Origin of the sequence: Microbulbifer epialgicus (assembly GCF_041447265.1) — a bacterium.
GTDB classification, from domain to species: Bacteria; Pseudomonadota; Gammaproteobacteria; order Pseudomonadales; family Cellvibrionaceae; genus Microbulbifer; species Microbulbifer epialgicus.
The window spans coordinates 1-84524 of record NZ_JBGMEK010000017.1 but is presented as its reverse complement, the minus strand read 5'-3'; the positions used below and the strand labels follow the sequence as shown (position 1 = coordinate 84524).

At 51.1% G+C, this 84524-nt stretch carries 72 protein-coding genes; 26 read left to right on the top strand and 46 right to left on the bottom strand.

Annotated elements, in window-relative coordinates:
- Positions 1-395: 395 nt before the first annotated feature.
- Positions 396-572, top strand: coding sequence for a hypothetical protein (locus ACCI49_RS09920; RefSeq protein WP_371838804.1), 177 nt, complete (start codon positions 396-398; stop codon positions 570-572).
- Between the two features lie 147 nt (positions 573-719).
- Here ACCI49_RS09920 and ACCI49_RS09915 read toward each other — a convergent pair whose 3' ends face one another.
- The 6 genes from ACCI49_RS09915 to ACCI49_RS09890 all read right to left on the bottom strand — a co-directional run bounded on the left by ACCI49_RS09915 (position 720) and on the right by ACCI49_RS09890 (position 6400).
- Positions 720-2102 (bottom strand): MATE family efflux transporter, encoded by a 1383-nt coding sequence (locus tag ACCI49_RS09915; RefSeq protein WP_371838803.1) that lies wholly within the window; start codon positions 2100-2102, stop codon positions 720-722.
- Between the two features lie 158 nt (positions 2103-2260).
- The gene (rimI, locus tag ACCI49_RS09910; RefSeq protein WP_371838802.1) at positions 2261-2737 is read right to left on the bottom strand and encodes a ribosomal protein S18-alanine N-acetyltransferase; all 477 of its coding nucleotides are present in this window, start codon (positions 2735-2737) and stop codon (positions 2261-2263) included.
- Complete coding sequence (locus ACCI49_RS09905) at positions 2734-3498, bottom strand: uracil-DNA glycosylase family protein (RefSeq protein WP_371838801.1); 765 nt, start codon at positions 3496-3498, stop codon at positions 2734-2736. Before ACCI49_RS09905 ends, rimI begins: the two co-directional genes overlap by 4 nt.
- Positions 3499-5034 (bottom strand): 2-isopropylmalate synthase, encoded by a 1536-nt coding sequence (locus tag ACCI49_RS09900; RefSeq protein ID WP_371838800.1) that lies wholly within the window; start codon positions 5032-5034, stop codon positions 3499-3501. It abuts the gene before it with no gap.
- 404 nt (positions 5035-5438) lie between these two features.
- On the bottom strand, positions 5439-5924 hold the full coding sequence (locus ACCI49_RS09895; protein ID WP_371838799.1) for a MarR family winged helix-turn-helix transcriptional regulator: 486 nt from the start codon (positions 5922-5924) through the stop codon (positions 5439-5441).
- Positions 5921-6400, bottom strand: coding sequence for a glutathione peroxidase (locus ACCI49_RS09890; protein WP_371838798.1), 480 nt, complete (start codon positions 6398-6400; stop codon positions 5921-5923). Before ACCI49_RS09890 ends, ACCI49_RS09895 begins: the two co-directional genes overlap by 4 nt.
- A gap of 170 nt (positions 6401-6570) precedes the next feature.
- Here ACCI49_RS09890 and ACCI49_RS09885 point away from each other — a divergent pair, with 170 nt between their 5' ends.
- Positions 6571-8502 carry an FTR1 family protein gene (locus tag ACCI49_RS09885; RefSeq protein WP_371838797.1) on the top strand — a complete coding sequence of 644 codons (1932 nt, stop codon included), beginning with the start codon at positions 6571-6573 and terminating at the stop codon, positions 8500-8502.
- A gap of 75 nt (positions 8503-8577) precedes the next feature.
- On the opposite strand, the gene ACCI49_RS09880 is transcribed toward ACCI49_RS09885, so the two are convergent.
- The 4 genes from ACCI49_RS09880 to ACCI49_RS09865 form a co-directional block, all read right to left on the bottom strand.
- Positions 8578-10452 carry an MFS transporter gene (locus tag ACCI49_RS09880; RefSeq protein ID WP_371838796.1) on the bottom strand — a complete coding sequence of 625 codons (1875 nt, stop codon included), beginning with the start codon at positions 10450-10452 and terminating at the stop codon, positions 8578-8580.
- 284 nt (positions 10453-10736) lie between these two features.
- Entirely contained in the window at positions 10737-12623 is a 1887-nt protein-coding gene (locus tag ACCI49_RS09875; protein WP_371838795.1) for an MFS transporter, read from the bottom strand.
- A 184-nt stretch (positions 12624-12807) separates the two neighbouring features.
- A complete protein-coding gene (locus ACCI49_RS09870; protein WP_371838794.1) occupies positions 12808-14871 on the bottom strand; it encodes a M13 family metallopeptidase in 2064 nt (687 codons plus the stop codon).
- Between the two features lie 181 nt (positions 14872-15052).
- Positions 15053-16297, bottom strand: a complete 1245-nt coding sequence (locus tag ACCI49_RS09865) for a TonB family protein (protein ID WP_371838793.1) — start codon at positions 16295-16297, stop codon at positions 15053-15055.
- A 341-nt stretch (positions 16298-16638) separates the two neighbouring features.
- Here ACCI49_RS09865 and ACCI49_RS09860 point away from each other — a divergent pair, with 341 nt between their 5' ends.
- The 4 genes from ACCI49_RS09860 to ACCI49_RS09845 all read left to right on the top strand — a co-directional run bounded on the left by ACCI49_RS09860 (position 16639) and on the right by ACCI49_RS09845 (position 23016).
- Entirely contained in the window at positions 16639-17349 is a 711-nt protein-coding gene (locus ACCI49_RS09860) for a cyclic nucleotide-binding domain-containing protein (protein ID WP_371838792.1), read from the top strand.
- 313 nt (positions 17350-17662) lie between these two features.
- Positions 17663-18859: an efflux RND transporter periplasmic adaptor subunit gene (locus ACCI49_RS09855; RefSeq protein ID WP_371838791.1), complete on the top strand. Its 1197-nt coding sequence runs from the start codon at positions 17663-17665 to the stop codon at positions 18857-18859.
- Entirely contained in the window at positions 18859-22011 is a 3153-nt protein-coding gene (locus ACCI49_RS09850) for an efflux RND transporter permease subunit (RefSeq protein ID WP_371838790.1), read from the top strand. Before ACCI49_RS09855 ends, ACCI49_RS09850 begins: the two co-directional genes overlap by 1 nt.
- Positions 22012-22083: 72 nt before the next feature.
- Positions 22084-23016 (top strand): phosphoribulokinase, encoded by a 933-nt coding sequence (locus ACCI49_RS09845; protein WP_371838789.1) that lies wholly within the window; start codon positions 22084-22086, stop codon positions 23014-23016.
- Positions 23017-23076: 60 nt separating this feature from the next.
- On the opposite strand, the gene ACCI49_RS09840 is transcribed toward ACCI49_RS09845, so the two are convergent.
- Positions 23077-23964 carry a hypothetical protein gene (locus ACCI49_RS09840; RefSeq protein ID WP_371838788.1) on the bottom strand — a complete coding sequence of 296 codons (888 nt, stop codon included), beginning with the start codon at positions 23962-23964 and terminating at the stop codon, positions 23077-23079.
- A gap of 1456 nt (positions 23965-25420) precedes the next feature.
- Complete coding sequence (locus ACCI49_RS09835) at positions 25421-25825, bottom strand: hypothetical protein (RefSeq protein ID WP_371838787.1); 405 nt, start codon at positions 25823-25825, stop codon at positions 25421-25423.
- Positions 25826-25999: 174 nt separating this feature from the next.
- Here ACCI49_RS09835 and ACCI49_RS09830 point away from each other — a divergent pair, with 174 nt between their 5' ends.
- Positions 26000-26452 carry a methylglyoxal synthase gene (locus tag ACCI49_RS09830; RefSeq protein ID WP_371838806.1) on the top strand — a complete coding sequence of 151 codons (453 nt, stop codon included), beginning with the start codon at positions 26000-26002 and terminating at the stop codon, positions 26450-26452.
- Between the two features lie 185 nt (positions 26453-26637).
- Positions 26638-27060: an ExbD/TolR family protein gene (locus tag ACCI49_RS09825; RefSeq protein ID WP_371838786.1), complete on the top strand. Its 423-nt coding sequence runs from the start codon at positions 26638-26640 to the stop codon at positions 27058-27060.
- 139 nt (positions 27061-27199) lie between these two features.
- On the opposite strand, the gene ACCI49_RS09820 is transcribed toward ACCI49_RS09825, so the two are convergent.
- On the bottom strand, positions 27200-27982 hold the full coding sequence (locus tag ACCI49_RS09820; protein WP_371838785.1) for a tryptophan 2,3-dioxygenase: 783 nt from the start codon (positions 27980-27982) through the stop codon (positions 27200-27202).
- Positions 27983-28111: 129 nt separating this feature from the next.
- Between ACCI49_RS09820 and ACCI49_RS09815 the strand changes: the two genes are divergently transcribed.
- The 3 genes from ACCI49_RS09815 (at position 28112) to ACCI49_RS09805 (ending at position 31408) form a co-directional block, all read left to right on the top strand.
- Positions 28112-29359, top strand: coding sequence for a Zn-dependent hydrolase (locus ACCI49_RS09815; protein WP_371838784.1), 1248 nt, complete (start codon positions 28112-28114; stop codon positions 29357-29359).
- An 83-nt stretch (positions 29360-29442) separates the two neighbouring features.
- Entirely contained in the window at positions 29443-30363 is a 921-nt protein-coding gene (locus ACCI49_RS09810) for a dimethylarginine dimethylaminohydrolase family protein (protein WP_371838783.1), read from the top strand.
- Between the two features lie 265 nt (positions 30364-30628).
- Positions 30629-31408 carry an enoyl-CoA hydratase gene (locus tag ACCI49_RS09805; protein WP_371838782.1) on the top strand — a complete coding sequence of 260 codons (780 nt, stop codon included), beginning with the start codon at positions 30629-30631 and terminating at the stop codon, positions 31406-31408.
- Positions 31409-31457: 49 nt separating this feature from the next.
- On the opposite strand, the gene glpQ is transcribed toward ACCI49_RS09805, so the two are convergent.
- The 15 genes from glpQ to ACCI49_RS09730 form a co-directional block, all read right to left on the bottom strand.
- Positions 31458-32555, bottom strand: coding sequence for a glycerophosphodiester phosphodiesterase (gene glpQ / locus ACCI49_RS09800; RefSeq protein WP_371838781.1), 1098 nt, complete (start codon positions 32553-32555; stop codon positions 31458-31460).
- Positions 32556-32888: 333 nt separating this feature from the next.
- A complete protein-coding gene (locus ACCI49_RS09795; RefSeq protein WP_371838780.1) occupies positions 32889-34520 on the bottom strand; it encodes a long-chain-fatty-acid--CoA ligase in 1632 nt (543 codons plus the stop codon).
- Positions 34521-34744: 224 nt separating this feature from the next.
- The gene (locus ACCI49_RS09790) at positions 34745-36205 is read right to left on the bottom strand and encodes a M48 family metalloprotease (protein WP_371838779.1); all 1461 of its coding nucleotides are present in this window, start codon (positions 36203-36205) and stop codon (positions 34745-34747) included.
- 29 nt (positions 36206-36234) lie between these two features.
- Positions 36235-36897: a hypothetical protein gene (locus tag ACCI49_RS09785; protein WP_371838778.1), complete on the bottom strand. Its 663-nt coding sequence runs from the start codon at positions 36895-36897 to the stop codon at positions 36235-36237.
- An 11-nt stretch (positions 36898-36908) separates the two neighbouring features.
- Entirely contained in the window at positions 36909-37577 is a 669-nt protein-coding gene (locus ACCI49_RS09780) for a hypothetical protein (RefSeq protein WP_371838777.1), read from the bottom strand.
- A 23-nt stretch (positions 37578-37600) separates the two neighbouring features.
- Complete coding sequence (locus ACCI49_RS09775; RefSeq protein WP_371838776.1) at positions 37601-38605, bottom strand: VWA domain-containing protein; 1005 nt, start codon at positions 38603-38605, stop codon at positions 37601-37603.
- Positions 38602-39684: a VWA domain-containing protein gene (locus ACCI49_RS09770; protein WP_371838775.1), complete on the bottom strand. Its 1083-nt coding sequence runs from the start codon at positions 39682-39684 to the stop codon at positions 38602-38604. Before ACCI49_RS09770 ends, ACCI49_RS09775 begins: the two co-directional genes overlap by 4 nt.
- The gene (locus tag ACCI49_RS09765) at positions 39674-40978 is read right to left on the bottom strand and encodes a hypothetical protein (protein WP_371838774.1); all 1305 of its coding nucleotides are present in this window, start codon (positions 40976-40978) and stop codon (positions 39674-39676) included. Before ACCI49_RS09765 ends, ACCI49_RS09770 begins: the two co-directional genes overlap by 11 nt.
- Positions 40979-41026: 48 nt before the next feature.
- Positions 41027-41821, bottom strand: coding sequence for a MotA/TolQ/ExbB proton channel family protein (locus ACCI49_RS09760; RefSeq protein ID WP_371838773.1), 795 nt, complete (start codon positions 41819-41821; stop codon positions 41027-41029).
- A 24-nt stretch (positions 41822-41845) separates the two neighbouring features.
- On the bottom strand, positions 41846-42058 hold the full coding sequence (locus ACCI49_RS09755; RefSeq protein WP_371838772.1) for a hypothetical protein: 213 nt from the start codon (positions 42056-42058) through the stop codon (positions 41846-41848).
- Positions 42059-42067: 9 nt separating this feature from the next.
- Entirely contained in the window at positions 42068-44158 is a 2091-nt protein-coding gene (locus tag ACCI49_RS09750) for an SUMF1/EgtB/PvdO family nonheme iron enzyme (protein WP_371838771.1), read from the bottom strand.
- Between the two features lie 406 nt (positions 44159-44564).
- The gene (locus ACCI49_RS09745; protein WP_371838770.1) at positions 44565-46115 is read right to left on the bottom strand and encodes a tetratricopeptide repeat protein; all 1551 of its coding nucleotides are present in this window, start codon (positions 46113-46115) and stop codon (positions 44565-44567) included.
- Positions 46116-46211: 96 nt separating this feature from the next.
- Entirely contained in the window at positions 46212-47441 is a 1230-nt protein-coding gene (locus tag ACCI49_RS09740; RefSeq protein ID WP_371838769.1) for a hypothetical protein, read from the bottom strand.
- Between the two features lie 17 nt (positions 47442-47458).
- Positions 47459-48604 (bottom strand): hypothetical protein, encoded by a 1146-nt coding sequence (locus ACCI49_RS09735; RefSeq protein WP_371838768.1) that lies wholly within the window; start codon positions 48602-48604, stop codon positions 47459-47461.
- Between the two features lie 168 nt (positions 48605-48772).
- Positions 48773-50071: a hypothetical protein gene (locus ACCI49_RS09730; RefSeq protein ID WP_371838767.1), complete on the bottom strand. Its 1299-nt coding sequence runs from the start codon at positions 50069-50071 to the stop codon at positions 48773-48775.
- A gap of 608 nt (positions 50072-50679) precedes the next feature.
- On the opposite strand from ACCI49_RS09730, the gene ACCI49_RS09725 reads away from it, so the two are divergent.
- The 3 genes from ACCI49_RS09725 to ACCI49_RS09715 all read left to right on the top strand — a co-directional run bounded on the left by ACCI49_RS09725 (position 50680) and on the right by ACCI49_RS09715 (position 53776).
- The gene (locus ACCI49_RS09725; RefSeq protein WP_371838766.1) at positions 50680-51744 is read left to right on the top strand and encodes a branched-chain amino acid aminotransferase; all 1065 of its coding nucleotides are present in this window, start codon (positions 50680-50682) and stop codon (positions 51742-51744) included.
- 369 nt (positions 51745-52113) lie between these two features.
- Entirely contained in the window at positions 52114-52710 is a 597-nt protein-coding gene (locus tag ACCI49_RS09720) for a Yip1 family protein (protein ID WP_371838765.1), read from the top strand.
- Between the two features lie 169 nt (positions 52711-52879).
- Entirely contained in the window at positions 52880-53776 is an 897-nt protein-coding gene (locus ACCI49_RS09715; protein WP_371838764.1) for an alpha/beta hydrolase, read from the top strand.
- Positions 53777-53832: 56 nt separating this feature from the next.
- Here ACCI49_RS09715 and ACCI49_RS09710 read toward each other — a convergent pair whose 3' ends face one another.
- Positions 53833-54315 (bottom strand): hypothetical protein, encoded by a 483-nt coding sequence (locus ACCI49_RS09710; RefSeq protein ID WP_371838763.1) that lies wholly within the window; start codon positions 54313-54315, stop codon positions 53833-53835.
- A 237-nt stretch (positions 54316-54552) separates the two neighbouring features.
- Here ACCI49_RS09710 and ACCI49_RS09705 point away from each other — a divergent pair, with 237 nt between their 5' ends.
- Positions 54553-55863, top strand: coding sequence for a parallel beta-helix domain-containing protein (locus ACCI49_RS09705; protein WP_371838762.1), 1311 nt, complete (start codon positions 54553-54555; stop codon positions 55861-55863).
- Positions 55856-57010: an SO2930 family diheme c-type cytochrome gene (locus ACCI49_RS09700; protein WP_371838761.1), complete on the top strand. Its 1155-nt coding sequence runs from the start codon at positions 55856-55858 to the stop codon at positions 57008-57010. The genes ACCI49_RS09705 and ACCI49_RS09700 overlap by 8 nt, the downstream gene beginning before the upstream one ends.
- A 90-nt stretch (positions 57011-57100) precedes the next feature.
- Here the strand turns inward: ACCI49_RS09700 and ACCI49_RS09695 are convergent, their stop codons facing one another.
- The 7 genes from ACCI49_RS09695 to rsxA all read right to left on the bottom strand — a co-directional run bounded on the left by ACCI49_RS09695 (position 57101) and on the right by rsxA (position 63968).
- Positions 57101-57808 carry a TetR/AcrR family transcriptional regulator gene (locus ACCI49_RS09695; RefSeq protein ID WP_371838760.1) on the bottom strand — a complete coding sequence of 236 codons (708 nt, stop codon included), beginning with the start codon at positions 57806-57808 and terminating at the stop codon, positions 57101-57103.
- 353 nt (positions 57809-58161) lie between these two features.
- On the bottom strand, positions 58162-58875 hold the full coding sequence (locus tag ACCI49_RS09690) for an electron transport complex subunit E (RefSeq protein WP_371838759.1): 714 nt from the start codon (positions 58873-58875) through the stop codon (positions 58162-58164).
- Positions 58875-59579 (bottom strand): electron transport complex subunit RsxG, encoded by a 705-nt coding sequence (gene rsxG / locus ACCI49_RS09685; RefSeq protein WP_371838758.1) that lies wholly within the window; start codon positions 59577-59579, stop codon positions 58875-58877. The genes ACCI49_RS09690 and rsxG overlap by 1 nt, the downstream gene beginning before the upstream one ends.
- Positions 59579-60631, bottom strand: a complete 1053-nt coding sequence (gene rsxD / locus ACCI49_RS09680; RefSeq protein ID WP_371838757.1) for an electron transport complex subunit RsxD — start codon at positions 60629-60631, stop codon at positions 59579-59581. The genes rsxG and rsxD overlap by 1 nt, the downstream gene beginning before the upstream one ends.
- Complete coding sequence (gene rsxC, locus ACCI49_RS09675) at positions 60631-62682, bottom strand: electron transport complex subunit RsxC (RefSeq protein WP_442928488.1); 2052 nt, start codon at positions 62680-62682, stop codon at positions 60631-60633. The genes rsxD and rsxC overlap by 1 nt, the downstream gene beginning before the upstream one ends.
- 86 nt (positions 62683-62768) lie before the next feature.
- Complete coding sequence (gene rsxB, locus ACCI49_RS09670; RefSeq protein ID WP_371838755.1) at positions 62769-63383, bottom strand: electron transport complex subunit RsxB; 615 nt, start codon at positions 63381-63383, stop codon at positions 62769-62771.
- A gap of 9 nt (positions 63384-63392) precedes the next feature.
- The gene (gene rsxA, locus ACCI49_RS09665) at positions 63393-63968 is read right to left on the bottom strand and encodes an electron transport complex subunit RsxA (protein WP_371838754.1); all 576 of its coding nucleotides are present in this window, start codon (positions 63966-63968) and stop codon (positions 63393-63395) included.
- A gap of 476 nt (positions 63969-64444) precedes the next feature.
- On the opposite strand from rsxA, the gene yghU reads away from it, so the two are divergent.
- Entirely contained in the window at positions 64445-65320 is an 876-nt protein-coding gene (gene yghU, locus ACCI49_RS09660) for a glutathione-dependent disulfide-bond oxidoreductase (RefSeq protein ID WP_371838753.1), read from the top strand.
- Between the two features lie 47 nt (positions 65321-65367).
- Here yghU and ACCI49_RS09655 read toward each other — a convergent pair whose 3' ends face one another.
- From ACCI49_RS09655 to ACCI49_RS09640, 4 genes are all read right to left on the bottom strand, one after another.
- Entirely contained in the window at positions 65368-65610 is a 243-nt protein-coding gene (locus tag ACCI49_RS09655; protein WP_371838752.1) for a hypothetical protein, read from the bottom strand.
- A complete protein-coding gene (locus ACCI49_RS09650; RefSeq protein ID WP_371838751.1) occupies positions 65588-66073 on the bottom strand; it encodes a hypothetical protein in 486 nt (161 codons plus the stop codon). The genes ACCI49_RS09655 and ACCI49_RS09650 overlap by 23 nt, the downstream gene beginning before the upstream one ends.
- A gap of 34 nt (positions 66074-66107) precedes the next feature.
- Entirely contained in the window at positions 66108-66359 is a 252-nt protein-coding gene (locus ACCI49_RS09645) for a hypothetical protein (RefSeq protein WP_371838750.1), read from the bottom strand.
- 302 nt (positions 66360-66661) lie between these two features.
- Entirely contained in the window at positions 66662-67618 is a 957-nt protein-coding gene (locus tag ACCI49_RS09640) for a D-2-hydroxyacid dehydrogenase (protein ID WP_371838749.1), read from the bottom strand.
- 152 nt (positions 67619-67770) lie between these two features.
- Between ACCI49_RS09640 and ACCI49_RS09635 the strand changes: the two genes are divergently transcribed.
- Positions 67771-68673: an EamA family transporter gene (locus ACCI49_RS09635; protein ID WP_371838748.1), complete on the top strand. Its 903-nt coding sequence runs from the start codon at positions 67771-67773 to the stop codon at positions 68671-68673.
- Between the two features lie 27 nt (positions 68674-68700).
- Here the strand turns inward: ACCI49_RS09635 and metG are convergent, their stop codons facing one another.
- The gene (gene metG, locus ACCI49_RS09630) at positions 68701-70728 is read right to left on the bottom strand and encodes a methionine--tRNA ligase (RefSeq protein ID WP_371838747.1); all 2028 of its coding nucleotides are present in this window, start codon (positions 70726-70728) and stop codon (positions 68701-68703) included.
- A 234-nt stretch (positions 70729-70962) separates the two neighbouring features.
- Between metG and apbC the strand changes: the two genes are divergently transcribed.
- On the top strand, positions 70963-72078 hold the full coding sequence (gene apbC, locus ACCI49_RS09625; protein ID WP_371838805.1) for an iron-sulfur cluster carrier protein ApbC: 1116 nt from the start codon (positions 70963-70965) through the stop codon (positions 72076-72078).
- A 659-nt stretch (positions 72079-72737) separates the two neighbouring features.
- Entirely contained in the window at positions 72738-73130 is a 393-nt protein-coding gene (locus ACCI49_RS09620) for a hypothetical protein (RefSeq protein ID WP_371838746.1), read from the top strand.
- Between the two features lie 5 nt (positions 73131-73135).
- Here ACCI49_RS09620 and trhO read toward each other — a convergent pair whose 3' ends face one another.
- The gene (trhO, locus tag ACCI49_RS09615; protein WP_371838745.1) at positions 73136-74137 is read right to left on the bottom strand and encodes an oxygen-dependent tRNA uridine(34) hydroxylase TrhO; all 1002 of its coding nucleotides are present in this window, start codon (positions 74135-74137) and stop codon (positions 73136-73138) included.
- 198 nt (positions 74138-74335) lie between these two features.
- Between trhO and ACCI49_RS09610 the strand changes: the two genes are divergently transcribed.
- Together ACCI49_RS09610 and ACCI49_RS09605 are read left to right on the top strand one after the other, a co-directional pair.
- Complete coding sequence (locus ACCI49_RS09610; protein ID WP_371838744.1) at positions 74336-74596, top strand: hypothetical protein; 261 nt, start codon at positions 74336-74338, stop codon at positions 74594-74596.
- Between the two features lie 111 nt (positions 74597-74707).
- On the top strand, positions 74708-75331 hold the full coding sequence (locus ACCI49_RS09605) for a hypothetical protein (protein ID WP_371838743.1): 624 nt from the start codon (positions 74708-74710) through the stop codon (positions 75329-75331).
- Between the two features lie 244 nt (positions 75332-75575).
- On the opposite strand, the gene ACCI49_RS09600 is transcribed toward ACCI49_RS09605, so the two are convergent.
- The 3 genes from ACCI49_RS09600 to ydiJ all read right to left on the bottom strand — a co-directional run bounded on the left by ACCI49_RS09600 (position 75576) and on the right by ydiJ (position 80346).
- Positions 75576-75977, bottom strand: a complete 402-nt coding sequence (locus tag ACCI49_RS09600; protein WP_143729284.1) for a 3D domain-containing protein — start codon at positions 75975-75977, stop codon at positions 75576-75578.
- Between the two features lie 518 nt (positions 75978-76495).
- Positions 76496-77233, bottom strand: a complete 738-nt coding sequence (locus tag ACCI49_RS09595; RefSeq protein ID WP_371838742.1) for a tetratricopeptide repeat protein — start codon at positions 77231-77233, stop codon at positions 76496-76498.
- 74 nt (positions 77234-77307) lie between these two features.
- Positions 77308-80346, bottom strand: a complete 3039-nt coding sequence (gene ydiJ, locus ACCI49_RS09590; RefSeq protein ID WP_371838741.1) for a D-2-hydroxyglutarate dehydrogenase YdiJ — start codon at positions 80344-80346, stop codon at positions 77308-77310.
- Between the two features lie 244 nt (positions 80347-80590).
- On the opposite strand from ydiJ, the gene ACCI49_RS09585 reads away from it, so the two are divergent.
- Genes ACCI49_RS09585 through ACCI49_RS09575 form a run of 3 tightly spaced genes read left to right on the top strand, consistent with a single transcriptional unit; the run spans position 80591 to position 83975 of the window.
- Positions 80591-81553 carry a YbgA family protein gene (locus tag ACCI49_RS09585; RefSeq protein WP_371838740.1) on the top strand — a complete coding sequence of 321 codons (963 nt, stop codon included), beginning with the start codon at positions 80591-80593 and terminating at the stop codon, positions 81551-81553.
- An 8-nt stretch (positions 81554-81561) separates the two neighbouring features.
- The gene (locus ACCI49_RS09580; RefSeq protein WP_371838739.1) at positions 81562-82503 is read left to right on the top strand and encodes a MerR family transcriptional regulator; all 942 of its coding nucleotides are present in this window, start codon (positions 81562-81564) and stop codon (positions 82501-82503) included.
- Entirely contained in the window at positions 82500-83975 is a 1476-nt protein-coding gene (locus tag ACCI49_RS09575) for a cryptochrome/photolyase family protein (RefSeq protein ID WP_371838738.1), read from the top strand. Before ACCI49_RS09580 ends, ACCI49_RS09575 begins: the two co-directional genes overlap by 4 nt.
- A 46-nt stretch (positions 83976-84021) precedes the next feature.
- Here the strand turns inward: ACCI49_RS09575 and ACCI49_RS09570 are convergent, their stop codons facing one another.
- Positions 84022-84141: a zinc ribbon domain-containing protein gene (locus tag ACCI49_RS09570; RefSeq protein ID WP_371838737.1), complete on the bottom strand. Its 120-nt coding sequence runs from the start codon at positions 84139-84141 to the stop codon at positions 84022-84024.
- Positions 84142-84236: 95 nt separating this feature from the next.
- Here ACCI49_RS09570 and ACCI49_RS09565 point away from each other — a divergent pair.
- A partial coding sequence (locus ACCI49_RS09565) for a transposase (RefSeq protein WP_371838736.1) occupies positions 84237-84524 on the top strand: 288 nt, incomplete at its 3' end.

Below are 84524 nucleotides of genomic sequence, written 5' to 3'. Positions count from 1 at the left end.
AAACTTCCTCAAAGGCACAGTGGGTGATGCGATAAATCTCCTCATGGCTGCGTGTGCCTGGAACTTGAGAAAATGGATGATCAGGGCGCTGGAGGCGTTTTTTTGTGCCCTAAAAAATCGTTTTCACCTATTTTTATGATCTCAAATCCGTTCCGGCTAATAATGCGGATATTTTACTTACGTTTTGGAAGGTGGATTTAGTCCGAATCGCCCCGTAAACCCTCATTACAGCGTGCTGGAGGCAAGTGTTTGGTTTTTTTTCAGGGCCGACTATGTAATTCTTCTGTTTTCCTAGTCGTAACTGCGAATGACGTAGTTATTGCATCTTAAATTTTTAGCCCGCTCCATATACCAAATGGATAAGTGTTTGATCTGGCATTGCTGCGGTAATTTTTATGCGCGCCTTTGGTGCTCCAGTCCCTGGAGCGATCGCTGATTTCCCGAAAATTGAAACAGTTACAATTCCTGATTTGCTAGTAGGGAAATATACGGCTGCTTTTGCAATACAAAAGATCGAAAAGTTGGAATTCCAATGCGGCAAAACTTACACCATTTACAGTCGGCCTTACTGATCGTCTGAAATTACTGATAAAAAGGTGTGGCAATGTTCGAGCAACAGGGGTTAGCAGGTAATCCCTTTCTTGGTGGGGAGCTTTGTGGGGTGGGTTTCCTTTGAAGGGCAATGGGGCGCTGGCCCCGGATTAGATTGGAGCTGGTGTTCAGTTCGCAGAAAGAGGCGCACTCTGGGGCACTTCTGCGTTACGCTGGCGGGTGTCGTGGCGTAGCCACCACCAGGACAGAACGCCGAGCAGTAGATTAGAGGCGGCGGTAGCGGCAAACAATCCAGTCATGCCCCATAAATGATTGCCAAGCCAGGCTAGAGGTAAGTAGACCCCAAATACTCGCAGAAAGGAGATCAGGGTGGCGGGAAGCGGTCGCCCGAGGCCGTTAAAGGCAGCATTGGCAGACATCACAAAGCCGTAACCAGCATAGCTGAAGGGCACTAGGCTCAGGTAAGCGACAGCCACCGCGATAACCTCTGGGGATTCACTGAACAAGCGCGCGATGGGTTCGCCAGTAAAATACAGCAGTACCGCCAAGCCTGCGCCCAACACCAAGCAGAAGCGCGCCAGCACGCTGACGGTTTCCCGCAGGCGTTCTGTTTTGCCAGCGCCGGCATTCTGTCCCATGAAAGGCCCGACCACCGCCGAGAGCGCATAGAAAACAATGAGAGCTAATGGCTCGATACGCAGCGCTACGCCGAGCCCGGCAACAGCATCGTCACCATGCACTGCCACCAGTGCTACCACCACGCCGCCGGCCATAGGGATAATGACATTGGTCAGCACTGCTGGCAGCCCAACCGCCAGTACTTTGCGCCAGGATTCGATCAGGGTGCCCAGATGCCACTGGGGTGGGGCCATGAGGTGTTCACGGCGGATCAAGAAATAAAGTGCAGCGCCAAAACTGAGCGCGCGTACAATCACAGTAGCGAGTGCAGCACCCTGTAACTCCAGCCGCGGCAAGCCGAATAGCCCGAAGATCAGGATTGGATCGAGAACGAGATTAAACAGCGCCACGCCAACCATAATACGCCCAGTTAGTGCACTGTTGCCTATGGCGCGCAGGGCGGAAAGTGCGATAGTTGGCACGATTACGAAGATGGTGCCGAGGTACCAGGGCACCATATAGTCGGCGATTAAAGGCAGCAGTTCGGGGCTGGCGCCGAGAAGGGAAAACAGGGGGCGGATCGTCAGTAGTCCAGCGACAGTGATGACTAGGGATATCAGCAGCGCCAATACCGAAGTATCGGTGACCAGCCTGCGCACATTCCGTACTTCCCCCGCTCCATAGGCTCGTGCCACCGCCGAAGAAGTACCGGCGCCGAGGCCGATAGCAAAGCTGTTGATTACCATTACTATCGGAAAGGTAAAGCTCATCGCCGCCAGGGGTGCGTTACCCAGTTGGGAGACAAAGTAGGTGTCCACAATATTGAAGGACATCACGGCAAGAATGCCCCACACCATGGGCAGGGCCAGCCGCTGCAAATGGTTGGGTACCGGGCCTTCGAGAAGTGATGGACTGCTGTTCGATAGCGACATTCGATAACTCTTTTCAGGCGATGGGGCCAGTTGGTAATCTCATTGGAGCCGCCGGCTAAAATTGTCGACGGCGACACTGCCCCGGGGTCGTCGCTCCTTGAAAAACGCTATCCTGGCGCAGTGAAAAAGGGGCTGCTTTTGTACACTGCCTACGTATCTTACGATTCGATATCATCTAGTGCGAGGCTCATGAGTACAGCATCCTCGCGGCCACCATTTTCTGTGGGATAGTAATTCTTACGTAAACCATCCCTGGAAAAGCCCAATTTGCGATAGAGCGACAGAGCAGCGAGATTTGAAGCGCGCACCTCCAGTAGGAGTCGCCGGGTATCACGGGGAAGTTCTGTGATCAAGTAGGTCAATAGTGTTTCAGCGAGGCCGCGCCTGCGCCAGCCGGGAGAAACCGCTATGTCAAGGATTTCCACCTCGTTAAACAGTGCGCTGAGCACGCAGCAGGCAACAACTCCGCCGGCATAGTTGAGTAACCAGCACTGGTGGCCATCTTCCAGGCTCTGTTGGTACTGAGTCTCGCTCCATGGGTGGCTGTGGGCGCTGTGCGCGAGGGTGGCAAGTGCGGGGCAATCAGCTTGTTCCGCGCGACGCAGCTGTAGCTCAGGGGCCGCTGGCTGGCTCATTGTGCCTTTGTCTCTGCGGGGTAGGTCTCGCATAGTAGCAGCCAAAGGCTGCGTTTGCGCTCGGGTTTTTGCAGTAACTGGGACAGGCTTGGCATGGCAAGTATACGTATACCTTGCCAGCTGTTAACGGCTTCATTGAGGGGCAAAGGGGTACAGTACTTCTGTGCTTCGCTGCCCATCAGCCAAACAGACTTTACCGGGTGACGGGCACAGGAGGCCTCCAGCCAACTGGAAAATGTATCGCGGGCCTCGGAGGCGTCCGCTGCCGGGCCGAAGCGGTTTTCTGCCATAGGCCAGTGTAGGCGCTCCTGTTGGCGTGGTAACTGGTGCAAATTTAGTGCGCGTACAATATTGTTGAAAAGGGCACCTAATGGTAGGGCAGCACCGGGTTCGTGGCTGTCCACCACCAGCAACTCCTCGCCAATGCACCAGCAGTTGAGTACGAAAGGCTGTACTTGCTGCCTTGGGGCTGCCACTGGTGTGGCTACGGCGGCTTTTACTGCGGTGGTTTCCTTGCCAGGTTGGGCAAGAGCGCTGAGATCTGCAACTGCCAAGCTGGCCCGCGCGTCACCCACTGCCGATGCGGGGGCACTGATAATCTGTGCCGCTGATTGTGGCAGCGGATTTAATACGGCGGGCTCAGGTTCTGCCGGTGGTAACTGGGCTTGGCAAGGCTCGGGTGCGAGCGGCAATACGAAGCGTGGCACATAACTGGCAACGCCAAGTACTGACAAATATTCCGCTCGCTGCAGCTCGTTCACTTATACGCCCTGTTTCTTACTCTCACTACTGGCGAGCAAGTTTAACGCATCCATGTAGGCTTGTGCCGAAGCAATCAGGATATCGGTATCTGCCCCGACGCCATTGACCAGGCGGCCGTCCCTTTCCAGGCGCACGGTAACCGAGCCCTGGGAATCAGTTCCCTGAGTAACGGCGTTGACGGAGTAGAGTTTCAGGTCGGCCCCGCTATTGACGATGCTTTCGATGGCTTTAAAAGTGGCATCTACCGGGCCGCCGCCAATGGCTTCTGTCTGGTGCGATTCGCCATTAATCGTCAGGCTGATAAAGGCCTGGGGGGCACAGCCGATTTTACTGCGCACATCTAGGTCCTGTAGCTGGAAACACTCCACTGGCGCTTCACTCTCTGCCACCAGGGAGTGCAAATCCTCGTCGAAAATTTCATGCTTTTTATCGGCCAGGTCCTTGAAACGCTGGAATACTTGCTGGAATTCGTCGCTGTCGGAAAACTCAATGCCAAGTTCTTCATAACGGGCGCGCACTGCGGCCCTGCCGGAATGCTTACCCAGTACCAAGCGGTTCTGTCCCCAGCCCACATCCTCAGCGCGCATGATTTCGTAAGTTTCACGATGTTTGAGTACACCGTCTTGGTGAATACCGGATTCATGGGCGAAGGCATTGGCTCCGACGATTGCCTTGTTGGGCTGCACCGGGAAACCAGTTACCGAGGAGACCATGCGCGAGGTAGGCACTATTTGGCTGGTATCGACGCCGGTTTCCACCGGGTAGAGATCCCGGCGGGTTTGTACGGCCATCACGATTTCTTCGAGGGAGGCATTGCCGGCGCGCTCGCCCAGACCGTTGATGGTGCACTCCACTTGGCGCACGCCGTTCATCACTGCGGACAGGGAATTGGCTACAGCCAGGCCCAGGTCATTGTGGCAATGGGTGGAGAAGATGGCTTTGTCTGAGCTGGGAACATTCTCGATAACCCGGCGGAACATAGCACCGTATTCGCCTGGCTCGCCGTAGCCTACAGTATCGGGGATATTGATGGTGCCGGCCCCAGCGGCGATGACCGCCTCAATAATACGGTACATAAATTCCGGTTCGGAGCGGCTGCCGTCTTCCAGGGAAAACTCTACATCATCGGTAAACTGGCGTGCGGTACTCACTGCTTTTACAGCCTGTTGCAGCACATCCTCCGGGTCCATTTGCAGTTTGTACTTCATATGGATTGGTGAGGTGGCAATAAATGTATGGATACGAGAGGCATTGGCTTTTTTCAAGGCCTCACCGGCACGCTGTATGTCGGCATTGACGGCGCGCGCCAGGCTACAGATACGGGATTCGGTCACAGCTTCCGCTACGGCTTGTACCGCTTCGAAGTCGCCTGGACTGGCAATGGCAAACCCGGCTTCGATAACGTCTACACGCATGCGTTCGAGCATGCGCGCAATACGTATCTTCTCCTCTTTAGTCATGGAGGCGCCGGGGCTTTGCTCACCATCGCGCAAAGTCGTATCAAAAATGACTAATTTATCTTTGTTAGTGCTCATTTTCGCTTGTTCTCCTTATTTGTTTCGAGGCTAAACAAGCGGCTCAACCGCTGTCTATGCGCTGTCCAAATAAAGTGGGGAATCCTGTTGGGGGTGGGGGAAAGAAAAATTATATGCCGCGTAGTAGCAATCGTAGCGAGAAAGCTAGGGCGAGGTGGTGTTGGCAAAATGTACAAATGTCAGTCTTCATGTCTGGCGATATCCGCGTGGGATCGGTTTATGTATTATGTATGTTTTTTGATCTCATGGTCAATACTTGTCCTAATTTCGTGTATTATTTTTTCCGTATCGTTAAATTTGTCCTTCTTTTTTGGGGTTTTGCAATAATTTTTGCCTAAGGAGTGCTTCTCGGAAAGGTAACTTCCGAGAAGCACTTGAAATAAATAGTTGCTTTTTCTGCCTGCCTATCTGGCAGTCTCACTCCCAAGTTTCTGCAGGAAATGCCAGAGATCGCCATGTAATTCCACCACCTCGGCACGGGTGATCGAGGACAGCTGCAGCTGTTGTTGGACCCAGGTCCTGGCTCGGGGTTTTAGGGCCATGGCCGAGTCTGTAGCTTCCACCAGGGTGACACGCTCATCCCATGAGGCGCGGCGTCTCCGGACCAGGCCGCGCTGCTCCATACGCTTTAGCAGCGGAGTGAGCGTGCCGGAGTCGAGCATCAGGCGTTGGCCTAGTGCTCCGAGGCTCTTGTTCTTTTCAGCTTCGTCGCCTTTCTGGGCCCACTCCCATAGCACCATCAAAACCAGGTATTGGGGGTAGGTGATATTCAAGTCTTTGAGCATCGGTTGGTAGGCCTTGGTCATAGCCCGTGAGGCAGCATAGAGGGCAAAGCAGAGCTGGCGGTTGAGGGCCAGCTCATCAGAATCATCATCGCATACCACTGTCACAGCATCCGCTCAATCTCTGTCTGCAGAGACTCCGGAGTGTCTTTCGGCGCGTAGCGTTTTACCTGTTCCCCATCTTTGCTGATAAGGAATTTGGTGAAGTTCCATTTGATACCCTCGGTGCCAAGAAGGCCTGGCGCACGCTTCTTGAGTTCAACAAACAACGGGTGGGCAGAGGGGCCATTCACGTCCAACTTGGCGTAAACAGGGAAGCTAACGCCAAAATTTAGCTCGCAAAACTCTTGGATTTCCTCGTCATTGCCCGGCTCTTGCTTGCCAAATTGGTTGCAGGGAAAACCGAGAATAGTCAGGCCGCGATCTTTATATTGGTTGTAGAGAGCCTCTAACCCTTTGTACTGCTTAGTAAATCCGCACTTGCTGGCAGTATTGACGACTAGGATCAGCTTGCCTTTGTAGTCTTCAAGGGTTGCAGTTTCACCGGCGGCAGTCTTGACGGGGATTGAGTAGAGGTCGGTCATGGTTAGCTCCGTTGATTTATATTGCTCAAAATATAGTTGTGCACAATATAAATCGCAACCCTCACTTTTGATGAGTAAGTTTCAGTACAGGCTTTATTGTGAGAATGGTTATCAATTATATTATGCGCCAAATGAATCATCCTGTTTGCAGCAACAGAAAAGGACTCTCCATGCGCCTCTCTCTTTATTTGGCCCGCCTGTTAGTGGCGTTGCTGGCCATTGCGATATTCCCCGCCCAGGCTCAACAAGCGGGCCTCTCCGAGCAGGAGCTGCGCCAGTTGATGCAGATGGCGGAATATATTGGTGTTGATTACCCGGAAGCGGTGGCCGATGGGAAAATTATTAACATCGATGAATACGCTGAAATGGAGGAGTTTGCCCAGCTGCTGATCGATCGTGGGGGGCAGCTGTCAGAGTCTGCAGAGGCACAGGCGATCCGCACTGAGGCTCAGGCGCTGCAGGCTGCTATTCAGCGCAAAGCCAGTGTTAAGGACGTTCAGGTGCACACGGCCTCGCTACGACAGGGGTTGCTTTCTATTGCGCCGGCGCTGGCTCTACCCCGCGCTCTGCTCAGTCTCGATGAAAGTCGAGCACTTTATCAGGCCCAATGTATCGCCTGTCACGGTGTAGAAGGTAAGGGTGACGGCCCCCTGGCGGCCCAACTGGAACCGGCCCCTACGAATTTCCACGAGCGCGAGCGCGCTGAAAATCGCTCTCTGTTGGGGCTTTATGATGCCATCAGTAATGGTATTGATGGCACTTCAATGACCGCCTTCCATAATCTGAATGAGCACCAGCGGTGGTCCCTGGCTTTCTATGTGGGTGGTTTGGCGTTTGCCGGTGAGGCTGACACTGCCGAAGGTACCCAGCCAAGCCTACAGGATTTGGTTATGTACAGTCCGCAGGTGCTGCGTAATGATCGCCCCGAAGTCTCCACTGCAGCAGTAGCTGCATTACGTGCAAATCCGGGTGCGCTTTTCCCCGCTGACCAGGCTCGGGGGGATGCGCCGATTGAAGTTGCCCGTGCACAACTCAAAAAGTCTCTGGCAGCCTACCGGCAGGGTGATTACGCCAATGCCCGTACTCTGGCGATCAGTGCATACCTGGACGGTTTCGAAATGGCGGAGAACTCCCTGGATTCTCTGGATGCGGATCTGCGCCTGGCCACTGAGCGTGAGTTGCTGGGCCTGCGTGCACAACTGAATGCTGGCAGCGACCCGCAACAGGTTGAGGTTCAGGTAGGCGTGATTCTGCAGCAGTTGGATCGCGCTGAATCGTTGTTGCAGGATTCCAACTTGTCTGGAGTAACCCTCTTTGTGGCCAGCCTGTTGATTCTCTTGCGTGAGGGGCTTGAGGCTCTGCTGGTTGTACTTGCACTGACCACTATTCTGGTGAAAACCGGGCGACGTGACGCGCTGAAATTTGTCCACATCGGTTGGATCGGCGCATTTGCTGCCGGATTTGCCACCTGGGTCGCAGCCCAGAGTGTGGTTACGATCAGCGGTGCCAGCCGCGAAGTAATGGAAGGTGTGGCGGCCCTTCTCGCAGCCGTGGTGCTTTTCTATGTGGGCTTCTGGATGCATAGCAAGACCCAGGCACATGAGTGGCAGAAATATATCCAGGACAGCATCAACCGCAGCCTGAGCACTGGTGCTTTGTGGGGTATTGCCGGTCTCTCATTTATCGCCGTGTACCGCGAGATTTTTGAAACTATTTTGTTCTACCAATCCCTGCTGACGCAGACCTCTGAGAGTCAGTACAATACCCTGTGGGCGGGTATCGGTGCCGGTGTGGCTCTGCTCTCCATAGTAGGCTTCGCTCTGGTGCGCTACTCTGCCCGCCTGCCTATCGGCAAGTTCTTCTCTGCAACGACTTTTATCCTGTTGGCTCTGTCTTTCATACTCGCAGGAAAAGCGATTGCAGCATTGCAAGAGGCGGCTTGGATAGGTATTTCTCCGCTGCCGGTACAGTTTAGTTTTGACTGGCTGGGTATTTACTCTACTTGGCAAGGTATTGGCCTACAGGGAGTTATCCTGGTGGCCGCTCTGTGGCTAATTCTGAAAGGCAGAGGCCCCGAGGGGGGCACGGCAAAGGCTGCTTAAATATTATCGGGGTGCCCGCTGATTCTGGTGGGCATTCTTCTTACTCCACTTTCCCCCAGATACATCATGAGTTTGTCAGGGTTGACGTTTGTACATTTGAGAAAGCTCATAGTGCAAAGCGCCACTCTTTATGCCATTGATTAGGACTGGCTCCCCGACCTTGATATGGACCCTTGTGAAAGGAAGGCGCTTTAAAGGGGAGGCTGCCGTAGGAGTGTTCTTCTCTGTATTTCTTTCCAGCCCCTTTAAGAGTATGGGTAATACCGGAAGTGCCGTGCATGACTCGACATTTTCCTCCCCCGCCTCTTGAGGAGGGTTGCAACTATATCTCTCCGAGTTATTTGCAAAGTAGCAGAGTAATTCTCCGTTTAACACTGCCTGCTCAATACTTCCGGATGTTATTTCGCAATCATTCTCTGTTTCATAAATAATCGGGGCAACACCGTAATTTTTGAAAACAAAGCGCAGAAAAGGTGCCTCATAGAGTTCCCTGGGCAGAATAAATCGAATTGGCCGCGGTACTGTATCCATTAACAAAAGAGGCGCGAGGGTGTCGACAGGGCTACAGGATATCAGGGCTGCACCACTTTCCGGTATATGCTCCAGGTTCTCACTGGATGTGCGTGCCCACAAATGAGACGCCAACCAAGTCAGTAAATGTACGACAAATTCGGGTAATTTTATAAACAGGAAAAGCATTGCTAGGACATTCAGCAGTGCGATCAATATAAAAAGCTGTGGAATAGTGAGTTTTAGCCCCTCTAGGAATGCAACATTTAACAGTGAGATTACGACAATAAAGAAGGCGTTGATTACGTTGTTAATAGAGAGGATTTGAGCCCGCACAGTTTTTTCCGCTCTGTCTTGCATGATTGTGTAAAGGGGCACAATGTAGATTCCGCCGAAAATGCCCAGAAGTGCGGTGTATATAAGGATGGCATAGGCGCCGTCGCTTTGCAGGTACTCTTCCACTGATGCTCCTGATAGGGTTTGAAACTCCGTGGCTGTCAGACCTAATCCCAGACCGGCGATGGTCATGCCCAGTCCGCCGATGGGTACTATGCCAAATGTAATGCGGCCCCTGGACAGTCTCTCACACATCAAAGACCCTACCGCGACCCCAATGGAAAGGCAGCAGAGAATAATGGTGATTACCGGTTCACTGGCGCCCAAGACATTTTTGGTAAAACTAGGCACCTGGGCCAGGTAGGCGGAACTCACCAGCCAGAACCAGGAGCAGGCGATAATTGCGTAAAATACTGAGGGGGTTTTCATGGTCCGGTGCAGAATACGCCAAGCCTGGGATATTGGATTCCAGTCGATGCGCAATTCTGGTGTCGAGGGCGAAGCAACCGGGATGGCGCGGCTGGCCAGGTAACCAAACACTGCTACCAAAACCATGATCAGGCCTAAAAAGAGCAGGCCGGGTTCGCCGGGTGTTGTGTAGCCGGCAAGCAGGGTGCCAACTATGGTGCCCGAGAGTACACCGGCAAAAGACCCCATCTGCGCAAGGCCATTGCCACCCATTAACTCAGCGCGTTTCAAGTGTTGTGGTAAAAGAGCGTATTGCACTGGGCTAAAAATTGCTGTGTGCGTCGCGAGAAGGAAAAGTACAGAGAAATTTAACGCTCGGTTATCGTTGAGCAGGGCGTAAGCGCCGAGCAAAACAATAAAAATTTCGGCCAGTTTTAAAAGGCGAATAATACGGCTTTTGTCATATTTGTCTGCCAGCTGTCCCGCGGTTACTGAGAACAAGAAGTAGGGCAGTATGTAGAAACCGGTGGCAAGGTTGATCAGGATGTTGGCTTCCCTCTCCACCAAGCGGAATGCGAACATGACCAGAAGCGCATTTTTAAACAGATTATCATTGAAGGCCGCGGTAGTCAGAGAGAGCAGCAGCGGTAAAAATCGGCGCTTATAGAGTAGTTTGAATTGGTTCTGCTGAGCCATTGATGCGCGCCCTGAAGGTTTAGCTCATCGGCTCTTCGCGAAACAGTGTGCCAACATGCCAGAGCTTGGTGGCAAAACGAGGATAACCGGATATAGGAATGCTAGCACCTTGCCGGGCGGTGGCTGTAGAGAAGCTGGATAAGTTTGGTTTCAGCTTGATGGTTTTGGGTTAACTGAAAATGAACAAGCGCTAGCAAAAAATCACAGGGTCAACTCTCCAACTTTCCTGTCATTTTGAAGGGAGGATAGGGCCCGGCGATATTTCCAGGCCCCGGGGTATCAGATTATCGTTGTTCTCCACGTAGCCCCTGGACTTCATCGTGCAGAGTTTCCGCCTTCGCTTCAGGCGGCTCAATAGGATTGCCGGCCACAACACTGACCCTGGACCAAAAGCGCCGTGGCCAAGTGGTAAATGCATGGCCATCTTTATGGCTGAAAAAGCTGCCCCACAGGCCACGCAGGGCCATGGGGATAACCGGTACTGGGGTGCGTGCCAGTATTTTTTCAATTCCCGCTTTAAAAGGTTGGATTTTTCCGTCCTTTGTCAGCTGACCTTCCGGAAAAATACACAGGAGATCACCGTCCTTGAGGCCCTGCTCAATGTCTTGGAATGCCTTCTCATAGCCTTCGGGGTCTTTTAGCTTAGAGCAGATGGGAATGGCGTGTCCGGTACGGAAAATAAAATGCAGTACCGGAATTTCGTAAATCGGCTTGTACATGATAAAGCGAATAGGGCGGCGCACTGCACCAGCTAACAGCAGTGCATCCACATAGCTAACATGATTACATACGATAAGTGCTGGGCCATTGGCTGGAATCTGTTCCAGCCCCTCATGCTTTACCCGGTATATAGTGTGGGAGAGCATCCAGATTAACAGGCGCATGGCAAACTCAGGCACTTTAGTGAATACAAAGATAGCCACGGCGGCGTTCATTAGGGCGATCACCAGGAAAAACTGCGGAATAGTGACTTCAAGCACATTCAGGAAGAAAATACCCAGAAGTGCCGAGATCACCATAAACAACGCATTTAAAATGTTGTTCACCGAAATAATTTGTGCCCTGATCTCCGGCTCTGAGCGATCCTGCATCATCGCATAAAGCGGCACTATGTACAGGCCGCCAAATATACCAATCAGGACTAAGCAGCTAAAGATAGAGTAGGCACCGTCACTGCTTAGAAATGCGCTTAGTGATGCCTGCTGCAATTCTGTAAAGCGGTCACCGGCAATAAAAAGAGCAATACCGGTAATGGTCAGGCCGGCGGCGCCCAAGGGAACCAAGCCCAGTTCAATATGGCCATCGGACATGCGCTCACACAGTAGTGAGCCCAACGCTATGCCGATGGTAAAGGTACATAGCAGCAGGGTAACGAGGGACTCGTCGCCACCTAATACATTCTTGGTGAAACTGGGTATCTGGGTCAGGTAGGCCGCGCCCAATAACCAGAACCAGGAGATGCCGATAATGGCGTAAAAAATCGAAGGGGTCTTGGCGGTTTTGCGTAGTATATTGGTGGTCTGAGTGAATGGGTTGGGGTTCACCCGCAAGTCTGGTGCCGGCGCTGGAGCGAGCGGAATACCGCAGCTGGCCAAGTAGCCAAAAGTGGCAGCTCCCATAATGATCAGGCCCAAATAAAACAGCCCGTGTTCACCCTGGCCAGTTAGCCCCGCCAGTAGTCCTCCAACGATGGTACCGGTGAGGATACCTACAAAGGTACCCATTTCCACCAGGGCATTGCCACCAACCAGCTCGGAGCGCTTCAAGTGTTGGGGGAGAATGGCATATTTTACCGGGCCGAAAAATGCGGATTGCACACCCAGCAGGAAGAGCACTGCGAGGCAAAATACATTATTACCGCTGTAAAGTGCTGTGACACTTAGCGCACCAATACAGATCTCCCCCAGTTTAATCAGTCTGATCAGGCGGCTTTTGTCGAACTTGTCTGCCAGTTGTCCGGCAGAGGCGGAAAAGAGAAAAAAAGGCAGAATAAACAGACCTGCAGCTATATTAATCAGCGCATTGGCTTGGCTTTCCACAAGGCGAAACGCGATCATCACAATCAGTGCATTTTTATAGACGTTGTCGTTAAAGGCGTCGAGAAACTGCGTGAGAAAGAAAGGCAGGAAACGGCGACTGCTGAGCAGTTGGAACTGGGTGCGATGGGCCATAGATGTTTACTCTTCTAAACGCGCCATCTATCTTACGCCAAAGGGGTATTGAGTTGTCCAGCATGCAGTGGCAACGAAATGGATGGCATGTAGCGGGCTTTGGGGTAGAGGGCTTGGTGGCAGAATAAGTTGTTGGGGGAAGGAAACCGGCCGCAAAGGACGGCCGGTGTGAGGGCAAAGGCTGTTACCAAATTTTTACCCGCTCTTCTTCAGGTAGGTACATGCCGTCGCCTTTTTTGACATCGAAAGCCTCGTAGAATGCTTCGATATTGGGCAGCACCCCCTGTACCCGGTATTCGGCGGGTGAGTGGGTATCGGTCTTCATACGGCCGCTCAGTGCCTTATCACGCATCTTGCTGCGCCACACCTGGGCCCACCCCATAAATACGCGCTGGTCGCCAGAGAATCCGTCGATCACCGGAGCCTCTTCACCATTTAGGGACATCTTGTATGCTTTGTAGGCTATGCCCAGGCCGGACAGGTCGCCGATATTTTCACCCAGGGTCAGTTCGCCATTAATGTGCTCACCTTCCAATGGCTCGAAAGCGTTGTACTGGGAGACCAGCTTGCTGGTGAGGTTTTCAAAGTTTGTGCGGTCGGAATCGGTCCACCAATTATTCAGGTAACCTTTGCCGTCGAACTTACTGCCTTTGTCATCAAAACCGTGGCCGATTTCATGGCCGATAACGCCACCGATACCGCCGTAGTTCACCGCATCATCGGCGTTCACATTAAAGAAAGGGGGCTGCAGTATCGCTGCCGGGAAGACAATCTCGTTCATCGCCGGGTTATAGTAGGCGTTGACGGTCTGCGGGCTCATGCCCCACTCGTTACGGTCGATCGGTTTGCCCAGCTTATTGCGCTCGAAGCTGGCTTCGAACAGCTTGGCGGCCAGCACATTGGTTACCAGGTTATTGGCGTCCACCTTGAGGGCGGAATAGTCGCGCCATTTTTCTGGGTAGCCAATTTTGGTGGTGAAGTTTTCCAGTTTGAACAGTGCTTGTTTACGGGTGTCCTCTCCCATCCACTCCAAGGATTGGATAGATTCACGGTAAGCGGCCTTGAGATTTTCTACAAGGATGATCATGCGCTCTTTGGCTTCCGGCGGGAAGTGTTTCTCCACGTAGCGCTTGCCAACCAGTTCACCCACAGAGCCATTTACGAACTGCACGCCGCGCTTCCAGCGGGGTTCCATCTGCTCTACACCGTGGATGGTGGTGCTGTAAAAGTCGAAGTGGATCTGGGCCAGCTCACTATGCATATACGGGGCCATGGCGGAGATAACCTTGACCTTCAAATAGCGTTTCCAGGTTTCTATATCGGTGTCGAGGATAATCTGATTGGCGGCTTCCAGATATTCGGGTTGACCGACAATAAAGCCGTCGGCTTTGGTCAGCTTGGCTTTGGCCAAGTAGCTGTCCCAGTCCACGGCGGGCATCAACTTTTTCAATTCCGCTACAGACTTCTTGTTGTAATACTTCTCTGGGTCACGGTTGTCCAGGCGGCTCCGCTGGTGCTCAGCCAGGCTCTCTTCCAGCTTAAAGATCTTGCCAGAGAAGGCTTTGGCATTCTCGAGACCGGCCAGTTCCTGGATTCGTATCAGGTATTCTTTATAAGCCTTGCGCAGCTCTTTACTCTTCTCGGTGTCCTCGAAGTAGTAGTCGCGGTCTGGCAACCCTAGGCCTGCCTGCCAGAGGAAGGTGATGTAGTTTTCGACCTGTTTAAGATCCTGGTAGATGGTGCCGCCGAAAGGCACGTTATAGCCAGCGATATCGGCGTAGGCGAAAAAATCGGTCAGGTCTTTGCGGGACTCGATGGCATCGACCCTGGCGAGCTCAGAGGAGATCGCGGACAGACCTCGTTTCTCAATCAGCTTTTCATTCATAAAGCTGTTGTAGAGGTCCCCAATCTGCTTGGCGTCGGCACTACCGGCGTTTTCACCTGCCTCCATAATCAGCGCTTTGACTTGCTCGGTGCTCTTGTCTCGAAGGATTGAGAAGCCACCCCAGCGGGACTTATCGGCGGGGATTTCAGTATTCTTCAGCCAAGTGCCATTAACATAGGCGAAAAAATCATCCTGCGGACGCACGCTGGTGTCCATAGCACTGAGGTCAATACCAGAAGACAACAGCTCCTGCTGAGTTACGGTCTTGTGGTGGTCGGAGCCGCCGTGGGCCTGGGCCGTCAGGGATAGCTGAGTGCCCGTGAGGATGCCTGCGATAGCGATTGGTAATAATAGTTTTTTCATATTGCTCTATTGGCTAAATTTTCATCGGTCGAATAAAACCTACATGGTACGAGGTGACAGTGAGCCTGGGCAAGAGCGGCTGCGTTTAGCGGGGGATTGGTCGCGATAGATTGCGGTGCGGGGTGAATATTCCAGTTAATGAATAAGCCCCACAATGTGAGGCTTTCGGGAAGATAGCGACTTAATCGGGTAAGTTAAAGGTAATTGGCAGCGAGAAGCTGAAACCTTCGCTGCCGAGCTGCGACGGTACGGGGGGGTAGGGAGCTGCACGCTCGACTGCGGCGCGGGCCTCCCGGTTGAGGGTGCCGTATCGGGAATCCTGTACTGTCTGTATCTCTTGCACTTCTCCTGAGGAATTAATGACCACGTTCAAGCGTACACTACCTTCCTGGCCACGCTCCTGGGCGCGCTTGGGGTAACGAATATGGCTGAAAGTATGACGCAGCAGGGAGGAGTGGAAAATTTGGCGGGCGAGGATCATATCTGCGGTGAGCGGAGCCTCCTCTTCCTCCTCCAGTACTTCCTCCATACCGGTAGCCGGCTTTTCTACAGAGCTGATAGCAGCCAGTTGGGTTGCCTCGGCTTTATCTGTACCCGCTAGCTGGTGTAATTCATCTTCAGGCTGTATCAGGGTATCTGCTGTTTCTGCCTGGGCTATTGCCCCGGCCGCCTCTTCCGCTACCTGCAGAACCCCCGAAGTATCAGCAGCAGCTGGCGCCAGGGTCATTGTGGGTGGGGCGAGATCAAGTGTTGCCAGTGTCGGCTTGGATAATACCTCTTCCTTTTCCGGTTCCTGGGCGGCGGCAAGGGCTTCCTCCTGGCCAATTTGCTTCAGTTGCAGTTCGGCGATACGTTCGCTACTGGGCTCGAGCGCTTCAAAAGTGGTGAGCAAGCCACTGGGGATATCACCCCCGGCGAGCAGGCCGTCGCGGAAGTCTGTGGATGGTGGCACGGGGCCAATCCATGCGCGCATCAGGGTGTTGAAGAAGTCCTGATCGTTGATTTCGCCCAGAGTAATTCCGTTTAACGTCACGGTAGTAATGCCGGTATCTGTGGCGTAGTCGATAGCCAGCTGGTCCCCGCGTAAAAAACGCCCTTTGAATAGGTTGGCAAAGGTCACCATGGTCTCAGCTTGGCTGCTCAGGGTGTCACTGCGATTATTGATGGCGATGCTCTCCATCCACTGGTTGCGGAACCGGCGTGCGGGCAGGCTATTGGCCAGAACTCGAACTTCCAGCCGGCGCGGCAAGTCGCTGTTGAGCAGAGCTGCGGAATCGTCGGAAAGATTTTCTGAATAGATGGCGGCGATGTAGAGCTCTTTGTTGAATTGTTGTTCGAGCGCAAGACCGTTTAGGAGTGGTGCAGCTTTCGCAGATACAGCAAGTGTAAACACCAAAAGTGAGAAGACAATTTTTATCGGTTTCATTGTTCTACGGTGTCTGATTATCCGGACTTACAGGTTCCGGTATTTAAAGATACGGGGCCCCTCCCCAGTGCACACAAGTCAGGTGAAAAAGTGCGCATTTAACGTGTGAGCGAGCACACTGTACTCATCACTTCGTCTAACTCTACTGTAACTACAATGGAGTTCAAGCCCAGAGCGGTTAGAATGTTCGCCTGAGCGGGATTAAGCGAATTTGCTGGGAAACGGTTGTCACACCTCTGGATGGGTACCGAAGACCGTTATCGTTTAGAATTGCGCTTTAAAAGTAGCTTCGGCCACAGTTTCTAAAAAAATGGAATGACCTTCACTCATTTGTTGTACTCATGGAAATTAAACCTCTATTAGATTACCCCCGGGACGCCGTGGATCGGCTGTTAAACGTCATTCATTTATTTCGTGATATTCGAGCAGCTAGTGAATGGCAGTACGATGTATTGCTGAAGCGCTCCAGGTTGGTCACCCTGGCGCCGGGAGAGCAGTTACTGCGCGCTGGCGATGTGGATCAGTGGGTTTATTTCCTGTTGCGTGGTGAGCTACAGGTGCAAATGGAAGCCGTAAGCAACGGCATGGAGATACCAGGAGAGCGCACCCTGGCGGTCATTCGGCCGGGAGAGTTGTTCGGTGACTTGTCGATGCTTTTGGCGGAGCCGCGCAGTGCGAATGTATTTGCTGCGCATCATAGCCGGGAGAGTCAGGTATTGGGGCTCGATTGCACCCTGTTTGGTGATTTGGATGATCTGTCTCTATTGCAGCTGCCCGCCAAACTGATCTTTTACAGGAATATGGTCCATTCGTTGCGCTGGAAACTGGAAGTCTACCGCTCCAAGTATCCTGGTCATCAACTGGCAGATAGCCACCGCAAACTCAGACTCTATACTGGCCCCAAGAATTGCCGCGACGAATTAATTGCCTTAGCGGACCAGGCCCGCGCACTGGCACGTATACTTCTCGATTGGAATGCAGAATTTGGGTCTGGTGAGCTGGTCGATGATGAATCCGATATGCTGGGTTTCCTGGAGTCAATGCTCTCGTAAGTTTGTACCAGTAAACTTATACACATAAGGTTGTCCCACTTCTGCGGATTAGTCTGGGGTGGGCCTCTCCTTGTGCCCCTTCCTTATTACTGGTTGAACCTCCAGTTAACTTCTTCAATGCGGCCAGCTTTTTCATATACTCATTGCCCTTGCGCGCTTTTTCCGGTGTTTCAACCCCGCAGTCACGTCAACCGACCTATTTCTACAAGAATTCAATTTTGGAATAAGGCCCCGCTGTGTAAAATTTGCTCTGTTCAAAATGCCGTTCCTGCTCCTTCGGTGCCAGCTTTTTTCCCAACAGGTTTTTTTAGCTATGAGTTTACTGACATCCATCTGGTCCAACCGCAATTACCGAATGGCAATGTTTGTCGCGCTGTTGGCTATCGCCTGGCTTTTGAGCGGAGTAGTAGGACCCGGGGATACGCTCGATAATGAGGAGGCTGTCACTGGAGTCGCCAATCCCGAGCCGGTTATGCGCGTCCAGGCTCAGAGAGTTGAGGCCCAATCCTACGCTACACAGGCTTTGATAAACGGGCATACGGAGGCCAACCGCAGCGTGCGTCTGCGTGCGGAGCTGGATGGGGTGATTATTGGTTTGCCGGTATCAGAGGGTAGCTCAGTACGTCGGGGCGAAGTGATCTGCGAGATTGAAGCCGAGGACCGCCTGGAGAAACTGGCTCTCGCCGAGGCGGCCCGGCGCAAAGCAGAGCTGGATTATGCGGGGGCTATACGCCTGAAAATGAAAGGCTTGCAATCTGATACGGCCATGGCCCAGCAGCAGGTTTTCCTGGCCCGGGCAAAGGCGGATTACACACAGGCGAAAGTTCTAGTGGATAACCTCAAAGTTCGCGCGCCCTTCGACGGTGTGGTCAACAGCCGCGCAGTAGAACTGGGTGATTTTATTCGTCGCGGTGAAGAGTGTGCGACCTTACTGGATTTGGACCCGGTCCTGGTAGTTGGCGAAGTCTCGGAAAACCAGGTGGGTCAGCTGATTCCTGGGGGCCTGGCCAGTGCGCAGTTACAGCGCGGAACACTTGTGCAGGGTAAATTGCGTTATATCAGCCAGCAGGCCCAAGAGGTGACCCGTGCATACCGAGTAGAAGTGGCGGTGCAGAATCCCGGTAATGCGTTGCGCGGTGGCTTGAGTGGCCGCCTGGCTTTGCCTACAGGAGAAATTCTGGCACACCATATTAACTCCTCACTGCTGACCTTGGATGACCGGGGAGAACTGGGAGTGCGTATCCTCGATGAAAATAATAGGGTGGATTTTGTCAACGTTACCTTGGTGGGTGATGGTGATGGCGGTGTTTGGGTGAGTGGTTTGTCGGACCTGGTTACTTTGATTACTGTCGGCCAGGAATATGTCAGTGTTGGTGATATTGTCCGGGTGGAATTAGTCGATTCCGAGCAGGATTTTGACAGCCCTTCACGCCCTGTTGAGGTCACTGCCCCTAAGTCCGATCTCATGCCAGCCTCGGAGCAGCGTTCTATTGCCGAGGATGATCAGTAATGAAACTACTGCAGAACGCAATTGAGCGAAATCGCAGCACGCTTTGTCTGATGTTGCTGATTGTATTGGTAGGACTGGTAGCGCGCGGTGCAATGACCATTGAATCCAGTCCCGAGGTGAACCCGCCGTTTGTGATGGTACAGGTTACCCATGAGGGAATTTCCCCTGAGGACGGTGTGCGGCTGTTGGTGCGCCCATTGGAGCAGGAAATCAGGGCGGTTGAAGGTGTGGTCGAAGTGATAGCTGTCGCTAGGGAATCGCTTGCTTATATTGTTGTGGAGTTCGATACCGCAATTGATGTGGATGATGCGGTCGACGATATTCGCAATGCAGTGGAAAGGGCCAGGGCGGAACTGCCGCGGGATGCGGAAGAGCCAATGGTTGAAGAGGCCTCTGCGCAGCCTTTCCCAACAATTGTGGTTACCCTTTCCGGGGAAAAAGTCAGTGAGCGGGTATTACTAAGCAGCGCGCAATTGTTAAAGCGTAAAATCGAAAATATCAGCGATGTGCTGAGTGCCGATTTACATGGCAATCGAGAAGAAGTGGTCGAGGCAATAATTGATCCGGTGCGCCTGGAACACTATCAGGTGACAAGTACTGAGCTGATTAATGCTGTGCTTGGCAATAACCTGTTGATTCCTGCTGGCGAACTGGATACTGACCGCGGGCGTTTTTCTGTGAAAGTCCCTGGGTTGATTGAGACTGCGCAGGATGTCTATGAAATTCCTCTAAAGAAATCTGCCGATGGTGTAGTGACTCTGGGAGATGTCACCGATATCCGCCGCACCTTTAAAGACGCCGTCAGCTATACCAGTATCAATGGCCGCCCCGGTCTTGCCGTAAATGTCGAGAAGCGCAACGACGCCAGCTCTGTTAATGTGGCTGACCGCGTTAGGGCGGTGGTGCAAGAGGAGCTGGATACTTTGCCCCAGGGCGTGGAAGTGGAATTTGTCTTCGACCAATCCAACTTCGCTCGGGATATGGTCAGTGAAATGCAGGGCAATATCCTTACCGCCATGCTGCTAGTAATGATTATTGTGGTTGCCGCATTGGGTTTCCGTTCGGGTATCTTGGTGGGCTTAGGGGTGCCTTTCTCTCTGCTGTTTGGCTCTATCATCACCTGGTATCTGGGGTATTCCTTCAATTTTATGGTGATGTTTGGAATGCTGCTGGCTCTCGGCATGCTGATTGATGGCTCCATTGTGATTACAGAATTTGCCGACCGCAAAATGGCGGAAGGCTTAAGCGCTCGCAATGCATATATTGCCTCAGTCGGTCGAATGTTTTGGCCAGTGGTCGCCTCTACTGCAACCACCCTTGCAGCTTTTCTGCCTATCATGCTCTGGCCAGGAGTGGTTGGGGATTTTATGCGTTACCTGCCGGTAACTGTTTTTGCGGTCTTGGCAGGATCACTGCTATATGCACTCTTTTTTGCCCCGGTGCTGGGCGCCCTGTTCGGTAAGAGTAAGCTGACTGCATCCACTCGGGATCATTTAAAGCAACTGGAAGAGGGGCAACCGACGCTGTTGCCGGGCATTACTGGTTACTATGCCCGCATACTTGCATTTGCTTTGCGCCGCCCGGGGGCTGCTTTTGCAACCACGATAGTAGTTCTCGTAGCTATCTTTATTGCCTTTGGCCGCTACGGTGCCGGGGTTGAGTTTTTTACTGAAACTGAGGAGCAATACGGAAACGTGGAGATTCGGGCCCAGGGTAACCTTTCCATGGCGGAAAAGAAGGATTTGGTGGCCAAAGTGGAACAGGCTGTGTTGGGAGTACCGGAAGTTCGCGTTGCTCACACTACCATTGGGTCTGGTGGAATATCCGGTAATTCTGATCGTGCTCCAGATCAAATCGCCAATATGCTTGTGGAGCTGTTGCCGGCAGAGGAACGTGAGCGTCGCAGCCGGGAAATCTTTGCGGATATTCGCTTGCGAACGGCTAAATTTGCCGGGATCAAGGTAACTGCCAATGTGATGGAGGGAGGCCCCCCGGTCGGTAAGGATATTGTGCTGGAGCTGCGCGGGCAGAATTATGAAAAATTACTGTCGGAAACCTGGCGGCTGCACCGGGCCATGGAGAATGAATTTACCGGCTTGAGGGATATTGTAAATACCGCTCCACTACCGGGCATCCAGTGGGAAGTACAGGTGGATCGTGCCAAGGCGGCCTTATACGGTGCGGATCTAACCGAAGTGGGGCGTGCGGTACAGCTGATAACAAATGGCGTACGTGTGGCGGAATACCGCCCCGATGACACCGATGAAGAAGTGGATATCCGCATCCGCTATCCACAGAGTGCGCGCGGAATTGCCGCGTTGGACGAACTGAAAGTCAATACGGCGAAAGGTACAGTGCCTATCAGTAGTTTTGTGCACACGGAGGCGATGCCCAAGGTGGACAAGATAGAAAGGATTGACGGCGTTACCCGTATGCAGGTGAAAGCAGATGCCGAGGAGGGCGTGCTGCCGGATGATAAGGTAAAGGAAATTCGGGCGTGGCTGGAAAAAAATCCGGTAGATCCGAGTGTAGAATTGTTATTTCGGGGGGCGGATGAAGAGCAGAGCGAGTCTTTCCAATTTTTAGGGGTAGCCTTCCTGCTTTCATTGTTCCTGATGTTTATTCTGTTGGTGACCCAGTTCAACAGTTTTTACCAATCATTACTGATCTTGTCTTCGGTGATTATGTCGACCATTGGCGTGATGCTCGGTCTCCTGATTACCAAGAGTACTTTCAGTGTCATTATGACCGGGGTTGGGATCGTTGCCTTGGCGGGTATCGTGGTTAACAACAATATTGTTCTGATCGATACCTACAACTTTGTACGCAAAAGTGAGCCGGGACTTTCCATTGCCCAGGCTGCGCTCAAGGCATCCACCCAGAGGCTACGCCCGGTGTTCCTTACCACGACCACCACTATTCTCGGTCTATTGCCGTTGGCGTTGGGAGTAAGCGTGGATATGGTTGGCAGAAATGTAGTTGTCGATGGAGTCATTGCTTCTTTTTGGATCAAATTAGCCAGCGCCATTGTGTATGGACTCTCCTTCTCCACTTTACTTACACTTTTGGTAACACCGGTAATGTTGGTGCTACCGGGTCATTTGCAAGGAAGGTTTTACCGGATTAAGTTCAGCAAAAGGCAATGGAGCTAGCTTTAATAGTCGCATTATTGTGATCACTAATTGCGGGGGCTACGGCTCCCGTTTTCTTTACAAGGATTGGAGATGCCAAAAAACTGGCCTGCAAATATTGTTGAGCGTAGCCATCTACTCGCTGAGGAGAGCTTACGAAAGGCTATTGAGGATTTTATTCGACAACATCAGTTACCTGCCGAGTTTCATTCGGTAGCCGAACAATATTATTTACCCTTGGCATTGTGGTTATTGGAGCGACAGGTATCGGGGCAAACGCTGGTAGTTGGGATTAGTGGTGGCCAGGGCTCGGGCAAATCAACACTGGCAGACTTTATTCGTTTGGTGCTTTCTGAGCAGGGAGCCGGCTGTTGCGCATTATCCTTAGATGATCTTTACCTGACTCGCGCAGAGCGTCAACAGCTCGCGCAGGAAGTCCACCCGCTGCTGAGTACACGAGGTGTACCGGGTACTCATGATATCAAGCTGGGACTGGAAACCTTGTCCGCCCTTTGTCGAGCAGATGAACATACGCTAACACCATTACCTCGCTTCGATAAATCCGTGGATGAGCGGGTGCCTAGAGCATCCTGGCCGATATTTAAAGGGAAAGCGGATGTGGTTCTGTTGGAGGGTTGGTGCCTGGGAGCTAGACCATCTGCAAGTCTCCAATCCCCTATAAATAGCCTGGAGAAATCTGAGGATAAATTTGGTATCTGGAGAAACTTTATCAACCAGCAACTTGAAGGGTGTTATCGGGAACTATTCAACCGGATGGACATTACGGTGATGCTAAGGGCTCCGGGGATGGAATCAATACTTGAATGGCGAAAGTTACAGGAGCAGAAGCTACGCGAGCGAACTGGTGCCGGTATGGGAGATGAAGAACTGGTTCGTTTTGTTCAGCACTATGAAAGAATTTCATGCAACCTAATCGCGGATATGCCGGGATGGGCTGATTGTGTTTTTGTGCTTGGGGAGGATCACTTGGTCAAGGAGTTCAGTTTGAAGGCTGTGTTGAGCTGAACCCCGGCAAATCCGGAGTTCAGTTCAATGAGCGCTTTTGTTAACGCTATCAGGCTTGTCTTACTTAGCCTTGGGCGGACGACCGCGACCGCGCTTTACAGGAGCAGCTTCAGTTGCTGCGGTGTCTGCTTTTTTGGGGCGGCCCGGCTTTTTCTTGGCTTGTTCGCTTTTGGCTGGGCGACCGGGCTTCTTTTTGGCGGTTTCTGCCTTAGGTGGACGGCCACGACCGCGCTTTACAGGAGCAGCTTCAGTTGCAGCGATATCTGCTTTTTTGGGGCGTCCTGGCTTTTTCTTGGCTTCTTCACTTTTGGCTGGACGACCGGGCTTCTTTTTAGCTTCTTCGGTCTTCTTGGGACGGCCAGGTTTTTTCTTGGTCTCTTCAGTGGCAGCGGCTGCTTTCGGTGGACGGCCAGGCTTCTTCTTAGCTGCTTCGGCTTTTGCCGGGCGTCCTGGCTTTTTCTTCACTGCGGCAGTAGCTTTCTTGGCAGCAGCAGCGGCTTTTTTGGCTTCAGCTGCAGCTTTCTTCTTATCAGCTGCAGCCAGTTTTTTGGAAATGGCTGCTTCTTCCTTGGCTACAACTTTGGCAACTTTAGCGGCAAGTTTGTTCGCAGCTTTGATTGCAGCCAGCTCTTCCTTGGCTTCAGAAGCAGCAGTCTTAACTTCGGTTGCTGCTACTTTAGCTTCTGCAGCAGCTTCACGGGCTTTCTGCAGCTGCTTTTGTTGTGCAGGAGTCTTCTTTTTGGCGCGGATGGTGGCCAGCTTGTCTTGTGTGGTTTTAGCTTTTGCTACAGCCTTCTTGGCACTGTTTGCCAATTTTTCTGCTTTAGTGGAAAGGTCCTTCTCTTGTTTGATGCGGGCGTTTTCCAATTTTGCGGTGAGGGAGCGTAGCTCCGCTTCCAGTTGAGTAACATCGCTAGTAGCGACTTGAGATGCTTTCTTTGTAGCCATTAAATTATCCCTGAAAAAGAGTTGTTCTAGTAAACGGGGGTATTCCTATCAATTATTCTCAGCCATCTTCGTAATGATTTACCTTGTCGAAGATGTTTGTTTTCGGCAGAAAACAATTGATAGTGAGTCCCCCCAAAGTGAGCGGCGCTAATTGCAGCTTATTTGTATACCTAAATGCAAGTGTTTTATAGGGTTTTTTGCTATTTAATGTAAAAAAAATGGTTTTTTTTACATATTTCCATTTTCTGGGCGACTTCAGGATGGTTTTAGAGGTTGATTTACACTCTTGAGTAATTCGCAAGTTTGTTTCGCGTCTCATCGGTAGAGTTTAACAACTTTGGTAAAAATACGAATAGTTGAGTAATTTCCTATGGATTAAAAAGGCTCGGCTTTTGTGATCAAGTTGTTCAGGCTTCGGATCGATAAATGCCGCCGATTTGTTGAGATAAACAGAATAAGAGCTTCAAAACTTCACGAAGTTAGCAAAACTTAACTGATAGATGCCGATTGCTCTTCGAAGTTGGATGAGATCTACGATCAAAAGAACTTTATTACTTGATTACGTTGGCCCGATGGGCAGGTGGCTGTTTTTTACAGCGCGAACCAATAGATGGAGTTACTAAAAAGGGGGAAGGGAAGAATACACTGTGCTCGGGACCGTATGAGGCATGGATGCCGATTACGAGCTTACAGGGATGTATTCACAGTGAGTCTCGCGTGCAGTGTATTCTTTCCATCTGACCCAGTAGTAGATGGACACAAAGGAATTGAGTTACCAAAGGGAAAGCCTTCTAATTTATAAGGGTATATCCGTTCGGATCGGAACCTTGACGGAGGCGTTTAATACGAGATGCGATGAGAAAGCAGTTTAGTTTCGAGAACAAATGGTGAGATTACATCAGAAATTGGTGAGGTAGGGAGCTCCAACCTGATAAACAGAGTCCTGTGTTCAATTTGTGACAGAATCAGCAGGCAGGAGACGACCATTTCCTGTCTCTTTGTGCAGTTAGTGGGTATTCGCAAATGCTTAAAGGTTGCCGGCTTTTAAGTTAGCTCCCTGTTATATCCAGTTGTATTGGGGATGGTAGGTTCCTTTGTTATCTAATGACAAGATTTTGCTTTTTTACAGCTGCTGCATTTTTTGTGGCTTATGCAGCGTGTAGAGCACACTTGATTGGTTCTGTTTAGGTCGCTAACGCCCTATTTTTAACTTTGTTTGCTGTAAAGCACAAAGGATCCTTCTTCATTGTGCTCATCTCTATTTATTTCCTGCGTATCAGGAGAGGGAGTAATGGCCCAGTTTAAATGTTGGAAAGCGTTGATTATTGCAGTAGGAAGGTGGGGGTGTGTATCAGTTGGTGTAACGGATAAGAGCAGACTTCGGTGAAAGAAGGAGGCCGTGTTGTTTCTATCACCGAAGGAGAATTGGTTACATTATTCTCGGTTCTTGGTCAGGTTAGAGTGGCCCGTAGGGGAGGTAGCGATTATTTGAATGTTTGCGAATCCATAACAGCTGCTCGTGCTTCAACGAAGCTTTACGTTGGCGGAGGATTTTTGCTAAAGGGATTACGGCCGACTCAGCCCCGGCATCCCAGCCGGCCAATTGCATTTCAGCAAGGGTAAAAAAGCGGATTAATTGCCAAAGTTGGTCGTCACTCCAGTATTGACTTTCTTCTAGCCAGTATTGAGCTGGGAGGCGGATAAGCCGTGAAGCCTGTTGATCCTCTTCTTTAATAGCCCCAATGAGGGAGTCGTTCGATGCGGCGGCAGTAATGAGTCTTTGCAGTTGATCCCGGTCGAACTCCCATTGGCTTTCTTCTTGCTGGCCACTTACCTGTGGCTCCCAGGCCCCGACACTCATACTTACTCCTTATTTCAGGTACGAATTTCTCACCATTATAGCGGGCTGGATATATATCTGCGGGAGGAAATTTCCCGATATTGCGCAAGAAAGGTATTTTAGCCGAGGAAGATGTCCGGTGAAGCTCGAGAGAAATGGGATAATATAGAAGTAATTCACCGCGCCGAGGTCTCGATGGAATTTATCACTAAAGCTTTACCCGCTAGCAAGCGGGTTGCACTGATAGCACACGATAACCGCAAGGACGCAATAGTTGATTGGTGTCTGCGCCATCGGCCCCTGCTCGAAAAACATCAGCTCCTGGCTACTGGAACCACTGGGGGCAAGATTGAGGGGGCAACGGGGCTGGATGTTCATAAATTGTTGAGTGGGCCCTTGGGTGGGGACCAGCAAGTGGGAGCCAGGATCAGCGAAGGGGAAGTGGATCTGCTGATCTTCTTTTGGGATCCCTTTGAGCCAATGCCTCATGACCCAGACGTCAAGGCTCTATTGCGTATCGCAGCAGCCTGGAATATTCCTGTGGCCTGTAATTCGAGCAGCGCTGACATGATTGTGCAGTCTGCGTTGATGGATAGGGCATTTGACCGGGAAGTTCCGAACTATCAGCGTTACCTGAAGCAACGTTGATCGGATTTTTCGTTCAAAAAATAATCTGTAGGGCCGGGGCTAATTGATAACCTATTGATTTATAAGGGTTATTTTCCCGGGTTATAGGTTGTGCTTGCAATGCTTGCCAATTCGCGGCAATCTTGCCCACCAGATCAGACCGGTTAAACCGGCACCCTTGGTATTTGATAATTGCACGGTGTTTTATGAGTAGACGACGCGGAAAGGCCGTAGAAGAAGAAAAGGCAGATATCGACCTGACGCCCATGTTGGACGTTGTATTTATCATGCTGATCTTCTTTATTGTGACGGCATCCTTTGTGAAAGAGAAAGCGTTGGATGTAAATGTGCCTGATCCGAATGAGACCAACAATGCTCAGCCGGATGATACCAAGCAGAATATCTTGCTAGTTGTGAATGCCAACGATGAGATTACCCTGGGTGGTAGCCGTATTGATAGCCGTGCCGTTCGCGCCCGTATTGCCCAGCTATACGCTGAGAACCCCCAGGCTATTGTGATTGTACGCGCACACAATAAGTCCAGCGCAGATACTTATGTACAGATCGCGGATGCGGCCAAGGAAGTAAACCCAGGGATCCAGGTATCCCTGGTGCCTTTTGAGAAGTAAGCCCGCTTTTGGGTCAAGAGTATCGAGCTAAAAAGCCAGCAATTTGCTGGCTTTTTTTATATTTGGAAAAAGAAAAAGTAGATACCGATCACATAGGGGGCAGGTTGGCTTTCCAAGTCGCAAGGTGATGATTTTTTGATTAGAACTCTGAGCGGATAGCCCATAGGTCGGGAAATACGGCCTTGAATAGGGTGCCCTGCAAGTATCCAACACCGCTGGATCCCCCAGTGCCAATCTTGCTGCCGATGGTGCGCTCTACCATCTTTACATGCCGGTAGCGCCATTGTTGTAGAGAAGTATCAATATCCACCAGGGCCTCACAAATCTCGCTAACGAGGGGGTCATTGCGGTAGACATCAATGAGTATCTTCTGTACAGCCGGAGAGGGTTGGGCAACCTGGCTGTAATCCCGCTCTAATATCGTTTTTGGTATCTCATGCCCCTCTTGTACCAGGAAGTTCAGGAAGGCATCCCAAAGTGTCGGGGATTCAAGTCGCTTTTGCAGGCGTCGGTAGTGGTCAGAGCCGGGCTCATAATTCTCCAGTTTCCCGGAGTCCTTCGCACCGTACAGAAACTCCAGCTCGCGGAACTGAAATGATTGGAAACCGCTAGCGGTGGAAAGGCGGTCGCGAAAGGAGAGGAACTCCAGTGGGGTCAGGGTTTCGAGGATATCTACCTGCTGGATCAGGGTGCGGTAAATGGCATCCACCCGCTTGAGCGTATGTAGGGCACGGTTGCGCTCGCCGGCATTGAACAGGCGAACAAGAAAGTCCAATTCATGCAGCACTTGCTTGAACCACAGCTCATAACTCTGGTGAATTACGATGAATAAAAGCTCATCGTGTTCAGGGCCATCGGAAAGGGGCTTCTGGCACAGCAGAAGTTCGTCTACTTTAAGGTATGAGCTATAGGTGAGGGTCATAATGAGCAGCTTCCTCGTCGGGTTTTAATTAGCTGCGAAATAATGCTCTTTTTGGCCCGTCAGGATCAACATAAAAGTTTCAGTAAAGTGATTAGTATGATGCTCAATATTAGGCCCGGAGCTCTTTGAATGGAAAACCCCGCAAAACTACTGCGTGTCGATGGCAAACGCCTTTGGCGTAGTCTTATGGAAATAGCTGAAATAGGGGCGACCCCTGGGGGGGGGTGTAATCGCCAGGCATTGACCGAAGAGGATCGTCAGGGGCGCGATTTATTTGTGCGCTGGTGCCGTGAAATCGGCTGTGAGATTCGCGTGGACCGCATGGGGAATATCTTTGCCCGGCGCGCCGGGATTGATAATAGCCTGCCTGCAGTCATTACCGGCTCACACCTGGATACGCAGCCAACCGGTGGAAAATTTGATGGGGTGTACGGGGTGCTGGCAGGGCTGGAAGTGCTACGTACCCTGGAGGAAAAAGGCATAAGAACCAAAGCACCGCTGGAAGTGGTGGTGTGGACCAACGAGGAGGGCGCACGCTTTTCCCCAGCTATGGTGGGCTCTGGTGTTTGGGCTGGGGAGTTCAGCCTCGAGTACGGACATAGCCGTGTGGACAAAGCCGGCCTCAGCATTGGCCAGGAACTGGAGCGTATCGGCTACCTGGGCACCGAAGAGGCTCAACCGACTCCTATCAAAGCTGCCTATGAGGCACATATCGAACAGGGCCCGATCTTGGAAAATCAGGATCAGGTGATCGGAGTGGTCACCGGGGTGCAGGGAATTCGCTGGTACGATCTCACTTTCTTTGGGACTCCCTGCCATGCCGGACCTACGCCCATGGAGGATCGCCGCGACCCGGTAAAGGCGATGGCATGGCTTTGTGAAAGGCTTTACGGCGAAGTGAGAGCTTACTCCGAAGATGCTAGGATTACCTGTGGCGATTTGCGCGCCACACCGGGCAGCCGCAATACGGTACCGGAGAAGGTCGTGCTGGCTTTGGATCTGCGTCATCCTATGCCTGAGGGGTTAGAGCACTTGCACCGCACTCTTTATCGGATGGTGGAACAGGTACAGGAGGCTAGCGGTGTCGCGATTGATATACGCGAAGAATGGTATTCGCCACCAGTGGCCTTCAACAAGAATTGTATTGAAGCTGTAGAGAGTGCGGTACAGAGTTTAGGGTATAGCCACCGGAGAATGGTTTCTGGTGCTGGCCATGACTCAGTGTATGTTTCCAGAGTCGCTCCGGCGTCCATGATTTTTGTCCCCTGTGCCGGGGGGCTTTCCCATAATGAGGCCGAGTCCGCAGAGCCGGGGCACTTGGAGATGGGTTGTAATGTATTGCTGCAGGCGATGCTTGCGAGCGCCGAGCTGTCCTGACATGGCCGAAATTATAAAGAAAGAATGAGGGGCTGCTGGTAATTGTTGCCGGTGGACTGAGATAAGAAATTTGGATGGACTAGATGAGTGAATTTACCCTGAAGTACCGCAAGGACAATGGCGGTACCGCTCCGCTAACCAATTGGGGGATGGACTCCGAATACGGTGTATTGCGCGATGTCCTTATCGGGCCAGTGGATAATTTCAGCTGGCGCACCGGCAATGCCAGTGCGCGCCGTGCTGAGCGACTGGGTATGCAGTTCGATCATAAGGTGGCTGAAGTTCAGCATGCAGAGATGCTCGATGCTTATCGTCATGCTGGGATCAATACCCACTTGATTCCGGCAGATAACAGCCTGCCGTACCAGATCTATGGGCGCGACTCATCAGTGATGACCCCCTGGGGGCCTATCGTGACGCAGATGTACAGCCCCTGGCGCCGTGGTGAATGGGTACCGATCGTGAAGAAATACGCCGCGTTGGGTATTCCTATCTACGATGTGATTACCGCAGGTTCTCTCGAGGGCGGTGATTTTATGGTGCTGGAACCGGGCGTGATTCTGTGCGGTTATTCCGGTGAGCGCACCAGTCCCCAGGGTTTTGAGCAAATGAGGGAGTGGGTGGAAAAAGAAGGCTGGGAAGTGAAAGGTTACCAGTTTGACCCCTTCTTCCTGCATATCGATGTTTTGGTGGCGATGCTTGCGGAAAAGCTTGCGGCAGTCTGTGTCGATGCGGTAGAGCCTGAGTTGATACAATGGTTTAAGAGTCGCAATATCGAAATTATTGATATTCCCTTCCCGCAGGTATTGGAGCTGGGGGTCAATGTGGTTGCCCTGGGCAATGATCGAGTAATGCTGCCCAAAGCCAATACCGGCTTGGCAGAAAAGTGCCGTGCACATGGTCTCGAGGTGATCGATCCGGATATCTCCATGATTACCCCCGGAGGTGGTGGTGTTCACTGCATGTGCCAGCCACTGCGTAGGGATTCTGTTCTGCAGTCTTGATAGGGATGTACGTCCCGGTGTATTTCAAACTACCTGGCAGCCAGTGTCAGAGGCTGCTGGGTTAATCCCGTCAACGAATGTGGTTGGTTCTGAACTCGTCTGAGCGAGAACAGGAGTTAATATGAATCGCCTGCATGGGTGGCTCGCGATTGTTACCTGACAGTTGAAATTATGGCAGGAGTTGTTAGCACAGAAACAGCTTCATAACAGGCCATATTGAGAGGCTGCCTAGAAATCCCTATTGATTCTAAACTCGGAGAATAAAATGCAAAGCGCATGTGCGGAAATTCAGGCTCTGGTCAATGATCGTGTACTTGAAATCACTATCAATCGTCCGGAGCGCAAGAATGCCCTGACCATGGCTATGTATACAGCCATGGCTGAGTTGCTTAACAGTGCTGCGAATAACAAGGATATTCGTGTAGCTATCATCACTGGTGCTGAGGGCGTTTTCACTAGTGGTAATGACCTGATGGATTTCCTCGGCGGTTCCACAGATGGCGAGGAATCCCCGGTTTTTCAGTTTATGAGCGCACTCTACAATTTCCCCAAACCGGTTGTGACAGCTGTGAATGGCCCGGCAGTGGGTATCGGTACTACCTTGCTGCTGCACTGTGACCTCTCTTTTGCTGGTCATGATGCTATGTTCCAGATGCCTTTTGTTAACTTGGGGCTATGTCCCGAGTATGGCTCCAGTTACCTGTTGCCGCGCATTGCAGGCCACGTTAAAGCCTCAGAGCTTCTGCTGCTCGGTAAGAAATTTACAGCCCAGGAAGCAGTGGAAATAGGCATTTGCAATGCCGCTGTGGAGCCTGAGCAGGCAATTGTTCGCGCCCGCGAAGCGGCTGTTGAGTTGGCAGCAAAGCCGCCGGCAGCAGTGCGCTTGACCAAGCAATTATTGCGCCGGGCGACGCAGGAAAAAGGACGGGAATTTATCCAGGATGAGGGCCGCCATTTCAAAGAGCGTCTGACTTCTGAGGAGTTTAAAGAGGCTGCAACAGCCTTTATGGAGAAGCGCCCCGCAGATTTTTCCAAGTTTAATTAAAAAATGGCCGCTTTTAGCGGCCATTTTTTATCCTGGATCGTTTTCATCGCTAATGGTCGTGAGAGCGTGAACGAAGGCGGGAAAAGTAATTGACCGCTTGATCCGGATGGTCAGTAAAAAGACCATCTACTTGCAGCTGGTAAGCGGCAAAATGTAAAAACTGGTTAAAGCTCTCAAATTCCTCCGGCAGTTTTTTCGGGTCGGCACGGAAGGTATAGGGGTGTACCTGTAGCTGTCTGCGATGCGCCCGACGCACAACATTATTCGCACGTGGCCGACCGTCTTGAACCTCCATCAACATCGGATACCAGGGGCCGATCCCATCTGCATAGGTGGAAATTTTACTCAACCCACCCTGCTCCAGCATCCAATCGTAATCATAATTTTGGATAGTGCCGTCATGTTCAATTAACTTCTCTCCCCAGCTTGTTTCAGCAATCAGCTGTACCAGGGATAGGTCTATACCGAGAGCAGGCATTAGCTCAAACCTAATCCGCTGTAACTCCTCGGCATCAAAGCATTGTAGGAATACTTTCTGTTGTCTGTCGGTATAACCGTACTTTTTAAGAACATTCAGTGCAATTGTGGCAATATCCTTGCCTTCCCAGTGATGGAAGTAGGGCTTTTTGATTTCCGGATAGATGCCGATGTTGTAGCCCAGAGAAGTATTCAGCCCCTGTATCAATTCGATTTCCTCTTCGAACGTAGAGAGCTGAAAATTGGACTTCCATAGAGGAAATCGATGCGGGTATTTTGCTTGCAGGCCATCATCCCCCATGACGAAAGCTTCACTAACCTTGAGCTTTTTTAGTTCCTCCAGAGTGAAGTCTATAGTGTAATAATGACCGTCTTCGCGGGTGCGACCGGGAAATACTTCAGCAACGTTGGTAGTACTATCCAAGTATATATCGTGCATTACAATCAAACGATTGTCTTTGCTGAGCACTAGGTCCTGCTCAATATAATCCGGCCGCATTCCATAAGCTAATGCTTTAGCTTCCAATGTGTGCTCGGGCAAGTATGCCGATGCACCGCGATGCGCGATTACCAGAGTATCCTTGGCACTATTTCTGCTACTTTCGGCGCAAGTCAAGCTTGCCATAACAGAGCAAGTAATCAGTAAAAGAGACAGAATTTTTTTGAACATTAGAAAGCCACCCCATATTGATGAATGGGATTTTTTAGCAAAATAATATGACAGAGAAATATCAGAAAAGGTGCACATTGAAAATTTGTGATTTTCCACACAGTTACTAAAAAGAGGGAAGGAAAGAATACACTGCACTCGAGACCTTATGAGGCATGTATGCCGATTACGAGCTTACAGGGATGTATTCACAGCGAGTCTCGAGTGCAGTGTATTCTTTCCTTCTGACCCAGTAGTAGCACGTGTTGGTTGTAGCCTCAGGAAATGCAACCAGATAGTTTTTGATTTGCTACCTGGTTGCAAGAGCTGTTAAATTTTGCGGCGGCCAAGTGCTTACACCGTTGCTTCCCGTGACCAGAGATACTCAGAAAACTGTTGCCGCAGGTCCTTCTTGCTGATTTTTCCTGTGGCTGTGTGTGGCAATTCACCTGTTATTACACAGTCGTCTGGAATCCACCACTTGGCGAACTGCCCCTGGAAGGCTCTGAGGACTTTCTCAGGTTCCAGCTCGGCATCTGCTTCAGGGACGACAATTAATAGCGGGCGTTCCGCCCACTTTTCATGGGCCACGCCGATCACTGCCGCCTCTGCAACGCCATCCAGGGTCATTGCGAAGTTTTCCAGTTCGATGGATGAAATCCACTCACCACCGGTTTTAATAACATCTTTGGTTCTATCGGTGATGGTAAGGTAACCAAGTGGATCAATAGTGGCTACATCACCGGTGTCAAACCAGCCATCAACAGTGAGGGCAGATTCCGAGGATTTGTAATACCTTTCGCAAATCCAGGGACCGCGTACCTGCAGGGCACCAAAGGCTGTACCGTCGTGGGGCAGGGGGCTCCCCAACGGGTCAACAATACGCATCTCTACGCCGAATCCCGCGCGGCCTTGTTTGAGGCGTAATTGTTTTGCTTGTTTTGCGGGGATCGTGGATTCCACTCGGGCATTGTATGTACCGAGGGGGCTCATCTCGGTCATGCCCCAGACATGGTGAGTGTAGACACCATGCTTCTGCTCGAACTCCTCCATAATGCTCCAGGGGCAGGCGGAACCGCCGACTACAACCCGGTTGAGGCTGGGAATAGTTTCATTGTGCTCGCGTAAATACTTAAGTAGCGCCAGCCACACAGTGGGAACACCTGCTGCGATAGTTACAGTCTCCTGTCGCATCAGTCTGCTCAGTGTTTCCCCGCAGCCCATTTTGGGACCGGGTAGAACCAGCTTGGCCCCCACAGTTGGTGCAGCATAGGGAATAGACCAGGCGTTGACATGAAACATGGGAACGACGGGAAGAATGGCTTCATTACGATGGATAGCCATAACATTTGGCATTAGCACGCCGTAAGTATGCAATGTCATTGCTCGGTGTGAGTAGAGCACACCTTTTGGGTTGCCGGTGGTGCCGGATGTATAGCAGAGTGCTGCCGCAGTATTTTCATCTAAGTCCGGCCACATAAAATGTCCGGATTCATTAGCTAGCAACTCCTCATAGCAAAAACAATTGGATAATGTGCTTTCGGGCATATGCGCTTTATCTGTTAGAACGACAATACCTTCTATCTTTGTGAGCTTATTCGCCATTGTCTCGACTAGTGGCACAAACGTGGCGTCGATAAAAAGCCATCGGTCTTCGGCGTGCTCAATGATGTAGTGAATCTGCTCAGGAAACAGTCGAGGATTGATCGTGTGGCAAACTAAGCCGCTGCAGGAAGTCGCATAGTAAAGCTCAAAATGACGGTGATCATTCCAGGCCAGGGTGCCAACACGATCACCGCTTTTAGCCCCGAGTCGGGCCAAGACCTGAGCGAGCTGGGCAGAGCGTTCAAATGCCTGCTGATAAGTATAACGGTGCTGGGGGTTATCCAGAGTAACTGAAACAATTTCACTACCTGGCGCATTGTTCAAAGTGTGGCGTATGATCCCGGTGAGGGTTAGTTGAGACTGCATCATCATACCGTTCACTGTCGACTCCTATTATTATGTTTATTGTCTTAAATGGAAAATCAGACCAGTTGCAGTATTTTGGCTTTGGTGGGTTGTGACCACTCAACCGTGCTTACCTTGATATTTGAACTAATACCAAATTTTTTTTGAAATAGGCGTATCCAATAGACGAATCCATCTCCCGCAACGGGAAAAAGCACTTAGGTGCAAAGAATTTATGATGTATTAGTGATCAAATAAAATTATTTCACTATTTTAATCCACTCACCAGGCTTGGGTTCACCGCGAGGGTAGTATCCATTGAGAAGACGCAACTGCTCTTCGGCATAGTCACCGATTTCCATATGCTTGGCCAGGGAGGAAAAGGTGGTTTTGTCATTTGCCTTTACATAGCGCAGCCGGCGAATGTCCTTTTCCACAATGTCGGTTTTACGTAGGGGGCGAAAACTGCGAATACTGGTCAGGAATAGGGTATCGTATTCTTCCAGGGACTCCTTGCCCTGGGCACTAGTATTCATCACTTTCCCTTCGAGCATAAATTGACGGCTGCCATAATAAATAACTGCAACCCTGTCGGGATCTGTGGCCTCTTTCTCCAGGTTGGGAAATTTAGCCGTGTGTCCCTCCAGCCGATATTGCTCCAGTTTTTCGCTCTGGTCCAGCTTGCGTATATCATACTCCTCTCGCAACGTCATATCTGCAGGTTGGTTACCATTGCGCTTGGCTACTTTGATGGTAATGGTTGCGGTATTGTCTGGGGCCGTACCTACAATAGAGGAACGTTCATTGACCACTATCCAACCATCTGGGAAGAGAAGGGAAAAACCCAGGCGTTTGTGGTTAAAGCGATTCTTATTGGACTGTCTGGAGTTGTCTCCATATACCAAGCCATCGGTTTTCTCTCGATAATAGGCTACCTTGGTGGCTTTATTTTCTTCTGGCAGGGTTCCTGCCGCCTTGACCACTTCTTGCAAACGGATATCGTTACGGGGGTGTGTAGAGAACACTCCATGGTAGGTTTGTGGTTTCTTGCCCTCAATTCGAGCGCGTCTTCTTGCAAAGGTTTCCTGGTCCTTTAATAGTCCGATCACATTTATCATTGCCTCAGGATCATAGCCGGCATTAAACATATATTGGGCACCAAAGCGGTCTGCTTCCAGTTCCATGTCCCGCCCATAACCCTTTACTGCTGCAGTGCTCCACAGATTGGCGACATCGCCGACCACGCCGCTGCCGGTTACCAGCACGGATAGAACTGATGCCACATTGGCACCGGTGGCTGCAGTTTTTTGTCGAACGGCATGACGGGCGGTGATATGGCCGATCTCGTGAGCGAGCACAGCTGCCATCTCTGCCTCAGAGTGTAGGTATGTGAGCAGGCCGCGATTGATATAAACATAGCCGCCGGGTAAGGCAAAGGCGTTTATATCCTGGCTATCGATAATAGTGAAATGGTATTTGATATCAGGGCGGTCGCTGGCTTTAGCTATTTTTTGTCCTACATGTTTCACATAGGCAGTGAGGATGGGGTCTTGGTAAATCGGGGTGCTCTCTATCAACTGCTCGTGCATTTCCTTGCCAATAGAGATCTCCTTGTCTTCCGACATTAGTACTAAGTCTGGACTTTTGGTCGCAGGATTAAAGGCACACCCCGCAGATATTGCCAGCAGAGTACTAGTGATCCATCGATTGAAGAATTTCATTACCTCTGGCCTCCCTGCCTACTTATTGTTTATGAACTCGTACCACCGGTTGGAATCAAAAATTGCTGCAATTGAGCGGCCATGCCTTTACAAGCATTATTTTGTACCCTGGCGATCAGGGGGATTGGAATGACAATCGCGGGCATATAGGAGGTGCCTTTGGCATCTGCACTTAGCTTGCCTGACAACTCCCGGTCGCGAAAGTCCCACACAGAGGCTTCATAGTCGGATTCTTTATCCCAGGTACCAAACCCAAAGCAGCCGGCACCACCGGTACTGATGGTGCAGCTAATGGAACCGGCACTGGCCGTTGTCTCTGTTGATCCGTCGATCCACACTATGTATTTCACTCCATAGGCTTCCATGCGCTCTCGCACGCCTTCGTTTTCCATTAGGCGATCCAGCGAGCGCACGTGCATTGGGGCTGTACGAGGCTCAAACCAGGGGTACATGATATCGACAAACTCTTCTTCTGGAATGATGTTGACCCCCATTTCCGGATTGTGCAGTTCTCGACCAACACAAGCAATTAGGTCAGGCTCTGTTTCATAGTCGCTCGAGTGGCGGCGACCGAGAATTACCACAGAATCACCTGCGGCAAGTTCTCCATCGCTACGTCTGTACTCATCAATTACTACGGTGGTACAGCCGCTCATGAAAATCAGGGCTGAAACAATTAATATCTTGAACACGATAAATCCCTCTATTCAGCCTTTCTTGACTTTACTTTAAACTCCTGCAGCGAAGCGGATCTGAGTTTTCCGGAGAGAAAAGCCTGTAATTCAGGTACTTTTTCAAAACCGGTATACAAAGTGGCTCCGGCATCACGTAGAGCAATATTGATTGCCTGGGTCAGGGCCTGTTCTTGGGATTGAAGGAAAGCGGTAGGGGTTTTCCCGTACGCGGTAATTACCCAGCTGGCAACCTGTTCTCCCTTGGGATCGTAAGCATTCATGTCATATTTGATCCACACTTCGAAAATATTAACTCGAGTTTCCCTCGGCATGGTAAATTGCAGTTCTCTTACTTCGGGAATAATAACCAGTTCGACATTGTCCGGTAAATTTTCAGGGTATTGCACGAGTGAAACTGTGTTGGTAAACATGGAACCCAGCACTGTCTCAAACAGGTTCTTCTGCGCGCGGCCAGTATTTATCTTCCATTCTTCACGGTCCTCACTGTCCTCCTCGTAGGTGTAATTCCTGAAGTCATCGCTCAGGTAAATGCCCACTGAAAGAGGTAGTTGTTCACCTACGGGGGAGGGATATTTGCCCTCCACCTGCACCGTGTGGGAGCAGGCCGCCAGCAGCAGGGCGGTAAAACTAACTGCTGCTAAGTGGTAAAGTGAAGCCCATTTTATCCAGTACTTCATATATTGCTCCTGATCTCAATCGGCTAGCGAAAATCGTTGAGTCCCACAAAAGTGCCACCGTTACGATAGGTGAGTTCCCGCATAAGGGCTGCAAAGCGAAGGCCAGTTGTTTGCAGGTGAGGTGGGCGAGAAAACTGAATTGGGAACCCCACCGCGTGAATACGAATATTGCGTTTTCCTTCACCGTGCTTGGCATTGACCCGATCAACTGCCAACATTACATTGCGAATCGATTTTCCGGTGAATTCGTCACCCAAGACATAAATGCTAATTTTTTTGTCGGGATCGTAAAAACTACGTACCGCTTTTTGAATTCCCTCTACCGGACTTGAATTACTAAACGGGTTCCAGGTTTTGAGACGCTTGAGTATGGCTTGGCGACGGCCGGGAGTATCCGGTATCCATTTGTTTCGGTAATTGAAAAACATATAGTCGCCCATATCATTCATTACCTGGATACCTTTAACATTCGGGTATAGATCTAGAGTGTTGACCATTTCGGCCATCATGCGATCCCAGCCGTAATTAAACATACTGCCGGAGGTGTCGATAATAAAAAGGATGTACTCACTATCAACCGGAATACCGCCAATTACGTTGTTTTTTCTTTGATAGTTTTCCCCTAGTAATCGGCGCATTTCCTCAGTCATGCTTTGTAGAGCAACAGTCAGCTCGCCCTTCAGTTTGCCCTCTTCGCTCTGCCCTTCGGTTTTACTGGCATAAACTGCTTGCAAGGCTTCCAGTTCACCACGCAGGTTGGCAATTCGCTTTTTTTCAATATCAATTTGTTCGCGCTTCGAATTGAGGTCACGGTTTAGAATAGTGGTCTCACCACGGATTTCTGCTAATTGCTGCTGCAGCTCAATGACTTGTGCCTCCATGTCCACCTCTGATTCTTCCAGGACAATTGGCTCGGCAGTTTTGGCAATCATCAATAACAATACGATGGCGCCAAAGCCACAACAGATTACGTCGAGAAAGGAAATACTAAATTCCTCTTGTCGCCTTTTCTTTTGTGAACCCATCATGGCCAATCCCTCGATGGCGCCAGGAAAGAGCCTTGGGTTTGCATGGCGAGTTTCCAGAATTCGCTTGCAGCAAATGGATCGCCTTCCATGGGGGTAAGGATGACATTCACGGGGATATTTTTGGGAAGCACTTTAACCGCACGCTTGAAGAGGCTGCGTCTGTCCCTGCCGGAGATAGTGGTACCCCTGGGCGGTTTCATACCCTGGGTGGGCAACCCATCAGTGATCAGGATAATGTTATCCGGTAATGGAGTCATGGCATGAATCGCGTTAAATACCCTTTCCAGACTGGTGCCTTTTTCTGGCACTACTTCATCCAGTCCCTTGATAGCCTGGTCCAACTGATCTCGGTCATCAACATTGAGCCAGCGATCCTCTGTACCGGTAATTACGGCGTGAAAAGATGTATTAAAAGTATAGATCTGGTATTGGCTATCTGGTGGTAGTTGTGCGGTGAGCCAGGAAACGGTGTTGATAGCCCTGCGCCATTTTTCCGTCTGGCGTTTTATCCTTGAAGACATATTTCGGGCGCGTATGATTTTGATTAATTCATCTCCAAGCATTGAGGCGGAGGAATCCAATAAGATTAAAATTCGATTTCCTCCCAGGCGAAGTCCCGTCAGGTATTGACGATCACCATCACCAACATATTTACGTACGTTATTTCCAAGCTTTTTATTCTCTTCCTCCAGATTTTTTTTGGCCTGCTCCAGTTTTTTCAGCTTATCTTGTAGCCTCTTTATATCCTCATGCTCGTCGACACTATCAACTTCGGCGATATTGCCCTTTACTTCCTTAATTTGCTCCAGTATACGGCGGGCAAGTCCCTGAGCCTCGACCAACTCATCGCTGACGACGTCCAAAGTGTTACGTGCCTGCACCAAGTGGTCCCGACCGAACTCGACTTCCTCTTGTAGCAGGTTTACTTCGGCACTTAAATCCTCGGTTTCCACCTCAATCTCATGGTCGGAGCCATGTTTGATTATTAAAAAAATTAGTGCAACTGCGCCAAAGCCACAGGACATAATATCGAGGAAAGATAAACTAAAGGTGGAAAAACGGCGCTGTTTACGTCTCATAGCGCTCCACACTGATCGCAGTAATTACATCATTTTGGTTAGCAATCCCAATTTTGTCTCCGGCTTTGAGATTAACCGGCGTGGCTATCTTCTTACCATTCAGCATCATGTGAATACCTGCGTCCACCCGAAGGGCCAACCGACCAGCGTGATTGGTGACCGTAGCAGCAGGATGTTCAGGAGGTGTAGGCGTCACCTGTAATTTGTCTTCATGCCAGAAGACAAATAGGGGTTGATAGGCGGCAAGCGCCCGGTGGCCAAACAATAGGTGAGTTGCTACGGCTTCCGATGGGGCGTCTAATTGTACGGTGATTTCACTTTCCGGTATGGCGCTGATGCTGTTGATCAGACGTAGTGTTGTGTCTTGACTACGCAGTTCCTGCCAGCGATTTTTGATGGATTTTGCGATACAGTCACGGGAAAGGAGGTACATTCGCTGTGCGAGTTGCCCCCCACCTGGAATTTCTGCCCAGCGATGAGAAATAAAAATCACGCTATTAGTGTCCGTGAGATTTTCAACCATTGCCCGTACGCGAGAAAGAATTGGTGCGGTGGCATCCTGTAACTGACGCAAGGTGATTTTTGCAGTGCGATCATCCAATTCTGCAAGTACCTCGCCTTGACGCATGGCACGACTCACCCACTGAGGCATCAAATCATACAATTGTTGCTCGGACTCGGCAGAATGAAGCGGATCAAATCGGCATTGCATGATAAAGGCATCAGTAAAAACTCGGGCCCAAGCCTCATGAAAGTGATGTAGACCTGCATCGGCAACAGTTTCCGCAGATCTGATAGTTGCTTGCTCGGCTACATCAATGCGAGAAACCAGGGTTTGGTGCAGCTGCAATTCCACATGCAGTTGCATACCAGGAGGTGCGACATCTCCAATACTTGTGATGGCGGAGTCAACCAGCCCGACAATATTAATCCCACTTTCATTAATAACGCCGAGTAACAGTGCCAGTTGTTCACGAGTGAAATTTCCAGGCACCGCGAGTACCAACTCTTCAGGCACATCGCAATGTTCAGAGATTTCCTGCAGGTGGCAATACGCTAGATCAGCGTGATGGCGACAGCGCTCGTTTTCTGACTTTAGTGATTCCAAGCTGAGTCTACGCCAAAACTGATTATTTACTTGGGTGGGGTGATTACGCGCGCGCATTTGTGCGGCGGTGCCTATGTAGATCTGTCTCGGTTCGATGACTGCAACACCAGGACTTTCCAGAATCTCGTTAGTATCAACAAATACCCTTAAACCACTGTCATTGATTTCAAGGACACCTTGTCCCATGGTTTCTTCCTCATGGCTAAAAGCCACTATGTTGACTTTTACTGGCAGTTAGCTGATTTTCAAAAATCGAAGCAAGCGATTGTCACAGTAATTTTGTGTGTCCAATACCAACCTTTCCTGCATTAATTGCAGTTGGTGGGTAAAAAACATAATGACGATACTGATAACCAGCGCTATAAAGGTGGAGTTAAAAGCTACGCCCAGGCTTACAGTAACTCCGGCAATATCCCCTTCGACGGCCTTATGAGCCTGAGCGAGCGCCTCACCAATACCACGTACGGTGCCGATAAAGCCGATGGAAGGGATGGCCCAGGTGATGTAACGAACCATTGCCAACTCTGAATCGAGACGATCTCCCTCTGTTTCACAGACCTCTTTTACAGAGTTGGAAACTGCAGCGACATTTCGAGTAGAACCAAAGCGTTGAAGCGCGGTGAGCAGGGCTCGGGGAACCAGAAAGCTGCGCTCCTCCTCGGGGAGCGCCTGTATTGGCCGAGACAGGTCGCGGCTGTCCTCTGGCAGTATTGATGTGCCCTCACTGATGTTGAGCAAGGCTTTGTCGAGTAATTTCCTCTCACGGATACTGCGCTGTGCTTTGAGCCCCATTATTGCCATGGCCCAGAGCATTAATACAAAGCAGGCTTCCTGCTCATAATCTCGCATCACAATGTAGATGGAGCGCTGCTGTATATAGGTTTCCCCAGCAGCTTCTCGAGCCAGTTGCTCCTCAATAAGAGCATCAGCGTTAGGGCGAATAATAGCCACATAAATGGCATGAACCAGGATAATCGAACCAAGCAGTGCAAAAATCTGGAATATGAAATCTGTTGATTTGAATTTCATGATGTTGCTCTTGGGAAATTGTCTCTATATGTCCACGGGATAGGAAACCGATAGATCCTCAGAGATTTCCTCTGAGGCTTTATAATCGTCGGAATTACTTTTGTTATTTTTGTTTTTTTTTCCGTCAGTTTTTTTCTGTGCAATCTGGGGAACAGGTTCCTTTTTCGTATCCAGATCTTCCTGGGCAAGCGGGACTGAAGAGAATAAAAGGATGAAAATTAAAGTAATTCTGTACATGAGGCTTTCCTAATTTATCCAGCGAGCAATTCTGAAGCCGATATCGTTACGTGGTGCTTCACCGTAATCGCGGTAAGATAAACGCAATTCTGTCAATCCCGAGTGGCGCCAACTGGAGCCGCGAATAACATGGTAGTCACCATCCTGCGGCCCTACCGGGTTTTCTTCCATACGTGATGAGAGGCCAGTGCCAATGGTGTAGAGATCGTGTATCCACTCGGATACATTGCCACCAAGGTCGTAAATGCCCAGCGGATTGGGCTTATAGCTAGCTACAGGAGCGGTTGCGGCGTAGCGGTCGTTATAGGTGCGCAGCACAGTCGATATCAGTTTGGCTGCATGGTTATCGGCGTAATTTCCTGAATTGCTGCCGATTGGCAGCTCATTTCCCCAGGGATACTTGCGCATGGAACCCCGGTCATAGCGAGCCAGCCACGCCCACTCAGCTTCAGTTGGCAGACGATAACCATTTGCTGCAGAGTCAAACCCAACTATGCGCCCACGCTCGATCAAATATACCGGGTTCAGGCCGTCTTGTTGACTTAGCCAGTTGCAGAAGAGAGCGGCATCTGCCCAGCTTATGTTGACTACGGGTAAATTGTCGTTATCCAGGCTAACTCCGTTAACATGGCTCGAGGTATGCGCGCGCTGAAATCTGCGATATTCCCGATTGGTGACTTCAGTGGTGCCAATATAAAAAGGTCGGGTAAGGGAGACCTGTCGCATTACCTCATTGGCGCGCCGCCCCTGCTCACGACGGGATGAGCCCATGGTGAATACTGCGTTGGGGCGCATTAATTTCATTGTGCCGCCGGCGCCGTGGCGCAGTTCAGAGGGAATTTGTTTCCACCGTGCCTGTTCACTGGTCAGTAATACCGCACGCACGGTTTGCTCTAACTTGGCGCTGGGAATTACGCGGGTATCGAATGACTCATACCCCCGTTTGCGTACTTCGATGCGGTGACCTCTTGCGGGTAAATTAAATGTTTGTCCGCTATTACCGGCGAACTGTCCATCAATATAGACCTCAGCATCGGTTGGCACGCTAATAACACGTACCCTACCGTATACGGCATTAAGATTGATGTTGAGGTCGCGCTGCATGCCGGCTGCGAGATCAACGGTATGTTCAACAGAGGCATAACCATCTTTAAAAAACTGTAACCGATGAATTTCTCCCGATGTGAGTTCTAGCTCGAGAGGAGTGTGGCCGCGAAATTCTCCATCAACGGTTACTCCCGCGCCTTCTGGAATTGTGACGACTCGCAATAATCCATCTGCGGGACCTAGGTTTACGGTAGCCAGGGTTTGGTCTACACCGGCGGTAACGGCTACAGAAACATCAGTAGTCTTGTGGTCCAGAAGAGAGAGAGAGATGACCCTGTCTCCCTGAATCAACTCGGTGTTGAGTGGTGTGGTACCGAGGACCTCACCATTAACCGTCACGGTGGCGCCTGGAGGATTACTATTGATTCGTATATTAGCCCAAGCAGGGCGAAGCTTGGCTTGGAGACGATGGATATTATCTAGCCCTTCAATATTAATTTCCCGGGTAAAAGGTAGGTACCTGTCTGATAGAATCGTAATTCTTCGAGGTCCGGCGGAAATATTTTCTACCAGACCGTTTTTATTTGGCACTTCACTGCCATTGATGAGAATTTTTACTGGTACTGGCGGATCTGTCTCCACTTGTAAGTGGCCCGGTAGTTTTTCGAGGGTGACTGAGTGGCGGCTATGGCCATCATTACTCACTTCCACTGCCCCACTTTTGGACAGATAGCCTTCCGCTTTGATGGTGTATTTATAGCTACCTGGTAATACGAGGTGCCCCTCTCCTAGGGGAATGGCAAATCCACTGATAGTGACTTTTGCATCGATGGGTTGAGTATCAAAGATCAGGGAGCGGGCGATAATCAGGTAGAGCAATGCCAGTAGGCTCAATAGCAGGCAGGCCGCGATAACCAGCGAACGTCTTGAGAAAAATAAACGGACACGGGTATTCTTCAACTGTACAGGGGTAAAACCTATAGGTTCGATGAGTGGGGAATCATCGGCCCCTCGATTTTCATCACGGACAGGCACTGCCTCTTTTACTGTCATTTATGCTTCCCTGTTGCTGCATCATTATGGAGTTATCGCAATGACTTCGGTGCCGCTGGGTCAGTCCTATATTGAACCGGACTGGTACTACTGGGTCAGAAGGAAAGAATACACTGCGCTCGGGACTGGCTGTGAATACATCCCTGTAAGCTCGTAATCGGCATCCATGCCTCATACGGTCCCGAGCGCAGTGTATTCTTTCTTTCCCCCTTTTTAGTAAATCTATAAAGCTGGAGTGGTGTGTGCAACAAAGCTTAGCTCGCCGGCGAAAAGGCTATGGTCCACGGAGAGCCGTTTGTCACAGAACACTACTTATCCTGAGGTTGAGTCAGGTGATTCTATTCAGGTATGGCCCCACTGCGAAAACTCTTTTTTAGAGTTTTGGAGACGGTAGAGGTTCTTTGAATTAGCTGTTATTAACGCCGTTTATTTTCTCTGCACACTGGATCACAACCTCGGGGATGGCTTTTCCTGGCTTTACGATGAAATCTCGGCGTACATCCCGGTAGCCCTCCCGTGTGCCAACGACTGTGTAGCGGCCGGGCTTTAAGGCAATTTCTCGCTTATCGAAATTACCCAATCGTCCGACATGGTAGATAGTGACACTGGTACTACGGTCAGACTTGAAGCGTACGGGAAGAGGGATCAAAGCCTGGGTGAGGGCATTCTCCAAGTCTTCGATTTGCTGCGCCAAGCGCGGTGATTGAGTATTGAGTTTCCGCGCATCGGCCAGAACCTTTCTGGCAAAGTGGTTGCGTTTACCTTCGCCCAGAGTCAATGGGTCCTTGAGCAGGTCTTGTATCTGATCATCAAGCTGTGCTCTGGCCGTAGCGCGGGCTTTTCCTGTTACTGCGGCAACTAAACTGGCATCTTTTTTCACCAAAGTAGTATAGCTGTGTAGGGCATCGTGCCAGTCCTCCTTTTTTTCCTGTTTCCGAGCCAAGCTAAGAAGTTCGTCAATCTTGGCCCGCTCAGCGCCATTGACGGCTTGTTTCAAACCAATGCCAGGAGCTTTGGCACCTGGTTTTAGCTTCTTTGCTTGATTGAAGTATTTTTTTGCAGACTCGAAATTTTTGTCCGCGATGGCGGCATACCCAGCTGACATGGCACTTTGGTAATCACGCGCTATGATTTCTTTTTCCACTTTGGCCAGCAAAGCTTTTGCCTGCATGGATTGTGGATCTATAGCGAGTGACTCTTTTAGGGCTTTTTTGGCAAGGTCGAGATCCGCTTTCAGGTAAGCGCCGTTTCCTTGGGTAAATTTCCACCAGGCAAGGGGAAGTTTGTCTGAGCGCTCCAGCCCCTTTTCGCCTCTGGGATGTTTTTCTGAGATAGTGAGAACCATTCCGTAGGCTGCTGCTGCAGAATCCCGTTCACCTTTTTCCAGTGCTCGGTTGCCTTCAGCGAGGTGTATTTCAATACGCTGTGGAATACCGTCACGCAAGTTTTCCAGTGCCTCCAGGGATTCTTCGTATTTCTCCAGCGCCTGCATAAAATGTCGCTTTCGATAGATATTGTCCGCTGCCAGTGCCAAATCTTCCGCAGCATAGAATTCCTCAAACGCCCACAACTCTACTTTTCGTTCCTTTAATTCCTCCTTAAGCGAGAGAATTTCCTGCAGAATGTTCTGGACATCCCTGCGTTGTTGCATAATTTCGGCATCGGTGTAAGGGGATGCCTGGATAATACTATCTGGATAATCATTTGTCGGCGTCACATCAGTTTGGGCTGAATGAATCAGGGGTTTATCCACCATCTGTGGCAGTCCCCAAAAGACGCCGATAAGACCACTCAACATAGCTAGGCCAACCATCACCGCCCCAAAAGGTTTTTCCTTTCTGGTTTTACCGGAGATGGCGCCTGTAGATTTTGAGGTACGAGCTTCCTCACCGCCAAAGGTGAACTCAGCGGGCTTAATTGGGGATATATCTTCCTTGGCGTTATTGCGGTGCTGCATAGTGATTCCGCCGTATTATTCAAGTACCCAGTGAAGATGTTGGGTGTTTTAACGTCAGGTTGGTAATTCGTACCTTAATAAGAACTCCATGTCCTATTAAATGCTGTTGTTAGATGAACCGGTCTCAGCTTCGTAGATTTCCTTTAGAATTTCGCGCCACTGTCGATACTGGTTTTCTACCGACCCCTTGAGGGTGACAGTGCGGTCCTCAAGCTCGACAATCTGTGGCTCGACCTCGGCTTCCATTGAATCACCGAGTTCTTGCAGGGCCTCCAAGTGCATTTTGGCATCTGCACGCCGATCAAAAGCACTTTTGATAAGGTAGCCACCTGCGCCAATACCAACTTGACCGGCGGCCTGTGCACTGCCACCGCCGGCTCCCGCAGCGGCGATACCGCCGATAATAGCGGCGGCTCCCATAATGGTGTGATTGCGAGCCTTACGCTTTAATTCGCGCATTTCCCGCACCTCTTCGTAACTACGCGCACGCCATTCCTGATAGGGAACCTCCATGGTTTTTGCAAATGTGCCGTAATATTCCTGAAGGGTGTCCACAAACAGGTAATCCCGTTCGCGGATTTTGCGCACTCTTATCAGCATAGGATCGTTTTCTGCAGGTAGGGCACTCAGGAAAAAGATGCCGTTCTCTGTTTGATGCAAGTATCGGTCAAAAGCTTCAGGGGAAAAGCTACGGGCAAAGCGCATCTCGGAGATGGTGCGAATTTCTACGATCTGCTGATTTGAGAGTGTTTGACGATATTCCAACATATCGTTGGCAACGCGGTTGTAGATACCCTGAAATGCATCCCCCTCGGTGGGGTGCTTGCGATCGTAGGCGTAGTGAGAGGCGTTTTCGGAATATTCCTTGGTAAACCAGCGCTGGCCACGGGAATCCGCAACAGTAATCTCAACAGTCAAGGTTTCACCATCCGACTGAATGATTCGACCTGAGACGGTTACGTCAATGTTGGTGCGAGTAGAGGGTATAACTCGTACGGCTCCCCAACCCAGGCTCGATTGCAAAGAGTCCGCCAGCGTTACCGCCATATAGCGTGATTCCGCTTGGCGCAATTCGGGAAAAACCAGGGTATCTTCGTCGACCTCGGCATTGTCCAGGCCAGGATTAAATTGGATAACACCTACATCCAGCAGTCGCTCTTCGGCAATATTTTTATCCTCTATGGTGAGGGGGGTAAATGCAGTGGTTCGCACTTCTGTAGTCGTGCAGCCGCTGAAAAATAGAGCAGCTATTGAACACAGTAATGAAACAACAAAACACGCTGACAGGGGACTGCCGTTGTAATTGATTCGGTTAGAAAATGACATACAGGCATCCTCTCTAACTACTTCGTCGATTTTTTATATTTTCGATACTCTTCCCAAAGTTTTTCCCGCAGCTCAGGGTCGCTCTCCCGTGTCGCCGCCTCGCGGATCTGCCGTGCCACGACGTCGTCGTCTGTACCATTGGGGATATCGGCCGGGACCACTGCCTGTGTGCCACTGTGGTTATAATCTCCTTGTCGCCCCTTGCTAGGTAGGCCGGGCCCGGTAACTTGGCCGCTGGAGTTATTTTGCTTTGGCCCCCCACCAGCAGGAGCGCTACTGCCGGGCGCTGCGGGAATTTCTGCTTCTGCAGATTCGATGAGGTCTTCGAGCGATTCCCCCTGAGGGGCCTCATCCATAGCTCCCTTGTCACCCTCGTCCGAGGTGGAACCAGGCCTGTTACGCACATAGTCCCTCTCCCGCAAGATCATACCGTCGTAACTCACCATGGTGGATTCAAACCGCCCCTCTAGTTCAGCAACACGTTCCGCAGCGGAAGTAGGGGATTCATTTGGCGCACTGCCTGCTCTTGCTGAGCTGGAGCCCGGTTGCCCGGTAGTGGGGGTGCTGGCACCGCTATTTGAAGAGGCAGGGTTGGAGGAATTACTGGAAGCGCTGCTACTGGATGAAGCGTTAGAAGCAGACGCTGTTTGTTCTTCTTCGGAAAAGTCCACCTCTTCCGGTGGGGTTCCTTCCTCACCAGACGAAGGGTCTTGCGGCATATTTGGGTTTTGTGGAGATTGTTCTGAATTACTGTATACCGGAGGAGAGGATGAACGGCTGCGGGAGTCCGCCTCTGGCATACTGTTGTCTGCCGAGCGCTCACGGGAAGACTGCTTCTGAGAACTGGAAGTGCCTTGAGTTTGTCGCTCAACCGTTGGCATGCTGGCACTGGGCTGGTTAGAAGAATTACTGCGAGGCTCACCGCTGCTATTACTGGCAGTTTGTGTCTGTGAGCTGCTGCTGGATGAAGAGCGGCTCTGGGATTGCGACTGCGATTGGGACTGAGAGCTGGAAGAGGGCATCGACGGCATTGCCGGGGGCTGGGATTGTGTCTGCTGGCTCTTACACCCGGCAACCGCTACGGCCAATAGGGCGACAGAGAACAGAGTATGCCAGCCAACACGCTGGCGGCGACCTTTCCGTACCGCTATCCGAGTTGCCATCTGTTTTCTCCTAAAGTACTTGGCAGTGTGCCCAGGCTGGCGAGCCGGTAAAAAATTACCGTGTTCTGCCACTCCGATCAGTGGGTGGTGTAGAACCTTAAAAATAGTTGTTTTTTGATTATTTGTGCGTTTTTCACACCTCCAGCAGAGCGCTATGCGGCGAAATCTTCAATCAAAGACAAAGCGCTGCACGATACCGCGGGTTTCCACCGCCTCTCCATCTTCAAAACGTGGGCGGAATTTGGCGCGCTTTAAAATATTGCGAACCTTGGATCGTATGCGTGTTCTATCGGATGGATATGCTCTTAATATTTTGATATTGCGCGCTTTGCCAAAGGCGGTGACATCGTAGGAAACTGTAATGTGCGAGTTGGCCAATGTTTTGCTGTCTGAATCCAGTAATGGCAGTGCTGGTAGGGCAACGGGGCGACCAAAAATATCTTCGATTTCATCGTTGGAGGCACCGTTATCCCATAGGGCTTGGTAAGCTTCACCGTATGTCTGGCGTGCGGAGTGCCATTTGTTGAACATCATGTACCAGTCGCCAAGCTCCACTTTGGCCCGGGCGGAGGCTGCTGGCGGGGATTGAGGGTTTCTCTGGTACACGTCGACAATACGGGTGATGGCTTTTTTACCGGTATTGAAACTTTTCATCCGATAGTGATCCACCTTGTTGCGCTGGTGGGTATCGGGCCCGCTAACGCCAAAACTGGTATTGACGACTATCGGTGCCTGAGGCTCACCTTTGTAGGTGGCCAGGTAGTAGTTGGTGGCTTTGAGGCCGCGTAGTGCATCAACTAAGCGAAGGTCGTTAGAACCGAAATTCTTGGTAATAATGTCGACCGCCAGGGTATATAGCTTGGTCGCACTGATTAGGTGCTCGACGAGAGTTTCGCCTTTTTCTTCAATATAGGCCTGCAGGTGCCAGCGGCTCAAATTATTGATGACTGGCAACATCCTCGGATCTTTTTCACCGTAATTTTTTTCATAGAGCCAGTAGAGATATTGCTGGTTGTCATTGGCTTCTTCCCACTGATTTAGAGCGATTTGGCTCTCTATCAGCCGTTCAATCATGGGAATCTGGTTGAGGGAATAAAGTCCCTCGTTGACCCTGTTTATCAGCATTGCTCGACGAAATTCACTGGCAGCTTCTTTGTGTGAACCTGATTTTTGTAGGGCAGTGGCCAATCCAAGTAATTGCTCATCAATACCCGCTCCGTAGGCGCCGTGTTGTGCTTCCAGTTCCTCGATACGTTCTCGATAATGCTCCACCGCCTCCGAGGGACGTAACTGTCTTCGATTTTTCTGTAAGGGTTTGGAGGCAGCTTCAATAAATGCTTTGGGTGGGGCTTTTGAGTTCTGGCTCACAGGTGCGCCATCTGTAGCGATGGCGCTGTTACACAGCAGTGCTGTGGCTGTAAACATCAAGCCGATAGCAAGGGATTTGCTGGTATCTATCTGTGTCACGATTGAACCACTTCCATTACGATTTGCTTTACCCACGACTGCGAAATGAGCCTGAGCTTTTACGCAGAGGGTGTGGGTCTCGTTTCCACCTCTAAGCCTGATTAGGGCACTATGGCGGAAGCTCTCTCCTGAAATGTGGTTCTGTTCATCTTGAGGGCTGGCGATAAGTACGCTCTTAGGAGCCTTCAGAGAATGCGCATCCGGATGCTTATACTTGCGCTCCTGGCTGCGTATTAAACAGTATAGGCAGCACAATCTGTTATCAGGGGGACAGTGACGGAGACTTCAACCAACCGGCTTTCGCTTTGCCGGCATGCCCGCGACCACCCTTTTGGTTTAGCAGTCGGGGGCGGATATCAGAGCTCAAGGTCGGCAAGCAGGTGCCAAAAGTTTAATGAGATTATTTTGGTGGCTGTCTGTGGCATTGTTAAAAGCACTGCGAGGTTTTGTAAGGTCAGCTTTGGTTGGGTGCGGCCTGGACCATCATCCTAAAAGTTGCTCCTAAATTGGGGAAAAATTGCTGCCACTAGTAGACTAGTGGGCGTCATATTTGGATTGTGGCGTAACAGGCGCCATAATCAGCCGATTGGAGTGAGAGGAGAGAGTCAGTGAGCATCTATATCGACCCCGCCGTGGCTTTGAGCCTGCGTGGATATGAAATGCCCGAGAGGCTGGGATTCGGGACGGCAATGGCGCCTGTCATGTTTCGCGCTGTTTGTCAAGATGGCTGCTGGAGCAATGGAGAGCTGATCCCCTATGAGCCGCTTTCTGTGGATCCTGCGGCCAAGGTGCTGCACTACGCTCAGTCGTGTTTTGAGGGTATGAAAGCTTATCGTACGGGGGAAGGAATCGCCTTGTTCCGCCCTGAGAAGAATGCCGAGCGTATGGCCTATTCCGCTAAACGCCTATGCATGCCGCCTGTCCCTGAGTCCCTGTTCCTCGATGGTGTGCGTACAGTTGCCGCCTACTGCGCAAATTTGGTGCCAGGCAATAGTGGTGAATCCCTCTATTTGCGTCCTTTCTTAATCGGTACCCAGGCCGATCTGACTGTGTCCGCCAGTACTTCCTATGAATTCTACGTGATCGCCAGCCCTTCTGAAGCCTACCATTCAGGCAATATGCGCTTATGGGTTGAGCGGGAGGATGCCCGAGCTGCGGTGGGAGGCACTGGAGACGCAAAGGTTGGTGGTAACTATGCGGGTTCTCTGTTAAGTATTGGTCGCCTCAAAGAGCGCGGATACGATCAATCTCTATGGCTCAACCCCGCAGACCGAAGTAGTGTGGATGAGCTTTCCGGCATGAATTTCTTTGCCGTAATTGACGGTGCGCTCCACACTCCGGCCCTCAACGGTTCAATCCTTGAGGGGATTACCCGCTTCTCCTTAATCGACCTGGCAAGAAATCTCGGATACAAGGTCGTTGAAGGTACGATTCATATTGATGAGCTTCTAGGGCAGGTGGCCTCTGGTACCTGCACCGAGGCATTTGCCTGTGGCACCGCCGCGATAATTAGCCCCATCAGCGTAATCGGTGATGACGGTGGTAGCTATAAGCTGTCCCAGGTACCTGGTCCTGTGGCTCAACACTTACGCCAGGCACTTTTAGATATTCAGGAAGGGCGGGTAGAGGATCACTTTAATTGGATGCTTTCTGTTGAAACCGTAGAGGTCTGAAGTCTTCTCTGGTAGTTGGCTGTTATCTCGCTGCCAGCTACCTGAGAAAAAGCGGTAACAGATTTTTTTTGCACTAATTCATCCTCCTTCTATTTATACACTCCATTTACTTGCCGGGTTAATTTGTATCAATTTCGCACCATTGAGTGTTTCCACGAGAAACGCTTATGTAGGCATTTCCGCCAATTAGCCCCCCCTTGTTGACTTGAACGACTGAAGCTCCTACAAATAGAACGATACAAGAAGAAATGAACTGGAGCTTAGAGGATGGCCTTATAGTGGTGCCCCTCATTTTGACCAGCAGTTCCAAGATCAAATTGAGCGAAAAGGTCGCACTCGGAGTTCCTTACAGAACGTGAGGAAAACGGAATGTTGATCCATATGTTCGGCCTTATGGTACAGCCCCGCAGGCAGTGGGAGCTGATCAGTAGCCTCTCCGAAAAAAATTTACGCCGACAGATCCCCTATGTAGTAATCCTGGCGCTGTTTCCTGCGGTGGCATGGTATTTTGGGACGACACAAGTTGGTTGGAGTATTGGTAGCGGTGATCCGGTAAAAATTACCGGACAAAGTGCACTGGAGTTAGTCGCAGTTTTTTACTGCACCATGGTGCTAACGGTTGTTGCAATTGGTTACTTTATTCATTGGATGGCCAAGACTTATGGGGCTGAAACACATCCATTGAAGGGCGTTGTTATTGCTGGATTTACCGCCACACCGATTTTTTTAGTCGGTATCGCGGGTATTTATCCTCTACTGTGGTTAGATATCTTCCTGGCCACCGTAGCGGTGGCCTATGCCGTTTATTTATTGTATTTGGGAATTCCCATTGTTATGGGAGTCTCGGAAGAGCGTGGATTTCTTTTTTCCAGTGCCATTATTACTGTCTCCTTGGTGATGGCTGTGCTAATTATGGTGGGTACGGTACTTTTCTGGAGCTATGTTTCCGAACCGGTTTTCCACTAAAATAAGAGTTGTCCGTCAAATAGCCAGTTTGCAGTTAATCGCTAAACTGGCTCTCCTCAACAGGTCAACCAGATATTTTTCTGTGTTTTCTTTTTTGGCTCTGGCTGAGTTGGATTTGCCTATTCGTGACTTTTGTGAGTGCTTTGAATTTTCCTGAGAGAGCAACCCTTTGAAAAAAGTAAGCGCAAAACTGGTTTCTTTCCTTGAGAAAATCAATGAAGGCATGACGGCGCAAACTGCTCATGGGTTCAAGTTTAGTGTAATTAATTCTCGTGAGATGTCTGGAAAAATGATCAGGAATTATATTTCTGATATTCCAGAGGTGGATACCGTATTTGATGAGGTGGTTTATGCCGCTGGCTATAATGTGCCTATCAGAGTTTTTAACCCGGCGCCAGATAAGAAACTGCCTATGCTCTTATATTTTCATGGTGGTGGGCATGTTGCTGGAAGTGTAGAAAATTATGATCCAATATGCCGAAAGTTTGCCCTAGCTACACAACATGTTGTGGTGGCACCAGAATATCGGCTCGCTCCAGAAAATCCTTATCCTGCGGCGGTGGATGATTCGTGTGCTGTTGCGCGTGGGGTATGGGAAACCCTGGATAGAAAGGCAGTCAAATATCAGCGAAAGTTGTCGGTTGCCGGCGACTCTGCAGGTGGCGCTTTATCCGCGTCAGTATCGCATCTTGCTCAATATGACCGGGGTATTACTATATCCAAGCAGACCCTAATCTATCCTTGTGTTGACTATACCGCGAGTGGTGATTCATATAAGGAAAATGGTGTCGGTTATTATATTGAGCTTGATAAGTGTATCTGGTTTTATGAGCAGTACTTTAAGGATGGGCAATGTAGGAAATCGGCATCTCCCTTGTATATGGGGTTTTCCGAAGGGCTACCGGAGACTTTAGTCATAACGGCCGAATTTTGCTCCCTGCGAGATGAGGGTATGTTTTATCATCAGGCGGTAAAAAATATTGGGGTTCGCTCGGAGAATTTTCACTTCCCAGATATGATACATGGATTTTTAAATATGGAGGACTTGGTAAAAGATGAGTGTTAAGAAACTTATTTTCAGGTAGGTAGATTTTTGAATAATTAGGTTGGCTTTTTGGTGGATCACTCTGGTGTATAGTGGTACTCGATAATGTAGCCATTGCTCAATTCTATTTTTTCCTGCTTTTCAATATATCCTATAAAATCAATTTCTTCAATGGCGTTAAGGACTTGTGTGGGTTCAGTATCAATACAGTGGATGTCCATGCTTGCTATTGTCAAATCTTTGCTGATTACTGAATATTCAATAACTTGAAGGGCTATTTTATCTTTCTTCTTGTAAATCTCTATTCCCGGACCACTGGATAACATCACTTTATACTTCATCGCTCCCCAAGGACCATTACATCGAATTGCTTGATACTCTCTCGCGGCTGCTTTTACGGATATTATTGGGATGCTTTCTTTAAGCTTATCGCCTAATACCTGCTTTGTTTGGAAGATCTCGCCGGCAGGTGTCACGATTTCCACATTGAGAGATTGCTCTGCGAGGGTGCTGTTGCCCAATAAGCTGATGGAAATCAGGAGCGCTATTCTAATTTTCATCGAATTAATTATTCCTGAGTTACTTGCGTTAAGGGTTAGTGCTGGAGAATTATCTAGTGTGGCGCCGACATGATTTATCGATTAATTAATAATAGTGTCTTGAAGCGAAGGATGGGCTTGGATACTATCGGTAGAGTTGCCTATAAGCGTTATTTTACGCAATTTAGTTGGTACAGTCGTACTTATTAATGGCTGACCCAAGCAGCAATTAACAATAATTCAAATAATGGAGAAACCATGAAGTCATTAACCCACATGGGAGTAGCTATGGCGGTGATGCTTGCCTCGGCATGCTCTCCAGGTGATCAATCGGTACAGAAAAATGCGCTTGACGTTAAAGCCAACTCTGATTTCCAGAAACAGCTACTCAGAAAGCTGATCTCCGCCAAGCCTGGCGATGTTGTATTGATCCCGGAAGGAGAATTTCAAATAAATCGCAGCCTCTCACTGAATGTTGATGGTGTAACTATTCGTGGTGCGGGTATGGATAAATCGATATTGTCATTTAAGGGGCAAATACAAGGAGCTGAGGGGTTACTAGTCAATGCCAGTGATTTCACTATTGAAAACCTAGCGATAGAAGACACCGTCGGTGATGCTCTGAAAGTCAATGAAGGAGAGAATATCATTATCCGTAACATTCGGGTCGAGTGGACTAATGGTCCAGACACTGAAAATGGAGCCTATGGTATTTATCCGGTGCAGACAAAAAATACCCTTGTAGAGGGTTCAATTGCCATAGGTGCGTCAGATGCGGGGATCTATGTAGGGCAATCACGTAATGTAATTGTACGCAATAATCACGCTGAATTTAATGTGGCTGGTATAGAGGTAGAGAATACTATTGGTGCCGATGTGTACGACAATGTGGCGACCAATAATACGGGAGGTATTTTGGTTTTTAATATGCCAAATCTGCCCCAGCCTGGACATGGCACTCGTATTTATAGAAATAATATTTTTAAAAATAATGTAGCAAATTTCGGTCATGAGGGAACACCAGTAGCTGCTGTCCCTGCCGGTTCCGGGATAGTAATTAACTCCAATGACAATGTAGAGATTTTTAATAATGACATAGCGGATAATGATACCGCTAATATCATCGTCAGCAGCTACTTTACCGCCGGTTATTATAGCGATAAGTCTACACAGAAGGATTTTGACCCTTATCCAGAGGGCATTTATATCTATGACAATCACTTCACTGGAGGGGGGGAGTCCCCCGATCACTTGGAGTTGAAAGCACTGAAGCTGGCACGTTTTGGGTTGGGGGGTAGTATTCCGGATGTGTTGTGGGATGGTGTTGTTGATCGGGATAAACTGGTTGACGGTGAATTACCAGACAGCCTGAAGTTGTGCATCGATAATGCCGATGCAGGTATCGTCAATGTGGATTTCCTCAATGATTATCAAAATATCTCGACTGATATTTCGGCGCATAAGTGTCAACTAAAAAAGCTGCCTCAGATTGTTTTGGAGTTTGATCAACCAGCAAATGAAGGGAAGACAAGTAGCCACCTAGCGGTATTAGAGGGCGCAAATGGATAATTGGATATCTTGGGGAGGATCTGCATTACTCGCGGTAGGTGTAGTGATGTCCGCATTAAGTGGTTGTGATAAACCGCGTTCACAAGTTGTCGTATTTACTGAGAATGCGATACCGGAGAGACTGAGTGACTGGAACCTGGTGAATATTATCAATGGCGCACTCACTCCAAATAGCGGGGTGGTGCCTTATGACCTTAATACGGCACTTTTTACCGATTACGCTCACAAATTACGTACGGTGTGGATGCCCACTGGTACTTCAGCTCAGTATGACGAAGAGCAATTCAATTATCCCGTAGGTACGGTTTTAACCAAAACCTTTTATTACCCTAGGGGCGAAGGTGAGACGGTTCTGCGCACCGACAATTTTGCCAACGATTATGCTGAGGGGCGTGCAGGGGAGGCCTTGGACATGAAGCGGGTGCGCCTGATGGAAACCCGTCTTTTGGTTAAGCGTGAGGATGGCTGGCAAGCGATTCCCTACGTGTGGAATGAGGCACAGACAGAAGCTGTCTTTGAAATTGCCGGTGATACCAGTCGCTTGCAACTTAAAAAGAAAGCGGGAAATGTGTCAGAATTTACCTATGTTGTGCCCGACGCCAACCAGTGTGCTGGGTGTCATGCGGATAACTTTACTGGCAAAGAAATTTCACCTCTAGGGCCCAGGGCACGACACCTGAATCGAGATTACCCCTATCGTAGTGGCGCAGAAAACCAGCTGGAGTACTGGCAGAAGATAGGCTATCTGAGCGATGTTCCAGAGAATGAAATATTACCGAGCCAGGCTAAATTCTCCGATGCCAGCTTGCCCCTGGAGGCACGGGCTAGGGCATACCTGGATATCAATTGCGGTCACTGTCATAACCCCGCCGGTGCGGCTGACACGTCCGGCTTAATGCTTAATCATAGCGAGACCGATTTGCGTAGGCTGGGGGTGTGTAAGCCGCCTGTGGCAGCGGGTACAGGTAGTGGTGAACGCCTGTTTTCTATAGTGCCCGGCGAACCGGATCATTCAATTTTGAATTTCCGTGTGGAGTCTGTAGACCCTGGAGCCATGATGCCGGAACTGGGGCGTGGCCTAGTACATGAAGAGGGCGTTGAGTTGCTGCGTCAATGGGTGTCGGCGATGCCGGGGACTTGCACTTGAAGCCCTCGTATGGGGGACCTCAGTGTTATATGAGGACGGATGCAGTGCCCATTAGGGCACTGCATCCGGTTGGTATCATTTGAGTCGTTTTCAGCCGTATGCTGCAGTTTCGGTAATTGGCGTGGTTGCAGGAATTAGGCCGTGAACCATCATGGTAACCGTGCGCTCAAGAAGCGGGGAGTCGGGCGCAATGGTGCCACTTAAAATTTCATACTCCAGCTTTAGGATGGTGCCATAAGCGATTTGAGCTGCTGCTTCTGGATCTTCCAAGCCCAGCAGGTGGAAGAATTCCTGCACCAAGGACTCTCTCGCTTGGTTCGACATACGCACTGCTTGGGTCAGTTGCTCATTGCGTAGCGCTTCATTGCGGAATGCCAGCTCTATAAGGCGCCGGTCTCGGTCTTCCGCCTGATCGCGAACATGTGTGAGTACAAAGCGGGTCAGCTGCTGTATTAATAATTTGCGGCTGCTGTTGGAAGCGCGCTCTTGGGTCGATAGATTACGGGCAGCACTAAAACTCTCTTCTTGAAGTTGGCGTGTGCTTTCCAATCCCTGTTCTACAAAATAAGTGAATGAATCGCTGATAAGGTCGTTGAGGTCTTTAAAGTAGTAGGTGGTAGCAGCCAGGGGCACATTTGCCTCACGGGCTACGGCGCGGTGACGAATCCCGCGGATCCCCTCCTTTACGATCAGTCTCAGGGTGGCCTCAAGGATGGCCTTGCGGCGCAGGCGGCTGTCGGCACGCTGAGCGCGGCGGCCGTGGTAGACCAGATCAGACTTTCCATTGTCTACAGTCATAGCAGTATCCTTGTTCTTATTGCATTGGCACCGATAGCAAGCTCAAGCTGGTCGGTCGTGCCATTCTAGCCAAACGAATTCAAAAAGAGAGAATAAAGCTGTTACATTCGATTACACTGGGATTGCACCAACAAGGGACTTTATGCGTCAGCCTATTGAGTATGGACTCCAACTTTGTGCGTTTTATGGCGTAGTTTTATTAGAAAACTACAAAGTGAAGATATTGGCGCCAACTGCAGAACTTATAAATACCTACCCTAAGAAAAAAAGCCCCAAAATTTAACGGCAACAATCAAATAGCTTTCGCTAAACTAATTGATTGCCGTGGTAATTGGTTTTTGAACAGTGGGGCTTTAAGAGATTTTTCCAGTAACTCGTACGCGTTTGGAGCCAGGCACTATTTTAATTTGCTGGCTACGGCGTCGTTCGATACCTTTATCAATGGCATTTTTCGCTGCGATCAGAAGACCGGCGACAAGGAAGGCACCGGGGGGCAGCACCGCAACCAGTACTCCGGGGTAATTACTGCCCAGTAACGAAATTCCCCAATCCTTTGCCATAGGCCCGAGTAGCAGGTCCATATCGGAAAATAACGTGCCCTGGCCAAGAATTTCCCGCACGGCCCCGATAGTGATTAATACTAGTGTAAAACCGGCACCCATCATAAAGCCATCTGCTAGAGAAGGCAGAATCGGGTTTTTACTGGCGAAGGCGTCAGCGCGGCCGAGAATGGCACAGTTGGTAACGATTAGAGGAATGAAGATTCCGAGTACTAGGTAGAGCTCGTAAGTGAAGGCCTTCATCAGCAGCTCGACGCAGGTGACAAAGGTGGCGATAATCATCACCGAGACAGGTAAGCGCACTGTGTCAGGCATTTGCCGACGCACCAGGGATACTGCAAGATTTGAACATGTGAGTACCCCGGTGGTGGCCAAACCAAGACCGATCGCGTTGACCACCGAGCCCGTTACTGCCAGTAGTGGGCAGAGCCCCAACAATTGAACGAGTGCCGGGTTATTTTTCCACAGACCGTTATGAGTAATTTCTGCGTAACTGGGAGCTGCCATCAGTTTTGCCCTGACTTCGGTTGATCGCGGTTTTCCTTATCCACGTCGGGGTTTTCCACTTCTACTGCACGCTTTGAAACTGGCGCAGTGAAAATCTGTTGGTGGTGTTGAGCGACAAATTCCAGTACTTGGTGCACTTCGTTCACCACCGCGCGCGGTGTGATTGTGGCTCCGGTGAACTGATCGAACACACCGCCATCTTTTTGCACCTTCCACTCATTGGGCGGTGGATTCTTTAAGGAGAGGCCGTCGAATTGCAGTATCCAATCGCTCTTTTTTAATTCTACCTTGTCGCCGAGTCCGGGGGTTTCACTGTGGCTGGTCACTCGTACGCCGGCGATGGTACCGTCACGGTTTACGCCTACCAGCATTTTGATGGGGCCGGAATAACCATCCGGTGCCACTGCAGGCACAATCACGGCCAAAATACGCCCATCGTCACCGCGCGCCAAGTTGATATCTCCACCTTGGGTGAGACCGAGCTGACTCCAGTAGGCCTTGGGTATGGGGTAGGTGTCCACCAGCAAGTCGTTGCTGTGCCGGTCCAGTGGAATAATTTCAAGCAGGGCTTTGGCGGAGGCGGCACGAACCGCCCGCTCGATAGGCTCGCGGGTGCTTATCTGAGTCACCGCCAGGGTACCGGCGGTGACCAGGGCAAACAGAGCCAAGACAGCAGCATTGGTCGCCATAGACTGTTTGAGCATCAGTGCTCCTCCAGGTCTGTGGCGCGGCGTGCTCGCTTGTGGCCGTAGGTGCGAGGCAGGCTGTAATTGTCGATGGTGGGTGCGGCAAAATTCATCAGCAGTACCGCAAATGCCACCGCATCGGGGTAACTTCCCCAGGCGCGGATAATATAAGTAAACAGCCCTACGCCGGCACCAAAGATCAAGCGTCCCTTGTTGCTGGTACAGCCGCTGACTGGATCGGTAACGATAAAGAAGGCCCCAAACATGGTGGCACCGGAGAACAGATGCAAAAGAGGCGATCCTTCCGAGAGTGAACTGCCACTATCATAAAAAAAAAGTGACAGTAGCGTGAGGGTGGCCAGCATGGCCACCGGCGCATGCCAAGTGATAATGTTGCGAAACAATAGGAACAGGCCCCCCAGCAGGAAGCCGACACTGATGGTTTCCCAGCCGACCCCAGCAAAAGTGCCCTGGCTGAATATCGGCTCCATTTCATACAGCTGAGATAGTATTACCGACTCATTGAGGCGCACGATTTCCAGTGGCGTGGCGCGAGTAAATCCGTCGACGTTATAGTTGCCAAACACCAGTGAGAAAGCCTCGCCGATACTGGGCGCTCCACCAATGACATCCGCTGCTCCAACCCAGCGGGTCATATCCACGGGGAAGCTGATCAGCAATACCACATAGCCCACCATGGCAGGGTTGAATGGGTTGTAACCCATGCCACCGTAGAGGTGCTTGGCTAGTACTATGGCTACAGCGCTGCCAACCACCGGAAGCCACCAGGTACAGTAGGGGGGGAGGGCGATACCTAATAGCAACGCCGTGACGACGGCGCTATAGTCGCGTAAGTAAAAGGCCACAGGGCGGTCGCGCAGCTTCATCACTGCAGCTTCACACGCTATGGCGGTGATCACTGACAGGGCAATATTGATCAGTACGCCGATACCGAAGTAGATAACCATGGCCATCACTCCGGGCGCGGTAGCGGCGGCCACTTGCAACATAACCTTGGCGGTATTATCCCCGGAGCGGGCGTGGGGAGAGGTAGCTCGCATTAGGGACATTACGGTTCCCCATCCTGAGCGCTATGCTGTTCACGCATCTTGTCTTCCAATTTTTTCTGCAGCTTTTCCAGGGCCGTCTCGAAGGCCTCCAGATTGGCATCATTTTCGTCCCGAGCTTTCTGTAGGCGCGCCTGGGCTTTAGATACCCGGTTGCGCAATGCCTCGACATCTGCATCAAGCTTTTCGGCATCGCTCATTTGCGCCCGTGCCTCGGCGGCAGCGCGAGCTTTGGTAATGGCGCGGACAGCCGCACTGTTTTCCTCTTTGTTGGGTTCCCGTGCGGGGTCTCGGTCAACGCGGCGCTTGGCCAGGGTGAGTTTGTGCTCAGCTTCTTGAAGTTTCAATTCAGCGGCCTTGAGCTGGGCGGATAGTTGATCACGCTGGTTCTCATCGGCGGCTTCCAGTTTGTTACGCATCCGTTCCACGCGACTTTCAGCGCTGGAAAGGGAGCGCTTGGCACGGGCAAGTAACTGCTGCGGGTCTTCTTGACGGGATTTGACCCTCGCTAGGGCGGCAGCTACAACATCTGCTTCCTGTTTACCGGCCTTAGACTCTTCAACTTCAGGATTTTGTTCTCGTTTTTGCCGTGCTAGTTCAGCGGCCTTGCGGCGGGCCTCACGCTTCGCCTCTTTCTCCTTCTCCGCCTTCTCCAGCCGCAGTTTTCGGAATTCGAAGCGGTCGCGGGCGCGGTCGGACTTTTCCTTTTCCTCCTCGGCCAAGCGTATAGCGCCCTTGGCCGCACGGTAGTATTGCACTAGTGGAATAGTACTGGGGCATACATAGGAGCAGGCACCACATTCAATACAGTCAAACAAGTTGTAGGCTTGCAGTTTCTCTCGCTCATCTGCGCGTGCGTACCAATAAAGCTGCTGTGGCAGCAGGGAGGCCGGGCAGGCTTCGGCACAGAATCCGCAGCGGATACAGGCTTTGGCCACAGGTGCCGGTGGCAACTCCTCTTTGGTGGGTACTAGCAGACAGTTGGTGGTCTTAACCACCGGCGCGCTTTCATCGTCGATGGTATAACCCATCATGGGGCCGCCGATAACCACCTTTTGCATCAGGCCGTGATGGATACCGTGGTGCTTGAGGATATGGCGGATAGGGGTGCCGATTGGCACCTCGATATTGCGTTGCCGCTCCAGTGCCTGCCCTACTACGGTGGTCACCCGGTTGATTAGCGGCTCGCCGAATCGCACTGCGCGATACACGGCCCTGGCGGTGCCCACATTCTGGCACACAATTCCCACATTAGCGGGCAGGCCCTGATTGGGCACCTCGCGTCCTGTGAGGATTTGAATCAGCTGTTTCTCGCCACCGGAAGGATACTTGGTGGGAAATATGACAATATCAAAGCGCGTGTCCCTAATAGCTTCGCGCATGGCCGCGATTGCCTGTGGTTTGTTGTCCTCAATTCCGATCAGTATCCGCTCGGGTTCATCGAGTATATAAGACAGTATCTTTACGCCGGCGATAATTTCCTCTGCGCGTTCGCGCATCAGCATATCATCGGCGGTGATATAGGGTTCGCATTCAGTGCCGTTGATAATCAGCGTATCAATGGCCATGCCACCGTGGGGATCCAGCTTTACCGCGGTTGGGAAACCGGCCCCGCCCATTCCGGCGATGCCGCATTCACGGATTTTATCCAGCAACTCCACTGGGGACAGCCGAGTAAAATCTTCATAGTATTCCAGTTCACACCAGCGCTCCTCGCCATCGGTGCGAATAACGATACAGTCTTCTACCAGTCCGGAGGGATGGGGCACTGCACAGGGCTCAATAGCCACAACCTTACCGGAACTGGGCGCGTGTACCGGACAGCTGATTAGTCCGTCCGCCTCAGCGATCTTCTGACCCTTAAGTACATCGTCACCGAGCTTGACCACTGGCAGGGCGGTGGCGCCACTGTGTTGTAGCAGGGGGACCACCAGGTCTTCGGCCAGGGGAATGGTACCGATGGGCTCGCCTGTGCTTTGGTGCTTGTTCTCCGGCGGATGCACACCGCCAGGGAAATCGTTGGGGCGTAATTTCCGTGCTTTTTGGCTGGCGATCAGTTGTGCCTCGCGGGCTGCGCGGCGCTCCGGGACTGTTTCGCCCTTCTCTTGCTGAAGTGGGTTCAAGGTTTCTTTTTCGGGGCTCAAACTGCACCTCCCCCGGTTTCAGTCTGGCTGCTGCGGCGATCTGTGGCGATTAGTTGGATGCCATCCTCAGGTTTACGTGGATGCCAGTTTTGTAAGGGCATATCCACAGGTACCATGTCGATACAGTCCACCGGGCAGGGGTCCACACATAGGTCGCAGCCGGTGCATTCGTCGGAAATCACCGTATGCATATATTTGGCTGCGCCGGCAATAGCATCTACGGGGCAAGCTTGGATGCACTTGGTGCAGCCGATACACTCCGCCTCGCGAATAAAGGCCACCTTTTTTATATCCTCGCTCCCGTGCTCGGCATCCAGCGGCATGGGCTCCATATCCAGTAAGTTGGCTAACTCGTTGATAGTGGCTTGGCCGCCGGGTGGGCATTTGTTGATGGCGTCACCATGAACAATCGCTTCGGCATAGGGGCGACAGCCCGGGTAGCCGCACTGGCCACATTGGGTTTGTGGTAGTAGTGCATCCACCTGTTCCACCAGGGGATCACCCTCCACTTTAAAGCGTATGGCGGCAAATCCCAGCAGTGCACCAAAAATCAAGGCCATACCGCCAAGTACAAGCAAGGGGGAAGAAATTTCAGAGATCCAGTCCAGCATTGCGCAACCCTATACCAGACCGCTAAAGCCCATGAACGCCAGGGACATCAGCCCGGCGGTTACCATGCCGATAGCCGCACCGCGAAATGGCAGGGGTACATCCGCAGCAAAGAGCCGCTCGCGCATGGAGGAAAACAGAATTAATACCAGTGAGAAACCTATCGCAGCACCAAAGCCATATAGGGTTGACTGCATAAAAGTGTGGGCTTTCATGGTGTTTTGCAGTGCTACCCCCAGTACCGCACAGTTAGTGGTGATCAGCGGCAGGAATACGCCCAGTACCTTATACATCAGGGGGCTGGTTTTTTCGATAAACATGCGCGCAAACTGAACTACAACCGCAATCACCAAAATGAAGGAAATAGTGCGCAGGTACTCTATTCCGAAAGGTTCGAGCAAATAGGTGTTCACCAGATAGGAACAGATCGAGGCCAGTGTGAGTACGAAGGTGGTGGCGCCGGCCATACCAACGGCAGTCTCCAGCTTATTGGAGACACCCATAAAGGGGCACAGGCCTAGAAACTGCACCAGCACATAGTTGTTAACCAGGATGGTACTGAGCAGGATGACTGCAAATTCGGTCATAACAGGTCCGGTTGAAGCCCTGGGGCGAAATGACGCGAGGATTTTGGCGAAGCCTTTGGTGCCAGGATGAAGTTAGCTGCTGGTCGGAGGCTTCGGTAGAATGTCGCGCAGGGCCGGTATTATGGGTGAGTCGCGGGGGCCCTTCAACTCGGTGGTGACATCTTCTGGCAGGCGAAGGCCCCAAGGTTCAAATCATCATATATGAACAAGGGGCCGCGGCCCTGGCAAGGTATGGTACAGACCAGGATCCTTGCCTTGAATGAGGATACTTGCGCCCCACCTCTGTAAATAGCCCATGGTCTGTGTCGACGGGTGCTTATGAGCCATTTTGCTGTAATGGTGGGAAATCTTCACCATGTTCGTACTTTACCGATAAACGCCGGTGGTTCCTTTACAGTAAATTGGCATGGCCATATCTATCCTTGGGTTGATTCTAAACTTCAGTTGAAGCCGTGAACTTCAGTTGGAGCCGTGTAATGTCGGATCAACCTTATACCCCGCCAAAAGTCTGGACCTGGGACTCGGAAAGCGGGGGGCAATTTGCCAATATAAACCGCCCGGTGGCGGGCCCTACTCACGAGAAGGAACTCCCCCGCGGCAAGCATCCGATGCAGCTGTATTCACAGGCGACGCCTAACGGAGTCAAGGTGACCATTATGCTGGAGGAGTTGCTGGCGCTAGGCTTTGATGGCGCGGAATACGACGCTCATCTGATCCGCATTACCGAAGGCAAACAGTTTAGCAGTGGCTTTGTGGCTGTTAATCCGAATTCAAAAATCCCCGCGCTGTTAGACCAAAGTACTACTCCACCAATCCGGGTATTTGAGAGCGGCTCTATCCTCTTGTATCTGGGAGAAAAGTTTGGCGCCTTCCTGCCACACACCCCTGAGCAGCGCACTGAGGCCCTCAATTGGCTTTTCTGGCAGATGGGTGCAGCCCCCTATCTCGGTGGTGGATTTGGACATTTCTATGCCTATGCACCGGAAAAGTACGAATACCCTATCAATCGTTATGCTATGGAAGTAAAGCGCCAGATGGATGTATTAGACCAGCAACTGGCTAAGCATCAGTTTATTGCCGGGCGTGAGTATACGATTGCAGATATCGCAATCTGGCCCTGGTACGGGGCACTGGTGCGCAATGAGGCCTATGATGCCGCAGAGTTTCTTGATGCCCAGAGTTACAAACACTTGAATCGCTGGGTTGGGGAAATTGCTGCGCGGCCGGCGGTGCAGCGAGGCCGTATGGTCAATCGCACCTCGGGTGATCCCAGGTTACAACTGCATGAGCGTCACCACGCCAGTGACTTTGACACTAAAACCCAGGACAAGATAGCTGGCGATGACAGTTAACCGGGATAGTGGAGAATTACCATAAAAGATGTTTTGGTCTGTGCACACTAGAAAGTGCGCAGCGCCAACATCAGCTGGATCATTTGTGAAGTACGTGGCAGCTGCCACAGCTTCTCGGCAATAAATCCAGCGGCAAATGCCAAGCCGAGAATTGCTGGCAAAGGAATTGCCTGCAGACGTTGGTTGGCTTCCCGTTGCTGCAGATCAATCAGCCGCAATAAGCTCCGACGTTGTTTTTCTGCATCGTGGCGGCACTGTTTGATTTGCTTATTTAAAAGTTTCAGCGACATCGTTCAAGGCCTCTTTCACCTGCCGTTTGGTTTCTTCAAACCCCAGCAGTGGGCGCAATTTATGCTGATACACCAGGACTCCGGCAAAAATAGCGACCTGAACCAAAACGAACGCGAAAAAGCCGACGTAGACCGACTGAGAGAAATAATAGGTGACCAAACCTACAGCGCCGCAAAGGCTGACAAGTAGTGCTGTTCCTAAGGGCACCAGCATTAACTGCAGAAAGATAAGGCGTTTGCCGGCTGCCAGCGTCCGGTCCAACTCCAATTGAAAAAGGCGCTGGATGTTACCAACCCATGCGCTGAGCAGGGTCAGTGTGGCTTCGGCACGGGCCAAAGTTTTTTCCAAACTGCCGTCTTCGCTCCCGCCATCATTATTGCCGGGAGTATTTTCCGATTGTTCCCGACCACGCTTTAACGCAGCCGGGTCGGAATCTACGTCGGGCTTTTTTCCATTTCCCATTTGGGGTTTCCTTACCGATTAAAACAGAAAGCTGCTATTTAAATAGCTTGGCGATAGCCCAACCGACCACAAAGGCACAGCCGACCGCCAGAATTGGGCGCTCACGTACTGAAGATTCCGCTCTTTCCATTACATCTGCAGCGCGTTGCCTTTGGGTTTCCACAGAGGATTTGGCTCTTTGCTTAAGGCTTTCCGCAGCGTCTGTAGCGGCTTCACCTGCGAGATTATAGGCCTGTTGCAGCTTCTCCCTGCTGGAGTTTGTATGTGGAGATCTTGCAGTTGCCATTGGGTTGCTCCTTTTCAGGGGTTGATTGCGGAGAAATGATATAGTCACAGCAAGAAATCCCCAGTGAATTTGGCATATTTATTAGCGGGATTGGAAATAAAAAAAGCTTCCCTTAATGAAAAGTTATATCGAACTTCTGTTAGGGCTCCGGCTATTAAAAAGCCATGAATCTCTCCCCCCTCTAATCCGAAGGATTTACAGTTCGTTGTGTATTTTGTTGAGTGAATGGCCCAGGCCGCCAAGGCCTCCATTGTGATCATTTTTACGGGCTTTGGCGGGGATGTATAAGAGAGGAAGGATCGTTATGGTGTGGGGGGGCAGGTGCTCAATCCCCTTTTCCAGGCTTGGATGTTTTCCACTACACCATTGAGCAAGCGTTGGCGGCTTTCGCGGCTGATCCAGGCATTATGGGGAGTGATGATCAGGTTGGGAATATCATTTTCTAGCAAAAGGTGGCTTGCTGGTGGTGGTTCCTCACTGAGTACATCAAGGGCGGCGCCGCCCAGTCGCCCATTGCGCAGAGCATCGGCCACCGCGCCTTCATCCACCAAGCCGCCACGAGCGGTATTGACCAACAGGGCACCGGGCTTCATTGCGGAAATAAAAGCGTGGTCAATCAGTTTTTCAGTTTTCTCGGTGAGGGGGCAGTGCAGGCTAATAACATCGGATTCTGCCTGTAATTGCTCCAAGGGCACGCGTTTTTCCCTTACATTTCCGTCGAAAGATTCGGCGATCAAAACTCGCATTTCCAACGCTTCTCCCAATCGGGCAACTCTTTTCCCCAACTCCCCGTAACCGATAATACCGAGAGTTTTACCTGACAATTCCACTACCGGGTGATCCAGCAGGCAGAAAATTTCCGACTGGCTCCAGCGCCCGGCCATCACGTCCTGGTGGTAGTGGTGCCAACGGGAGGCGAGTGCCAGTATTAGTGCCAGGGTATGTTGTGGGACTGAACTACCGGCGTAGCCTTTAACATTGCGTACCGGTATGTCGAAGTCGGCTGCGGCTTCTAGATCGATATTGTTAGTGCCGGTGGCACAGACACAAATCAGTTTGAGCTTGTGGGCCTGAGCTAGAATAGAGCGGTCTAATATAACTTTGTTGGTAATTACTACCTCGGCATTGGCGATGCGCTCGGAGGTTTGGGCGGCGGAAGTGTTATCAAAGAAATCCCAGTGGTCTAGACTGTTTTTCAGGGCCGACGTGTCTAATTCCTCCAACTTCATTGTCATTGCATCTAGAAAAACGCCACGCATAGGACCTCCTTAGTCTCTGTGTAAGGTACGGGCATGCTACGGTAGTGGGTGTCAATTGCAATGGCTTCCCTGGTTGAGGCTGCGATCTGTCCAGTGTGGGTGGCTACGGTTTGTTTGTCGGGCCTTTCTGTCGCAATTGAAGAGGGCTCTTAATGGGAATATCGGTAACCGCGGCAACACTGGTTCTGGTATCGGCATTTCTTCACGCGGGATGGAATCTATTAGGAAAATCCCGCACCCCTTCCCCGGCATTTTTCTGCATTGCCACATTGAGTGTGGGTTTAATACTGTTTCCCTTCGGTTTTTGGGTAGTGTCCCAGGCGCAGGCATTGCCGCGTGCATTTTGGCTCTTGTTGTTGAGCAGCGGCTTTTTCCAAATGGTTTACATGGGCGGTTTGGCGTTGGCATACCAACGAGCCAACATGGGGCTGGTTTATCCGATAGCGCGCGCGTTGCCTGTATTACTGGTGGCGTTGGCAATGGCTCTGTTGGGGCAGGCGTTGCCGTGGTTGGCCTGGCTTGGCATGTTACTGGTTACCATTGGCTGCCTGCTGGTGCCTCTAGTGTATTTTCGCCAGTGGCATTGGCGTGCTTACTGGCGTGCCGATTGCGCCTGGGCCCTGGTGGCGGCACTGGGCACGGTAGGCTATTCACTGGCGGATAAGGGGGCTTTGCTCCACTTGGAGGCGGCGCTCGGCGGTGCAGTGCCGCCTATGGCGATGGCATACTGTTATCTGGGCATGCAGTTCCTGGCCTGTGGGCTGTGGCTCCTTTTGGGTTGTCTCGGAAGTACCGGGCGCGCCCAGTTGGTTCAGAGTCTGGGAGACTTGAAACTGGCACTTGTAACAGGTCTGATGATGGGGGCCACTTACGGCTTAGTGCTGCTGGCAATGGCGATGACGGAAAACGTGAGCTATGTGGTGGCCTTGCGCCAGCTCAGTATCCCGCTGGGGGTTGGCTTGGGGATCTGGTTGTTGAAAGAGCCGGCATATAGACCACAACTGCTGGGGGTGGGACTGGTTTGCGCCGGCCTGATTGCGGTGTCACTGCGTTAGGGCGGGTGGCCCCGCCCATGCAGTGAGTTACATTACCCGCATGCCCGGCTTGGCACCTTCGTGGGGCTCGAGGATCCACAAGTCTTTGCCGCCGGGTCCGGCGGCCAACACCATACCTTCACTTACACCGAAGCGCATCTTGCGTGGCGCCAAGTTGGCGACCATAACGGTGTGCTTACCCTCCAAATCCTCAGGGGTATAGGCGCTCTTGATTCCGGCGAACACTTGGCGGGTTTCACCGCCCAGATCCAGGGTCAGGCGTAGCAATTTGCCGGCGCCCTCAACATGCTCTGCCTTGGCGATTAGGGCAATGCGCAAGTCCACTTTGGCAAAATCTTCAAACTGGATTTGCTCAGCGATAGGGTCGTCGGCCAGGGGGCCTTTAGCTGCTTTCGACTCGGATCGTAGTTGTGCAAGGGATTCTTTAGCGGCATCCATCACTGCATCTACCTGGGTTTTTTCCACGCGCTGTAAGAGCGGCTTGAACTTCTTGATTTCGTGGTCTGTCAGCGGGGTGATGGCGCTTTTCCAGTCCAGTTCGCTGTTGAGGAATTCCGCTGCTTTCTGTGCGGTATTGGGCAGTACCGGGGCCAGCCAGGTAATCAGGGCGCGGAACATATTCACACCCTGGGAGCAGATTGTCAGCACCTCGGCTTCGGTGCCTTCCTTTTTGGCCAGGGACCAGGGGGCTTTATCGGCGATCCAGGCGTTGGCGGCGTCCGCCAGGGCCATAATATCGCGCATGGCGCGGGCATATTCGCGTTGTTCGTAGTAGTCGGCAATACGTGGTGCAGCTTCTGCAAACTGGGCCCACAGCTGTTTATCGGCCAGCTCTGCGGCCAGCTTTCCTCCGGCCTTGCTTACAAACTTGGCGGTACGCGAGGCGATATTAACCACCTTGCCAACCAGGTCTGAATTTACCTTGGCGATAAAGTCATCCAGGTTTAGATCCAGGTCGTCCACACCTGCGGTGAGTTTGGCGGCAAAGTAGTAGCGCAGGTATTCTGGATTCAGGTGGTCCAGGTAGTTGCGGGCATTGATAAATGTACCGCGGGACTTGGACATCTTTTTGCCATTTACCGTCAGGAAGCCGTGTACACACACCTTGTGGGGGGTGCGGAAGTCTGCGGAGTTCAACATTGCCGGCCAGAATAGGGCGTGGAAGTTGACGATATCCTTGCCGATAAAGTGGTAGACCTCGGCGTCGCTGTCTTTTTTCCAATATTCCAGCCAATCGCTACCATTTTTGTCGCAATAATTCTTCAGGCTGGCCATATAGCCAATCGGAGCATCCAGCCATACGTAGAAATATTTGCCCGGTGCATCCGGGATCTCAAAACCGAAGTATGGCGCGTCGCGGGAGATATCCCACTCCTGCAGCCCCTCTTCGAGCCACTCTGCCAGCTTATTGGCTACTTCATCCTGCAGGGTGCCGGAGCGGGTCCAGTCACGCAGAAACTCGGTAAAAGCGGGTAGGGTAAAGAAGAAATGCTCGGATTCTTTCTCAACCGGGGTGGCGCCGGAGATTGCGGAAATTGGGTCGATCAGTTCTGTGGGACTGTAGGTGGCACCGCAGGCCTCACAGTTGTCACCGTATTGGTCGGGTGTGCTGCAGCGTGGACAGATACCCTTGATATAACGGTCCGCCAGAAATAGTTGCTTGTCCGGGTCGAAAGCCTGGGTGATGGTACGAGAGGCGATATGCCCATTCTCGCTGAGGCGGCGATAGATCATGGAGGACAGTTCACGGTTTTCCGCCGAGTGGGTGGAGTGGTAGTTATCCACGCCAATTAGGAAGTCGGCGAAATCCCGCTCATGTTCCGCTTGCATAATGGCGATGTGCTGCTCCGGAGTCAGGCCCAACTGTTCGGCCTTTAGCATGATTGCGGTGCCATGTGCATCGTCTGCACAGATGTACAGGCAGTCGTTGCCGCGCGCACGCTGGAAGCGCGCCCATATGTCGGTCTGGATATATTCGAGTATGTGGCCCAGGTGCAGTGAGCCATTGGCGTAAGGGAGTGCGCTGGTGACTAGGATTTTGCGCGTATCGGGCATCGGTTTTTCCATCGCTGAGGGGTTGCGGCCGGAGGCTCCGCTGGAGCGGCCGGAGAACATCAAAAGACCGCGGAATATAGCAGATTTGTGCTATGCCGGGGAGGTGTGGGGGGATGACGCCGGATTGATCCGGTCGCTAGCGCTGAACCGATTCATCCGACACAATGCGTCCCAGACAAGAAGCACCAAGAGGGAGATACCGTGAGCGATCATCACGACCATGAAGAGCTACCAATGGAAGTTCAGGCGGAACTGGAGCGCTTGGCAGAGTGCCTAGGTCAGTTGCACGATTCGGCCAGTGGGTTGTTGCTGGACGAGTTGGATGCGGACATCGAGGTGGGTTACGAGGGCGACACAGTGCTTGTCGGCATTACCCTCGGCTATCCCTGTGCAAGTCAGGAGGAATCTTGGCGCAAGAGGGTGATGGAGGCCTGCGAGCCCCTGTTGAAGAGTGGCCCCCTTGGTGGTAGCAGCCTGCAATTTGAGCTCTTCAGTGATATCCCTGCGACGTCGTCGCCGAATGCCCCAGAGCCATTACAAGGGGTAAAAAATATTGTTGCGGTGGCGTCGGGCAAGGGGGGCGTGGGCAAGTCCACCACTGCGGTGAACCTGGCCCTGGCCCTGGCATCAGAGGGCGCACGGGTTGGATTACTTGATGCAGATATTTATGGTCCCAGCCTGCCGACCATGCTCGGCACTGAAGGCGTGCGCCCCCATGTCAAAGAACAGAAGTTTTTTGTGCCAGTGGATGGGCAGGGAATCGAGACTATGTCTTTGGGCTATTTGATGACAGAGGAAACGCCAGCCGTGTGGCGCGGTCCTATGGCAAGTGGCGCGCTCAACCAGATTCTCACCCAAACTCTCTGGTGTGATGCCAAAGAGGAGTTGGATTACCTGATTGTAGATATGCCCCCAGGCACTGGTGATATCCAGCTGACATTGGCGCAAAAAACTACTCTGGCCGGTGCAGTGATTGTAACTACTCCCCAGGACCTGGCTCTTAAAGATGCGATTAAGGGCGTGGAAATGTTCCGCAAGGTCTCGGTGCCAGTACTCGGCATCGTCGAAAATATGGCCCTGCACACTTGCTCCAAGTGCGGCCACAGCGAGCCCATTTTTGGTGTTGGCGGGGGGGAGCGTATTGCTGAAGAGTACAATACGCACCTGCTCGGAGAATTGCCACTGGCACAGAAAATTCGTGCTGATGTAGACAGTGGTTGTCCCAGTGTTACCGCTGACCCAGAGAGCGAAATTGCCGGTTTTTATAGGGAAATTGCCCGCAAGACTGCAGCGCAGGTCTGGCTCAATGCCAGTAGTGATGAGAATCTTCCAGAAATCGAAATAAGTTGAGCCCAATCGCGATGCCGATCACAAAGCATTAATTTTTTTATTTTTGTGGTTTTTCGAGGGAGTAAATGTCCCTATATTGATGCCCTCTGGCACACTTCTTATGAAGTTTCTTGCAGTGTGAGGAGCGTTTCCCATAATGGCCGGGCCCGCGGTCCGGACATTATGTGTTTGCTGCCAGCTCAAAATTACGCGCTCAGTGCCCGTCCATTGTATGGATATATTGTTGGTAGTTAAGGGTGAAGCTGTTGCATAGGGAATGCAAGGTTAGCTAGCTGTCCGTATTTCAGTGTTTCGTTACGAATCCGCCTGAAGCCTGGCAAACAATCGTGTTTTTTTCCCTCCTTGCCTCCCATGCAAGAAAAAGTAAGTATCTTTACTGTATTTTTGTCGGTGACCGTCAAATTTATTACGAGATCTCCTTTGTAAACACAATAATGTTTGGGAGAGAGTTCAATTATACTGCGCGAATTTCTTTTGCATGATGTGGTAACAGCTCGGCAGGTCGGCACAATTTGTCGGGATGTAGCGATAAAATCAGGAGTGTGCAAGTTGTCCTCCGGCAGCCGCGCTGGCCGTTGTTGCGGGTGAGACTCAACCGGGCATTGCAGAAGCTGTAGTCGATAAAAATAACAAAGACAGAAGCGCGAGTGCTTTCATCAATGAATTTTCATATTAGCTATCGACCGATAGGGGGTATAGCGCGGGTATTATTTTATGGGTCGGTGGGGTTTGCGGAAAAGATGGAGGCCGCGGCCCGGCTTGTGGAAAAATACCGCCACAGGGTGCCGTTGCGTGTGCTCTTGGATCTGCGATATGCGCACTCCAAAGTCACTCTGGAGGAGCAGCGGCAGTTCACCACTTATATTGCAGAACACCCGGTGCTACGGCGCGCATATATCGCCGTGTTGCACCCGCGTAGCCGTTGTACTTCGCCGCTGGCGACACGAGGCACCTGTTTGTGTCGACACAGCTCGAGGGAGTTTGTGGCAGAGGGCGAAGCTGAGGCCTGGCTCACCCAGATCAAGGGTGGAGGCAGGCCCGTGGCACTTTAGCCGCTTTAAGCCTGCTGAGCCTGGGCGCGCTGTATTTCGGCCTGGCGATGACGCTCTTCCTTTTTCTGCTGGCGCTTGTTGGCGGTCAGTTCGCGGGCATCTTGGCCCATATGCTTTTCACCGCGTTGCATGGCCAGTTGGATCTGTTTTTCGCGCTCGCGGAAACGAGCGCGATCAGCATCGTCCACTTTATCGTGGCAGTGTGGACAGCTTACGCCCTGTTCGTACAGTGGGGATTGCTGATCTTCCTCGGTGATTGGCATTCGGCAGGCGTTGCACTGGTCGTACTGGCCGCGTTTCAGATCGTGGTTGACAGTGATGCGTTCGTCAAAAACAAAGCACTCTCCCTCCCACAGGGACTCCTCCCTAGGCACTTCTTCCAGGTACTTCAAGATACCGCCGTGCAGGTGGTAGACCTCTTCAAAGCCCTGTTCCTTCATGTAGGCTGTGGATTTTTCGCAACGAATGCCGCCAGTGCAGAACATGGCTACCTTCTTGTGCTTGGCCGGGTTCAGGTTGTCTTTGACATACTGGGGAAACTCGCGGAAGGTGTTGGTCTTGGGGTTGATTGAGTCCTTGAAAGTACCCACTTGAAATTCGTAGTCATTGCGGGTGTCAACTACAACGACCTCGGGGTCACTGATCAGGGCGTTCCAGTCTTTGGGCTTGACGTAAGTGCCTACAACGCGGAGTGGATCAATACCCTCCACCCCCATAGTGACAATTTCTCTCTTCAACTTGACCTTGCTTCGCAGGAAGGGAATCTTGCGGGTGTAGGATTCCTTGTAGTCCAGGTCGGTTAAGCGCTTATCTGATTTTAGATGCGCCAGGAGTGCATCTATGCCCTCGCGAGAGCCGGCAACGGTACCGTTGATGCCTTCGTTGGCTAGCAGTAGGGTACCGCGCACTTGGTATTCCAGCATGACGTTCAGCAGGGGCGTGCGCAGGGATTCGAATCCTTCCAGGGTGACGAATTTATAGAGCGCGCACACAACGAATTGGTCCATGGTACTTCCTCAATAGCGGGCCGGAGCGTAAATCCGGAGCAGAAAAAATCGCCGCGCATTTTATCGCAAAAAAAACAGCTTGTCGTACATTTAGCAGGCGGTTCAGAGGCTACCCGGATGCAGATTTGTGGTTGACCGGAAGGCTGCAAGTTGTCAAAGTTCTGGCCGAAATTTCAGGGTCACAGCGAGGCGAACCCCATGGGTGAAGAATTTGCACCGAAAGAGTCGGAGTTAAGCCAGGTCTACCGAGAGGGCGAGGTTTCCGTTCAGATTGATATATATGAAGATGGCGAGGGTGGCTGGCTGCTCGAGATTGTCGATGAGTTTAACAACTCCACCGTGTGGGAAGACTCGTTCGATACAGAAAAGGAGGCCTTGGATGAGGCCATGGATGCCTTGCGTGAGGAAGGCATTGCTACTTTTGTAGGCCCCGTCCAGGAAGTGGATGGCAACTGGTAAGTCACCATATTTGGTGCTGCGCAGGCAGCACCGGGGGCCGGGCTTAAACTGTATTGTGAGGTGCCACCAAATCTAGTGCTATGGTTATGGTGAGAAGGGAATCGCGATTGTGTGACAGCACAGCCAATCAAAGCGCCGTCGCGAGGCAACTGCGGAATCTTTGTCTCCGACGGTGCTACCCAGCTTGCGGTTACCTTGCCAATGAAACTGTGCTGTTTATTATTCCTTTTGCTTCTACAGATCTTACCTGCCTCGGCAGACCCCCTGCTCCTTTCCAACCGGCAAGTGCTTGATACCGGCCTAAAAGAGGCCCGCTTGATTTCTGAATTACATGGTTACGCCATAGTAGCGGGGCGACAATGTGTGGACTGTGATGAAAATCTGGCGATTTATATCCAGCGTATTGCCCGGCCGGGTGAAAGTGCGACTGGGACACAAAACGATAGTGGTTCTGACCGATATACCTACCCCGGTCGCTATATCGACTATTTGACCAAAAAACTGGTGGAAAAAACTCGGATGTTTTACGGCTACTGTTATGAGGGGCAGCCCTCTCTCTTGTGGCTAACGGAATACTTCACCGGTGACAGGTGGGTTAAATCCGAGTACTTGATTTTACTGGGAGATGATGGGCTCGAGCATCGTTATAACGAGGATAAGCAGCCGAGTACTTTTCACCTGGAAAATGAAGATTGCAGGGAGCTTCGGGGTATTTTTGCGGAAATGGAGCCTTAGTGGGTGTTTAGGGGAAATATTAGGCGCCTTGAAGCCTGTCATTCCCAAAGTTAAGAAATCGAATAAAAAGATGCTCTTCTCATAAATAACCAATTGGATTAAGCGGGTCGAAAAATTGCAATTGTTTAAAACATTGCATTATTTACTACTAGGTCGGAAGTAAAAAAATACTGAGTAACAGCTACATAATAAAAAAAACCCCGCTGGAGGGCGGGGTTAAAAGGGTCGTTGAAATCAGTTCTGCTTACTTTACCGGCTCAAAAACAATCTTCAGTTTTTTCTTGCCCCAGGCGCGGGCTTTTCGTATATCTTTCTCCATCCAAACGTCAATACGGTTGGTGAAGCGCTTGTTCATACGGTCACGAACAGTGTAAGTGCCGGGCAGACCCTCAATCTTTACTTTGGCACCGTTGGTCAGGCCGTGCTTTTCCAGGTCACGGGAAACGGCGATGATTTTGTCGCCAGGGCGCAGGCGGTTGTTCCAGGCAGCTACCCAGGGATCGCTGTCAGTTTGGCCCGGTACGGAGTTATAGGCGGTTGCATCGACAATCATGGTTTTTTTGATTGCCGCGGAAGCGTTGACACTTACACCAATAGCAAGAAGAGCGGCGAGGAAAAAAGCTGTATTACGCAGAGTCTGTTTCATGATGTCCCATTACCTCCAGGAATCAAATGGTCACAAGCCAAAAGGCGCTTGTGAAATTTCCAAGTATTTTTGGAAATCGTTGATCAATATTTAATCAACGCTGGCTATATTACTGGCGATTTAGGGCGTATCAACTTTTTCTTATTTGACGACAAATGACTGCGAGAAATGGCTGGTTATTTTCCGGGGGGGGAACTTTTATTTTATATAGTCCATTTAAGAGGTGGTTTATTCCGATTATTTGTTTTTTGTTATCTTTAAAAAGAGATGATATGGCAAAAACTTGGTAAATAGTTCCAGGCCCCAAAATTCGACTGACAGCGATGTCATCCTACGGATTGTCAATTGTAGTGAGGATTGGCTTTCTAATTAGTGGCAAAAAAGTAAAAAATTTCTCTGCAATTATTTGTGACTATCTCTTCAAAACGCTCACATTCGTACCATATCAGGGCTTTTGGCGAGGCGACCGGTTCGTCACAATACCGGACAAGCTTTATTTACACTGGTAGTTTGAGAGGTTAAAGGGTGGTTTCTGAGTTCTGCTCTATAGGTTCCACTTGCTGGCGGAGTGTGGTGAGGTAGTCACTATCCTCCTCTAGGTCCGGCAGCTTGTGTTGGAGATCCAGCTTTACTGCTTTTTCCAGCCAAGTGATAGCTTCCTCCAGGTTTCCTTGCCATTCACAGACTTGCCCGATATTGAAGTAAGTAATCGCGAGGTTGTGCCACTCCTGTTGGGCCGACAACCCGTCCACGGCACTCTTATAAAGGAAGTAAGCAGTATTCAGCAGGTGGGTGCGCTGGGTTACGGTCTCTTCGTTGGCAGCTTGCTGGTGGTAGGTATGCGCCATAGCGGAGCGCACTCTAGCGGCTGAGTGGGGCAGTTCCGCACCAGAGTCCAGGTAGTTCAGTACAGACTGGAACTGAGCCCGGGCCAGTGGATAGAGATCGGGGCGGGATTTTGCGCCCAAGGCATTTAAAACGATGCCGTAGCGATAGCGTAGGGCCTGTTGGCGGGCTGGATATGGCGACAGCGCCGAGATGGCTTTTTCATAGAAGGGCAGGGCGGCATCAAACTTTCCCTGACGTGCCAGTTTTTCGGCTTCACCGACCCACGCCACTGCACCTTGAGTACCAATGCTGTGGGAACTGGGGCCTTCGAGCCAAGTGTTTTGAGTGATTGAAATAGCGGGCGGCAATATAGCCAGGCTGAGGAGTAGGTAAAGCAGGGTCTGTAAGCGGGAGAAACTTTTGTGCATAAGGATTTCCGCGGGCGTCCCCGGTTGACGGTAACAAGGCCCACATTTGCGGGCCCCCTTACGTCAGTAAATCCCTAGTTGTTGAGTTGTGCCAGCAGTCCCTGTAGAGGGTGGCGCAGGGTGACACCCGCAAAGCGATTGGCTTGGCAGCGACAGGAATACCCGGTGGCGAGGTGGTTATTTCCACCTTCGCTGAGTTTGGGCGCCCAGGATTGCTGGAAGATTACTCGTGAGGTCTCCCTGTGGGTTGCTTCGTGACCGTAGGTGCCGGCCATGCCACAACAGCCTAGATTCGTGGTTTGTAGCTCAAGGCCTAAAGCAGAAAATACCTTTTGCCAGTCATTCAGCGAGGCTGTGGCGTTGGTTTGTTCGCTACAGTGGGGCAACAGTTGGAAGCTGCCGGGGCGGACGCGCTCGCGATGTTGTGTCAGGTGGTCCTGTTGTTCTGCCAGCCATTCCTGCAACAGGTAGACTATTGGTGCGCGCTCGCCGAGGAGTTTCTTGTATTCGGAGCGGTAAGTGAGGGTCATCGAAGGATCGATCCCCACCAAGGGGATGCCACTGTCTGCCAAGTCGTTGAGCATTGCGCTGTTGCCTTCGGCAATCCGCTGGAATTGACGCAGGAAACCATGCACATGCAGTGGTTTGCCGTTGGCGCGGTAAGGAGCGAGTATTGGCACAAAGTCCAGCTGCTTGAGCAGGCGCAGTATATCTGTCACTACATCTGCATCGAAATAACTGGTAAAGGCATCCTGGACGATAATGACTGCACGGCTGCGCTGGGAAGGGCCCAGAGTCTCGAGGCAGGCTTTACTTGCGGTGGGTACACCCAGTTCCCCAAGGGCGGTTTGCAGGGTTTTCTGTGAGAGCTGTGGGCTATCCACCATGCCGAATAGGCGTTCCATCAGGAAAGACACTGGCTTTAATTTCAGTGGCCAATTGTAAAGCTGTGGCAGTTTTGCCAGATGGGGCATCAGGAATTCCAGTCCTCCTACCGCATAATCCTTTAACGGGCGCAGGTAGCGGCTGTAATACAGCTCGAGGAATTTGCTGCGGAACTCCGGTACATCCACTTTGATCGGACACTGCCCAGCGCAGGATTTACACCCCAGACAGCCCTGCATTGCCTCATTCACTTCGTGGTTAAAGTCGTACTCACCGCGTGTTTTGGCTAGAGTATTGACGAAACGCTTGGGCAGGCCGACAAAAAAAGATCGCTCCCGGTATTTACGCGCACTGGCCACCGCATCCACATTGTGTTTGCTTAAAAGACGTAGCCACTCACGCATCAACGAAGCGCGCCCCTTGGGGGAGTGAATCCGATTGCGTGTTGCCTTGTAGGAAGGGCACATGGCATCGTCTGGGTTCCAGTTAAAGCAAGCGCCATTGCCATTGCAGTGCACTCCTTCCTCGTAGCCTTCCCACACATGCGCGGGAATCTGTCGGTCGTGTTCGCCGCGGGTAGCCACCCCATCAATTTTCAGTAGGTTGGTGCTGCTATCAGGAGTAGCAATTTTGCCGGGGTTTAACTGATTATGTGGGTCGAAGGCGGCTTTGACCTTTTGCAGCTCCGGGTAGAGTTCTCCAAAAAACTCCGGCGCGTATTCAGACCTGATCCCCTTGCCGTGCTCACCCCATAGCAGCCCTTTGTATTTTTGTGTGAGAGCTACCACCTGATCGGTAATGGGACGTATTTGAGCAGCCTGCTGTGGATCTTTCATATCGATCGACGGGCGCACATGCAATACGCCGGCATCTACATGGCCGAACATTCCGTAGTCGAGGCCCGCCTCATCTAGTACCGCACGAAACTCGGCGATAAAATCCGCCAGATTTTCCGGTGGTACCGCCGTATCTTCCACAAAGGGAATTGGGCGTTGCTCTCCCTGGGCATTGCCGAGCAAGCCTACAGCCCGCTTGCGCATGGCCCAGATACGATTGACCTGGATGTGGCCGCGAGCAATGGAATAGCCGAAGCTTTTGCCTCGCTGGCCGATGGCTTCTTCGATATGTGCGGTAAATTTCTCCAGTGCGCTCTCCAGCGCCTCTTCGGAATCCGCGGCGTATTCAACCAGGTTGATGCCTTTGACTGGCCTATCTTCAGTTGGGAAAAACTCGCTGACGCTGTGCCACACAATATCCTTCATGGCTAGCTGCAGCACCTTGCTGTCCACCGTTTCGATGGACATTGGACCCGCCGCCATTAAATCTTTGGCATCGCGCAGGGCGTCCTGGAAATGGTCGTATTTCAGATTGACAAGGGCCACGCACTTGGGAATTGGCAGTAGATTGAGTTTCGCCTCTGCAATAAAACCCAGGGTGCCCTCGGAACCACATAAGACGCTATTGAGGTTAAAGCGCTCCCCCTCGTGTATATGCGCCAAATCGTAACCTGTGAGGCAGCGATTCAGCTTTGGGAATTTCTTCTCGATTAATTCGGCTTTTTCTTGTGCGATGGCATCGCAGGTTCTGTGTACTTGGGCAGAGCGGCTGTCCCCGGTGCTGATTTCCCGCAGTGTTGCGGAATCCATCGAAGATGAATGCCACAACTCCCCCCCCATCAGCACGGTGTCCAGTTCCAGTACATGGTTGCGGGTTTTACCGTAAACACAGGAGCCCTGGCCTGAGGCATCGGTATTGATCATGCCGCCGATGGTGGCGCGGTTACTGGTGGACAGCTCCGGGGCAAAGAACAGGCCATGGGGTTTAAGAGCAGCATTTAGCTGATCCTTGACCACTCCGGCCTGCACCCGCACCCAGCGTTCTTCCGTGTTGATTTCCAGGATCTGGTTCATGTGGCGGGAAATATCCACGACCAGCCCATCGGTGAGGGACTGTCCATTGGTACCTGTACCGCCCCCTCTGGGGGAGAGCACAATTGAGTGAAATTCTTCCCGGTCCGCCAGACCAGCCAGCAATTGTAGATCCCGATTATCGCGGGGATACACCACAGCTTGGGGCAATACTTGATAAATGGAATTGTCTGTCGCAAGAACTGTGCGGATGGCATAACTCGGGGTGGTGTCGCCACGAAAACCCGCGTCGGCCAGTTCTTGCAGAAACTGCAAATAGAGCGCCTGAACCTCGTCGACTTCGCGCAATGCTGGAATCATGAGCTAATCCGTACTTTTGGGGAGCTGGGGGCCGCACAAAGGACCAAGAGAGGTTGGAGCAAAAAAGCGCCACCTAGCCGCTCGGTATCAATGCGGCCCTGCATTGTAGCTGCGGTTCGGGTGGGTGCAAGCGAAGCAACCCCACTATTGAACCATTAAAAAATTATACAAAGGTGGTGCTTGTATAACTAATCGTAGCAGGCTATAAAAAAAGAAACATGAACTTTTTCAGCGCAACATCATTATGTATATACAGCTGTTGCCTCAAAAAATCCCGGTGGGGATCAGCCGCTGCGCTGTAGGTGAGCCGGTGCGTTACAACGGTAGCCACAAACACAGTAAAGTGTGCACCCAGTTGCTGAGCAATTGCTTTGATTTGTACACCTATTGCCCCGAGGTGGCGATAGGCATGGGAGTGCCACGACCACCGATTCATTTGATCGTGAGCGACCGCTTGCGCGCAGTGGGTCGGGAAGATCCTGCCATAGATGTTACCGAAGCACTGGAGGACTATGCAGACCAGATAGTTCCAGAGGTGGAGAAACTGCGTGGTTTTATCTTAATGCAAAAATCCCCCAGTTGCGGTGTGCGTACCACACCTCACTATAAGGCGGATGGAAAAGGTGTACTGGCCCATGATTCGGGACTGTTTGCTGCACGCCTGCACCACCACTTTCCTCACCTTCCTCTAGAGGAAGTTGGGCGCCTCAATGCCAGTGATATCCGTGAGAATTTTCTCACTCGCGTATTTGCTTATGATGCCTGGCATCGTTATGTATCCCCGGACCCGCGCCCAGCTCGCGTGATCGGATTTTACACCGCCTATAAATACCTATTGTTGGCTCACTGCCAGCCATTGACTCGCGCTCTTGGCCAGTTTGTTTCCAATACCCGTGCGCTGGAGCCGGAACAGTTTGCCTATCAGGTACTGGGCAAAATTATGGAAATCCTCGGACATCAGGCCAGCCGTAAAGACCGCACCAATGCCCTGATGCACAGCCAGGGGCACCTGAAAGGATATTTAAATAAGGAAGAGAGGGCTGAACTGGCCCGGTTGATTGATGAATATCGCCAGGGACATAAACCTCTGTCTGCAGTACTGACCATGCTGCGCCATTATTTACCCCGCAGCCCCCATCATTTTATCCACAGCCAAGTCCTGCTCGCTGCTGAGCCGGCTGAATTGGGCTTGTGTGAGTTCCGTTGAAAGTCATCATGGCTGATACTGAATTTTCTGAAGAGGCCCGCCTGCCGATTCGCGAAGTGGCCCGCCGCACAGGTGTTCACCCAATGACACTGCGCGCCTGGGAGCGCCGTTACGGTCTGTTGGCTCCGGCCCGCACGCACAAAGGTCACCGCCTCTACAGCGACGGGGAGGTGCGCCGTATTGAGAAAGTGCTGGCTTGTCTCGCGCGAGGGGTGGCCATAGGGCAGGTGCGTGAATTGTTGGAGCGCGGCACGGGCAAAACAGCTTACCTGGAAAAGCGCAACTTGAATAATAGCTGCTGGCAAGAGATTCTCGATGAAACCTGCTCATTACTGCAAGACTTTGCTGAGCCACAATTGCGTTGCCGTGTGGATCAGTGGATTACCGCTTTTCCGCCCCCGCTGCTGTTGGAACATTGGTTAAAGCCCTTACATGCAAAATTAGGGCAACCACGCCTAGAGGAAAGCAGGTCGGCAAAACTCTTTTTATGGCCGCTGTTATATGAACAGTTGCTACTGGCAAACGGAATTGCTCGTAAAAATCTGCGTAAACACAAAAAATCCACCGTTAGTCGGTTGTTATTGATGGATCTACCCGGTGATGATCAGCGGGTATTTCTACAAATGTTTAGTGCCGCGCTGTTCGCCGCAGGTATAGATGTGGTTGTTTTGAGTAATCAGGCAGATTTAAAAAGGGGGGGCAATGTCGTAAAAAAGCTGGATTGTAGAGGGCTGATTTGTTACAGCCATCGGGCACTGCCGAAAAATTTTCTCACACAAGAGTTACTGAACACGGCGCAAGCTCTGGACAAGCCCTTTTGGTTGGCAGGAGATTTTGTTGAGATGCAGCGTGATGATTTGGGTAAGTTAGGGAAAATAGCTAACTCTTCAGTACTGCTGGGCGCCACAGATAGTGTGTTAACCCAACTGCAGGAGCAGCTGATATTATGAGCCGACAATTTCCTTTCTTGGAGCGCGGCTTGGTATGGTTTCGCACTGACCTGCGTATGCACGATAATTCAGCACTTTACCATGCCAGTACACGCTGCAAATGGTTGGCCGCAGTTTTCATTGCCTGCCCCAAAACTTGGAAAAGTCACCATGAAGGCGACACGCTTGTAAATTTTCGTTTAGCCTGTTTGCGCGAGCTGCAAGCGCAATTACAAAATCGTAATATTCCTCTCTATTATCTCGAAATTCCAAAGTTCTCCCAAGTACCTAAAGTCTTAAGGCAAATTTCTCAGCGCCTGAAAATAGATGCGCTGTTTGCCAATGCGGAATATCCGTTAAATGAGCAGTGTCGGGATAAAGCGGTGCAGGATGCATTGAATGAGGAAGGCACCAAGGTTGAATATTATAGTGATCGCACGCTGTTGCCGCCGGGGGCTGTAAGAACAGGTAGCGATGAGCCCTACAAGGTTTTTACTCCTTTTAAGCGCGCTTTGATCCAGGTGTGTGCAGGTATCGAAGTCAAAATTTTACCCGCCCCCAGAAAAATGCTCCAGTCCGATGGCGGACCACACTGGCCTAAGTGGTTAAAGTTGGAGGGGGGAAGGAAGCTAACCCAGAAAATACCTAGCCAGCTCACGCATTATTCAATGGATACTGCTGAAACCGGGGTTGTGAAGGGCTGGAGGACCGGGGAAAGTGCGGCGCAGAAACGGTTGAAGGCATTTAGTGAAAGAGTCAGTGAATATCAGACCGAGCGGGATTTTCCTGCATTGGATAGTACTTCTCGCCTGTCCCCCTATTTAAATAGCGGAGCTATTTCCATCCGCCAGTGCATACATATGGCCTTGAGCCTGAACGATGGCTGTTGGCAGGGGGGCAATGAAGGTATCGCCTGCTGGATCAGTGAGCTGATCTGGCGGGAATTTTATACCCACTTGATGGTGGATTTCCCCCGTTTGAGTAAAGGCAAACCTTTCAAGGAAGAGACCGAGCAGATTCCATGGTCCTACGATAAGGACCAGTTTGATCGCTGGAGCATTGGTGAGACCGGAGTGCCGATTGTGGATGCGGCTATGCGCCAGTTAAATGAAACGGCTTGGATGCATAATCGTTTGCGGATGATTGTTGCCTCCTTCCTGAGTAAGAATATGCTGATCGACTGGCGATGGGGTGAATGTTACTTTATGCAGCAATTGATTGACGCGGACTTTGCTTCCAATAATGGCGGTTGGCAGTGGACCGCCTCTACAGGCACCGATGCAGCTCCCTATTTCCGCGTATTCAACCCATACAGCCAGTCAAAGAGGTTTGATCCAAATGGCAACTTTATTCGCAAGTACGTCCCGGAATTGGCCTCCCTCAATGACAAGGATATCCATGACCCACCACCTGTTCAGGGTTACCCCCAGGTGATATGTGATGTGGCGGCAGGACGTAAACGGGCGATTGAGGTTTTTGCCAAGCTGAAATGAATATATTTATGGGTCGATGTCATGTATTGATGATAGAGAAAGGCCCTTAGAATGTTTCGTCCTCGCTGTGCACAGTAACCGATAACTCCCCGTTCGTATCTGAATCCACTCGAAAAATAATTGGTTTACAGCATACCTGGCAATCCTCGATATACTGCTGAGGCATAACCGAGATGTCGATTAGTACTGTAGGGTACCTCTAAAAATTCACTAATTTCCGGTAAAATAGTCTAAACGCTCACTAGTAAAGGTTATTGTCAAATGCAGCCGAGTTTTTTCGGTCTTGATGACCGCCATCGCAAGCTAAATGAACGTGATCCACTGGTTGCTCTTCGTAAGTTGATTGACTGGGAGGACTTCCGGAGTACTTTGAATAAAATCCCCACACTTCCAAGAAAGAGTAATGCTGGAAGAAGACCCTTTGATAAGGTACTGATGTTCAAGGCACTTGTATTACAGCATTTATATAACCTATCGGATGATGAGCTGGAATATCAGATACGCGATCGATTTTCATTTTGTCGATTTCTCAGCCTAAACCCGGAGGAC

What these genes read in the sequence shown, in the direction of transcription:
- rimI (WP_371838802.1), bottom strand. Translation starts at nt 2,737, where the DNA reads ATGAGCCAGCCAGCGGCCCCTGAGCTACAGCTGCGTCGCGCGGAACAA.
- ACCI49_RS09820 (WP_371838785.1), bottom strand. Translation starts at nt 27,982, where the DNA reads ATGACCCTCACCTATAGCTCATACCTTAAAGTAGACGAACTTCTGCTG.
- ACCI49_RS09740 (WP_371838769.1), bottom strand. Translation starts at nt 47,441, where the DNA reads ATGTCATTTTCTAACCGAATCAATTACAACGGCAGTCCCCTGTCAGCG.
- apbC (WP_371838805.1), top strand. Translation starts at nt 70,963, where the DNA reads ATGGAAGTTCAGGCGGAACTGGAGCGCTTGGCAGAGTGCCTAGGTCAG.
- ACCI49_RS09845 (WP_371838789.1), top strand. Translation starts at nt 22,084, where the DNA reads ATGCCAAAAAACTGGCCTGCAAATATTGTTGAGCGTAGCCATCTACTC.
- ACCI49_RS09920 (WP_371838804.1), top strand. Translation starts at nt 396, where the DNA reads ATGCGCGCCTTTGGTGCTCCAGTCCCTGGAGCGATCGCTGATTTCCCG.
- ACCI49_RS09745 (WP_371838770.1), bottom strand. Translation starts at nt 46,115, where the DNA reads ATGCAGCACCGCAATAACGCCAAGGAAGATATATCCCCAATTAAGCCC.
- ACCI49_RS09890 (WP_371838798.1), bottom strand. Translation starts at nt 6,400, where the DNA reads ATGACCGACCTCTACTCAATCCCCGTCAAGACTGCCGCCGGTGAAACT.
- ACCI49_RS09810 (WP_371838783.1), top strand. Translation starts at nt 29,443, where the DNA reads ATGAGTGAATTTACCCTGAAGTACCGCAAGGACAATGGCGGTACCGCT.
- ACCI49_RS09835 (WP_371838787.1), bottom strand. Translation starts at nt 25,825, where the DNA reads ATGAGTGTCGGGGCCTGGGAGCCACAGGTAAGTGGCCAGCAAGAAGAA.
- rsxB (WP_371838755.1), bottom strand. Translation starts at nt 63,383, where the DNA reads ATGCTGGACTGGATCTCTGAAATTTCTTCCCCCTTGCTTGTACTTGGC.
- ACCI49_RS09610 (WP_371838744.1), top strand. Translation starts at nt 74,336, where the DNA reads ATGGGTGAAGAATTTGCACCGAAAGAGTCGGAGTTAAGCCAGGTCTAC.
- ACCI49_RS09700 (WP_371838761.1), top strand. Translation starts at nt 55,856, where the DNA reads ATGGATAATTGGATATCTTGGGGAGGATCTGCATTACTCGCGGTAGGT.
- ACCI49_RS09825 (WP_371838786.1), top strand. Translation starts at nt 26,638, where the DNA reads ATGAGTAGACGACGCGGAAAGGCCGTAGAAGAAGAAAAGGCAGATATC.
- ACCI49_RS09755 (WP_371838772.1), bottom strand. Translation starts at nt 42,058, where the DNA reads ATGTACAGAATTACTTTAATTTTCATCCTTTTATTCTCTTCAGTCCCG.
- ACCI49_RS09775 (WP_371838776.1), bottom strand. Translation starts at nt 38,605, where the DNA reads ATGATGGGTTCACAAAAGAAAAGGCGACAAGAGGAATTTAGTATTTCC.
- ACCI49_RS09645 (WP_371838750.1), bottom strand. Translation starts at nt 66,359, where the DNA reads ATGGCAACTGCAAGATCTCCACATACAAACTCCAGCAGGGAGAAGCTG.
- ACCI49_RS09840 (WP_371838788.1), bottom strand. Translation starts at nt 23,964, where the DNA reads ATGGCTACAAAGAAAGCATCTCAAGTCGCTACTAGCGATGTTACTCAA.
- ACCI49_RS09705 (WP_371838762.1), top strand. Translation starts at nt 54,553, where the DNA reads ATGAAGTCATTAACCCACATGGGAGTAGCTATGGCGGTGATGCTTGCC.
- ACCI49_RS09710 (WP_371838763.1), bottom strand. Translation starts at nt 54,315, where the DNA reads ATGAAAATTAGAATAGCGCTCCTGATTTCCATCAGCTTATTGGGCAAC.
- rsxD (WP_371838757.1), bottom strand. Translation starts at nt 60,631, where the DNA reads ATGTCCCTAATGCGAGCTACCTCTCCCCACGCCCGCTCCGGGGATAAT.
- ACCI49_RS09620 (WP_371838746.1), top strand. Translation starts at nt 72,738, where the DNA reads ATGAATTTTCATATTAGCTATCGACCGATAGGGGGTATAGCGCGGGTA.
- ACCI49_RS09875 (WP_371838795.1), bottom strand. Translation starts at nt 12,623, where the DNA reads ATGGCCCATCGCACCCAGTTCCAACTGCTCAGCAGTCGCCGTTTCCTG.
- ACCI49_RS09760 (WP_371838773.1), bottom strand. Translation starts at nt 41,821, where the DNA reads ATGAAATTCAAATCAACAGATTTCATATTCCAGATTTTTGCACTGCTT.
- ACCI49_RS09790 (WP_371838779.1), bottom strand. Translation starts at nt 36,205, where the DNA reads ATGAAATTCTTCAATCGATGGATCACTAGTACTCTGCTGGCAATATCT.
- ACCI49_RS09640 (WP_371838749.1), bottom strand. Translation starts at nt 67,618, where the DNA reads ATGCGTGGCGTTTTTCTAGATGCAATGACAATGAAGTTGGAGGAATTA.
- ACCI49_RS09900 (WP_371838800.1), bottom strand. Translation starts at nt 5,034, where the DNA reads ATGAGCACTAACAAAGATAAATTAGTCATTTTTGATACGACTTTGCGC.
- ACCI49_RS09720 (WP_371838765.1), top strand. Translation starts at nt 52,114, where the DNA reads ATGTTGATCCATATGTTCGGCCTTATGGTACAGCCCCGCAGGCAGTGG.
- ACCI49_RS09860 (WP_371838792.1), top strand. Translation starts at nt 16,639, where the DNA reads ATGGAAATTAAACCTCTATTAGATTACCCCCGGGACGCCGTGGATCGG.
- rsxG (WP_371838758.1), bottom strand. Translation starts at nt 59,579, where the DNA reads ATGCTCAAACAGTCTATGGCGACCAATGCTGCTGTCTTGGCTCTGTTT.
- ACCI49_RS09880 (WP_371838796.1), bottom strand. Translation starts at nt 10,452, where the DNA reads ATGGCTCAGCAGAACCAATTCAAACTACTCTATAAGCGCCGATTTTTA.
- ydiJ (WP_371838741.1), bottom strand. Translation starts at nt 80,346, where the DNA reads ATGATTCCAGCATTGCGCGAAGTCGACGAGGTTCAGGCGCTCTATTTG.
- ACCI49_RS09765 (WP_371838774.1), bottom strand. Translation starts at nt 40,978, where the DNA reads ATGGGACAAGGTGTCCTTGAAATCAATGACAGTGGTTTAAGGGTATTT.
- ACCI49_RS09850 (WP_371838790.1), top strand. Translation starts at nt 18,859, where the DNA reads ATGAAACTACTGCAGAACGCAATTGAGCGAAATCGCAGCACGCTTTGT.
- ACCI49_RS09830 (WP_371838806.1), top strand. Translation starts at nt 26,000, where the DNA reads ATGGAATTTATCACTAAAGCTTTACCCGCTAGCAAGCGGGTTGCACTG.
- ACCI49_RS09695 (WP_371838760.1), bottom strand. Translation starts at nt 57,808, where the DNA reads ATGACTGTAGACAATGGAAAGTCTGATCTGGTCTACCACGGCCGCCGC.
- ACCI49_RS09580 (WP_371838739.1), top strand. Translation starts at nt 81,562, where the DNA reads ATGGCTGATACTGAATTTTCTGAAGAGGCCCGCCTGCCGATTCGCGAA.
- ACCI49_RS09585 (WP_371838740.1), top strand. Translation starts at nt 80,591, where the DNA reads ATGTATATACAGCTGTTGCCTCAAAAAATCCCGGTGGGGATCAGCCGC.
- ACCI49_RS09750 (WP_371838771.1), bottom strand. Translation starts at nt 44,158, where the DNA reads ATGACAGTAAAAGAGGCAGTGCCTGTCCGTGATGAAAATCGAGGGGCC.
- ACCI49_RS09780 (WP_371838777.1), bottom strand. Translation starts at nt 37,577, where the DNA reads ATGAAGTACTGGATAAAATGGGCTTCACTTTACCACTTAGCAGCAGTT.
- ACCI49_RS09635 (WP_371838748.1), top strand. Translation starts at nt 67,771, where the DNA reads ATGGGAATATCGGTAACCGCGGCAACACTGGTTCTGGTATCGGCATTT.
- ACCI49_RS09865 (WP_371838793.1), bottom strand. Translation starts at nt 16,297, where the DNA reads ATGAAACCGATAAAAATTGTCTTCTCACTTTTGGTGTTTACACTTGCT.
- ACCI49_RS09575 (WP_371838738.1), top strand. Translation starts at nt 82,500, where the DNA reads ATGAGCCGACAATTTCCTTTCTTGGAGCGCGGCTTGGTATGGTTTCGC.
- ACCI49_RS09595 (WP_371838742.1), bottom strand. Translation starts at nt 77,233, where the DNA reads ATGCACAAAAGTTTCTCCCGCTTACAGACCCTGCTTTACCTACTCCTC.
- trhO (WP_371838745.1), bottom strand. Translation starts at nt 74,137, where the DNA reads ATGGACCAATTCGTTGTGTGCGCGCTCTATAAATTCGTCACCCTGGAA.
- ACCI49_RS09815 (WP_371838784.1), top strand. Translation starts at nt 28,112, where the DNA reads ATGGAAAACCCCGCAAAACTACTGCGTGTCGATGGCAAACGCCTTTGG.
- ACCI49_RS09690 (WP_371838759.1), bottom strand. Translation starts at nt 58,875, where the DNA reads ATGGCAGCTCCCAGTTACGCAGAAATTACTCATAACGGTCTGTGGAAA.
- ACCI49_RS09805 (WP_371838782.1), top strand. Translation starts at nt 30,629, where the DNA reads ATGCAAAGCGCATGTGCGGAAATTCAGGCTCTGGTCAATGATCGTGTA.
- glpQ (WP_371838781.1), bottom strand. Translation starts at nt 32,555, where the DNA reads ATGTTCAAAAAAATTCTGTCTCTTTTACTGATTACTTGCTCTGTTATG.
- ACCI49_RS09870 (WP_371838794.1), bottom strand. Translation starts at nt 14,871, where the DNA reads ATGAAAAAACTATTATTACCAATCGCTATCGCAGGCATCCTCACGGGC.
- ACCI49_RS09855 (WP_371838791.1), top strand. Translation starts at nt 17,663, where the DNA reads ATGAGTTTACTGACATCCATCTGGTCCAACCGCAATTACCGAATGGCA.
- ACCI49_RS09600 (WP_143729284.1), bottom strand. Translation starts at nt 75,977, where the DNA reads ATGAAACAGACTCTGCGTAATACAGCTTTTTTCCTCGCCGCTCTTCTT.
- ACCI49_RS09770 (WP_371838775.1), bottom strand. Translation starts at nt 39,684, where the DNA reads ATGAGACGTAAACAGCGCCGTTTTTCCACCTTTAGTTTATCTTTCCTC.
- ACCI49_RS09885 (WP_371838797.1), top strand. Translation starts at nt 6,571, where the DNA reads ATGCGCCTCTCTCTTTATTTGGCCCGCCTGTTAGTGGCGTTGCTGGCC.
- ACCI49_RS09915 (WP_371838803.1), bottom strand. Translation starts at nt 2,102, where the DNA reads ATGTCGCTATCGAACAGCAGTCCATCACTTCTCGAAGGCCCGGTACCC.
- ACCI49_RS09650 (WP_371838751.1), bottom strand. Translation starts at nt 66,073, where the DNA reads ATGGGAAATGGAAAAAAGCCCGACGTAGATTCCGACCCGGCTGCGTTA.
- ACCI49_RS09655 (WP_371838752.1), bottom strand. Translation starts at nt 65,610, where the DNA reads ATGTCGCTGAAACTTTTAAATAAGCAAATCAAACAGTGCCGCCACGAT.
- ACCI49_RS09570 (WP_371838737.1), bottom strand. Translation starts at nt 84,141, where the DNA reads ATGCCTCAGCAGTATATCGAGGATTGCCAGGTATGCTGTAAACCAATT.
- ACCI49_RS09735 (WP_371838768.1), bottom strand. Translation starts at nt 48,604, where the DNA reads ATGGCAACTCGGATAGCGGTACGGAAAGGTCGCCGCCAGCGTGTTGGC.
- metG (WP_371838747.1), bottom strand. Translation starts at nt 70,728, where the DNA reads ATGCCCGATACGCGCAAAATCCTAGTCACCAGCGCACTCCCTTACGCC.
- rsxA (WP_371838754.1), bottom strand. Translation starts at nt 63,968, where the DNA reads ATGACCGAATTTGCAGTCATCCTGCTCAGTACCATCCTGGTTAACAAC.
- yghU (WP_371838753.1), top strand. Translation starts at nt 64,445, where the DNA reads ATGTCGGATCAACCTTATACCCCGCCAAAAGTCTGGACCTGGGACTCG.